Origin of the sequence: Chitinophaga sp. CC14 (assembly GCF_048957795.1) — a bacterium.
Classification (GTDB): Bacteria; Bacteroidota; Bacteroidia; order Chitinophagales; family Chitinophagaceae; genus Chitinophaga; species Chitinophaga ginsengisegetis.
This window is the reverse complement of record NZ_JARBFY010000005.1, coordinates 1,095,756-1,211,098: the sequence shown is the minus strand read 5'-3', so window position 1 is coordinate 1,211,098 and position 115,343 is coordinate 1,095,756. Positions and strand designations below refer to the sequence as shown.

The 115,343-nt window shown below is 46.6% G+C and carries 100 protein-coding genes and 1 tRNA gene (1 of these 101 only partly in view); 56 read left to right on the top strand and 45 right to left on the bottom strand.

Annotation, left to right across the window (positions count from 1 at the left end; translation table 11 throughout):
- The first annotated feature begins 110 nt into the window (after positions 1–110).
- Positions 111–821 carry an RNA ligase family protein gene (locus PV783_RS24450; RefSeq protein ID WP_420989920.1) on the top strand — a complete coding sequence of 237 codons (711 nt, stop codon included), beginning with the start codon at positions 111–113 and terminating at the stop codon, positions 819–821.
- Positions 790–1,914 (top strand): AAA family ATPase, encoded by a 1,125-nt coding sequence (locus PV783_RS24445; RefSeq protein ID WP_420989919.1) that lies wholly within the window; start codon positions 790–792, stop codon positions 1,912–1,914. Before PV783_RS24450 ends, PV783_RS24445 begins: the two co-directional genes overlap by 32 nt.
- Positions 1,915–1,942: 28 nt before the next feature.
- Here the strand turns inward: PV783_RS24445 and dcd are convergent, their stop codons facing one another.
- On the bottom strand, positions 1,943–2,479 hold the full coding sequence (gene dcd, locus PV783_RS24440; protein ID WP_079473307.1) for a dCTP deaminase: 537 nt from the start codon (positions 2,477–2,479) through the stop codon (positions 1,943–1,945).
- A 124-nt stretch (positions 2,480–2,603) separates the two neighbouring features.
- On the opposite strand from dcd, the gene PV783_RS24435 reads away from it, so the two are divergent.
- The 7 genes from PV783_RS24435 to lpdA all read left to right on the top strand — a co-directional run bounded on the left by PV783_RS24435 (position 2,604) and on the right by lpdA (position 10,595).
- Positions 2,604–3,224 (top strand): 4'-phosphopantetheinyl transferase family protein, encoded by a 621-nt coding sequence (locus tag PV783_RS24435; RefSeq protein WP_079473308.1) that lies wholly within the window; start codon positions 2,604–2,606, stop codon positions 3,222–3,224.
- 33 nt (positions 3,225–3,257) lie between these two features.
- Entirely contained in the window at positions 3,258–3,752 is a 495-nt protein-coding gene (locus PV783_RS24430) for a shikimate kinase (protein ID WP_079473309.1), read from the top strand.
- A 1-nt stretch (position 3,753) separates the two neighbouring features.
- Positions 3,754–4,146 carry a DUF423 domain-containing protein gene (locus tag PV783_RS24425; RefSeq protein WP_079473310.1) on the top strand — a complete coding sequence of 131 codons (393 nt, stop codon included), beginning with the start codon at positions 3,754–3,756 and terminating at the stop codon, positions 4,144–4,146.
- A 13-nt stretch (positions 4,147–4,159) separates the two neighbouring features.
- A complete protein-coding gene (locus tag PV783_RS24420; protein WP_420989918.1) occupies positions 4,160–5,584 on the top strand; it encodes an alpha/beta hydrolase family protein in 1,425 nt (474 codons plus the stop codon).
- A 21-nt stretch (positions 5,585–5,605) separates the two neighbouring features.
- On the top strand, positions 5,606–8,239 hold the full coding sequence (locus PV783_RS24415) for a DNA translocase FtsK (protein WP_420989917.1): 2,634 nt from the start codon (positions 5,606–5,608) through the stop codon (positions 8,237–8,239).
- A 132-nt stretch (positions 8,240–8,371) separates the two neighbouring features.
- Positions 8,372–9,031 carry a LolA family protein gene (locus PV783_RS24410; protein ID WP_079473313.1) on the top strand — a complete coding sequence of 220 codons (660 nt, stop codon included), beginning with the start codon at positions 8,372–8,374 and terminating at the stop codon, positions 9,029–9,031.
- Positions 9,032–9,188: 157 nt separating this feature from the next.
- Complete coding sequence (gene lpdA / locus PV783_RS24405) at positions 9,189–10,595, top strand: dihydrolipoyl dehydrogenase (RefSeq protein WP_079473314.1); 1,407 nt, start codon at positions 9,189–9,191, stop codon at positions 10,593–10,595.
- Between the two features lie 71 nt (positions 10,596–10,666).
- Here lpdA and PV783_RS24400 read toward each other — a convergent pair whose 3' ends face one another.
- Positions 10,667–12,877 carry a DUF6055 domain-containing protein gene (locus PV783_RS24400; RefSeq protein ID WP_420989916.1) on the bottom strand — a complete coding sequence of 737 codons (2,211 nt, stop codon included), beginning with the start codon at positions 12,875–12,877 and terminating at the stop codon, positions 10,667–10,669.
- Between the two features lie 513 nt (positions 12,878–13,390).
- Positions 13,391–16,168, bottom strand: a complete 2,778-nt coding sequence (locus tag PV783_RS24395; protein WP_420989915.1) for a S8 family serine peptidase — start codon at positions 16,166–16,168, stop codon at positions 13,391–13,393.
- Positions 16,169–16,785: 617 nt separating this feature from the next.
- Between PV783_RS24395 and PV783_RS24390 the strand changes: the two genes are divergently transcribed.
- From PV783_RS24390 to PV783_RS24380, 3 genes are all read left to right on the top strand, one after another.
- Positions 16,786–17,610 (top strand): M57 family metalloprotease, encoded by an 825-nt coding sequence (locus tag PV783_RS24390; protein ID WP_079473317.1) that lies wholly within the window; start codon positions 16,786–16,788, stop codon positions 17,608–17,610.
- A 214-nt stretch (positions 17,611–17,824) separates the two neighbouring features.
- Positions 17,825–18,541 carry an intradiol ring-cleavage dioxygenase gene (locus PV783_RS24385; protein WP_420989914.1) on the top strand — a complete coding sequence of 239 codons (717 nt, stop codon included), beginning with the start codon at positions 17,825–17,827 and terminating at the stop codon, positions 18,539–18,541.
- 1 nt (position 18,542) lies between these two features.
- Positions 18,543–19,034, top strand: coding sequence for a hypothetical protein (locus tag PV783_RS24380; protein ID WP_420989913.1), 492 nt, complete (start codon positions 18,543–18,545; stop codon positions 19,032–19,034).
- Positions 19,035–19,065: 31 nt separating this feature from the next.
- Here PV783_RS24380 and PV783_RS24375 read toward each other — a convergent pair whose 3' ends face one another.
- Positions 19,066–19,761, bottom strand: coding sequence for a LytR/AlgR family response regulator transcription factor (locus PV783_RS24375; RefSeq protein WP_420989912.1), 696 nt, complete (start codon positions 19,759–19,761; stop codon positions 19,066–19,068).
- Between the two features lie 3 nt (positions 19,762–19,764).
- On the bottom strand, positions 19,765–20,856 hold the full coding sequence (locus PV783_RS24370; protein ID WP_420989911.1) for a sensor histidine kinase: 1,092 nt from the start codon (positions 20,854–20,856) through the stop codon (positions 19,765–19,767).
- Between the two features lie 168 nt (positions 20,857–21,024).
- Here PV783_RS24370 and PV783_RS24365 point away from each other — a divergent pair, with 168 nt between their 5' ends.
- The gene (locus PV783_RS24365) at positions 21,025–23,187 is read left to right on the top strand and encodes a S46 family peptidase (protein ID WP_143313752.1); all 2,163 of its coding nucleotides are present in this window, start codon (positions 21,025–21,027) and stop codon (positions 23,185–23,187) included.
- A 190-nt stretch (positions 23,188–23,377) separates the two neighbouring features.
- Here the strand turns inward: PV783_RS24365 and PV783_RS24360 are convergent, their stop codons facing one another.
- Positions 23,378–24,271 carry a class I SAM-dependent methyltransferase gene (locus tag PV783_RS24360; protein WP_079473323.1) on the bottom strand — a complete coding sequence of 298 codons (894 nt, stop codon included), beginning with the start codon at positions 24,269–24,271 and terminating at the stop codon, positions 23,378–23,380.
- 25 nt (positions 24,272–24,296) lie between these two features.
- Positions 24,297–25,844 (bottom strand): acyl-CoA mutase large subunit family protein, encoded by a 1,548-nt coding sequence (locus PV783_RS24355; protein WP_079473324.1) that lies wholly within the window; start codon positions 25,842–25,844, stop codon positions 24,297–24,299.
- 22 nt (positions 25,845–25,866) lie between these two features.
- Between PV783_RS24355 and PV783_RS24350 the strand changes: the two genes are divergently transcribed.
- Positions 25,867–26,850 (top strand): M23 family metallopeptidase, encoded by a 984-nt coding sequence (locus PV783_RS24350; RefSeq protein ID WP_420989910.1) that lies wholly within the window; start codon positions 25,867–25,869, stop codon positions 26,848–26,850.
- Here PV783_RS24350 and PV783_RS24345 read toward each other — a convergent pair whose 3' ends face one another.
- The 4 genes from PV783_RS24345 to PV783_RS24330 form a co-directional block, all read right to left on the bottom strand.
- A complete protein-coding gene (locus PV783_RS24345; RefSeq protein WP_420989909.1) occupies positions 26,851–27,369 on the bottom strand; it encodes a hypothetical protein in 519 nt (172 codons plus the stop codon).
- Between the two features lie 155 nt (positions 27,370–27,524).
- Positions 27,525–28,718, bottom strand: a complete 1,194-nt coding sequence (locus PV783_RS24340; protein WP_420989908.1) for a pyridoxal phosphate-dependent aminotransferase — start codon at positions 28,716–28,718, stop codon at positions 27,525–27,527.
- Positions 28,719–28,872: 154 nt separating this feature from the next.
- Positions 28,873–29,598: a DUF4397 domain-containing protein gene (locus tag PV783_RS24335; RefSeq protein ID WP_079473328.1), complete on the bottom strand. Its 726-nt coding sequence runs from the start codon at positions 29,596–29,598 to the stop codon at positions 28,873–28,875.
- Positions 29,599–29,622: 24 nt separating this feature from the next.
- A complete protein-coding gene (locus PV783_RS24330; RefSeq protein WP_420989907.1) occupies positions 29,623–30,840 on the bottom strand; it encodes a serine hydrolase in 1,218 nt (405 codons plus the stop codon).
- Positions 30,841–31,053: 213 nt separating this feature from the next.
- On the opposite strand from PV783_RS24330, the gene secDF reads away from it, so the two are divergent.
- Positions 31,054–34,203: a protein translocase subunit SecDF gene (gene secDF, locus PV783_RS24325; RefSeq protein ID WP_420989906.1), complete on the top strand. Its 3,150-nt coding sequence runs from the start codon at positions 31,054–31,056 to the stop codon at positions 34,201–34,203.
- A gap of 91 nt (positions 34,204–34,294) precedes the next feature.
- On the opposite strand, the gene PV783_RS24320 is transcribed toward secDF, so the two are convergent.
- The 5 genes from PV783_RS24320 to nusB form a co-directional block, all read right to left on the bottom strand.
- Positions 34,295–34,597, bottom strand: coding sequence for a HesB/IscA family protein (locus PV783_RS24320; RefSeq protein ID WP_079473331.1), 303 nt, complete (start codon positions 34,595–34,597; stop codon positions 34,295–34,297).
- Positions 34,598–34,760: 163 nt separating this feature from the next.
- On the bottom strand, positions 34,761–35,357 hold the full coding sequence (gene coaE / locus PV783_RS24315) for a dephospho-CoA kinase (protein WP_079473332.1): 597 nt from the start codon (positions 35,355–35,357) through the stop codon (positions 34,761–34,763).
- Between the two features lie 130 nt (positions 35,358–35,487).
- Entirely contained in the window at positions 35,488–35,832 is a 345-nt protein-coding gene (gene yajC / locus PV783_RS24310; RefSeq protein ID WP_079473333.1) for a preprotein translocase subunit YajC, read from the bottom strand.
- A 31-nt stretch (positions 35,833–35,863) separates the two neighbouring features.
- The gene (locus PV783_RS24305; RefSeq protein WP_079473334.1) at positions 35,864–36,304 is read right to left on the bottom strand and encodes a DUF1573 domain-containing protein; all 441 of its coding nucleotides are present in this window, start codon (positions 36,302–36,304) and stop codon (positions 35,864–35,866) included.
- A 37-nt stretch (positions 36,305–36,341) separates the two neighbouring features.
- Positions 36,342–37,271: a transcription antitermination factor NusB gene (gene nusB / locus PV783_RS24300; protein WP_079473335.1), complete on the bottom strand. Its 930-nt coding sequence runs from the start codon at positions 37,269–37,271 to the stop codon at positions 36,342–36,344.
- A 55-nt stretch (positions 37,272–37,326) separates the two neighbouring features.
- Between nusB and PV783_RS24295 the strand changes: the two genes are divergently transcribed.
- From PV783_RS24295 to PV783_RS24265, 7 genes are all read left to right on the top strand, one after another.
- Complete coding sequence (locus PV783_RS24295) at positions 37,327–37,584, top strand: hypothetical protein (protein ID WP_111579027.1); 258 nt, start codon at positions 37,327–37,329, stop codon at positions 37,582–37,584.
- Positions 37,577–37,858, top strand: a complete 282-nt coding sequence (locus tag PV783_RS24290) for a co-chaperone GroES (RefSeq protein WP_079473337.1) — start codon at positions 37,577–37,579, stop codon at positions 37,856–37,858. Before PV783_RS24295 ends, PV783_RS24290 begins: the two co-directional genes overlap by 8 nt.
- 51 nt (positions 37,859–37,909) lie before the next feature.
- Positions 37,910–39,547 (top strand): chaperonin GroEL, encoded by a 1,638-nt coding sequence (gene groL, locus PV783_RS24285; RefSeq protein WP_079473338.1) that lies wholly within the window; start codon positions 37,910–37,912, stop codon positions 39,545–39,547.
- 126 nt (positions 39,548–39,673) lie between these two features.
- On the top strand, positions 39,674–40,153 hold the full coding sequence (locus PV783_RS24280) for an FKBP-type peptidyl-prolyl cis-trans isomerase (protein ID WP_079473339.1): 480 nt from the start codon (positions 39,674–39,676) through the stop codon (positions 40,151–40,153).
- A gap of 64 nt (positions 40,154–40,217) precedes the next feature.
- A complete protein-coding gene (locus PV783_RS24275) occupies positions 40,218–40,694 on the top strand; it encodes an FKBP-type peptidyl-prolyl cis-trans isomerase (RefSeq protein WP_079473340.1) in 477 nt (158 codons plus the stop codon).
- A 104-nt stretch (positions 40,695–40,798) separates the two neighbouring features.
- Entirely contained in the window at positions 40,799–42,226 is a 1,428-nt protein-coding gene (locus PV783_RS24270; protein WP_363438934.1) for an L-serine ammonia-lyase, read from the top strand.
- Positions 42,227–42,356: 130 nt separating this feature from the next.
- Positions 42,357–45,164 (top strand): hypothetical protein, encoded by a 2,808-nt coding sequence (locus tag PV783_RS24265; RefSeq protein ID WP_420989905.1) that lies wholly within the window; start codon positions 42,357–42,359, stop codon positions 45,162–45,164.
- A 9-nt stretch (positions 45,165–45,173) separates the two neighbouring features.
- Here PV783_RS24265 and PV783_RS24260 read toward each other — a convergent pair whose 3' ends face one another.
- The 3 genes from PV783_RS24260 to PV783_RS24250 all read right to left on the bottom strand — a co-directional run bounded on the left by PV783_RS24260 (position 45,174) and on the right by PV783_RS24250 (position 49,454).
- On the bottom strand, positions 45,174–45,641 hold the full coding sequence (locus PV783_RS24260; protein WP_079473343.1) for a hypothetical protein: 468 nt from the start codon (positions 45,639–45,641) through the stop codon (positions 45,174–45,176).
- 61 nt (positions 45,642–45,702) lie between these two features.
- Positions 45,703–48,354 (bottom strand): valine--tRNA ligase, encoded by a 2,652-nt coding sequence (locus tag PV783_RS24255; protein ID WP_420989904.1) that lies wholly within the window; start codon positions 48,352–48,354, stop codon positions 45,703–45,705.
- An 83-nt stretch (positions 48,355–48,437) separates the two neighbouring features.
- A complete protein-coding gene (locus PV783_RS24250) occupies positions 48,438–49,454 on the bottom strand; it encodes a threonine aldolase family protein (RefSeq protein ID WP_079473344.1) in 1,017 nt (338 codons plus the stop codon).
- A gap of 328 nt (positions 49,455–49,782) precedes the next feature.
- Between PV783_RS24250 and PV783_RS24245 the strand changes: the two genes are divergently transcribed.
- The 5 genes from PV783_RS24245 to PV783_RS24225 all read left to right on the top strand — a co-directional run bounded on the left by PV783_RS24245 (position 49,783) and on the right by PV783_RS24225 (position 53,893).
- Positions 49,783–50,640, top strand: coding sequence for a sigma-70 family RNA polymerase sigma factor (locus PV783_RS24245; RefSeq protein WP_012793808.1), 858 nt, complete (start codon positions 49,783–49,785; stop codon positions 50,638–50,640).
- Between the two features lie 138 nt (positions 50,641–50,778).
- A complete protein-coding gene (locus tag PV783_RS24240) occupies positions 50,779–51,648 on the top strand; it encodes a DUF4249 domain-containing protein (protein WP_420989903.1) in 870 nt (289 codons plus the stop codon).
- Between the two features lie 20 nt (positions 51,649–51,668).
- The gene (gene trxB / locus PV783_RS24235) at positions 51,669–52,619 is read left to right on the top strand and encodes a thioredoxin-disulfide reductase (RefSeq protein WP_079473346.1); all 951 of its coding nucleotides are present in this window, start codon (positions 51,669–51,671) and stop codon (positions 52,617–52,619) included.
- 78 nt (positions 52,620–52,697) lie between these two features.
- The gene (gene folB / locus PV783_RS24230; protein ID WP_079473347.1) at positions 52,698–53,048 is read left to right on the top strand and encodes a dihydroneopterin aldolase; all 351 of its coding nucleotides are present in this window, start codon (positions 52,698–52,700) and stop codon (positions 53,046–53,048) included.
- An 89-nt stretch (positions 53,049–53,137) separates the two neighbouring features.
- A complete protein-coding gene (locus PV783_RS24225; protein WP_420989902.1) occupies positions 53,138–53,893 on the top strand; it encodes a hypothetical protein in 756 nt (251 codons plus the stop codon).
- An 8-nt stretch (positions 53,894–53,901) separates the two neighbouring features.
- Here the strand turns inward: PV783_RS24225 and PV783_RS24220 are convergent, their stop codons facing one another.
- Positions 53,902–55,233, bottom strand: coding sequence for an MATE family efflux transporter (locus PV783_RS24220; RefSeq protein ID WP_420989901.1), 1,332 nt, complete (start codon positions 55,231–55,233; stop codon positions 53,902–53,904).
- 140 nt (positions 55,234–55,373) lie between these two features.
- Between PV783_RS24220 and PV783_RS24215 the strand changes: the two genes are divergently transcribed.
- Genes PV783_RS24215 through PV783_RS24200 form a run of 4 tightly spaced genes read left to right on the top strand, consistent with a single transcriptional unit; the run spans position 55,374 to position 57,733 of the window.
- Positions 55,374–56,243: a DUF3822 family protein gene (locus PV783_RS24215; RefSeq protein ID WP_159454491.1), complete on the top strand. Its 870-nt coding sequence runs from the start codon at positions 55,374–55,376 to the stop codon at positions 56,241–56,243.
- A complete protein-coding gene (locus PV783_RS24210) occupies positions 56,234–56,791 on the top strand; it encodes an RsmD family RNA methyltransferase (protein ID WP_079473351.1) in 558 nt (185 codons plus the stop codon). The genes PV783_RS24215 and PV783_RS24210 overlap by 10 nt, the downstream gene beginning before the upstream one ends.
- A gap of 15 nt (positions 56,792–56,806) precedes the next feature.
- Entirely contained in the window at positions 56,807–57,283 is a 477-nt protein-coding gene (gene coaD / locus PV783_RS24205; RefSeq protein ID WP_079473352.1) for a pantetheine-phosphate adenylyltransferase, read from the top strand.
- 18 nt (positions 57,284–57,301) lie between these two features.
- On the top strand, positions 57,302–57,733 hold the full coding sequence (locus PV783_RS24200; RefSeq protein WP_079473353.1) for a hotdog fold thioesterase: 432 nt from the start codon (positions 57,302–57,304) through the stop codon (positions 57,731–57,733).
- 40 nt (positions 57,734–57,773) lie between these two features.
- Here PV783_RS24200 and PV783_RS24195 read toward each other — a convergent pair whose 3' ends face one another.
- Complete coding sequence (locus PV783_RS24195; RefSeq protein ID WP_079473354.1) at positions 57,774–58,394, bottom strand: NUDIX hydrolase; 621 nt, start codon at positions 58,392–58,394, stop codon at positions 57,774–57,776.
- A gap of 135 nt (positions 58,395–58,529) precedes the next feature.
- On the opposite strand from PV783_RS24195, the gene pyrE reads away from it, so the two are divergent.
- The 3 genes from pyrE (at position 58,530) to PV783_RS24180 (ending at position 60,263) form a co-directional block, all read left to right on the top strand.
- Positions 58,530–59,165, top strand: coding sequence for an orotate phosphoribosyltransferase (pyrE, locus tag PV783_RS24190; protein WP_079473355.1), 636 nt, complete (start codon positions 58,530–58,532; stop codon positions 59,163–59,165).
- A gap of 52 nt (positions 59,166–59,217) precedes the next feature.
- A complete protein-coding gene (locus PV783_RS24185; protein WP_111579037.1) occupies positions 59,218–59,595 on the top strand; it encodes a heavy-metal-associated domain-containing protein in 378 nt (125 codons plus the stop codon).
- A 248-nt stretch (positions 59,596–59,843) separates the two neighbouring features.
- On the top strand, positions 59,844–60,263 hold the full coding sequence (locus PV783_RS24180; RefSeq protein WP_420989900.1) for a hypothetical protein: 420 nt from the start codon (positions 59,844–59,846) through the stop codon (positions 60,261–60,263).
- Positions 60,264–60,278: 15 nt separating this feature from the next.
- Here the strand turns inward: PV783_RS24180 and PV783_RS24175 are convergent, their stop codons facing one another.
- The gene (locus PV783_RS24175) at positions 60,279–60,734 is read right to left on the bottom strand and encodes an LEA type 2 family protein (RefSeq protein ID WP_079473358.1); all 456 of its coding nucleotides are present in this window, start codon (positions 60,732–60,734) and stop codon (positions 60,279–60,281) included.
- A 416-nt stretch (positions 60,735–61,150) separates the two neighbouring features.
- Between PV783_RS24175 and PV783_RS24170 the strand changes: the two genes are divergently transcribed.
- Together PV783_RS24170 and PV783_RS24165 are read left to right on the top strand one after the other, a co-directional pair.
- Positions 61,151–61,777, top strand: a complete 627-nt coding sequence (locus tag PV783_RS24170; RefSeq protein ID WP_420989899.1) for a WbqC family protein — start codon at positions 61,151–61,153, stop codon at positions 61,775–61,777.
- A 262-nt stretch (positions 61,778–62,039) separates the two neighbouring features.
- The gene (locus PV783_RS24165) at positions 62,040–63,440 is read left to right on the top strand and encodes an arginine decarboxylase (RefSeq protein WP_370907932.1); all 1,401 of its coding nucleotides are present in this window, start codon (positions 62,040–62,042) and stop codon (positions 63,438–63,440) included.
- A gap of 378 nt (positions 63,441–63,818) precedes the next feature.
- Here the strand turns inward: PV783_RS24165 and PV783_RS24160 are convergent, their stop codons facing one another.
- The gene (locus tag PV783_RS24160) at positions 63,819–64,652 is read right to left on the bottom strand and encodes a hypothetical protein (protein WP_420989898.1); all 834 of its coding nucleotides are present in this window, start codon (positions 64,650–64,652) and stop codon (positions 63,819–63,821) included.
- Positions 64,653–64,812: 160 nt separating this feature from the next.
- Positions 64,813–65,265, bottom strand: coding sequence for an Hsp20/alpha crystallin family protein (locus tag PV783_RS24155; RefSeq protein WP_079473508.1), 453 nt, complete (start codon positions 65,263–65,265; stop codon positions 64,813–64,815).
- A gap of 242 nt (positions 65,266–65,507) precedes the next feature.
- Between PV783_RS24155 and PV783_RS24150 the strand changes: the two genes are divergently transcribed.
- The 15 genes from PV783_RS24150 to PV783_RS24080 all read left to right on the top strand — a co-directional run bounded on the left by PV783_RS24150 (position 65,508) and on the right by PV783_RS24080 (position 79,442).
- Entirely contained in the window at positions 65,508–65,921 is a 414-nt protein-coding gene (locus PV783_RS24150) for a BrxA/BrxB family bacilliredoxin (RefSeq protein ID WP_079473509.1), read from the top strand.
- A 129-nt stretch (positions 65,922–66,050) separates the two neighbouring features.
- Complete coding sequence (locus PV783_RS24145; protein WP_111579359.1) at positions 66,051–67,352, top strand: prolipoprotein diacylglyceryl transferase family protein; 1,302 nt, start codon at positions 66,051–66,053, stop codon at positions 67,350–67,352.
- 9 nt (positions 67,353–67,361) lie between these two features.
- The gene (locus PV783_RS24140) at positions 67,362–67,793 is read left to right on the top strand and encodes a hemerythrin domain-containing protein (RefSeq protein ID WP_079473362.1); all 432 of its coding nucleotides are present in this window, start codon (positions 67,362–67,364) and stop codon (positions 67,791–67,793) included.
- Positions 67,794–67,964: 171 nt separating this feature from the next.
- The gene (locus PV783_RS24135; RefSeq protein WP_420989897.1) at positions 67,965–68,900 is read left to right on the top strand and encodes a DUF2167 domain-containing protein; all 936 of its coding nucleotides are present in this window, start codon (positions 67,965–67,967) and stop codon (positions 68,898–68,900) included.
- A gap of 364 nt (positions 68,901–69,264) precedes the next feature.
- Positions 69,265–71,742: a TonB-dependent receptor domain-containing protein gene (locus tag PV783_RS24130; protein ID WP_420989896.1), complete on the top strand. Its 2,478-nt coding sequence runs from the start codon at positions 69,265–69,267 to the stop codon at positions 71,740–71,742.
- Between the two features lie 327 nt (positions 71,743–72,069).
- A complete protein-coding gene (locus PV783_RS24125; protein ID WP_420989895.1) occupies positions 72,070–72,636 on the top strand; it encodes an RNA polymerase sigma factor in 567 nt (188 codons plus the stop codon).
- A complete protein-coding gene (locus PV783_RS24120) occupies positions 72,636–73,193 on the top strand; it encodes a hypothetical protein (RefSeq protein WP_079473366.1) in 558 nt (185 codons plus the stop codon). The genes PV783_RS24125 and PV783_RS24120 overlap by 1 nt, the downstream gene beginning before the upstream one ends.
- Complete coding sequence (locus tag PV783_RS24115; RefSeq protein ID WP_079473367.1) at positions 73,177–74,259, top strand: hypothetical protein; 1,083 nt, start codon at positions 73,177–73,179, stop codon at positions 74,257–74,259. The genes PV783_RS24120 and PV783_RS24115 overlap by 17 nt, the downstream gene beginning before the upstream one ends.
- 51 nt (positions 74,260–74,310) lie before the next feature.
- Entirely contained in the window at positions 74,311–75,045 is a 735-nt protein-coding gene (locus tag PV783_RS24110; RefSeq protein ID WP_420989894.1) for a head GIN domain-containing protein, read from the top strand.
- 93 nt (positions 75,046–75,138) lie between these two features.
- Positions 75,139–75,630, top strand: coding sequence for a YajQ family cyclic di-GMP-binding protein (locus PV783_RS24105; RefSeq protein WP_079473369.1), 492 nt, complete (start codon positions 75,139–75,141; stop codon positions 75,628–75,630).
- Positions 75,631–75,704: 74 nt separating this feature from the next.
- Positions 75,705–75,956 carry a type B 50S ribosomal protein L31 gene (locus tag PV783_RS24100; RefSeq protein ID WP_079473370.1) on the top strand — a complete coding sequence of 84 codons (252 nt, stop codon included), beginning with the start codon at positions 75,705–75,707 and terminating at the stop codon, positions 75,954–75,956.
- Between the two features lie 69 nt (positions 75,957–76,025).
- Positions 76,026–77,204 (top strand): putative sugar nucleotidyl transferase, encoded by a 1,179-nt coding sequence (locus tag PV783_RS24095; protein ID WP_420989893.1) that lies wholly within the window; start codon positions 76,026–76,028, stop codon positions 77,202–77,204.
- 9 nt (positions 77,205–77,213) lie between these two features.
- The gene (gene tpiA, locus PV783_RS24090) at positions 77,214–77,975 is read left to right on the top strand and encodes a triose-phosphate isomerase (protein ID WP_079473372.1); all 762 of its coding nucleotides are present in this window, start codon (positions 77,214–77,216) and stop codon (positions 77,973–77,975) included.
- A gap of 131 nt (positions 77,976–78,106) precedes the next feature.
- The gene (locus PV783_RS24085; protein ID WP_079473373.1) at positions 78,107–78,706 is read left to right on the top strand and encodes a 2'-5' RNA ligase family protein; all 600 of its coding nucleotides are present in this window, start codon (positions 78,107–78,109) and stop codon (positions 78,704–78,706) included.
- A gap of 448 nt (positions 78,707–79,154) precedes the next feature.
- Complete coding sequence (locus tag PV783_RS24080; RefSeq protein WP_370907917.1) at positions 79,155–79,442, top strand: acylphosphatase; 288 nt, start codon at positions 79,155–79,157, stop codon at positions 79,440–79,442.
- Between the two features lie 161 nt (positions 79,443–79,603).
- Here the strand turns inward: PV783_RS24080 and PV783_RS24075 are convergent, their stop codons facing one another.
- From PV783_RS24075 to PV783_RS24045, 7 genes are all read right to left on the bottom strand, one after another.
- Entirely contained in the window at positions 79,604–80,734 is a 1,131-nt protein-coding gene (locus PV783_RS24075; protein WP_420989892.1) for a C1 family peptidase, read from the bottom strand.
- Between the two features lie 114 nt (positions 80,735–80,848).
- Positions 80,849–83,134, bottom strand: coding sequence for a M56 family metallopeptidase (locus tag PV783_RS24070; protein ID WP_420989891.1), 2,286 nt, complete (start codon positions 83,132–83,134; stop codon positions 80,849–80,851).
- 10 nt (positions 83,135–83,144) lie between these two features.
- Positions 83,145–83,534, bottom strand: a complete 390-nt coding sequence (locus PV783_RS24065) for a BlaI/MecI/CopY family transcriptional regulator (RefSeq protein WP_079473376.1) — start codon at positions 83,532–83,534, stop codon at positions 83,145–83,147.
- Positions 83,535–83,688: 154 nt separating this feature from the next.
- Entirely contained in the window at positions 83,689–84,567 is an 879-nt protein-coding gene (locus PV783_RS24060; RefSeq protein ID WP_420989890.1) for a sterol desaturase family protein, read from the bottom strand.
- Between the two features lie 119 nt (positions 84,568–84,686).
- Positions 84,687–85,550 (bottom strand): DUF4249 domain-containing protein, encoded by an 864-nt coding sequence (locus PV783_RS24055; RefSeq protein ID WP_420989889.1) that lies wholly within the window; start codon positions 85,548–85,550, stop codon positions 84,687–84,689.
- Positions 85,551–85,571: 21 nt separating this feature from the next.
- Positions 85,572–87,953, bottom strand: a complete 2,382-nt coding sequence (locus tag PV783_RS24050; protein WP_079473378.1) for a TonB-dependent receptor — start codon at positions 87,951–87,953, stop codon at positions 85,572–85,574.
- A gap of 183 nt (positions 87,954–88,136) precedes the next feature.
- Positions 88,137–88,349 (bottom strand): hypothetical protein, encoded by a 213-nt coding sequence (locus tag PV783_RS24045; protein WP_079473379.1) that lies wholly within the window; start codon positions 88,347–88,349, stop codon positions 88,137–88,139.
- A 110-nt stretch (positions 88,350–88,459) separates the two neighbouring features.
- Here PV783_RS24045 and PV783_RS24040 point away from each other — a divergent pair, with 110 nt between their 5' ends.
- Positions 88,460–89,458: a helix-turn-helix transcriptional regulator gene (locus tag PV783_RS24040; RefSeq protein ID WP_420989888.1), complete on the top strand. Its 999-nt coding sequence runs from the start codon at positions 88,460–88,462 to the stop codon at positions 89,456–89,458.
- Positions 89,459–89,504: 46 nt separating this feature from the next.
- Here PV783_RS24040 and PV783_RS24035 read toward each other — a convergent pair whose 3' ends face one another.
- The 8 genes from PV783_RS24035 to PV783_RS24000 form a co-directional block, all read right to left on the bottom strand.
- Complete coding sequence (locus tag PV783_RS24035; protein WP_420989887.1) at positions 89,505–90,134, bottom strand: NAD(P)-dependent oxidoreductase; 630 nt, start codon at positions 90,132–90,134, stop codon at positions 89,505–89,507.
- A 459-nt stretch (positions 90,135–90,593) separates the two neighbouring features.
- A complete protein-coding gene (locus PV783_RS24030; protein ID WP_079473382.1) occupies positions 90,594–92,807 on the bottom strand; it encodes a sodium-translocating pyrophosphatase in 2,214 nt (737 codons plus the stop codon).
- 180 nt (positions 92,808–92,987) lie between these two features.
- Entirely contained in the window at positions 92,988–94,505 is a 1,518-nt protein-coding gene (locus PV783_RS24025) for an NAD(P)H-hydrate dehydratase (protein WP_420989886.1), read from the bottom strand.
- A 99-nt stretch (positions 94,506–94,604) separates the two neighbouring features.
- On the bottom strand, positions 94,605–95,132 hold the full coding sequence (locus PV783_RS24020; RefSeq protein WP_079473384.1) for a hypothetical protein: 528 nt from the start codon (positions 95,130–95,132) through the stop codon (positions 94,605–94,607).
- A gap of 85 nt (positions 95,133–95,217) precedes the next feature.
- Complete coding sequence (gene nhaA, locus PV783_RS24015; RefSeq protein WP_420989885.1) at positions 95,218–96,429, bottom strand: Na+/H+ antiporter NhaA; 1,212 nt, start codon at positions 96,427–96,429, stop codon at positions 95,218–95,220.
- Between the two features lie 95 nt (positions 96,430–96,524).
- Positions 96,525–98,408 carry an OstA-like protein gene (locus tag PV783_RS24010; protein ID WP_420989884.1) on the bottom strand — a complete coding sequence of 628 codons (1,884 nt, stop codon included), beginning with the start codon at positions 98,406–98,408 and terminating at the stop codon, positions 96,525–96,527.
- 9 nt (positions 98,409–98,417) lie between these two features.
- A complete protein-coding gene (locus PV783_RS24005) occupies positions 98,418–99,416 on the bottom strand; it encodes an MlaD family protein (protein WP_079473386.1) in 999 nt (332 codons plus the stop codon).
- 125 nt (positions 99,417–99,541) lie between these two features.
- On the bottom strand, positions 99,542–100,774 hold the full coding sequence (locus PV783_RS24000) for an N-acetylmuramoyl-L-alanine amidase family protein (protein WP_159454492.1): 1,233 nt from the start codon (positions 100,772–100,774) through the stop codon (positions 99,542–99,544).
- Between the two features lie 326 nt (positions 100,775–101,100).
- Here PV783_RS24000 and PV783_RS23995 point away from each other — a divergent pair, with 326 nt between their 5' ends.
- Positions 101,101–103,731, top strand: a complete 2,631-nt coding sequence (locus PV783_RS23995; protein ID WP_133256221.1) for a putative LPS assembly protein LptD — start codon at positions 101,101–101,103, stop codon at positions 103,729–103,731.
- Between the two features lie 46 nt (positions 103,732–103,777).
- On the opposite strand, the gene PV783_RS23990 is transcribed toward PV783_RS23995, so the two are convergent.
- Entirely contained in the window at positions 103,778–104,521 is a 744-nt protein-coding gene (locus PV783_RS23990) for a lysophospholipid acyltransferase family protein (RefSeq protein WP_079473389.1), read from the bottom strand.
- A gap of 13 nt (positions 104,522–104,534) precedes the next feature.
- Positions 104,535–105,206: a uracil-DNA glycosylase gene (gene ung, locus PV783_RS23985; RefSeq protein ID WP_079473390.1), complete on the bottom strand. Its 672-nt coding sequence runs from the start codon at positions 105,204–105,206 to the stop codon at positions 104,535–104,537.
- A 135-nt stretch (positions 105,207–105,341) separates the two neighbouring features.
- Between ung and PV783_RS23980 the strand changes: the two genes are divergently transcribed.
- Positions 105,342–105,415 (top strand) — tRNA-Arg (locus tag PV783_RS23980).
- 97 nt (positions 105,416–105,512) lie between these two features.
- Here the strand turns inward: PV783_RS23980 and PV783_RS23975 are convergent.
- Complete coding sequence (locus PV783_RS23975) at positions 105,513–105,944, bottom strand: hypothetical protein (RefSeq protein WP_420989883.1); 432 nt, start codon at positions 105,942–105,944, stop codon at positions 105,513–105,515.
- Positions 105,945–106,101: 157 nt separating this feature from the next.
- On the opposite strand from PV783_RS23975, the gene PV783_RS23970 reads away from it, so the two are divergent.
- Complete coding sequence (locus PV783_RS23970) at positions 106,102–110,733, top strand: DUF3320 domain-containing protein (RefSeq protein ID WP_420989882.1); 4,632 nt, start codon at positions 106,102–106,104, stop codon at positions 110,731–110,733.
- 155 nt (positions 110,734–110,888) lie between these two features.
- Positions 110,889–113,282 carry an ABC transporter permease gene (locus PV783_RS23965; protein WP_420989881.1) on the top strand — a complete coding sequence of 798 codons (2,394 nt, stop codon included), beginning with the start codon at positions 110,889–110,891 and terminating at the stop codon, positions 113,280–113,282.
- Between the two features lie 45 nt (positions 113,283–113,327).
- Here the strand turns inward: PV783_RS23965 and PV783_RS23960 are convergent, their stop codons facing one another.
- The 3 genes from PV783_RS23960 to PV783_RS23950 form a co-directional block, all read right to left on the bottom strand.
- On the bottom strand, positions 113,328–113,789 hold the full coding sequence (locus tag PV783_RS23960) for a YcxB family protein (protein WP_420989880.1): 462 nt from the start codon (positions 113,787–113,789) through the stop codon (positions 113,328–113,330).
- A 70-nt stretch (positions 113,790–113,859) separates the two neighbouring features.
- On the bottom strand, positions 113,860–114,492 hold the full coding sequence (locus tag PV783_RS23955; RefSeq protein ID WP_111579051.1) for a response regulator: 633 nt from the start codon (positions 114,490–114,492) through the stop codon (positions 113,860–113,862).
- Positions 114,479–115,343, bottom strand: the 3' portion of a protein-coding gene (locus tag PV783_RS23950; RefSeq protein WP_420989879.1) for an ATP-binding protein. 1,055 nt of this gene lie beyond the right edge of the window; 865 of the gene's 1,920 nt are visible here — the last part of the coding sequence; the start codon falls outside the window, past its right edge — the gene reads right to left on this strand; it ends in the stop codon at positions 114,479–114,481. Before PV783_RS23950 ends, PV783_RS23955 begins: the two co-directional genes overlap by 14 nt.

Here is a 115,343-nt window from a genome sequence, read left to right as displayed (position 1 = left end):
ACTGCAAACACTTGCGCCATGTAATGTCACAGGCATATTAATTTATTCCTTTCGCCGTTCCATCCCGGAACCGGCCTGTGAAACTATTGTTTAATTTAAACCCTGATGACATGGCAATTTCCCAGAAATATGGCCGTACCTGGCATTACCCGTTTTCACCCGGCACTACGAGCGACGATCGTATTCAATACGAATACTGGCATTCGCTGCAGCAGATCCCGGTGTTGATCCACACGGAAAAGCTGGACGGAGAAAATAACTGCTTATCCCGGTATGGGGTGTTTGCGCGCTCACATGCAGCGCCCACTACCTCGCCGTGGACAGAAAGCATCCGCCGTTACTGGCAAAGCATAAAGAATGACCTGGGCGACCTGGAGATCTTCCTCGAAAATCTCTACGCGGTACACTCTATTGAGTACCGTAACCTGGATCATCACTTTTATATATTCGGTATCCGGGAAGGCCAGCGGTGGCTTAGTTGGGAGGAAACCCAATTCTATGCAGCGATGCTGGACCTGCCGGTGGTACCGGAAGTAAAGCGTATAACGCCGCCGGCTACACGCCTGGAGTTTGAGCGTGATATACTGGGGCTGGTCAGCGGTCCCGGCGCCTTTGATCCGCACGATGTGCATACCGGTCAGCCGGCAACAATGGAAGGCATTGTATCCCGCAACGCCAACGGCTATGCGGTGAGCGATTTTGCAGAAAACGTGTTTAAGTATGTCCGCAAAGGACATGTGAAAACAGACCAGCACTGGACCCGCCATTGGCGCCGTGCAAGGTTAAATAATGAAGGAGGTAACTATGTGGCAGCTCAGTGAAAATAAAGACTGGTCCCACCTGGAACATACATTTGAATGGGTGCGCGTAATGCGGGAAGTTCCGCAGGACGCGCGGCACCATGCAGAAGGTAACGTGGCCGTACATACGCAGATGGTGCTGGCGGCCTTGCAGCAACTACCTGCTTACAGGGAGTTGCCACCGGCCGATCAGGAACTGTTGTGGGCGGCCGCACTGCTGCACGACGTGGAAAAGTACAGCACTACGGTTATTGAACCGGATGGACGTATCACGTCCGCAGGCCATGCCCGCAAAGGGGAAGCGCGTGCCCGGCAAATCCTTTACAGGGAAGTACCTACGCCCTTCATCGTCCGCGAACAGATCGCCAAACTGGTGAGGTACCATGGCCTGCCGCTGTGGATCTTTGAAAAGCCCGATCCGCAGAAAGCACTGATCACCGCCAGCCTGGAAGTAAACACCCGGCTGCTGGCGTTGCTGGCCCGTGCCGATGCGCTCGGCCGTATCTGTACCGATCAGGCAGACCTGCTCTACCGGCTGGATTGCTTTGAAGAACTGTGCAGGGAAAATAATTGCTGGGGACAACCACGCCCGTTTGCCACACCGCAGGCGCGCATGGAATACCTGTTCAAAACCGGCAGCTCGCCGGACTATGTGCCGTTTGAAACGCCGCAAACACCGGTCATACTGATGAGCGGACTACCGGGCGCCGGGAAAGACACGTACATCCAGCGGCACTATAAACAACTACCGGTCATCTCCCTGGATCATATCCGGCAAACCATGAAAATAAGCCCTACTGATAAAAGTGGCAATGGCGTGGTGATCCAGGCCGCGAAGGAACAAGCCAGGATCTATCTCCGGGAAAAAAAATCCTTTGTATGGAATGCCACCAACATCACCCGGCAAATGAGGGAACAGTTGATCAGTCTTTTTACAACGTATGAAGCAGCGGTAACAATTGTGTATGTGGAAGTGCCGGCAGCGAAGCTGTTACAGCAAAACCGGCAGCGGGAAGAAGTGGTGCCGGCGGCAGCAATGGAACGGTTGATCAGGAAACTGGAAGTGCCTACCAGTGCAGAAGCGCATGAGTTGAAAATAGCAGTCAGCAGTTAGCCATTGGCTACTGCTGACTGCTTCTTATTTAGAATTCATTCCGCCACATCATGCTCTCCACCGGTTTAATGGTGCGACCATTATATTTGGCATTTCCTTTTTTGTTATAGAGTGTTTCTACTTCGCCTTCTACCACAAAGTAGATCAGCTGACCAATGGGCATGCCTGCGTATATGCGTACAGGTTGTGCACAGGAAATTTCCAGGGTCCAGGTGTTGCAGAATCCAACATCGCCTTTACCGGCGGTAGCGTGGATGTCGATCCCGAGGCGGCCCGTGCTGGACTTGCCTTCCAGGAATGGCACATGTGCATGCGTTTCGGTATACTCTTCTGTTACGCCGAGGTAAAGGGTGCCGGGTTGTAACACAAACCCTTCCTCCGGAATTTCAAAATGATCAATTTCATTGTGTTTGCGCGCATCCAGTACACGGTCTTTGTAGGTGGCCAGGTATTTACCCAGGTGCACGTCATAAGAATTGGTACCCAGGTATTTCCGGTCATAGGGAGCAATAACGATAGTGCCTTTTTCAATTTCCTCCAATATCCGTTTGTCTGACAGAATCATGCTTAGGTTCGTTTAGTTTTAGTGAGCTGTATTGTTAGCTTTTAGTTTTCAGCTGTTGGCATTTAGTGAAAGACCTGCTGCCAAAAGCTGTTTTTTCTGCTTTTTTGCTTTAATTTGGCAAGATATGCCATTAATACGAACGATACAAATTGATCCGGAAACGAAGCTGGGTGTATGGAAGATAACAGAAACGGAGAACTTTTTCCAGGAGAAGGTAAGCATCAGCCGGGCTATTCACCATCCGCATAAACGCTTACAGCATTTTGCGGGCAGGTACCTGCTGGTAACGCTTTTCCCGGAATTCCCCATTCAGGAAATTACGGTTACCCATACCCGTAAACCGGTGCTGGCATGTGATAGCTATCATTTTTCCATTTCACATTGTGGCGATTATGCAGCCGCTATCGTAAGCACCAAGGCAGCGGTGGGCATAGACATTGAAGAAGTAAAACCTAAAGTAGAACTGGTGTCCCATAAGTTCCTGTCGCCTTCAGAACGGTCGTTTATCGATCCAAAACATGAACTGTCGCATAAAACAATCTGCTGGAGCGCCAAAGAAGCCATGTTTAAATGGTATGGCCGGGGAAGTGTTGATTTTAAGGAGAATATGAAATTGCATCCCTTTGTTTTTCAACAGGCCGGTTTCATTACTGCTGATTTTAACAAACAGGATACAAATACCCGGTTATATTTGCAATATATTATGGAAAATGACCTATGCCTGGCATGGACTCATCCTGCGTGAGGAAAGAATTTATTAAGCACTGTCGCGTTATTTATGAAGATTTATTTACTCGGTTTTATGGGTGCCGGAAAATCCTATTGGGGTAAACAACTGGCGGATCACTGGCAACTGCCTTACTATGATCTGGATGAAGTGATTGTGGAAGCAGAGGAGATGGCCATTGCTGATATCTTTTCCAGCAAGGGCGAAGATTATTTCCGTGAAAAGGAAAGTCAGTTGCTCCGGGAATTATCCCAACAGGAAAACTTCCTTATCTCCTGCGGCGGCGGAACGCCCTGTTTCCAGGAGAACATGGATTTTATGAACGATCATGGCACCACCATCTGGATTAATCCTTCCGTGGAAGCAATGGTGGAACGCCTGCAACGCAAGAAATCCAAACGGCCGCTGATTGCCGGTCTGGAAGATGAAGACCTGATCGGATTTGTGGAGAAGAAAATGGCAGAACGCCTCCCTTTTTACCAGCAATCCAAGCACATAATTACATCTGATAATATTTCATTGGATACCTTTACGCAAAATTTCTAATATGCATAAGAGTTTTTTAGTTTGGGCGGCGGTATTAGGCGCATTGGCAGTAATTTTAGGCGCATTCGGTGCGCATAAACTGAAAGAGCTGGTGCCCCCTGAAACCGTATCTACTTTTCAGACAGGCGTTACTTATCAGTTCTATCACGTATTCGCATTAATCGCTACCGGCATCTTATTTGCTCATGTGCCCGGCAACCAGTTAATCTGGGCAGGCAGGTGCTTCATTATCGGGATCATCCTGTTTTCCGGTTCGCTGTATTTGCTCACGATGCTCAAAACCACCGGCAGCGTAGGTTTGAAAGGCATTGGCATCATTACGCCTATTGGAGGGGTATTTTTTATTGCCGGCTGGATCTGCCTGCTGGCAGGGATTTTAAAATTAAAAGCATAAAGCATTCTCGTATATGTACAGAGGTTTTTGGGTGTTGATAGTGAGTTTACTGACCGGGTCAGTGGGAATGGCGCAGGATAATGTAAATATTGCCGGTAAATGGTACGGCACCTTTAAACTTTATTACGGAGATAAATACCGGATGATCGTAAACCTGGAGAAGGATGGCGCAGGCTATAAAGGAACGCTTGAGCTACCCGAAATGTCGGACAACGACCAGTTTGAGATAGAAACAGTGGTGTATCGAAGGGATACCCTGCTGCTGCGTATCGACGGAATGCGGTTCGCCTTCACCGGCGTATGGGATCCGGCTGCAAAGCAGTTCAGGGGTATTACCGGCCTGGGCGATGATCAAAGTGATACAGACCTCGGGCGGAAAGAAATTACAGTCGGGGAAGTATACAAAAGACCACAGGAACCAAAACCGCCTTTCCCGTATTATACGGAACAGGTGAGGTTTAATAATGTAAAAGATAGTGTTACACTCGCCGGAACGTTCACCCGTCCGGCGGCCCAGGGCAAATACCCCGTTGTGTTGCTGCTTTCCGGCTCAGGTCCGCAGGACAGGAACGAGGAAATTGCAGGGCATAAACTTTTCCTGGTGCTGGCCGATTATTTCGCCCGTAACGGCATTGCTACGCTGCGTTACGACGACCGGGGCTTTGGCGCTTCTACCGGCGATTTTGATACATCCGATATCTACGATTTTTCGCATGATGCGCTCACCGCGCTGAAGTATCTGAAAGCAAGAAAGGATGTGGATATCTCCCGTACCGGCGTACTCGGACACAGCGAAGGCGCTATCGTAGCGCAGATAGTGGCCGCAAACAATCCAGGGGTGGCTTTTGTAATATCAATGGCAGGGGTGGGCATAAGCGGCCGCGAACTGATTGATCAGCAATCGGCGGCCAAAGGGAAAATGGCCGGTAAACCGGATAGCCTGATCCTGGCCGACCAGGTGCGCATGAAGCCTTACTGGGATCTCCTGGCAAGCGACAGCAATATTGCCGCTATCACGCCACGGGCCCAGGAAATTCTCCGGAATATATACCGTAATTCAAGTGAAGACGTTAAGAAAGGACAAACAGAAGATGAATTAATACGGAGGGCCAATATGAGTCGGGAAACAATTTCGTTATTAAGATATAAGCCGCTGACATACCTGAAACAGATCAAATGCCCGGTTATGGCTATCAACGGCACCGCAGACATACAGGTGGACGCCACCACCAATCTGAAAGAAATTGAACGCGCATTGAACGAAAATGGTAATCTGCTCACAACAATCCGTAAGTTTGATGGATTAAACCATTTGTTTCAGCGCTGCAAAACATGTGATGTGAGCGAATACGGTGAGCTGGAGCAAACCATTGATCCCCTGGTTCCCGAGTTTATGGCACACTGGATCTTACAGTTGCCGCCGTCGGAGGGCAGGTAGTCCCAAATCTGAAATTATAATATGTCCAAGAATAAACTGAAAACCGAAAAACCGGAAAGCAAGAAACCACCGAAAAGCCCCGCACCGAACCCGGATGTATTGAAGAAAGACAAGGAGCCTGAGGTGAAGGTAAAAGAGCTGGTAAAAGATGAGCGCACCCACAAAGTACTGGGCGTGTTCTTTCTTTTGCTGTCTGTTTATTGCTTTATTGCTTTCACTTCCTATCTTTTTACCTGGGAAGATGACCAGGATAAAATTTTCCATTATTCTACCAGGGAATTATTTTTTGGAGATGTAAAAGTAGATAACCTGCTCGGCCGCCTGGGTGCTTACGTATCGCATAACTTCTTCTTTTATGGCGTAGGTATCGCAGCCTATTTGTTCTGCTACTTCTTTTTTATCATCGGTGTAAATTTCATCGTTGGCCGCCGGGTATTCCGTATCTGGCGCAGTATAAAATATATCCTGTTTGGTGTGCTCTTTATCAGCATGACAATGGCCTTCGCCATTGGCGGCGGCGATTTCCCCTGGGGCGGCGCCCTGGGCGATGCCCTGAATAAATGGACCACCGGCTTTGTAGGTAAAACTGGAACCGCCCTGCTGCTACTGGTAGTGGGCTTCTCCTGGCTCATCTGGAAATTTAACTTCGACTTCAAATGGCCGGAGAAAAAGATAAAACTGCCAAAACCGGTACCTGCTGCAGCACCAGTAGCTCCCGTGATGCAAACATCAGCGGCAACACCCGCTGCCACAGCAAAAGAAGACGCACGTAAAAATGGTCTACGCGAAGAAGGCGGCGTAATGGTGATTCCGCCACATGCAGAACCGGAAGAAGACGAGGAAGACCTGCCACCGATGCAGCTGGTAGAAAGAGAAGACATCACCGTGATCCCTTCTGCCCACGCAGCTTACTTACCTCCCGAACCGGCTTACGAAAACGAGCCGCCCGCTGAGGAAGAAGAAGAGGTGGAAGAGGAAGACCCGGGACCATTATTGTATATAGAAGAAACGCCCGAACAACCGCTTGCCCCTGTCAGCAAAAAGAAAGGGGAGCCGGTAGAAGTGGCCTTCGAAATAAAACCCACTTACCAGGACGAGGAAGATGAAGTGGAAGAAATAGCGCCCACCCGGCCGGTAGAACCCGTGGATCCCTACGATCCGTCGCTGGATCTGAGAGATTATAAGTTCCCGACCCTGGATTTGCTGGAAAATCACAACGCTGATAAAGTGATTGTGCAGGACACTGCCGAACTGGAAAAGAATAAGAACCAGATCATTGATACACTCAAGAACTATGATATTTCAATCCAGAAGATCAGTGCCACAGTAGGACCAACCGTCACCCTGTACGAAATTGTGCCGGCTGCCGGCGTTCGTATCTCCCGTATTAAAAACCTGGAAGATGACATCGCGTTAAGCCTGTCGGCCCTCGGTATCCGTATCATTGCGCCTATTCCGGGCAAGGGTACCATTGGTATTGAAGTGCCCAACGTAAAGAAAACCATCGTATCTCTCAAAAATATGCTGGCCTCGGAGAAATTCCAGACCAGCACAATGGATCTGCCCATTGCCATTGGTAAAAAGATCGACAACGAAAACTTTATTGCCGATCTGGCCAAGATGCCCCACCTGCTGATGGCAGGTGCTACCGGTCAGGGTAAATCCGTTGGTATCAACACTTTGCTGGTATCATTGCTGTACAAAAAACATCCTTCCCAGCTGAAGTTTGTATTGGTAGATCCCAAAAAAGTGGAGCTGTCGTTGTACAAGCTCATTGAGAAACACTTCCTGGCCAAATTACCCGGTGAAGATGATGCGATTATTACCGATACCAAAAAGGTGATCCACACGCTCAATGCCCTGTGTATTGAGATGGACCTGCGGTACGACCTGCTCAAAGAAGCGGGTACCCGTAACATCCGTGAGTACAATGGTAAATTTACCCAGCGCCGTCTCAATCCGCTGAAAGGCCATCGCTACCTGCCGTTCATCGTGCTGGTGGTAGATGAGTTTGCGGATCTGATCATGACAGCCGGTAAGGAAGTGGAAATGCCGATTGCCCGTTTGGCCCAGCTGGCCCGTGCAGTGGGTATTCACCTGATCATTGCCACGCAGCGCCCTTCTGTAAACATTATTACCGGTACCATTAAGGCAAACTTCCCGGCCCGCGTGGCCTTTAAGGTGTCTTCCAAAATAGATTCCCGCACCATCCTGGATATCGGCGGCGCCGAGCAGCTGATAGGACAGGGGGATATGCTGGTTTCCTTCAACGGGGAACTGGTACGCCTGCAGTGCGCCTTTGTGGATACGCCGGAAGTGGAAAATGTGGCCGAATTCATTGGTAACCAGAAGGGTTACCCCGATGCTTTCCTGCTACCGGAATATGTAGACGATAAGGATCCGGATGGCCGCGAACTCAGCATTGCCGACCGGGACCCGCTGTTTGAAGAGGCTGCACAGGTGATTGTTACCACCCAGCAGGGATCCACCTCCCTCCTGCAACGCAGGATGAAGCTGGGGTACAACCGCGCCGGGCGCCTCATGGATCAGCTGGAGGCTGCCAATATCGTAGGCCCCAATATGGGAAGCAAAGCCAGGGATGTGCTGGTGAAAACAGAAAGCGAGCTGAATGAAATCCTTAATAATTTGTTATAATATGTTAAAGCGGTTGGAATTTATTACCCTTTCTCAGGAAATATAATGAATTTTGCACCCTGTAAAAACCTACACGGCTATACCGGCATGGCATTTGTCTTTGTTGGGTAGCACAAACTAAAAAAAACTACGATGAAGAAATTTGTATTAACCGGAATGTTGTTGAGTGGTATCATTTTCAGCGGCATGGCACAATCTAAGGGCGCGTCAGACCCAAAGGCAAAAACCGTTCTGGATGGTGTTAGTAATAAATTCAAATCATTAAAAACTGTAGTCGCTAATTTTATATTGAAAGTAGAAGGCGCTAATAACAGCGTATCCGATTCCAAAAAAGGTACTGTTTACCTGAAGGGAGCTAAATATAAAGTAACGCTGCCCGGACAGGAAATTATCAGTGATAACAAAACTTCCTGGACATACGCCAAAGATGTGAATGAAGTAACTATCAATAACGTGGATCAGAGCAGCGGCGCCATGACACCGGCCAAACTGTTCACCAACTTCTACGATAAAGATTATTTGTACAAACTGGAAGCAGAAACCCAGGAAAAAGGTAAAGTATACCAGAACGTGGAACTGACACCTACAGATAAATCGAAGACTATTTTTAAGGTGATTGTTTCGGTAGATAAGAAGAACCAGAGTATTGCAAAGATGAAGGTGTTTGAGAAGAATGGTAACCATTATACTTACGAAATCACCAATTTCACACCTAATACCAACCTGAGCGATGCTACCTTTACCTTCGACGCCAAAAAATATCCTGGCGTGGAAGTAGTAGATCTCCGATAGTATAAGATTTTAGTATAAAAGCCACCGGAGCGCAGATTACAGCGGTAAATGTTGCAAAACATCCCGTAATCTCCGCTCCGGTGGCTTTTTGCAAGAGGCTTTGTGCTTTCTGCTTATTTATTTACCTTTGGCAAGTTCAATTTAAAAATTAAACAATATGGCATACGACGTAATCGTAATTGGTAGTGGGCCCGGCGGATATGTGGCTGCTATCCGTGCTTCTCAGCTGGGATTTAAAACTGCAGTAGTGGAAAGAGAGAGTCTGGGTGGTATCTGTTTAAACTGGGGCTGTATTCCAACGAAGGCTTTGTTAAAAACTGCACAGGTTTTTGAATATACACAGCACTCAAAAGACTATGGTATCACGATTGGTGATGCAAAAGTGGACTTTGATGCGGTGATCAAGCGTAGTCGCGGTGTTGCTGATAAAATGAGCAGGGGCGTTCAGTTCCTCATGAAGAAAAATAAGATCGACGTGTTAATGGGCAATGGAAAGGTAAAATCCAAAGGCCAGGTGGAAGTAACCGATAAAGACGGTAAAGCCACTGTACACGACGCAAAACATATCATTCTGGCTACCGGCGCACGTGCACGTGAACTGCCAAACCTGAAGATTGATGGTAAAAATGTAATCGGCTACCGTGAAGCAATGACACTCCCTCAGCAGCCTAAATCCATGATTGTTGTGGGTTCCGGTGCTATCGGCGTTGAATTTGCCTATTTCTACGCAACACTGGGTACTAAAGTAACCATCGTTGAGTTCCTCCCGCGCATCGTACCAGTGGAAGATGAAGACATCTCCAAAGAACTGGAAAAAATATACAAAAAGAAAGGCATCGAAATCATGACCAACGCTTCTGTAGAAGCTGTTGAAGCAAGTGGTAACGGTGTGAAAGCAAAAGTGAAAACCCAAACCGGCGAAATCACCCTGGAAGCAGATGTGGTATTGAGCGCGGTAGGTATCGCTGCTAATATCGAAAACATCGGTCTGGAAGGAATGGGTATCAAAACCGACAAGGGCCGTGTACTGGTAGATAAATATTACCAGACAAATATCCCCGGCGTTTACGCTATCGGTGATATGGTTCCCGGTCAGGCACTCGCACACGTTGCCTCTAAAGAAGGTATCATCTGCGTGGAAGCTATCGCATACAACGAAAAGAAATATGCGCACAAGCCAGAACCAATCGACTACATGAACATCCCGGGCTGTACTTATTGCGCACCTGAAATTGCTTCTGTAGGTTATACTGAAAAGGCAGCTAAGGAAGCCGGTTACGAAGTGAAAGTGGGTAAATTCCCATTCTCTGCTTCCGGTAAAGCTTCCGCAGCCGGTGCAACTGAGGGTTTCGTAAAAGTGATCTTCGATGCCAAATACGGCGAATGGTTAGGCACACATATGATCGGCGCCAATGTTACTGAAATCATCGCAGAAACAGTAGTAGCGCGTAAACTGGAAACTACTTACCAGGAAGTGCTGGATTCCATCCACCCGCATCCAACTATGAGCGAATCTGTGAAAGACGCCATAGAAGTAGCTTACGGCGAAGCAATTCACCTGTAGTCTTATCTTATTGTAAGTATAATAACAGCTGTTCCGGTTTACCGGAGCAGCTGTTTTGTTTTGTAGATACATCATTCTGTGATCACCAGCTTCCGCGTAACGGTTTGATTACTGCCACTCGCTCTCAGGTAGTAAACGCCCGGAGACGTGCTCCAATCCTTCGCTCTCAGCGTGGCAGTCCTGGTTTTTTGCAGATCCCGGAGATGCACCGGGGCTCCCTGGTTATTATAGATCACCACCTGTACATTGGTATTGCTGCGGAATCCCTGTAAGGTAATGGTAAACTGGTTGTTCACCGGGTTGGGGTAAATGCGGATATCTGCATCGCCGGTTGCTTTTAGCACCGTAGTGGCCAATGCAGTGGTATCCACAGCAGCAGGCGTAATAGTGCCGCTGCAGGTAGGCGTGCTGCTCCATGCCATCTGTGCATCGGTGAACTGCGACCAGCTGCTGTTTACATCAATATTGGAAGTATGACCTGCCGGCTGGCCGTCGCAATCAGCACGACCATTATTTGGATGTGGTACCTGCAGATAAGTGCCGTTGGTAGCGCAACTGCCTATCTCTGCGTCTCCACCTACCACCACGCCGTTGCCAAAAGTAACGCCCCATTCCAATGCATCTCCCTTCACATTAGCACTGCCGGATACGGTACAATTGGTTAATACAGCATTCTCTGTAATCACCGCACTGCCGGTATAAGAGCCACCATAAACGCTGGCGTTGCCGCTGATGGTGACGGTGTTCCCAACCGTTGCATTTTCCACCCAGGCATTACCGGTGATCTGCGCCGTGCCGGTGATCACGGAATTGCCCAGTACAATGGCTTTGGGGCCTACATAGGCAGTGGATGCCACCGTAGCGCTGTTGGCTACCCAGCCGCCTCCATTCGTATGGGTGTGCCCGTTAGTTTTATAGGCCGCCCGGTAGGTGCTCTGGTAACCTTCAGGTACGGCGTTGGCTATACGAAGTTCATAAGGGTACCGTTTAATTTTGGGCCAGCCGGGTTCCCATACGTAAGTGGTATGCGTGGTAGGTGCGCCCATTACTACCAGGTAAAGCTGCGTTTCATTGCTGTTCATCGTGAAACTGATTTCGCCTTCATTGGCTGTAGCGGTGGCGCCATAGCGGGAAATGTTGCCGTTGGCCAGCGTGGCTACGAAGCCGTATCTCCAGCCGGCGGTGGTGTTAACTTCTGTATGGCCTTTAAATTTAACCGTTACATTCCGGGCGCTGCACGTGGTATACAACGGGATGATGTTGTAGCCATAATCCTGCGGCGCGCTGGCGTTATCTATTTTATACCGGCCGGTAGTGGCACTGATTTGTTGGAGATTAGTGTACAACCGCCAGATGTAATGCGGCTCCTGCACTTTCAACCGGTCGCGTTCCGCTTTATAGATAGCCCCGAAGTTGTTAACGGTATAATCGCAGGCTACTTCTCTTTTTACATAATCGTACATGAAGTTGTTGAGCTGCGATTGTGTCCAGCTTTTCAGTCGCCGGTAAGTCATGAGCGGATGCTCGCCGGCTGTGCTGCTGGTGCGGATAGATTCTTTCCAAAGCCTGTTCACCATTGTAATCCCATCTGTTTGCTGCATGTACCACAGCATTTTAAAAGCATCGTAGTGATGACGGGTGGAGCTGAAATGAAACATACTGGTGGCCATCCACCGGGGAAGGTCATCGCTGGCGAAACGGGGATACATTTGTGTGCGCATGAAATTGGCATGTGTTTCCCAGAAGAATCCGGCAGGCTCGTAATCATTGAATCCGCAATTGGCGTTTTCCTGGATGGCAATCATGCCCTGCAAACTGTGCGTGAGCTCATGACTGGTTACGCCGCCGTCTCTTGTAGCGTTGGGATGTACCCACATGGCGCCGATGGTGTTGCCATAGGTGCCTCCGAATGCCCATCCGCTGGGGCCTCCCGTGCCCCAGGTGTCGTTCATTACAATAATGAGTTTGTATTTGCCCAGGTTTTTTGTGGCAGCATCCGAGCAGAAGCCAATGTCGGTGATAAACTTTGTGTAGATCTTTTCCAGGGTATCGCATACTGCCTGCGGATTAAAGGCGAGGTTGGGATCGCTGTAGGTAGCAGGATTGGTACCTACTACGGAACCCCAGAATACAACGAAGTTGGCCGATTGGTAACTGCGGCTGTACGACCAGGTAGAGAGATAGGGATCTGTGCTGAATTCAGGTGGTATATACACTGTTTTTTGTGCGGATACCAGCGTGGTGATAAACAGGGATACAAAAACGAATAGAGCTTTCTTCATAAATAATGGATTTGAATTAATGAAAGGGTATGATTCAGAAAATTTTTGGTTGAAGTACGCGCACAGAAATTTACTACAGCAAAGAGAGATGCTGTTTCACAGGGGCCGGTGTTTGTTGACTACAGGGCTGTTGATTCGTTTTTTGCCGGTTGATGGGCTGATGTTTCTTATAAGGTTTTCTACAGTGGAATAACTACATCTGCATATTAATATTTTAATTGTCTTATTGACATTTAAAGTTAAAAAGATATATGGATTATTTCAGCTAAGATCTTAACCGGTTATTGATGAATTTTACCCTATCGGGAGGATATGTATTTATTGTGAGTGCGGTGCAGTTTGGAAATATACTTTATTGGATTATAAGGCAGCTATGTAGTAATCCGGAGCAGTGCAACAACTTACCTCATTGAAACCATAAATGAAGCTACGGTGATAACCCTGTGCAGCGCAACAACTAATCTCATCAAATTGCAAATGGAGCTATGGTTATAATCCCGCATTGCGCAACGACTAATACTGTTTCACAAACTGTGTAGAGTAAATCCGTTTATTATCTGCATAAATACTGCAGTTATAAATACCGTTTGCCAAACGCTGCACCTCCACTGTTTCCTGGATATCTTCGAGGTTCCGCTGCAATACGATCCGCCCGCTCATATCAGTGATTACGAGTTTGCGGCTGCGCGGCGTACCATCTAAAACGATGAACTGGCTGCTTACGGGGTTGGGGAAAAGTAAGATGTGATTGCCGGCAATAATAGTAACTGTAACCGGATCGGCGTAAATATATTGCCCGTTGACGGTGAGTAGCTTTACCCGGTAACGCAGTAATCCTTCCGGCGCGCTGTTGTCGAGGTAATTAAAGTTCATGGCGTCGCCTACGGGCTGCTGCTGCAGCGTTATCCAGCCTTCGCGTGTCAGCCGCTCCCAGTAAACCGTTTGCAGTTGCCAGGTGCTGCCGAGTGTGAGCGACAACGCCACTTTATTATCGGTGGTAGGATCAGCCAGCAGGTTTTGTACATAGCAACCTACACCCTGTTGCGTATAGTTTATCGCATAGCTGCGGATGCCCGTCCACCCGCCGGCGGCAACAGGGCTTACCGCAAAGTACAACGATGCCGCCGTTGCTTTGGGGATAAAAATAAAAGTATCACGTACCTGGCTATACGGAATCAGCGCTGTATTACCCATGGTGTACAACTGGTACGCTGTGACGCCCGGCAGCCTGTTCCAGTACAGCAATGTTGTATCAGTGCAGTTGAATCCTGCCCGCATGGTGAGTACCGGCGAAACATAAAAAGGATCACTGATAAACGAGGTATCCGTTAAAGTTAGTTTGAGCATTACCGGCCGGAAAATGTTTGGTGTAACCCAGTTATACAACGCGTTTTCCACCGGGATGTTCTGCGCAATAGGTTGCCAGGTACGGCCGCTGTCGCTGCTGAAGGAAAGCTCACTGTTACCACTATACGTAGTTTGCCATTGCAGCGGCAACGCCTGGCCTGCGGCTGCAGTAGCGCCGGCTGCGGGATTTTGCCACTGGAAACTTTTTGCGGGCACCAGTTCATAGGCCAGGAAAAAAGGTTGTGTACCTGCGGCTACCTGCGCACCGGTTACCCGGAGCCGCATAGTGCCTGCCACCGGGTGTTCAATACTGATCTGTTCTGTATTGTTGATACTATCCCTGCCGCGTTTTGCGGGTAGCAATAATGAATCAATTAATGGATAGGTACTCAATGTCCAGGGCAGCCATGTTTTACCATCGGCGGTGGTAGCTGTTATATCAAGGTCGTTTATAAGCGCTTTAACGGCATTAACCGTTGCCGGCGGGTCATTCCAGCACAGGGTTACTTTCACCTCCTGTATGCCCTCCGGAATGGCGATATCGAAGGAGGTAACTGTATGGTTGCCTGCGTTTCCCTGCAAGAGGCGGTTGTCCTGTATGGTTTTAATGGCGCCATAAGCATGCAGGTTGCCATATCCGCCGCCAAAAGAAGGGCGTATGCCTGTGGGGCGGAAGGCGCTGTTAATGACAACGGCTTTGATGAGGGCAGCGGAAGCGGACGTGTTATGCAGCATGCGCCAGGTGTCCTGGAGCAATGCCACTACGCCACTGGTAAGCGCTGCGGCGCCGGAGGTGCCATCTTCGCCGTAGGCAGTTACATGTGGCAGGATGCGGCCATCGTAAGCCGGACCTTTGGAGCTGAGCGCCATGACTTGTGTGGCACCATCTGTACCACCGCTGACAATAATATTTTTAGCCTGTTTGAAATTGCCGGATAAATTGGCATATCCCACAATGCCCTGGTAACGCCCGCCGGCGGCCGGCGATGTGCCAACGTTACCGGAAGAATATACATGCACCAGTGTATCTGTTGCATAGATCTGCTGATCATAGGCTACTGCTTCCGCACCATAATAATTTTCGATGCCGGTACCATAGGAATGGTTTTGCACCGTGATGCCGGATTGCTGATAATAAGCATCTTCGTCGGGGAATAAGCTGCTGTTATAATCGGCGGAACTCAGCTTCACTTCGGGCGCCACGCCCTTACCGCCTGCGCCGCTGTTGCCGGCGCCGCCAATCAGCGTAGCCATTATCAAAGCATGGGCAGTATTGAGCGTAGAATTATAGGAAGAAGGGATATACCGCCCCTGTAAGTCGATGTCTGTTGTATCAAATAAATCCTCCTTAACGGAAACGGCTACACGTTTTCCTGTGATAAGTGGAAACTGTTGTTGTGCAAAAGTGATCCGGTTCACCGCCAGGTTGCCGGTATTGATAATAATTTCCGGAGCCGGCCGCCGGATGAGATCCGCAAACTGTATGGAAGGCTGACTGATAAACAGGGGCCAGTCCTGCTTTTTAACCTTTGCGATGGCTACGTGGTATTGCGTGGAGTACGACTGCACCCTGGCATACATCAATGACTTCTTTTCCATGTTGCACGACACCTGCATGGTGATACTATCCTGCGCGGGTATTTTTTCCAGTTGTTGCAGCAGCGGAATACTTGCTTTAAAATTATAGCCGGCACTATAACAATATATGAGCGAAGTATCTTCCGGTGCGTGTTGTAAAATGTAATGGTAGCGGGAGAGAGGCTGTACAAGTCCCCATTGCTGCAGCTTTGACTCATCCGGCAACTTTGCAAACTTCACCAGGAATGGTCCGCTTTTCCGCTGTAATGAAAAAGTATCTGTGGCATACCGTTGCACCAGGCTATCCGGATAGTGTGGCTGCTGAGCAGCAGTATAGTAATATAAAAAGAGCTGCAAAAACAGCAAGGGCCATATTTTAGAGGATATTATCCGCATGGGGGCGTTGGCAACGGGTAAGTGATTTTGGTTTAGTGTTGCCACCTAAAGCTACTGTATTTAGGTTTTCGACACAATTTTTTATCTATCTTAAAACAAAATATTTTTTTTAAATTAAACGAATGTTGTAATATTGAAAGAGGAAATCCGTAATATAAAATTCAACAAAATCTGAGCAACGATCTGGGACTTGTTACACAATTATTAAATTTATAGAGCAAATCTTTGTCGCCGGAAATAGCCGGTACTACTGAATCATCACCAACCCATTAAAATCCGATGCTATGCCATAACAGGGCATATTAGCTATTGTATGTACCCGAAAACGAGAGCACAGTAATAACTGCAGTTTTCAGGAAGATAATCAAAGCTAGGCGATCGCGTTTGCGGCAATAAGAAGAAAAACACCGCTGTACTTTTAGTGCGGTTGTTTTATTTCACGTCTTATTCAGCCACAGATCAGTGCGGGCATTTAGTGTTGTTAACAGTTGCCTGTTTGAAGAAACAGGCGGCAGGGATATCTTTTTTTAAATCTAAACCAAAAATCTGAACACTTTTTTTTCTAAACAAAACCAAAAATCTGAACTATGAGAACACAATCAATTCCTGTGCTCTGCTGCATGGCAGCGGCTTTCCTCTTTGCGTCCTGTCAGAAGAACGGCGCACAAAAAGAAGCGCAGCCCGACCCCGTGTCAGCAGAAGTGTTAGCCCAGATCAAAGCAAATGGCTTTAGCACAGAGAACGTGGTGAAAACCGAAGATGGCTACCTCGTGGAAGGTGACATCCTCCTTACAGCTGCACAGCTGAAAGAAACCGTTACGAGTCCTGTTTTAAGAGTGGCTAAAACAGAACAGTACCGCACTAATTACCTGGTAACGGCATTACCCCGCGTTATCAGAATTAAGGTAACCAGTTTAGGTACTGCCTTCATTGCAGGCACAGATACCGCTATTGCACGCTACAACAGACTTGGCCTGCGCATGACTTTTCAGCGTGTTACCAGCGGCGCGGCTGAAATTACCATCAGAGGATTTAACCAGGGACCAAGCGGTGGTTATATCACGCTCGGTTCTTCCGGATTCCCCACCAGCGGCGGTGATCCGTATGGTACTATCAAAATGAACACCAACCAATACGCTTACGGATCTAATCCGAACGTACTGTATGTGGGTTCTGTAATTCAGCATGAAATTGGTCACTGCATTGGTATGCGCCATACCGATTACATGGATCGTTCCTACAGCTGCGGCGGTACTGCCACCAACGAAGGCGCGAGCAACGTAGGTGCGGTGTATATTCCGGGCACTCCTTCTGCACCGGATGCCAACTCCTGGATGCTGGCCTGCTCCAACGGCGGCAACCGTACATTTAACGCCAATGACGTTATTGCGCTTAACTATCTGTATCACTAATCGCTGCATGAGCTGATCTGTCAAGCATTTCCGGGGCCGGGATTTTTTGATGCAGGAAAAGGATTTCCTCCTTATTCTTTGCTGAATTAAATTTCCTGTAGCAAATTATTCCACTCCGGAAATGCTCTTCTCCGGTACATCCTGCCGGTTCATCTATCCTTTTTGTAAATCTGTTATTTAATCAAAACCTTTATAACAGATCAAAAATGATGAGATGGAACACTCCCGCAAACAATTTCTGAAGCAACTGTTTATCAGCGCAACCGCCGTGCCGGTGCTGATTGAAGCCTGTAAAAAAAGTGACGCTGCTGATCCTGAAACAGATACCAGCAACGGCGCCTGCACCGTTTCCCCGGAAGAAACAGATGGTCCCTATCCGCTGTATAACAGCATGGGTTCTTCTATCCAGCGGGTAGATATCACCGACGGCAAAACAGGTACACCCTTACACATCACCATCAACATTCTCAACACCAACAACAGCTGTAAACCGCTTGCCAGCGCCAGGGTGGATATCTGGCATTGTGATAAGGATGGCTACTATTCTGGCTACAGCAACCGGGGATACCTCGGTACGCAGGATAACACCGCCCTGGTTTTCTGCAGGGGACTGCAGTATTCAGATACAGCCGGACAGGTTAAATTCACGTCCATTTATCCCGGCTGGTATGAAGGCAGGGTAACGCATATTCATGCACAGGTATACGTGAACGATAAACTGAAAACAACCACGCAGATTGCCTTTCCCGACGATATTAATACGGCTGTATATAACACGGCGTTGTATAGCGCCCACGGACAAAATACCAGTGTGGCCAAAAACAGCGCAGATATGGTTTTCAGTGATTCGTTATCGGCCGAACTGGCTACGGTAACCGCCAGCGCAACCAGTGGCTATGATCTTGTTCACAATATTTATATCGCGGGTTGATATGGGCAGAACGATGATAAAACTGGCAATACGGCAGGTGATAGACGCATCTTCCACCGGCACATTTGCCAAAAATGTATTCCGGGATTCTTATGCGGAATTCCTGCTGCAATCACAGGCATATAACCCGGACGAAGCATTTTCCACTTTTGCCGAAATGGTGGAACACCAGCCCAAAGCGAACTCCCTGCATTATAAAACAGGTTTTGCGGTGGGATTGTATATTCAATCCCTCGCTAACCTGATCCCCGGCACCTGGGATACGTTGGGTAATATCCAGCTGTCGTTTGAACGGCACCAGTTCAAAATAATGAGTTCAGGTATCCACGACCGGCAGCTGCATAAAGTAGCCGTGCTGTATTATACCGCACCTTTGCAGCTGCATAAAGTAATAGGGGAGTATCTTTTGCTGGGGTTCAATGATACCACAGATACGTTCACTTTAAAACTGAACGATGATGTATCGATCTGCAATTTCAGTGAGGAATCCTGAATATTTGCATCTCCCGAAAAAAATAAAATGATCAGCTGTAACCTTTCCAGTCGCGGATAAAATCGCTGTAACTATCGCTCACCGGCAATTCCGCCGAGGTGCTGAGCTTCACCTTCCGGTTAATCACCGACCTCACTTTATCTACAGACACAATATAACTGCGGTGGATTCTCCGGAAGCGGGCCGCCGGCAGTTTTTCCTGCATCTTTTTCATTGTCATCAACGTGAGCACCGGCGCCTGTTTGGTAAGATGTATCCGGATGTAATCCTCCAGGCTTTCTATATAAATAATTTCGTGTAAGGGTATTTTCACCATGTGATAGGAAGAATGTACCAACAGGCTTTCGGTAGCTGCCGGCAGCAGTTGCTGCTGCTGGTGCAGTTGTGCTTTCTGCACTGCTTTTTCAAAACGCTGAAACGGAATGGGTTTCAGCAGGTAATCAATGGCTTCCAGTTCAAACCCATCGAATGCATATTGTTTATACGCTGTGGTAAAAATGATCATCGGCCGGTTAGTGAGTCCCCTGGCCAGATCCAGCCCGTTGATGTCCGGCATATGGATATCGAGAAAAATAAGATCTGCCTGGCTATGCCGCAGGTATTCCGCCGCAGAAACGGCATCTGTAAAAGTATGCTGCAACTTCAGCCAGGGAAATTCCTGTGCATAGGTTTTGAGTACCTGTAGGGCGGGCGGTTCGTCATCTATCACAATAAATTTAATGTCCATAACTTATACCTGTAATTGTAAAGAAATAGAATAGGCGCCGTTATCTTCACTGATCTGCAGTTCATATTTATCAGGGTACAGATGTTCCAGCCGTTGCCGTGTGTTGGCAATGCCAATACCGGTGCGGCTTGTATCCTGCGTTACCCTGAATAATTTATTACTGCAGTAAAAATGGATCCTGTTTTCGGACGTTTGCAGCAGGATGGTAATTTCAGACGGTTCATGATTACTGACGCCATACTTAAACGCATTTTCAAGGAACGGCAGCAGCACCAGCGGGGCGATGCACTTAATACCCGGACTGCCGGTAACCGCGAAATTGACTTTTGTTTTAGTGGTGAGCCGGAGTTTCTGCAGATCAATATAGTCCCGCAGGCAGTCGATTTCGCTTTCCAGCAACACATAATCATCTCTCGTATCCTCGGTAACATAACGCAGCATATTCGACAGCTTCATGATGCTCATGGCGGTGTTATCGCTGCGCGTGATAGCGAGGGAGTAAATATTGTTAAGGGTATTAAACAGGAAGTGCGGATTGATCTGGGCTTTCAGGAAAGATAGTTCTGCCTGGGTTTTGCGGGTTTCTGCGTACAGTGCTCTTTTTTCGGTTTGCCGCCAGCGGTGCGTGGTTTCTATGGCGATACTCAGTGCAATGGTGAGCAGGAAAAGGAAGTCGCTCACAATATCGATTTGCCTGGGCGGTTTGCCGGGTGGCCGCATACCTTCCGGCCGCGGGCCCTGTTCCGTTCCCGGCGGCATTGGCTGACGCCACGGCATCTCCCCGGGTGGATGTGGCAGCCTGGAAAACAGGTGATCATAAGGCTGCATATAATTTACCATGATCAGCAACAGTAAAACAGACAGGAAATAAAGAATATACTGCTTCCGGAAGTACAGCCGGGGAAACAGGAAAGTGGTGTGAAAATAGAACAGTGCTACGTACGTTACCAGGAATACCAGGTAATCTGTTGAGAACAGGATGGAGAGCGCTTTGCGGTCGCCCGTTTGCCCGCTGACAAACAGCAGGGGTAAACTCAGGCATATCAGCCACCCCGTAATGTGTGCTATTACTACCGAAGATTTTAACCGGAACATTTGCGACAGATAGATATAAGGCTGAAATTCTGAATTTCCCGCCGGATAATAACCGCCTTCTCTGTAAATCGCTGGTTTATGTCGATGAATGATCGGAAACATGGGGTTATCTTTTCGCTGCTCCCCGAATTATAGTAAATTGCCTCTTTTATAAAAAGAATATCAGATATGTTGCAACGAATCGTGAAACCGGTGCTGTTATTGGTACTCCTGGTACTTACCAAGCACACTTATGCCACAGAGGGAATGTGGCTGCCACAGCTGCTTTCCGGTCTTAATGAGAAAGAGATGAAAGGAATGGGCATGAAAATCACTGCCGCGGATATTTACAATATTAACAAAGGTAGCCTGAAAGATGCCATCGTAAGCTTTGGCGGCTTCTGTACGGCGGAAGTGATTTCTGAGCAGGGATTGCTGCTCACCAATCACCACTGCGGTTATGATGCTATCCAGAAGCATTCTTCCCTGCAGAATAACTTCCTGGAAAATGGATTCTGGGCAAAGTCTGCGGTAGAAGAATTGCCTAACCCCGGTTTATTCGCCACCTTCATTGTACGCATTGATGATGTAACCAAAGCCGCCCTGCAGGATGTGACGCCCGGTATGAGCGAAAGGGAGCGGCAGTCGGCTATCGACAAGCGTTTGAACGAAATCCGCCAGAATGCCCGCAGGGAAAGCTGGCAGGAAACCATGATAAAGCCTTTTTATGAAGGCAACCAGTATTTCCTGTTTGTAACGGAAACCTACCGGGATGTACGCCTGGTAGGCGCGCCGCCTTCTTCCATCGGGAAGTTCGGTTCAGATACGGACAACTGGGTTTGGCCGCGTCATACAGGCGATTTCTCGATGTTTCGCATCTACGCGGGTAAGGATGGCCGCCCGGCGCCTTACTCGAAGGATAATGTGCCTTTAAAGCCTAAATACGCCCTCACTATTTCACTGAAGGGGGTGAAACAAAACGACTTCACAATGGTGATGGGTTTTCCCGGCCGCACCACCGAATACCTGCCCTCCGAAGGGGTAAAGCAAACGGTAGACGTACTGGATGCCGCCAAAGTGGAAATGCGCGATGCCGCCCTCAAAATTATGGATGGCTACATGCGGAAAGATCCGCAGATAAAAATTCAGTATGCAGCTAAATTTGCCGGCACTGCCAATTACTGGAAGAAGTGGATGGGAGAGATGCAGGGCGTAAAACAAACCAACGGCGTAGGCAAAAAACTACAGTATGAAGCTGCTTACCGTCAGCAGATGGAAGCTAACCCCGTATGGAAGCAAAAGTACAACGGCGTACTGGATTCGCTCAACGGTTACTACCAGCAGGTGCAGCCTTATGCACAGGCCCGCGATTATTACAGTGAACTCGTAAAGAATGTGGAGTTGTTTACCGTGGGCGACCGCCTCATTACCTTCCTCAACGATGTGCATGAAAGGGGAGAAGCGCAGTATGAAACCATGCGGCAGCAGTTCCTTGCATCTATGCAGGGATTTTACCAGAACTATAACGCGAAGGTTGATCATGATGTGGCAGTAAGCCTGATTGCACTGTATGCCAAAGGCGTTCCGGCACAATTTGCAGGGGCGGAGTTTACACAGATCTGGCAGGAAAACAACAAAGACAGCCGCGTATTGACCGACAAATTATATGCAGTATCCGGATTAACATCTATGGATAAACTAACCGCTTTTGTACAGCAACCTTATAATACCGTGGTGGCACAAATGTGGAAAGATCCGGCCACCCGGCTGGTAATGGCCATGCGCAAAGGTTACGTGGATAATGTGAGCCGCCCGCTGGCTGATCTGCAATCCAACATCAACAACCTGCAACGCACTTACATGCAGGCACAGATGGATGTAATGGGCAATAAGAAAAGTTTCTACCCGGATGCCAACAGCACGCTGCGTGTTACCTACGGAAAAGTAGATGGCTACAATCCACGGGATGCTATTCACTATGATTTCTACACCTACCTGGATGGCGTCATGGAAAAATATGTTCCGGGCGATTATGAATTTGATGTACCGGCACGACTGATAGAATTATATAAGAAGAAAGACTACGGCCGCTATGGTGTCAATGGTAAGATGCCCGTTTGTTTCATTGCCTCCAACCATACTACCGGCGGTAACTCCGGCAGCCCTGCGCTGGATGCTTACGGCCACCTGATCGGGTTGAACTTTGACCGTACCTGGGAAGGCACCATGAGCGATATTAATTTCGATCCTTCCATTTGCCGTAACATCATGGTGGATATCCGCTATGTGCTGTTTATCGTGGATAAATATGCAGGCTGTACGCGACTGATCGACGAGATGAAATTATTATAGCGGAGGTTGTCTTTTTCAGGATTAAACTGATTTAGGGATTTGATCACTTTTGATTTTAAAGGATTTGGGGAGATATAAGCGAATACCGCTTATATCTCCCCAAATCTTTTTAAAATCATTTATAAAATCCAAAAAGTAAAATCCTGAAATCAGTATAATCAGTTTAATCCTGAAAAAGACAACCTCCGCGCTAAATCTTGCATTCGTATACAATAGAGCTGCACCGGTCCACGTTTTTCAATCCTTTGCGATAGGAGCGGAAGCCATGGAAAAATCCCTGCAGCAGGCGGCTTTTACCGGTTTTATATTTTTCGCTGAGCAGGCTTACATAGAAGCCATCGAACACCATCGGGTGTTTTTTTGCCAGCGTGATATGATGCTGTGTTAATAGTTTTTCCATTGAGCCGGGCGAAAAATGATAAAGATGCCGGGGCACATCATAAGCGGCCCAGTATTCTTTATAGTAGTCGGCGTCGGAAGAGGTGTAGTTGGGAACGGCGATCAGTAAAGAACCGCCGGGTTTCAGCAGGGTGCGGATGTGATCCAGGTAGCGGTGCAGGTCGTGTACATGCTCCAGTACGTGCCACATAGTGATTGCATCAAATTGCTGCGCGGGTAAAGCGTACAGCTGTTCAATGGGCAGTGCATCAACATTATAAATTTCTTTGGCGTTGCGGCGTGCATTTTCATCGGGCTCCAGGCCGGTAACAGTCCAGCCGCCGGTTTGCATATAATGGAGAAATGCGCCGGTGCCACTGCCGATATCCAACAGGGCGCCTGTTTTTTTACCGCAGGCATTGCGTACCCAGTTTTGTTTGGAGCGCAGCGTAATTTTCCTGACACTGTGATACAAGCGGTTAATGAGTCCCTGCTTTGTTTCAGAGTGGGAAATATATTCCTGCGACTGGTAGTAGCGGCCTATGTGTGCACTATCGGGCACATTTTGTGTAAATCGGCCGCCACAGCCTCCGCAATGGAAGATGTTGAATGCTTCTTTGGATACGGTGTAGTCTTTGGCAGTAAGCGCTTCATGTATTTGCGACGAACCACAAAGCGGGCAGTTGTTGTAATAGATTAAACTCATTGGACTATTGAATACGCTTATGTAATTATTTATACTCTCCCCATACTTCCCTCAGTACATCTGCTATTTCGCCCAGGGTACATAAATGCTCCACTGCTGCTACTACAAGGGGCATCAGGTTTTCATCGGTGCCGGCTGCCTGCCGGATTTGTGCCAGCGCGTTTTGTACGGCTGCGTTGTCGCGGCGTTCCCGTAAGGATTTCAGGCGTTCCGACTGTAACGTACGGATGCTGTCGTCGATACGGAATACTTCCGGCGTTACCTGATCTGACGCTGTAAATTTATTGACACCGATGATTATTTTCTCATTATTTTCAATTTCCTGCTGGTATCTGTATGCGCTCTTTGCTATTTCATCCTGGATGAAACCCTGTTCTATGGCGCTTACAGCGCCACCCATCGCATCAATTTTATGAATCAGCTCCCAGGCTTTTTCTTCCACTTCGTTGGTGAGCGCTTCCACGTAAAAAGAGCCGGCCAGCGGATCTACGGTATCTGCCACGCCGCTTTCGTAGCCAACAATCTGTTGGGTGCGGAGGGCGATGCGTGCCGCCGCTTCTGTGGGTAATGATAACGCTTCATCGTAGCCGTTGGTGTGCAGCGATTGCGTACCGCCCATTGTAGCCGCCAGTGTTTGAATGGCTACACGCACAATATTATTTTGTGGTTGCTGTGCGGTGAGAGTGCTGCCGCCTGTTTGCGTATGGAACCGCAGCATTTGTGCTTTGGGATCGGTAGCGCCCAGCGATTGAGTGATATGCGCCCACATGCGGCGTGCGGCGCGGAATTTGGCTACTTCTTCAAAGAGGTGATTGTGTGCATTGAAGAAGAAAGACAACCGCTTGGCAAATACATTGATATCCAGCCCGGTGTCCAGTGCTGCTTTCAGATAGGCTTTCCCGTTAGCCAGCGTGAAAGCCAGCTCCTGCACAGCGTTGGCGCCGGCTTCCCGGATGTGATAACCGGAAATGGAGATGGTATTCCACTTGGGTACTTCTTTGCTGCAATAGGCAAAAATATCCGTGATGAGCCGCATGGAGGGCTTCGGTGGATAAATGAAGGTGCCCCTGGCAGCATATTCTTTCAGGATATCGTTCTGGATGGTGCCTGAAATCTTTTTCAGGTCGGCGCCCTGCCGTTTGGCGAGCGCTATATAAAATGCCAGCAGGATGAAGCCTGTGGCGTTGATCGTCATAGAGGTGGAGATCTGTTCCAGTGAAATATCTTTGAACAGTATTTCCATATCTTCCAGGGAATCGATGGCTACGCCTACTTTTCCCACTTCTCCTTCCGACATAGGGTGGTCTGAATCATAACCAATTTGTGTAGGCAGGTCGAAGGCTACGCTCAGTCCCATAACGCCCTGGCCCAGCAGGTAGTGATACCTTTTATTCGATTCTTCTGCCGTGCTGAAACCCGCGTATTGCCGCATGGTCCACAGTTTATCGCGGTACATGGTGGCGTGTATGCCACGGGTGTAAGGAAAGGCGCCGGGCTGTTCGTCCATAGGCACCGGTTGTGTGTATACCGGTGCTATTACAATGCCTGAATCGGTTTGAATGGTTTTTTCCATAGTATCTAAAACTAGCGTTGCAATGTTACATAATTATTATGGTACTTCGCCGCTGAGAAAAATATTGATATTTTGTGTGAAAGTTTGGCAGGATACTATGATCATCTACTGTTTATTATGCATAACGATCGCACTGGCGTTATATAGTTTATATCTTGTCTGGAAAGCAGGAAGCCGCCCGCTGGCAGCTACTTACAGCTATTTGCTGCTGGGGCTTTCGCTGGGTTGGTTCCTGTATTTGTATGGCACCTGGGTATACCTGTCTATTTATTCCAAGTACGTTTTTGGCGGGCTCTTATTGCTGAACATGGCCGCTTATGCAGCGCGTAAGCACGATCATGCGGCTAAACCCATGCCGCGGTGGAAACTGGTCGGCAATGGCATTTTTACCTTTATTTTCATCGTCATGTCTGTGCTGTATTTTACGGGTACTACCGGGAAACCGCAGCGGGTAGCGCTGGCATTTCCCTTTAAGCCGGGCAAATACTTTGTATTGCAGGGTGGCAAGGGGTTGCCAACCAATGTTTTCCACTTTAGTTTGCGGGGGGCTATTTACGCGATGGATATCGTGAAACTGAACAGCTATGGCGGGCGGGCGGAGAAAATATTTTCCCGTAAGCTGGAAGATTATGTGATTTATGGCGATACGGTATATGCGCCATGCGACGGCCTTGTGACGAGGGCGTACAGCAACAACCCGGATAATATACCGCCTGCCATGAACCGCGGCCCCAAAAATACCAACCAGGTAGTACTGGAAACGCCCGGGTACTATGTGTTTATGGCGCATCTGAAAATGGGAAGCGTAGTGGTAAGGGAAGGGCAGTATGTAAAACAGGGAGATCCGCTCGGCTGTGTGGGTAATTCGGGCTTTAGCACTGAACCTCACCTGCATATCCAGGTACATACCAAAAAGGCCGGCGTTCCCTGGTATCAGGGAAAGCCGTTGTATATCTTATTTAATGGAAAAAGTTACCTGCTGAATGAAGTGATCAATGCGAAGTGATTACCGCATCAGTCTTTTGGCTTCCGCATTAATGATCTGGGAAGTGAGTTCGGCGGGAGATTCGCCGGCCTGTAAAAATACTTCCAGTATCTGTTTGTTCAGTTCCATTGCGGAGGCGTCCGGTGGGAGTTGCACGGCTACCTGGTTAATAACAGAGATCGTTTGTTCTTTCAGTGTTTTCACTGCTTCCCAGGTCATGGCCGATACATAGATCTGTTGGGTAACGTTATGTTCGTATTCTGCTTTGATTTGCTGTACCATCGCAATCTGCATGTCCACCGCAGTTAAGCCCGGCTGATAGATACGTCCAATCAGGCTTTGCGGCGTGATCCGGTCTACATAAAGCGCCATTCTTTCATATGCCTGCAGCTGTAAAGGGAGCACGGCTGCATTTACCGGCTGTTCTTTGCCGTCTGTTGCAGTATCCGCCGTTTTATTTTTCTTGAAAAGATCTTTTATCGTAGGATATACAATAGCAACTGCCCCAATGGCAAGTGCTATGTATAGTAGTGTATTCATGTCAAGGCTGCCCATCTTATTACTTTATGTGCACAAATATATATAAAGATATTTATATATTGTAGGATACCGGTTTAAAATAAAAAGGATTACCGGGAGATGTGAACTTTATAACATCCGCCGGTAATCGTATTAATCACAAAGATGATCGTTTGTTAAGCGAGTTTCCCCAGCCAGGTTTTCATTCTTTCTACCCCTTTCTCCAGTTTGTCCATGCTGGTAGCGTAAGACAGGCGGATACAGTTGGGTTGCTGGAAAGCGCCGCCGGTAACGGTTGACACGTGTGCCTTGTGCAGGAGATACATGCAAAGGTCGTCTGCATTTTTGATGTGTGAGTCTTCAAATGATTTGTTGAAGAATGCGCTGACATCGGGAAACATATAGAATGCGCCTTCCGGGTCATTTACCTTTAAACCGGGAATGGTTTTCAGGGCTTCATGAATGTAGGCGCGGCGTTTTTTGAATTCGGCGACCATTTCCACGGCAGTGGTCAGTTCGCCGGTGAGGGCGGTGATGGCGGCGCGCTGGGTGATAGAGCAGGTAGCAGAAGTGAACTGGCTCTGGATTTTATCACAGGCTTTGGCAATGTCCAGTGGTGCGGCGAGGTAGCCCAAACGCCATCCGGTCATGGCAAAACCTTTACTCAGGCCATTGATGATGATGGTGCGGTTGATCAGATCACCAAACTGCGCGATGCTTTCATGTTTGCCTTCGTAATTGATGTACTCATATATTTCATCGGAGATGATGAAGATCTCCGGGTGTTTGGCAAATACGGCGGCGAGTCCTTCCAGTTCTTTTTTGGAATATACGGAGCCGGTGGGATTGCAGGGGGAGGAGAACATGAACAGCTTTGTTTTTGGTGTGATGGCTGCTTCCAGTTGCTCCGGTGTAATTTTATAATTGTTTTCGATACTGCAGGGAACAAATACCACTTCCCCCTGGCAGAGGCTCACCTGTTCGGAATACGTAACCCAGTAAGGAGTGGGGATGATCACTTCATCGCCGGGGTTTACGATGCTGAGCACTGCATTGGCCAGGCATTGCTTGGCGCCTGTGGACACTACTATCTGCTCCGGCGTATAGTCAAGACCGTTATCTCTCTTTAATTTGTGTACTACTGCCTGTCTTACGTCTGCATAGCCCGCCACGGGTGTATAGTGTGTAAACCCTTCATCGATCGCTTTTTTGGCGGCTTCGCGGATATGTGCCGGGGTGTCAAAGTCCGGTTCTCCGATGCTGAGGTCTACAATATCTATACCCTGGGCTTTCAACTCGCGGCCGAGTTTAGCCATTTTAATTGTTTGCGGCTCGGAAATCCGTGACAGCCTGTCTGCTAGTTGATTCATATCATTACATTGAATTGACCGGAACAAACGTACAGAAAAAAACCAGATAATACATGGAAAGATCGTTCCAGGCTGCTGTACAAACGCAGAACGGGCCGGATAACCGGCCCGTTCTGCGTTTTATGTTGCTTCTTTTTACAGAAGTGTATTATTGTCAGTATAAACTGAAGATAGCGTTGGTAACCAGTTTGTCGGTACCGGTACTTCCTTTAACACCTACGATGTAAATAGTATAGAAGTTACCTGCGTTGAAACTACCAACACGGAGGTCAGTACTGCTTGCAGTGGCAAGTACAGTGTTGGTGCCAGCTTCCTTGATACTGATCGCATTGTTTACGCTGAAGCTGTTGAACAGTTTGAAAGCGCTGGCAGAAGATACATCGCCGTTAAAGTATACGCGGTTGCTGTCGATTTTTTCAGTACCGATGTATACATCTACCGGGCCTGCGTTTGCGCTCAGGTTGAAGAAACGGATACCGATTTTATCGCGGCTGTAGTTGGATTGATCTGTTTTGATAATAGCAGATCTTATAGGAGCTTTATCCCAGATCAGGTAAGTATAGTATTGTGTGGAGTCGAAATTGTAAGTAGTGGTGGTCATCAGGCTGTCGCCTCCTTTCTTCTTCAGATCAAATTTGTGCAGGCCACCGTAAACAGCGTACCGGGCGTAGAAATTGAAGTTGAATTCAGTTTCAGTTACTTTCTGATCGTTATCGTAGAAAATACCTGGAATCATGCTGGTGGAACTGCCCAGTATTGAAATCTGTGCCTGTGGTCTTGGTGGTGTGTAATTATTATCGTTCTTCAGGCAGGAAGATAGTCCGATGATTCCTGTTAACAGGGCCACAACTGCCCATACGCGATTTTTCTTGGTTAGCATTTTGCTCTCAGTTTTTAAATTGTGTTATTGATCGGTTGTTTTTTTATCATTTGGTTCAAAACGGGCCAGGTCAGGTAAAATGCGCTTTTTACGTTGTACCTCCGATTCATAAATTACTTCTCCCAGTGCTTTGAGAAAAGGTTTGCCTGTTTTTTCAAAAGCCGGTTGATCATCTCCCAATACACCAGTAGTATTTACAAAAACACTGGCAGACAGCAGGAACTCTGTTTTACTGGCAAAATCTACAATATATGCTGTATCGGTCAGAAATCCGTATGCCCATCCTGGTTTGTTGAAAATCCTGATGTGTTCCGGTATCCGGCTATTCCGGTCACCTCCAAAAAGCAAAAACCTGGTATATGCCTGATAGTATTGTTCCGGGTCATAAACCGGATCTGTTGATTCTTCCGGGTGCTGGGACATACATCTGTACAAAAAAAGGTAATCGTTCCCTGTTAAACGGAAACGTTGACGATTTGTTACAGCCCCTGGAAAAATTATGCTGCGCATGATATCATGTAAGCTGGAGAGGGGCAGTTTATTGCGGTGGGAGAAGTTCATGGGCTGGTGCTCGAGATGGTCGAGGTGATTATACCAGGCTTTCCCGGCAAAGTCTTCCCGCGGGGAAAACTCCAGGCGGCTGTAGCCAGCAGGTTGCTGGTAGAGGATCCTGTTCCCTTCCCGGAAGCTGACGGCATTGGTGTGCCTGTTGGCTTCTTCATACAGGGGAAGCCCCACCCGGTGGCGGATCTGGGCCTGGGTATATCCCATTTCCCATAACCGGCGGTTAAAAGGCTCCTGCCCTATAAACTCGTAGAGGCGGTTATAGGCATCGTTATCGCTGATAAGGAATATTTTTTTTATATAATGGGCTACAGACGGGAGGCCGGAAGCGGCGGAATGGTCGTGGCGCACGCCGGTATTGACATCCGGGAGCGGCGCCGTAAAGAAAGGTGTGTTGCGGTTGAGACCGGGGATGTGCAGATCGTTCAGCTTTTCCAGTGCCAGTGCCACTGCCGGCAGTTTTACCGTAGAGGCAGGGTAGAAGTAGGTTTCCGGTGATACACCATAGTAATAGTCCGAGAAGTGCGGCTGCTGCTGTTCGTCCCGGTCTATGCGGGTAAAAATCACCTGTAAGCGGTAAGAGGAAGGATCGCTGAATACGGCGCCTAACCGGCTTTTTTGACTTTTCAGCAAAGCTTCCAGAAAATTATCTGTTGCCGGATAATGTTGGGTTTGCATATATTTGTCGTTGTTATGGATTGTAAAGCAAAGGAATATATTTAAAAAGACCAGAATCCGGGAGCTGCAGATTTAAAAAAAGTGTGCCAACCAACCTGTAAAGTCAGGCGCATATTGATTTTGCGTGTCTTTTAACAAGGACTTTAATATATCGATTTAAATTCTATCTTTGCAACTCTTAAAATTTTTTTTTATAAACCCGAAACAAACAGTATGCAACTTAAAGGACTGGTAAGATTTTTTGCCATCGCACTGATCCTTATCTCTTTGTACCAATTGTCCTTCACGTTTTTGGTGCGGAACTATGAGAAGAAGATAGAGCAGCAGGCCGAGAACGATGTGGCCAAGCAATACCCTACACCTGAAAAGAAATATCCAGGCAGTTCGGAACTGCAGGGCTTCTACTCAGATACCCTCAAAGGGTTTATTAAACAGAGGAGACAAGAGATTGTGGACAGTACCAGCAGCACAAAAATTGCAGGCTTTCCATGGAATGTCACCTATACCAAGGCCAAAGAGAAAGAACTGAATCTCGGTCTGGACCTGGTAGGTGGTATGAACGTAGTACTGGAAGTAAGCGTGGAAGATGTAATCCGCGCATTATCCGGTCAATCCAAGGATGCTGCTTTTAACAAAGCGCTGGAAAGGGCAAATGAGCTGAAGAAAACTAACCAGGCCGATTTTGTTACTTTGTTCGGACAAGCATACGCCGAGGTAGCACCACAGGGTAAACTGGCTTCTATTTTTGCAAACGCCTACCAGAAGGATATTACCTTCAATTCTTCCAATCAGCAGGTGCTGGACATGATCCGCAAGGAATCACGTGTTGCCATTAAGAATACCTATATCGTACTGCAAAAACGTATTGATAAATTTGGGGTGGCACAACCTAATATCAGCCTGGATGAAAATAAAGGACTGATCTCCGTGGAACTCGCCGGTGTTGATAACGCCGCCCGTGTACACAAATACCTGCAGGCAACTGCGAACCTCGAATTCAGGGAAGTATACAAAAACTCTCCGGAGTTTATCCAGAATGTATTATCCCCGGTGAACGACGCTATCAGGAACGCTAAGGCCGCTGTTACTGCCGCTCCTGCCGCTACGCCGGATTCAGCTGCTGCTGCTACCGCCGCTACTGCGAAGGATACCAGTAAAGATGCCAGCCTGACAGACTACCTGTCTAAAAAAGATACCAGCAAAAATGCCAGCAAAGAACTGCAGCTGAAAGAACAACAGGCACAGAACCCGCTGTTCATGGTATTATTCCCTAACGTAGACCCACAATCCGGTTCAGTTTATCCGGGTCCGTCTATCGGAAGAATCTTACCAAAAGATACGGCTACCTTTAACCGTTACGTGGAACTGCCTGCTGTAAAATCGATCCTGCCTAAGGACCTGGTATTTGCGTTTGGTGCTGAAAATAAAGAAGATAAACACGGTCCTTTAGCAGTATACGCGCTGAAAGTAAATCCGGCCAGCCCTGAACCCCGTGTTGGTGGCGCAAGCATCGTTGATGCCCGTCAGGATATGGACCAGAACAACCAGCCGGAAATCAGCATGACAATGGATAACGAAGGCGCCCACCAGTGGAAGAAACTGACCGGTGAACTGGCTCCTGCCAATCCAAAAGATCCCGCTACATTTAACTACGTGGCAGTAGTGCTCGATAACATCGTTTACTCTGCTCCTTCCATACAGGGTGAAATTGCCGGTGGCCGTTCCTCTATCAGCGGTAGCTTTACCATTGAAGAAGCGAATGACCTCGCCAACATCCTGAAATCCGGTAAAATGCCGGCTCCTGCACAAATTGTACAGGAACAGATCGTAGGACCTACCCTCGGCGCTGAATCTATTGCTGCCGGTGCTAAATCCTTTATGATCTCCTTCGGAATCATCTTCGTACTCATGCTGGTGTATTACAACTCAGCCGGCTGGGTAGCTAATATTGCACTGGTACTGAACCTGCTGTTTACCTTCGGTATCCTGGCTTCTATGGGTGCTACGTTAACAATGGCCGGTATTGCCGGTATGGTACTCACCATCGGTATGGCGGTGGATACCAACGTAATCATCTTTGAAAGGATCAAGGACGAACTGACGCATGGTAAATCTTACCACGATGCGGTAGCAGACGGTTACAAACGTTCCTATGCACCGGTACTCGATGGTCACGTTACCTCCCTGCTCACCGCCTTCATCCTGTTCTACTTCGGTTTAGGTCCGGTACTGGGCTTCGCTACCACACAGATCATAGGTTTGTTCCTGTCCCTGTTCTGCGGTATCCTGGTTTCCCGTATGGTAACTGATTTCTGGATGAAGAGAAAAAGACATTTTGAATACTTCACACCTATTTCCCGTAAAGTATTTAAACATGCTGCTTTTGATTTTGTAGGCAAACGTAAATATGCTTATATCATCTCTGCTGTTGTAATGGTGGCAGGTGTTTCTTCCTTCTTCCATGGTTTCGACCATGGTATCGATTTCTCCGGTGGCCGTAGCTATACTGTTCGCTTCGAGCATCCGATGAACCGTGAAGAAGTAGCAGATGTACTGAAGAAAGAATTTGACTCAGAAGTATTCGTTAAAACAATTGGCAGCACTAACCAGCTGAGCATCACTACTGCTTACAAAATTGAGCAGCAGAGCCTGGCGGTTGATAAAGAAGTGGCTGATAAATTATACAATGGCCTCAAGAAGTTCTATGATGCTTCTGTAACGCCTGATGTATTTACTTCCCGCTACATTGTAGGTTCCCAGACGGTGTCGCCTACCATTTCCGATGACCTGCGTGCAGGTGCGGTAAAGGCAACGATCCTGTCTATTGTGGTGATCTTCCTGTACATCCTGTTACGTTTCAGCAAGTGGCAGTACTCTATCGGTACTATCTTCTCTTTGCTGCATGACGTACTGGTTACCCTGGCAGTATTCTCCTGGTGCAGATCTTTTGTACCGTTCACACTGGAAATTGACCAGCACTTTATTGCTGCGATCCTGACGGTGATTGGTTTCTCCATGAACGATACCGTGATTGTATTTGACCGTATCCGTGAATACTTCAGGACCGGCGCTCATGGCCGCGACAGGGATACCGTGATCAATAAAGCGATCAACGATACCCTGAGCCGTACCATTATGACGTCGCTCACAGTGTTCCTGACCATCCTGATCCTGTTTGTATTTGGTGGTGAAGTAACCCGCGGTTTCGCCTTTGCGATGCTGATTGGTGTGATCACCGGTACTTACTCTTCTATCTTTGTTGCGGCGCCTGTACTGGTTGACTTCGACAAGAAGAATCAGCTGGCCAATGAAAGTGAGTCAGTAGAAGTAGTTGCCAAGAAAACGGCTTCTGCTACCAAATAAGTAAGATCTTACTGAAATAATGTTTGATAAATAAAAACCTCCTGGCTTGCCAGGAGGTTTTTTTGTGAAGTATATTTCAGGGAGATGTTGATCAGCTGGCCGGCTGCCTGAATACAAACCCGGCGGCATCGCTTCCCTGCTGATAATCTATTTCCATACCCATGAGGTACATGCCATGTGCTTTTTTCATAATCACGGGGATACCTGATATATCAAACAGGTCGTCGTCTTCCATGAGGGCATCAAAGCCTAGCATATAGGCAACACCTGAACAACCTCCACCCTTTACGCCTACCCGGAGGTAGGGGGCTTCTGTATTGCCCTGTAACAATTGTTTCACTACTTCAGCAGCACTGGCCGTAAGTTGAATGGGAGATCTGTTCGCGCTATCCATTATCCGTATTTTTTTCAAAGTTAGGGAAAACCGGGGGCGGTTTTGCTACCCGGTATACCCAAGGTAAGTGAGGAGTGCAATTCATACAAAGATGCGGCATACATGGGGGAAACCGGAGGTATCCATGCCGTATGCACGCCTTTGACGTGGACTTGAAGCGCAATTACTTTGCTGTGGCCAGTTCCAGGAACTTTTTATGAAGGGCGAGCACCTGCGGGATCACCATATGTTGTTCGTCGTTATGGATCACGTAGTCGCTCAGGCGCATTTTAATGGTTTCGTCGATTTGCTTGTACATGCGTGCCAGCACTTCGTTGCGGGTTACGTTGTCGCGTTTCATTACGCGGTGTATGCGCAGTGGCTGGGGGGCAAAAACGGCGATGACCTTATCGAGGTGGTGGAAGGATTCTGTTTCGAAGAGGAGAGCGGCCTCTTTCAGTACGTAGGGCGTGGTTTGTTGTTGCGCCCAGTTGTCTGAATCCCGGATGGTGGCCGGATGTACGAGGGAATTGAGGAGGGCGAGTTTGTCTTTGTCGTTGAAAACGATATTTCCCAGGAGTTTGCGGTTCAGTGTGCCGTCGGCATTATATATTTCTTCGCCGAAGTGGTGTTTTACCTGTGCGGCCAGTTCGGGGTCGCGGACCATAATATCTTTGGCCCGGTCGTCCGCGTAATACACGGGAACGCCCAATAATTCGAATATTCTACTAACGGTGCTTTTGCCGGAGCCAATGCCCCCGGTAATTCCAATCTTTAACATAGCCCCAATTTATAAAAAAATACGAACTACCCATATGAATTACGGAGTTACGGGCAGATGCCGGGGAATAGATCCGCGAATATCATCTGTCTGTAACTCCGTAAACAGTAATTACTTTGATTCGTAATTCTTATTTGGTTTCAGCCGCTTTTTGCTGAGCGGTGGTGTATTCCATGCTGATAGCAGAGCGTTCGATGGTAAAGCTGGTGCCTGGGCTCACTTCCATCAGAACGGTGTTATTGTCGTTCATTTTCTTCACTTTACCGTGAATACCGGCGATAGTGACGATTTTATCACCTTCTTTCAGGTTATCGATAAATTGTTTCTGCAGTTTTGCTTTTTTAGTTTGAGGCCTAATCATGAAAAGCCACATAACGACAATCATACCGCCAAAAAACAGGAAAGAAACCCAGGAGTTACCACCGCCTTGGGCACCGCCCTGAGGCGCCATTAATAAAATGTTCAGGATGTTCATCTCTATAATTGATTTAATAGTTTAGTCCGGACTACTTGGTAATGATATTGCATTGGATCTTAGGTCCTACCACATAACCGTCTTTATTGTTGATTTTAACAGAAATTTCTTTCTCGGTATAGCCTGATTTTCCGTGGCTGTCGAAAATAACCTTCATATAGCCGGACTGACCGGGTTTGATGGGTTCTTTTGGCCATTCCGGTACGGTACAACCGCAGCTGGAGATGGCATCTTCGATAAGCAGCGGGCTGGTGCCTGTATTGGTGAATTTAAAGGAGTACTCTACTTTTTCACCTGCTACAATCTCTCCAAAGTTATGCACCTTTTCTTCAAAGGTGAGCGCGGAGGACTGGCCAGCTTCGTTTTTTTGTCCGTTACCGGCTGCCTCTGCAGCGGTATTATTTTTGGCACTATTGTTACAAGCCGCTACCAGCAGGCTTCCACAGGCGAGTAAACAGAACAGTTTTTTCATGGCATTGCTATTTTACCGTAAAAATAACTTTTCCCACTTACTTTTTCGGACGGTCCTGTTTCAGTACCAGTTGTTCTTTTTCCAGGTCTTTCAGAATGTTATCCAGGATACCGTTGATAAACTGGCCACTCTGAGGTGTGCTGTAGGCTTTCGCCAGGTCTATATATTCGTTGATGGTTACTTTGGTAGGAATGGTAGGGAAGTAGAGGAACTCGCATACACCCATTTCCATCAGTAACATATCTACTGCAGCGATACGTTCAGAATCCCAGTTTTGCAGTTTGGGCTTGATCAGTTCGAGGCAGTATTCTTTTTTGTCGATTACGGTGAGCAGGAGTTCCTTTGCATAATCAAGTTTTTCTTTACTGATCAGCTGCAGGAAATTGAAGAGATGCGGCTTATTGAAATAGTTATTGATCAGAATGCCCATCATTTCTTCGTCGTCGCCCCAGTGGAGGAAGGTATCTTCCATGTGTTGGAGGAACGGCTCGCTTTTCGCCAGTATTTCTTTATAGATGAATTCCAGTATTTCCTTTTCACCTGCTTTGGTACGGCTACCTTCTGCTGCGTAGGCTTTGTAGGTATCTGTAAGCACCAATTGGTTATAAAGCTTTCTGAGCAGATCATCATCTGTTTGCAGCTTCATTTTCCATTGTTCCAGGTTTACCTGGAACCCTTTGTCGCTGGTTATCTGGTAAATAAACTCATTTCCTGCAATTTTGGTGTTCACCTGCAGGTCCTCGGCAGAGGGTAAGTGTTTGGAAGCACGGGCGTGCGCATCAATTTCGGCGTATTGTGCTACCTGTACCACTGAGTTAAGTAAGTAGGTAAAGATCTGACAGGTTTGGTCCAGCTTTTCGTTTAAAAGTCTGGTGGCCGTGCCTGGCTTAATACTGCTTTGCTCCATCGTTTCCAGGGCGTAAAGTGTTTGCATTACTTTTACCCGGATGTTTCTTCTACTGATCATCTTATAAAAAAGAACTGGTATAAGGGCGCAAAACTAGAGAAAAATTTTCATATTCATGGATTTTGATCGCAAAGGTGTTGGCACGGGTACCGTGCAGGGGGAAAACAAACCGGCCCCGGAAGGGGTGTTGGTGTTCCCGGACCTACCTGTTCTGTCATTTTTTCGGGTTGCTTGTCATGATTTGTCAGTATCAAAGCAAGTCGATACCTTCGTGACCTGTAAATTTGACCCGAAAACCGCGTTGGCACAATTCTCGTGGACGGAAGAAACAAAATCACAAACATCTTTTTTAAATAAAAACTACTATGGCTAAACAATTAAGTATTAAACCTTTAGCTGACAGGGTAATCGTGAAACCTGCAGCAGCAGAAGAGAAGACAGCTGGTGGTATCATTATCCCCGATACTGCAAAAGAAAAACCTGTGAGAGGCACCGTGGTGGCTGCCGGACCTGGTAAAAAAGATGAACCGATCACTGTAAAGGTAGGTGATACTGTACTGTATGGTAAATATTCTGGTCAGGAACTCCCTATCGAAGGCGAAGATTACTTAATCATGCGTGAATCTGATATCCTGGCGATCGTTTAAGAGCTGTCTGCGGATATGAATTAATTCCTAAAAGAAAAATCTCAAAGTATTATGGCAAAACAAATTTTCTTCAATATAGACGCCCGCAACAAGATGAAGAAAGGCGTTGACACCCTGGCTGATGCCGTTAAAGTAACCCTGGGCCCTAAAGGCCGTAACGTAGTGATCGAGAAAAAATTCGGCGCTCCGGGTGTAACTAAAGATGGTGTTACCGTTGCAAAAGAAATTGAACTCGAAGACGCAATCGAAAATATGGGTGCGCAGATGGTGAAAGAAGTAGCTTCCAAAACTGCTGACCTGGCAGGTGATGGTACTACTACTGCTACCGTTCTGGCACAGGCTATCATCGGCGATGGTTTGAAAAACGTAGCTGCCGGTGCTAACCCAATGGATCTGAAACGTGGTATCGACAAAGCTGTGAAAGCAGTTGTTGAAAACCTGAAAAAACAATCCGAAAAAGTTGGTAACGACACACAGAAGATCGAGCAGGTTGCTTCTATCTCTGCCAACAACGACAGCGAAATTGGTAAACTGATTGCCCAGGCAATGCAGAAAGTAACCAAAGATGGTGTTATCACCGTGGAAGAAGCAAAAGGTACCGATACTACTGTTGAAGTAGTAGAAGGTATGCAGTTCGACCGTGGTTACCTGTCTCCTTACTTCATTACCAACAGCGAAAAAATGCAGGCTGAACTGGCTAACCCTTATATCCTGATCTACGATAAGAAGATCAGCACCATGAAGGATATCCTGCACATCCTGGAAAAAGTGGCTCAACAGGGCGCTCCGCTGGTAATCATCTCCGAAGATCTGGAAGGTGAAGCACTGGCTACCCTGGTGGTAAACAAACTGCGTGGTACCCTGAAAGTTGCTGCTGTTAAAGCTCCTGGCTTTGGCGACAGAAGAAAGGATATGCTGCAGGATATTGCTACCCTCACCGGTGGTATCGTTATCAGCGAAGAACAAGGTTACAAACTGGAAAATGCTGACCTGACTTACCTCGGTAAAGCTGAATCCATCACTATCGATAAAGACAATACTACTGTTGTAGGTGGTAAAGGTGAAAAAGACGCGATCCAGTCCCGCATCGGACAGATCAAAGCGCAGATCGAAGTAACTACTTCTGACTACGACCGCGAAAAATTACAGGAACGCCTGGCTAAATTAAGCGGTGGTGTGGCTGTACTGTACGTTGGTGCTGCTACTGAAGTAGAAATGAAAGAAAAGAAAGATCGCGTAGACGATGCTTTACACGCTACCCGCGCTGCCGTTGAAGAAGGTATCGTTCCTGGTGGTGGTGTGGCTTACATCCGCGCTATCGAAGCCCTGGAATCACTGAAAGGTGCTAACAACGACGAACAGACCGGTATCTCCATCGTTAAACGCGCTATCGAAGAACCATTACGTCAGATCACTGCCAACGCAGGTATCGAAGGTTCTATCGTAGTACAGAAAGTGAAGGAAGGTAAAGCTGATTTCGGTTTCAACGCACGTACAGAAGTTTTCGAAAACTTACTGGCTGCCGGTGTTATCGATCCAACTAAAGTTACCCGTATTGCACTGGAAAATGCTGCGTCTATCGCTTCTATGCTGCTGACTACCGAATGTGTAATCGCAGACAAACCGGAACCTAAATCTGCTGCTCCGGCTATGGGCGGTGGTGGCCACGGTATGGGCATGGACTACTAATATTCATGATAATCATAAAAACTCCTGCGGACCTGGTTCTGCAGGAGTTTTTTTATGCGGATCACCTTTCCGCTGTAACTTTATCATAAGATTTCCGTTTAACAACGAGATAGTAAACAGCAGCGGATGAACACAGTTGTAAAAATAATTTGCGCAAGCCTGCTTTTAATCCTGGGCGCCTGTTCAAAGAAAAGCAGTTCGGACGAGCTCAGAATGGACGGGGTAACAGAAAACGCCATCCAGCGGTACCTGCATGAGCACAATGAAACCGCCATCAGGGACGTTTCGGGGCTTTATTACCGGGTAGATGTCCCGGGAGACAGTACCCATTTCGTGAAAGCGACTTCCATTCCCACCGTTATTTATACCAATTATTTAGTTACGGGTGAAGTAGTAGGCACCTCATTAGGACCCACTGATTTCGATCACAGGATGCTTAAAAATCATATCCCGGGCTGGCAGATAGGGCTGCAGAAAATTTCCCAGGGGGGTAAGATCCGGTTATATATCCCGTCTGCCCTGGCCTACGGCTCCGTGGGGGTTAACGGTATTATTCCGCCTAACGCCATCCTCATTTCTGACCTGGAACTGGTAAGTATCCGGTAGATGTATTATCTTATGCCAATTGTATTTTCACCTTTTAATTATACTAAAACTGAAACCAAACTGTATGAAGAAAGTTTTTCTGTTGGGAGGATTATTCCTGTTAGTGCTTGCCGCCTGTTCAAAAAAAGATGATGCACCTGCCTACGACGCTATCGCACAGTATGATGCTGACTCCGCAAAAATTGTAGCCTATATCGCTGCCAATAATATCACCAATGTACAACACGATCCGCGTGGTCTTTTTTACCAGATTGTAACCAAAGGAAGCAGTGATTCTGTGAATGCTGCCGCCAATGTATGGGTATCCTACAAAGGCCAGTTGCTGGATAAAACGGTTTTTGACAGCAGCGACAGCGCCAGGTTTGACCTCGATAAAGTGATCACCGGATGGACGATTGGTATTCCTAAAATCCGCAAGGGTGGAGAGATTAACCTGATTATTCCTTCCATTTATGCATACGGCCCTTCCGCTTACCCTAAGATTCCGGCGAATTCCGTGTTGGTATTCAACGTGAAACTGAAAGACTTTGTGAATAAATAATTGAAGAAGATATAACATGAAGCGGTACCGGTTCTGCCGGTACCGCTTTTGCATTTGTATTATTCCCCTGCTTTCCGTTAATTTTACAGATAAATAAAAAATTAGTGGCACACGAATGTATTTCCGTATTTGACATTTTCAAGATAGGCGTTGGTCCTTCCAGTTCACATACCTTAGGTCCGTGGCGCGCAGCACTGCGTTTCCTGGATCAGCTGGAGCAGGATGGCAAACTGGCGGCTGTTAGTAAAGTACAGGTATTATTATATGGCTCCCTTGCCAAAACAGGTCACGGGCATGGCACCGACATTGCCGTTCAGCTGGGCCTTTGCGGCGATGATCCGGTAACTTTTGATGTGAACCAGATCAATCCTAAAATGGATGATATCCGCCGCAGCCGCAGGATGAAAATTGCGGGTAAATATGAAATAGATTTTGACCCCGTTGAAGATATTGATTTCCTTTTTGAAGAATCGCTTCCGTTTCATCCCAATGCGCTTACTTTCCTGGTTACCTTACTGGATGGTGAACAGCTGGCTTCCACCTGGTATTCTATCGGTGGCGGTTTTGTGGTGCAGGAAGGAGATGGCGGCGGCAGCGCCCAGCAGGTAGACCTGCCTTTCCCGATAGATACTGCCCGCCAGCTCCTGCAGTGGTGCATTAAAACCGGGTATAGCATTTCTGAGCTGGTGATGGAAAATGAACACGCCTGGCGCCCGGAAGAAGAAACCCGGCAAGGGCTGTTAAATATCTGGCGCGTAATGCAGGAATGTACCTTCCGCGGATGCCATACCGGCGGGGAGTTGCCTGGCGGACTAAAAGTTGGCCGCCGTGCGGCGGTGCTCAATAAAAAATTACTGAAAGGCCGTACCTATACTGATTATGCATCCTGGATTGACGCCATCAGGGCGGGTGGAGAGCATTTCAGCTATACGCTCGACTGGGTAAGCTGTTTTGCACTGGCCGTAAATGAAGAGAATGCATCGTTCGGAAGAGTGGTAACGGCGCCTACTAATGGTGCTGCAGGCGTAATTCCGGCAGTTTTACAATATTTCATCGCTTTCTGCGATGGTTTCCATGAAGAAAAGATCCAGCAGTTCCTGCTCACGGCTTCTGAAATAGGCAGCATCTTTAAAAAGCGCTCCACCATTTCCGCAGCAATGGGTGGTTGCCAGGCAGAGATAGGCGTATCTTCCGCGATGGCGGCGGCTGCCCTCACCGAATGCATGGGAGGTTCCCAGCGCCAGGTGCTGATGGCGGCGGAAATAGCGATGGAACACCACCTGGGCCTCACCTGCGACCCTATCGGCGGACTGGTGCAGATCCCCTGCATTGAGCGGAATACAATGGGCGCCATCAAGGCGATCACCGCATCACAACTGGCGCTGCAAAGCAATCCTGAGCTGGCAAAGGTTTCCCTTGACGCCGTGGTAAAAACCATGTGGGAAACAGCACAGGATATGAATTCAAAATATAAGGAAACTTCCGATGGAGGGCTGGCAGTGAATATTCCTATCAGCCTGCCGGAATGTTAAAAGATATCAGATAACGAATTACAGATTTAAAAGCAGATTACGGCGAATATCGGTTATAATATAAGGAAAGAACCATATTTTCGTTTATACGTTATCATCATCTGCTTAGATCCGTAATTCGTTATTTTTTATGCGTGTTATCCTGGCCATTACTCTTCTTTCTTTTTCCTTTTCTTTATCGGCGCAGCAATTCGGAGGTAATCCGCCTTCGCTGAAATGGCAACAGATCAACACGGATACGGTGCGGGTGATTTTCCCCCACGGTATGACCGCGCAGGGAGAACGGGTCGCCAACCTGGTTCACTATCTTAACCGTTATACCCGGTCTTCTATTGGCGGGCTTGAAAAAAAAGTAAATATTGTATTGCAGAATCAAACGCTGCAATCCAATGGATATGTTCAACTCGGCCCCTTCCGCTCTGAATTTTACCTGACACCACCCCCTAATTCGCTGGACCTGGGCTCCCTTAACTGGGTAGACCAGCTGGCTGTGCATGAGTACCGGCACGTATTACAGAATATGAACTTCCGCCAGGGAGTATCCAAAGTGTTTTCTATCCTCGGCGGGCAACTCGGACAAGCGGCGGTTACCAATATAGCGGTGCCCAACTGGTTTTGGGAAGGCGATGCCGTGGTGATGGAAACGGCGCTAACGCCGCAGGGGCGCGGCCGGCTCCCGGGCTTCTTTGATGGCTTCCGTGGCCTTTCCCTGGCAGGTAAACATTACGCCTATATGAAAATCCGCAATGGCTCGTATGTTGATTATGTACCCGACCATTATCCGTTGGGATATATGATGACTACTTACGGCCGGGAACACTACGGACAAACATTCTGGAAAGATGTTACCAGTGACGCGGTTCGTTTCCGTGGTGTGTTTTACCCGCTGTCGCACAGCCTGAAGAAGAGAACAGGGATGAATGTAACCGGCTTTTATAATGCGGTGCTGAAGGAGTACCAGCCGCTGTGGAATAACTATGCTTCCCGGCCCGACACTACACCGGCGCAGCCTTTACTGCCGGTAGCCAAACCGGTAACCAACTACAATTACGTATATAGTGCAGGTAATAATGAATGGGTGATATTAAAAAATGCCTGGAATAAAGTGCCCGGTATTTACCGGTTAAATGCTTCCGGTGAAGAGCGTTTGCTGGTACGTCCCGGCATCGTATACGATGATTTTTTCAGTTACCGCAATGGCCGCGTGGTATGGGCTGCCGCCCGTTTTGACGCGCGGTGGGGCTGGAAGAACTTTTCCGTGATCCGGGTGTGGGATAACGCTACCGGGCATACGAAAACTGTCTCCCCGAAGGGGAAATTCTTCTCCCCGGATATCAGCGAAAATGGTGAGCGGGTAATAGCAGTGGCTACCACTACAGAAATGAAATACAGCCTGCAGTTGATCAACACACGCACAGCGGCGGTAGAAAAGCAGTTGCCCAACCCGGAAAACTGGTACTATACTTATCCCCGTTTTGCTGCCGGAGAACAGGCCGTGATCAGTGCAGTAAGAAATAATAAGGGAGAGATGGCGCTGGTGCAGCAGTCGCTCGCTACGGGCGAAAGCACGATGCTCACGCCTTTCAGTTATACCGTGATGGGGATACCGGTAGTGAGCGGAGATACAGTCTATTTCACCAGTGGCCTGAAAGATGTAAACAACGTATATGCGATTACGTTAGCTGATAAAAAAACGTATGAGGTTACCGACAGGGGAAACAGTGCACTGCATATGGCCGTGGATCCGGCGGGCGACAGTCTTGTTTTCAGTGAATTTACCATAAAGGGATACAAGCTGTATCACGCTGCATTGAATAAGGCTGGGTGGGAACCTGCAGATGTGAGTAAAGACGGGCGCAGCGCCTGGCTGCAGCCTCATTTTAAAGAAGGCGGCAATATCCTGGATCTGACGCATGATTCCCTGCCGGTGAAAAAATATCCGCAGTTTACCCGTCCGTTTAACTTCCACAGCTGGGTGCCATCTTTTAATGATCCGGATTACAGTATTTCACTGATCGGGGAAAATATATTGAGTACTACATCTACCAGTATCGGCTATACGTACAACAGGAACGAAGGTAGTTCAGACATCGCGGCAGGCTTTACTTTCGCGGGATGGCTCCCGGTGTTATCTGTTGGGGCCGACTATACCATTAACCGTAACGGGCTGGATCAGAACCGGCAGCGGGTGTACTGGAATGAGGCCACTGCGCATGTGGGTGTCAGTATACCACTGAACCTGTCGGCAGGGCTTTACAGCCGTAGCTTATCTTTCGGTAGTAATTACAATATCCGTCATCGTTACCTGGATAGTAAGTATAAAGGAAATGACCTGCAGTTCCTGACTAACACCATCATCTTTAATAACCAGCGGACCAAAGCGGTACAAAATATTTACACGCATTTCGGGCAGTATGTGGCGGTACAGTACAACAGTTCTGTGTCGGGTTTATATGCAGAGCAGCTGTATGCGCGGCTGGATCAGTATTTACCGGGGTTATGGCAAAATCATAACCTGGTATTGCAGGGAGCTTATCAGCAGCGTGATAATGCGTTCAATTATACTTTCACAGATAATTTCGTATATGCGAGAGGGTATAATACGCCGTTGTATACGAGTATTTATAAGCTGGGAGCCAACTATCATTTGCCTTTGGTGTATCCCGACTGGGGCTTTGCGCAGATCCTGTATTTTAACCGTATCCGCGCTAATTTGTTCTACGATTACAGTATGGCTAACTTCTCCCGTAACAATGTGGATATGAATACGCGCTATACTTCTGCCGGTACCGAATTATTTTTTGATACGCGTATAGGTAATGCACTGCCCTTTACGTTTGGCGTGCGTTTCAGTCATTTGTTTGACCAGGACCCGGTAGACAATGCACAGAACCGGGTTGATTTTATTATACCGATCCAGCAGTTGTTTAATTATTAGGAAGATAGATTACTTAACGTTGATCTGAAGGGCAGGGGCTTTGTAGAATTTCTCTTCTGCATATTTGATGATGATTTCGTCGAAGTACAATACATCGCCGGTTTGCAGGGTTTCCTTCAGGTTTTTGCTCCAGGCAGCGGGGAGGGCAGCTGCTTTGAAATTATCTCCTGTAAAATCTTTGTATATAGCGGGTTGCCCGGTGGTATCGTTGAGATAGGGCTCATGTCTTTCATAAGTAAAAGCAAAAGAGAGCACCGGGTATTTAATATTCTTTTCGTCCCGCACGATCAATGCGGAGTCCAGTAATTTGATGACTTCACTTTTTGGTAGCGTATCGCTCAGGTAGATGCCCCAGCTGCTGCGGAGTTTCATGGGTCTTTTGCTGGTTACGGCAGTAGCCGGCTTTTTTGCGGATTGCGCAATCACCGGTGTAACAGCAGTGGCTAATAAGAAACTAAGTAACAGATGTTTTTGCATGATAGTACCGGGATGTAAAAAAAAATCGCCCGGTATAGTAACGACCGGGCGATCCTAAAAATTATAAGGACTTTAAACTTTCCTCGATGACAGCAATCTTTGCTTCGGCATCTGCTTTTTTCTGACGTTCTGCGTCTACGGCTTCTGCTTTTGCGTTTTGTACGAAGCGCTCATTACTGAGTTTCTTTTCTACAGACACCAGGAATCCTTTCAGGTATTCGAGGTCTTTTGTGAGTGCTGCTTTTTGCGCGGTGGTGTCCAGCGCGGTTTCTGTACCCAGGTAGAATTTATCTTTCTGGATCACGAGGGTAATGCAACCGGGCACGGGTTCCTGTACATAGTGAATTGCTTTTGCATTCACCTGTTTGGCGAGCATGCCTTCAATTTGTTTGAATGCATTATCGTGTTTGGTTTCTATATGCAGTACGATCGGATCTTTTGGTTTTATCTGGTGTTTGTTACGTGCATCGCGGATGCTGCTGATTACTTCTTTTGCCAGCAAACCTTCCAGCAGGGTGGCGTGTACCGGCGCCTGCGGTGTGGTAAACTGTTTCATCATCAGGGAATCGTCTTCTGCGCGTGTGGTGAGTTGCTGGTATATTTCTTCTGTAATAAAAGGCATATACGGATGCAGCAGCTGCATCAGTTGTTCGAAGAAGTAAACGGTTTTGCGGTAGATGGAAGCAGGGATGGGTTGTTCAAAACCTGGTTTTGCCCATTCGAGGTGCCAGCTGCAGAAATCGTCCCATACCAGGCTGTAGATGGCTTTGAGCCCTTCGCTGAGGCGGAAGTCTTTATGCAGGGAAGCCACTTCGAGCTGTACTTCATTCAACCTGCTTTCAAACCATTTCACGGCGAAGTTATCAGCTGCGGCGTTGGTAGCGCTGTCATCTTCCTGGCGTTGTTCCCACATTTTCACCAGTTTGAGGGCATTCCATATTTTGTTACAGAAGTTACGGCCCTGTTCACAGCTGGAGTCATCGTACAGGAGATCGTTACCTGCCGGTGAAGAGATCATGATACCAAAGCGTACCGCATCGGCGCCATAGGCGTGGATAAGTTCCAGCAGATCGGGGGAGTTGCCGAGTTGCTTACTCATTTTACGGCCTTGCTTGTCGCGTACCATTCCGGTGAAATATACGTCGCTGAAGGGTTTCACTTCTTTGAATTCCAGTCCGGCCATGATCATACGGGCCACCCAGAAGAAGATGATATCCTGTCCGGTTACCAGCACCGAAGTAGGGTAATAGTAGTTGATATCTTCATTATTGGGTTGGGAGATGCCGTTGAACACTTCCATTGGCCAGAGCCAGGAGCTGAACCAGGTATCCAGGCAATCCTGGTCCTGTGTGAGTTCGGCTGCGGTGATGGTGATGCTGCGGGCGGCAAACTGCTGTACTGCTTCAGCGGCGGTGGCGGCAACTTCAAAGGAGCCGTCCGGCGCGTACCAGGCAGGAATTTGTTGTCCCCACCAGAGTTGGCGTGAGATGCACCAGTCCTTTACATTTTCCATCCAGTATTTGTAGGTAGCCAGGAAGCGGTCGCCGGGATGGATTTTTACATCACCGTTCACTACTGCGTCCAGGGCGGGTTTGGCCATTTCTGCCATTTTTACAAACCACTGGGTGGAGATGCGTGGTTCCACTACCGTGTCGGGGTTACGCTGACTGTAACCGAGGCGGGTGGTATATTCCTGTTCTTTTACGAGCAGTCCTTCTTCCGCGAGGGCGGCTACTACTTTTTTGCGGGCAACGAAGCGGTCTTCCCCTACGAAAACAACAGCGGCGGCACTGAGTGTGCCATCATCGTTGAGGGTATCCACAATTTCCAGGTTATGTTTCAGGCCCAGGTTATAGTCGTTGATATCGTGTGCAGGCGTTACTTTCAGGGCGCCGGTACCGAATTCTTTATCTACGTAGGTATCAAATATTACCGGAACGCGGCGGTTTACCAGCGGTACGGTAGCAAAGTGACCTTTCAGGTGGGCGTATCTTTCATCTTCCGGGTTTACGCAGATGGCGGTGTCGCCCATGATGGTTTCCGGACGCTGTGTGGCGATGGTGATATATTCGCCGGTTGGAGTGCCGTTGGCATCCGTGATGGCGTATTTCACATGATAGAGCTTACCCTGGAGGTCTTTATATTCTACTTCCTCGTCGCTCAAAGCTGTTTTGGCTTTGGGGTCCCAGTTGATCATGCGGGCGCCGCGATAGATTACACCTTTCTTATAAAGGTCTATGAAAACGGTGATCACTGCTTTATAGTAGTGATCGTCCATTGTAAAAGTAACGCGGTCCCAATCGCAGCTGCAGCCGAGTTTTTTTATCTGGTGATAGATGATATCTCCATATTTATCTTTCCATTCAAAGGCATATTTGAGAAATTCTTCGCGGGTGAGCTGGGATTTTTCGATGCCTTTCTCCTGTTTGAGCATATTTACCACTTTTGCTTCTGTGGCAATGGAGGCGTGGTCGGAGCCTGGAACCCAGCAGGCGTTGAAGCCGCTCATACGAGCCCGGCGTACCAGGATATCCTGTACGGTTTCATTGAGGGTATGGCCAAGGTGGAGGACCCCGGTGACGTTTGGAGGAGGGATGACGACAGTAAAGGGTTGGCGTCCGTCCGGTTTAGAGCGGAAGTAGCCTTTATCCATCCATTGTTGGTACCATTTTTCTTCAACCGTTGCAGGCAGGTAATTTTTCGAAAGTTCCATGCTATTCATAATATAAGGTTGCAAAAATAACGGAGATTAAGGAGAGATGGAAATTTAAAGGGCAGGAATAGTTGCCCTTCAGCTTATGCCATCTCTGCGATGATTTCGCAGGTTTGTGCAATCATTTCCGGTGTAACATCGAGGTGGGTGACTATTCTGACCTGTGTTGGAGAAATGGGCATTACGAGGATTCCCTGTTTTTTGAGGTAATCTGCGAAGAGCTGCGGCGTCCAGTCGCCCGTTACTTCAAAGATGAGGATATTGGTTTCCACGGGGAGCATGTGGCCGGTGAAGGATTTTTCCAGCAGGGCCTGTGCCAGTTGTTTGGCGTGGAGGTGATCTTCTGCCAGCCGGGCGATATTGTTTTCCATCGCATAGATGCCGGTAGCGGCCATGAAGCCGGCTTGCCGGAGGCCACCGCCGAGTTTTTTACGGATACGCCTGGCGGCTTTGATAAATGTTTCGCTGCCGAGCAGTACGGAGCCCATCGGGCATCCCATTCCTTTATTAAGGCAAACGGAGATGCTGTCGAACAGTTGTCCGTATGTTTTGGGGTCCTGGCCGGTGGCTACGAGTGCATTGAACAGGCGGGCGCCATCGAGGTGCAGTGCGAGGCCGTGTTGTTTGCAGACGTCGCCTATTTTCACCATTTCTTCCCAGTCGTAGCAGCATCCGCCGCCGCGGTTGGAGGTATTTTCGAGGCAAACGAGGCTGGTGCGGGCTTTATGCACATCGTCGGGATTGATGGCCGCTTCCACCTGGGTAGCGCGGATCATGCCCCGGTCGCCGATGAGGGCGTGTACCTGGGCGCCGGAGTTGAAGGCGATGCCGCCTCCTTCATAAATATATACGTGAGCCAGATTACTGCAAACCACTTCATCCCCCGGCAACGTATGTACTTTAATGGCGATCTGGTTACTCATTGTGCCGGAAGGGCAGTACAAGGCTGCCGGTTTGCCAAAGTATTCTGCCATCATGGCTTCCAGTTTGTTGATGCTGGGATCTTCACCGAAAACGTCATCACCGGTTTCTGCCTGCAGCATAGCCTGTAACATGCCAGGGCCGGGACGTGTAAAAGTGTCGCTTCTAAAGTCAATCATTTTATTGAAAAATTTGCAACGGCTTAACAATTAAATTAGTTAAGATGTTAATTTAAATATGATTCTTTATCAATTGTTAAAATTTGTATAAACCAACGCTGTACAGGGACTAAAGCACTATAAAATTCCGTTATAAAACTGTACTTTGTTATATGGCTGGCAAATATAAGAAGGATTTGGTAGAGTGGTTGGTTAGCACGATCTTTGCAGACTTATTTTGAAACAAAACAATAAAGCGCGGGAAACTTTGTAAGTTAATAATTTTAAAAGTTCCGAACAAAAAATTTCTTTCGCTGTTATTTATTTATAAACCAATACAATTTTTCATATGAGGCAACTTAAAATTGCCACCCAGATCACCAATCGTGATTCGCAGGCGGTAGAAAAGTACCTGCAGGAAATCTCGAAGATCCCTTTGTTAACACCTGAGGAAGAGACCGTTTTGGCGCAACGCATTAAAATGGGCGATCAAAAGGCTCTTGAAAGATTGACTACAGGAAACTTACGTTTCGTTGTTTCTGTTGCGAAGCAGTATCAGCACCAGGGCCTTAGCCTGAGTGATTTGATTAATGAAGGTAATCTCGGCTTGATCAAGGCGGCACAACGTTTCGACGAAACCAAAGGTTTCAAATTTATCTCTTATGCAGTATGGTGGATTCGCCAATCCATTCTGCAGGCGCTGGCTGAACAGGGTCGTCTTGTTCGTCTTCCGCAAAACAAAATTGGCACCTATAATAAAGCTAACAAAGCTTACATGGCATTTGAACAGGAAAACGAGCGTGAACCTTCTACCGAGGAACTCGCAGAAATCCTGGAGATGTCTGAATCAGAAATTAACAATATCTTCCAGAGCAACACCCGCCACATGTCATTGGATGCACCTGTGCACGAGGCAGAAGACGTAGCAATGGGCGACCTGCTGGAAGGTGGAGATATTACTGATGATGACGTGATGAGAGATTCACTCCGCGAGGAAATACGCCGGGTATTAAAATCCCTGAGCCCACGCGAAGCTGAAATTGTGAATGCTTATTTTGGTCTGGATGGTGAAAATGGCGCAACAATCGAACAAATCGGTCAGAAATACGATCTGACTAAAGAAAGAATCAGGCAGATTAAAGAACGTGCTATCAAAAGGCTGCAGAAAGCCCGCTATAGTGGCGCCCTGAAATCATACCTGGGATAAAATACCTTTATTCATTGAGTTAACATTAACGAAAGGATAAATCTACTAATCCTCTTTATTCTATAAGAACACCGGCCTTGTAAATACATGGCCGGTGTTCTTATTTAGTAAACACCCCTTATTTTTGCACTCATGCGTATGCCGCTTTTCTTAATCCTGGTTACACTGCTCTTTGCCGCCTGCGAGAAAGATGTAAGTGTTAACCTGCCACAACAGGAACCACAACTGGTAGTGGAAGGCAGATTTGAAAATGGGTCCTATCCGCTGGTAATTCTCACACACAGCCTTAACTATTTTTCACAGATAGATCCGGCAGTATTAACGAATGCCTTCGTTCACAACGCCACCGTCACCGTTTCTGATGGCAGCAAAACCATGACACTAAAGGAACGGGTGATAGATACCGGCAACATGAAGTTCTTTGTATATCTGCCAGACCTCACCCAGCCGGCGAACAACTTCACCGGAAAAGTGCCGGGTACCTATACGTTACACATCAACGCTGACAATAAGGCATATGAATCTGTGACAACTATACCGCCGCGCGGAATGCAACTGGACTCCATCTGGTGGACATTAGTAACAGTTGATGACTCCACGAAAGCCCGCTTATGGGTGAAGATCACGGATGCTCCCGCATTTGGCAACTATGGAAGGTATTTTACAAAGCGCAACAGTGAGCCATACTTCCCCGGACTGAATTCTGTGGTAGATGACCAGCTGGTGAACGGCACAACATTTGAAATTCCTGTGGACGCCGGCGTGAATAAAAATCTGAACCCGGATGACAGGCCCGATGAGTTCTTTGAACCAGGGGATACCGTTACCCTGAAGTTTTGTAATATTGACAAAGCAACCTGGGATTTCTGGCGAACACTGGATTTTGCCTACAACAGCAATGGCAATCCATTTTCATCGCCCACAAAAATACTCGGGAATGTACCCGGCGCATTAGGCTACTGGGGCGGCTATACAGTAACCTATAAAACAATTATTATTAGCAGGTAATTATACATACAGCAAACAAAATGGAAAACAAGCAACAAGAGCATGTGCATTTATTGATCATCGGTTCCGGCCCCGCCGGTTATACCGCTGCTATTTATGCTGCAAGAGCCAATCTTAAACCAGTATTATACCAGGGCATTCAGCCCGGCGGACAATTAACCATCACCACTGAAGTTGAAAACTATCCCGGTTACCCGGAAGGCATTCAGGGTCCGGAAATGATGGTGGATTTTGAAAAACAGGCTGCCCGCATGGGTGCCGACATCCGTTATGGTATGGCTACTTCCGTGGATTTCAGTAAACAACCTTATAAAGTAACTATCGACGAAGAGAAGGAAATTACTGCCGATGCGATCATTATCGCTACCGGCGCCTCTGCCAAATGGCTGGGACTTCCTTCCGAGCAACGTTTGAACGGTAGCGGCGTAAGTGCCTGCGCTGTTTGCGACGGATTCTTCTTCCGTGGTAAAGAAGTGGCTATCGTAGGCGCCGGTGATACCGCTGCTGAAGAAGCGCTTTATCTCTCTAAAATGTGCAGCACCGTGCATATGCTGGTGCGCCGCCATGAAATGCGTGCTTCTAAAGTAATGCAGGACCGTGTGCTGAAAACTTCCAATATCATTGTATACTGGAATTCTGAAACAGATGAAGTACTGGGAGATAAAAAAGTAGAAGCACTGCGTATCCTCAATAACAAAACAGGCGAAAAGAAAGAAATACCGGTAAGCGCGTTCTTCGTAGCTATTGGTCACCAGCCGAACTCCGGTATCTTTAAAGACTACCTGACACTGGACGACCAGGAATATATTGTTACAGAACCAGGCACCAGCCGTACCAGCGTGGAAGGAGTGTTTGCCTGTGGCGACGTACAGGATAAAATTTACCGTCAGGCGGTAACTGCCGCCGGCAGCGGATGTATGGCCGCACTGGATGCAGAAAGATACTTATCAGCAAAAGAACACCACCAATAATAAACAAGGTAATGAGTAATGGATTTACAGGGAAATCATTCCTGTAAATCCGTTATTTGTTATCCGTAATTTCCTTTTATGCTTACTATCGCCCTCGAACAGGCTACCTTCTACGCTTACCACGGCTTATACCCGGAAGAAACCATCATCGGTAATCACTTTGTACTGGATGTGGCAGTTCGTATACCCGGTACCGTGCCCGTAGATGATTTGTCTGAAACGGTTAACTACCAGGGCATCTATGAAATAGCAAAGGCTGTGATGGCCGTTCCGCGCCCTTTACTGGAAGAAGTGGTGTATGAATTAACCGATGCACTCAAGCAACGGTATCCCGGTATCCAGCACAGTACTGTGACCCTCCGCAAAATGAATCCGCCTATGGGCGCTACTGTCCGCAACTCACTTGTTTCTTTGGAGAAGGACTACTAAGGCACTATTTTTTGGGATATGTATGATGTTTCCGTAAATTTATAGCTATAAGTTAATCAACAAATTCTTACGCTGTAAAAACCTGTCCTATGTTGAAACGGATCATGGCAGTTTGCTTTTTATTATCAGCGGTACTGTATGTACAGGCCCAGAGTGCCAGTGAAATGGTAGCAGAAGCCAGGCAGCTGGAGAAACAGATGAAAGAAAGCGAAGCATTTGAAAAAGATAAGGAAATCCTCAAAATACAACCTTCCGAACTGGACGCATTGAACCAGGCCAGTCAATTATGTTCCCGCATCGGCAACCGGCAGAAAAGCAAAGACGATAAGATCAGTTATTTCAATCTCGCTAAAAGCTATGCGGAGCAAGCGCTTAAAGTAAATCCGAACAGCCCGGAATCCAATTTGTCGATGGCTATTGCAATGGGCCGCATGGCGCTGATTTCCGGTGCAAAAGATAAAGTAGCCGCTTCCAAAGAAGTGAAGAAATATGCAGAACTGTCTATCAAGTTCAACCCCTCCCTGGCGCAGGGCTATCATGTTTTAGGTAAATGGAACTACGAAGTGGCCAACCTGAATGCCTTTGAAAGAGGCGCGGCAAAAATGCTCTTTGGCGGTTTACCGGATGGTTCGCTGGCCAATGCTATCAGCAACTATGAAAAATGCCGGCAGCTGGATCCCGCTTTTATCCTCAACTACTACGAACTGGCCCGTGCATACAAAGCAGACGATCAGCAGGAAAAGGCTATAGAAGTATTAAAGAAAGCGCTGACGCTTCGCAACATCACCCAGGATGACGCCAGCATCAAAGCGGATTGTAAGAAAATGCTGGATGATCTGCAATAAAGGAGAAGCTATATTTCTTTCCCTTTCCACCTGCCGCTGCGCAGGTACCAGTAACTTATTCCGAAAATAATGATCCAGTAGATAAAATCTGCTCCCCACGCCCAGTGCAGCTCACTGCGCATTCTTTCAATCACAATATCGCAATACACCAGGTAGCCAATAACGGCGATAATTTCCGTTACCAGGTTAATTCTCGTATTGCCGGTACCAACCACGCCACTCATTACCACCGCCGCTATCGCCATCAGGATGGTGCTCAGCGTTATGACCCGGATAGAGGGGATGGCCATCGTAATCAGATCGGCACTGTTGGTGTAGATGTGCAATAACGTATACGGGAAGAGGTTAACCACCACACACATGGCAATGGCGCATCCTGCGCTGAGCCCCACAATTTTCCGGATGATGGGAAAAACCTGTTCGGGCCGTCCCTGCCCGATGATATTGCTCACCATTGTATTACAGGCGGCAGCCAGCGCCCAGGTGAAAATACCAAAGAAGCCAAAGATGCTGCGGAGCATATTGGATACGGCGAGCGGCCGTTCGCCCAGGTGCTCAATGAAAATAAAGAATACAAACCACCCGCCGATGCTGAACAGGAACTGTACAATCAGTGGTGCAGATACATTGAGGATGTTGCGGACAATGTTCCAGTTGAGCCGCAGATAACTGAACAGGCTGTATTGCAGGTGATAACGCTTCAGGAACAGGATGCTGAAAGCAACCCCGCAACCGGTGACCTCGGCAATCACGGAGGCCGTGGCGGCGCCGTTGAGTCCCATAGCCGGGAAACCCAGTTTACCAAAGATGAGTGTGTAGTCAAAGAAGATGTTCATCATTTCCTGGAAGAGCGAGGTAACTGCCAGCACTTTGGAATGTCCGCTGCCGATATAAAAGGCATTGGCCATATTCAGCATCATGAGAAAAGGAAGTCCCCATATACGGATACGGATAAACGAAACGGCTGCAGCAATGATGTGGTTATCGTGCAGGCTTTTGGAAAAGAACCAGGGCGCTGCCAGCAGGGTAAGTAAAATGGCGAGCCCGGAGAAAAAAAGCCCTACCTGTATGCCATTGGAAAACAGCTGCCCGATGCCGGAGAACTGCTGCTGGCCGGCCCTGCGGGCGATGAGTACCTGCATGCCGTTGTTCAGGCCGTAGGCTATCATGTACATCACCAGGTAGTAGATCCCGGCGATCCCGTTGGCAGCCAGTTCAAATTCACCCAGTCGCCCTACGAAGGCAGTGTTGGTAATGTGATTGATCTGCGGAATGATGAGCGCCAGGCATATAGGTCCTGCTATTTTGATAATTTGCCGGGTGGTGACTTCCAGTTGCATGAATCTTTAGCTGATTGTGGGTATAGGGACAAAGATATAGCTATCTGCTGATCATCTACCTTATATAAAACAACAAAACGCCCTCACCAATTAACTAAAAAGAGTATTATTGTAATTCATTTGAAAGGTTAAATATGCCCGTGGCTTATAACATCCATCCTGCATTTACAGTAGACGATGAAACCCTGCTGGAAACTGATCTCACTGCCTGTAATTTACTGGTACTGGTAGGAAGCGGAACATTCAGCTATGTAGTGTTTGATCCGGTTGCGAAGAAATTCCTGGCGTTGAAGTCCTATCATTTTACCCCCCGGAAGCTGGCCCTGGCCGATCTGGAGATGATAGAACAGGTATTTGATACCGACAAACTGTTGTTTACTGCCTTTAAATCTATATTGCTGGCTTTTAACACCGGCGGAGGTGTGCTGGTACCGCATACGTACTATACACCCGCTCTGAAGAAAGATTTTCTGCACCTGGGGGCGCCGGAAAAAATACAGGAAGCTATCCTGTCGGATTTATTGCCGTCCCTGCCGATGGTGAATGTTTACAGCGTGGATAAAGACCTGCTTGGTTTTTTACGCAAGGAATTTTCCACGGACCTGGTGATACATGCCAATTCGGCCCTGCTGCAATCCTACCCGATGGACCTGGATTTCCAGGCAAAGGATGGAGTGGCTTTTGTAGAAGTGGACCAGCACAGGTTTACAATGACCATTTATGCCGGTGGCAAGCTCCTGATTCAACAGGAAGGCGATTACCAGACCGGGCTGGATGTGGTGTATACCCTGGTAAACCTGCTTCGTCAGCTGGAGCTGAATGAGCAGCTGGTGAAGGTAAAGCTGGGAGGAGTAGTGGCTACAGACGCTGGTGTATACCAGGAGATGTACAAATTTATACCACACCTGGAATGGATACAACGAATCCCGGGTTTCAGCTACATTACAAAAATGCAGGAAATACCGGGCTATTATTTTCATAACTTATATGCGTTAGCGCTATGCGTATAATCGGAGGAACGAGTGGGGGACGAAAGATACAACCGCCTGCAAAAATGCCGCATACCCGGCCTACTACAGATATTGCAAAAGGAGGGTTGTTTAATATCATTGAAAACAACCTGGATATTCCGTCTTTAAAAACACTTGATATTTTTGGCGGCACTGGCAGTATCAGCTTCGAGCTGGCTTCCAGGGGCGCAACCGACATGACTGTTGTGGAGAAAGACCCGGCAATGGCTGCTTTTATCAGTAAAACTGCTTTGTCGCTGGGCATTGAAAACCTGAAAACGGTAAAAATGGATGTTTTCAAATACCTCCAGCAATGCACGGAGAAATTTGACTTCATTTTTGCCGATCCTCCATATATGATGGAAACACTGGATCAGCTACCGGTACTGGTATTTGAAAAAGAGTTGCTGAACCCGGAAGGCTGGCTGGTGGTGGAACATACGCAACATAAGAAGTTCCAGGATTATTCTTACTACCGCTCTGAAAGGAACTATGGCGCAACCGTGTTCTCCATATTTATTAACCGGGAGGAATTAAAACGTTTATAAATCAATCGCACCCTTATGAGGACTTGTTTATTCCCGGGTACATTTGACCCAATTACGCTGGGACATACGGATGTAATTAACCGTGGGCTTGATCTGTTTGACCGCCTTGTGATTGGCATTGGGGTTAACAGCAGTAAAACCCCTATGTTTGCACTGGAAGAGCGGATGAGCTGGATCAGGGAGATCTATAAAGATGATCCGCGGGTAGAAGTGGCTTCTTACTCAGGACTGACCATTGATTTCTGCAAGCAGTTAGACGCCCGTTTTATTTTGCGGGGGATCCGTTACGTGAGCGATTTTGAATATGAAAAGGCCATTGCGGATGTGAACCGTACGGTGGCGCCGGGCATTGAAACCATCTTTTTAACCACTGTTCCACAGTATTCCAGCATTGCATCAACCCTGGTAAGGGATATTTATAAATATGGGGGAGATGTATCGCCTTTCCTGCCAGCAGCAGTGCTGGAAGGCATCAAACGCACGAAGAAATAATTTTATAAAGCAGATAATATGAAAACGATCTGGCACAATACTAAGATTTCACTGGACGATTTGAATGAAATGGGAGGTTCTACTATGGCTACCTGTTTGGGCATGGAGTTTACGGAAATTGGTCCGGACTATCTTAAAATGATGATGCCGGTAGATCACAGGACTATACAACCCTATGGGTTACTGCATGGCGGCGCATCTGCGGCGCTGGCGGAAACGGTGGGCAGTATGGCATCCGGACTGATCATAGATCCGGAGAAGCAGATCTGTGTAGGGATGGAAATCAATGCTAACCATATAAGAGGTGTGAAAGAAGGCTATGTGCATGCGTGTGCGCGGCCATTGCATATCGGAAGTACCAGTCATGTGTGGGACATCCGCATTACCGACGATCACCATAAGCTGGTATGTGTAAGCCGGCTTACCGTAGCCATACTGGCTAAACGATAAAGGAATGCTTAGTTCCGCTGTGAAGCGGAACTAAGTAATGTTACATGTCTGCAGCCCTGAAAACTTCCCTGATATTTTCGTAGGAATATTTCAGGTATTTATCCACGTTTTCCGGTTTAATCCATTGCAGGTCCTGGATATCTTCTTCTATTTGTGGTACTGTTAGTTCTGTTCCGGTGAACAACATCCGGTACCAGTAGGTATGTTTTAATACTTTCTTATTTTTCATGGGGTAGTAGTGAAACGTTTCTGTGATTTTGTGTTCCAGCGAAACGTTGTGCAGGCCCGTTTCTTCCGCTACTTCCCGTAAGGCGCAGGTTTCGAGGTCTTCTCCCGGATCCCGTTTCCCTTTTGGCAGGTCCCATTTGCCGCGGCGGAACATCATGAGCACTTCACCGGCGGGATTGGTAATCAGTCCACCGGCAGCTACAAGGGTAGTAAAATGCAGCGATACTTTCTTAAAAAGTTGTTTTACATCCGGTGCAATAAACACTGCCGCGTTTTTTTTCCCATCTTCCAGTTTCTGCAATACATTTTCCATCTTTTTGGTATCCGGGTTATCGTATACTTTGGCGCCGTTAAAGTGGGCCGGGATGGTAGTGGTATCGGCACTCAGCAGGAGTGGGCGCTCGTTGAGATAGATCGTAATATTTGCTTGCATGCCGCAAATGTAATTATGAATTATGAATTACGAATTGAGAATTTAGGGAGATGGAAACGTATTGCCGGCGCTCTCTGTAAATTCGTTTATTGTAATTCGTAAATTGAATAAAATGATAGTACTTTTGGCGGTTGTATGAATAAAGTAAGCGAAAAACAAGTTGCAGAAAAGTTACTGCAGGTGCAGGCCGTGAAGTTAAGCCCTGCACAGCCTTTTACATGGGCTTCCGGCTGGAAATCACCGATCTATTGCGATAACAGGAAGATCTTATCTTTCCCTTATGTGCGCGACTATATTAAATCAGAGTTGTGCAACCTGGTGTTTGAAACCTTCCCTGATGCAGCCGTGATTGCAGGGGTGGCTACCGCAGGTATTCCACACGGGGCGCTGATAGCGGATCAGCTGAAGCTGCCGTTTATTTATGTAAGGTCTAAGCCGAAAGAGCATGGTATGGGTAACCAGATTGAAGGGGTATTGCAACCCGGTCAGCCTGTGGTGGTAATTGAAGACCTGATTTCTACAGGTAAAAGCAGCCTGGAAGCGGTGCAGGCCATTCGTGCAGCTGGCGGGGAAGTGATCGGCATGGTGTCAATATTCAACTATGGTTTTGATGTGGCAGTAAAAGCTTTTGAAGCAGCCGGGGTACCATTTTATTCGCTGAGTAACTATTCCGCGATGATTGCGCTTGCAGAGGAAAAAGGTATTGTATCTGCCGATGAAATAGCTACGCTGCAGGCATGGAGAACCGCGCCGGATCAGTGGGGCAGATAGCTGAAAATTGTATATCACTTTTTTTGTATATTCGGGTATTAATATTACAACTATGCGTATCCTAAAATTAGTAGTGTTGTTCCTGTTTGCCGGCGTAGGCGTGGCAATGGCGCAGCAAAAGCAGAAGGCTGTGGAAACAGCGAAGATCAGCACGCCTACTGTGCAGTGTGAGTCGTGCAAAAACCGTATTGAGCGTTATATGTCGCACGAAGAGGGCGTACAGTCCGTAAAAGTGGATTTCAAGAAGCATATTACCACGGTGAAGTACTATACCGACCGTACCAACATTGAGAATATCAAAACGGGTATTGCCAATGCAGGGTATGATGCGGATAATGTAACTGCCAACCCGGAGTCTTACGCCAAATTACCTACCTGCTGCAAGAAGCCGGAAGATGGTGGCGGTATGGATCCGAAGAAAAAGCATTAATCAGCCTGTTTCAGCCTTTGGTGTCCGGCGGTTTGCCGGGTTACTAAAGGCTGAACTGTTTTCTGACGTAGCCGGAAGCAGGTGCCGGCTGTACCCGCCTTACCTGAAAAGCTCACTCCCTAAAGCATTCCGTTATTCCGATACTGTTTAATCCGCTGAAGCATCATCTTTCCGCACTTCAGCAAACGCTTTCCCAATCAGATCCTGCCGGAATAAATACGCGCCTGCTTTCGCTGGGAGGCTCGCAGATGGATATGTATGCGGGTCCGCTGGCGATGGAGGCTATTTTTGATGAAATAAGGACGCAGTTAAAGCGGGCCGGGGTAGATACGAGAGAAGCATATGAGGCATTCCTGGCGAAAAGTGATGGTTACGCCACCGTGGTTTTATCCGATACTTCTGTGTGGATATTGCGGTTGGCGGGAGATAAGGCCAATTATATCCATGTGCATCCGGGGCGTTACAGTCCGCATACTTTCCGGGTAAAGGCGTCGGCGCTTAAAACGGCGTTGGCTTATTGGATAGCTTCGCAACATCATCTGTTAACGGGAAACCTGTTGGAGGATCTGAATGGATTGAGAAAAGGCTTACGGCTGTCCCCGCTCAGGAGTACGGACGAAAGTGGGCATATTCTGGAAATTATTGCCTTATTGAAACGCGGTTCATAAACCGGGCCAACCAGATTAAAAGAAATTCAGGGCTTGTTTGGTTTCGCATTTTATCGGGAAAGGAAGAAAAATACCAGCCTTACCTACTTTACAATTTCCCGTGGCTTTGATGGTTACTTCTTTATTGGCGAAAGCGCTTAATGCATTTTTGAATACGTTGGCCATGTTTACTTCCAGTTTCACGGGGAAGTAAAAAGTATCCCTTGCCGGGATGGAAATGGTGGTATCCTGGAGGGAGTGACCTACCTGGGTGTCATCAAAAAACAGGTCGAAATTGGCATCTTTTAACTGGAGGCGATAGTTGTTCGGATTATAATATGCCAGGGTCATCCGTACAATACTTTTGGACATGCCCAGCTCATCCATACTGATACCGGCTACTCTCACAAACTGAATATCCTTGTTTTTTTCGCAGGAGCTTGCTACTCCCCAGATAAGAAAAACAGCGGCTAATAATCGGAACACTTTCATCAGTTGACCAGGTATTTTAATTTCTGTAAACCTACTGCAAAGCTTTTAGTTATCAAAAAATCGGGGGGGAATTGGGAAACTTTTAACGGACCCATTTTTAAAAACGGGGGAGACCGCTTAAATAATTAATGCATAAAACACATATAAATAAAGCTTTGTTTTAAAGAAATATGCTATCTTCGTGATCCTTCCTGAGTTCGCTAAAATTGAACAAAAAAGCCACTAATTTCTTTAGTATTTTTGCATTTCGGTGATTGTTTGCTGAAAGTGGAGTATGCTAATTTATTTAGCATATGATTAATAATTCTATGAATTGTTTATCATCTACTTAAAGTTAATTGTTAAGTATTTATGTATAAGTGATTGTCAGGTGAAACTAACGGAATTCCAACACCTGCGCCTAAAATTTTGACATTATGACAGAGAATGCAAAAGGGAAGGTATTATTGATTGAATCTCAATATTTTCCACCAATTGATTCATATAAGACTTTAGTAAAGCACGATATATTAAAGATTGAGAAATATGAGCACTACCAAAAGCTCAGTTACAGGAACCGTTGTTACGTTGCCGGACCAAACGGCCGGATGATTTTAAGTGTGCCTTTGGCAAGAGGAAAGAATCAGCGGACGGTGATGAAGGATGTAAGGATCAGTAATGAGGAGAAATGGCAGGGCTTGCATTGGAAAACGCTGGTGTCTGCTTACAGGCGGTCTCCGTGGTTTGAATATTACGAGGCAGATCTGCAGGCTTTGTTTGAAACCCCCTTTCAATTTTTAATGGATTGGAACCTGGCATGTTTCGAATGGATGAACAGCAAGCTCGGCATTGAGGTGCCAATTATCTATACCGAAAGTTATGAAAAGGATGTGTCCGGTGTAACGGATGCCCGGGAAAGCATACTGCCGGGACCGGTTACGGCAGGCGAGCCCGGCTATACACAGGTGTTCCAGGAGCGTACCGGTTTCATACCAGGACTCAGTATCCTCGATCTGCTTTTCTGCGAGGGAAAACAGTCCCTGGAAGTGCTGAAAAAGGGCTAAATAAAATAGCGGATAATATTATTTAACTTGTTGGCCTGTAATTGTTTGTATATTTGCCCGGGTAATTGTGCTTTTTCCATGAATACCTCCCGAAAAAAATTAAGGTGGCAATCAACAAAATCTTTAGATTTGCAACCTATTTTGCTGGGGTTCGAACTGACGTAGGTGTGTAAACCAGGAGTTTCCCAGTGAGGGGAAAAAAGGATTGTTATCCTGTTATTTTTTTCTATTACTAATTCCTAAAATTCATTTGCAGTACTAAATGAACAACACCTACACAGACCTGGTAAAACAGACCTTTGAATTTCCCCAGGAGGGCTTTGAAGTAAAAGATAACTACCTGGAATTTAATGGTTTGGATATAAAGGCATTGATAGACAAATATGGAACACCCTTTAAACTGACCTTCCTGCCTAAAATCGGGATGCAGATTAACAAGGCGAAGAAAATGTTCCATGACGCCATTAAGAAGAACAGGTACGAAGGTGAGTATTTTTACTGCTACTGTACCAAAAGTTCGCATTTCTCCTTTATTATGGAGGAAACCCTGAAGCATGGGGTACATATTGAAACTTCTTTTGCTTATGATATTGATATCGTCAATAAATTATATGAGCGTAAGAAGATAAATAAGGAAACCTATGTTATTTGTAATGGTTTTAAAACCAAAGCTTATACCAGGGCAATAGCGCGACTGATCAACAGCGGATTTAAAAATGTGCTGCCGATCCTGGATAACAAGGAAGAGCTGGAAGATTATAAGCGGAATATCAGGAGTAAGGATAAGGTGAAACTGGGATTGAGGGTAGCTGCAGAAGAGGAGCCAAGTTTCGACTTTTATACCTCCAGGCTGGGTATTCCTCCGCGCGATATCCTTGAATATTATGTAGATAAAATAAAGGGTAATGAGAAGTTTGAGCTGAAAATGCTGCACTTCTTCATGAATAAAGGGATTAAGGATGATATTTATTACTGGAGCCAGTTTAACCGCGTAATAAATCTCTATTGCCAGCTGAAAAAGATCTGCCCCGAACTGGACAGCATCAATATCGGAGGCGGATTCCCGATCAAGCACTCTTTGGGTTTCGATTATGATTACAACTATATCGTAAACGAAATTGTGGCCAACATTAAGAGTATGTGTAAAAAGAATAAGGTACCTGTACCGAATATTTACACAGAATTTGGTTCCTTTACCGTAGGTGAAAGCGGCGCGGTGATCTATAGTGTGATAGGTGAGAAAATGCAGAATGACAGGGAGTCCTGGTACATGATCGATAGTTCTTTCATTACTACCTTACCTGATACGTGGGGTATTGGAGAGAAGTTCCTGATGTTGCCTATTAATAAATGGGACCAGGAATACCAGGAGGTACATCTCGGTGGACTTACCTGTGACGGCTACGATTTTTATACATCTGAAGAACATATTAACGCTGTATTCCTGCCAAAGCAACAGGCATCCGGAGAGCCGCTGTACATCGGATTTTTCCATACAGGGGCCTACCAGGACCAGCTGAGCGGTTACGGGGGCATCAAACACTGTCTTATTCCTTCACCCAAACATGTGATTGTGGGATACGACAAGAACGGGCAGTTGAAAGATTGGTTATATGCCAAAGAGCAAACCGCCCAGAGCATGCTGAAGATTTTGGGTTATTAAAAAAATGGGTTAGTAATCCTACTGAAAGCCCCCCGATTATTCGGGGGGCTTATTTTTTTCATTTTTTCTCTCAGTTTGATAAAAAAAGGCTTTCATTTTACTGAAAGCCCTATCATGGCATAGGTTAGATGATATTCATCCGGCATAAGGAAAATAGGAGATGAATATTTGATCTTACAAAGATAGCGTTATAGGCAGGTATCAGTAAGCCCTAAAAGTTGTAATTTTTTCTAATCTGTTTTTAACCCGATTTGATGAAGAATGATGAATTTATTATCATAATGTCTGGAAACCCGGCAAATGGTAATATTTACATATTAGTATAGCAGGAATAGTATCAATATGCCGGCATTCTTTTATAACACAGATGTGTAGGTACTATTTCGCCTGAGAATCATTGAGGTAGTCAATAGCGGAGCCGCAATGTTTTTCAATTTCGATGAAACAGCTTTCCAGCAACTCGGTTTCTCCTTTCAAAATAGCTGTCTTCCCGGAGGCCGAAAATCCTTTTACCAGTAAAAACTGCTTGGTCAGGTGTTGATTGATCAATGATAGATGTTGTTTTTGTTTTTCGGCAGTTCTCATTTGTTCCATAGAAATAAGGTTACGGTAGTATTGACCCAGCGCCCTGATAAAGAACAGCAGGTACATGCCTACTGTAAACGGATTAGCCAGGTATTGGAAAGCAGATGAATAACCTGGCGTAACGAATATGACCACATTATTGATCTTGATCCAGGCAACGGCTATGAGATAGGCGCAGAGGATCAGGCTCCAGAGGAGGGCGGTGGACAGGTTCACGGTAATATAGCAGACCAGGATGCTCATTACCCATATTAGTACGTATTTGGGGCCGAGGTCCTGGTTGTTCAGTAAGGAGGAAAGGATTGGAAGGATCAGGGTGGAAAAGGAAGCAAACAAGCCAACCGTTCTGGCATTTATGCCTTTCTTCAGCAGTAAAAGGCAAACGACCAGATCGAGGATGATCATGGGAATGATGATCATATTCACCGTGTTCTGGCTGAGCATATTTACAAAGAGGAAGCTCAGGAGCAGCATAATATAGAAGAAGGCATAATCAAAGATCAGTTTGATTTTCGCCTGTTCGTATGTATTTTCTGTATGAAGAAGCAGGCTGCCTATCACTGCTTTTTCAGTGTTCAGGTAAATGCTTTTTATGAGTAACCAGCTTTTCGGGAAGAGCTTTGCCATGAGTGCGTACTTAGAGAGGCAAATTATCGCATAATAAACAACGGCAGATTCAACGTTCGTGTGAATTATACACAAAAAAAGGGACGCCTTTACAGGCATCCCTTTTTTAAACCCTCCTGTTACACAGCGGGCCTCCTTTTTACAGGAAGCCCTGCTTCCCTTATTCCACTACTATTTCTTTAGGGGCATCCTGTTTGTTTTCCTTTTTACCCAGGGTTACTTTCAGGACTCCATTGTCGTATTTCGCGTTGATCTTGCCTGCATCTACCAGTTCACTGATAGTGAAGGAGCGTTTGAAAGATTTGAAGCTGAACTCACGGCGTACCTGTTTGTCACCTTCATTCTTTGTTTCTGCTTTCTTTTCTGCGCTGATGGTAATTGCTTTATCATCTGCACTGATCTTGAAATCTTCTTTAGAAAAACCTGGAGCTACTACGTCGAGTAAGAAAGCTTCGGGTGTTTCCACGATATTTACCGGAGGATGGGTGGTAAAGTAATCGTTGGTCAGAAAATCATCTTTTACATACTTATTCAATCCTCCATTGAGAATATCTTCTACTAATCCACCAAATGATTTGGGAAGCGGGCTGTGGTTAAATTTAATGTGTGTCATAGTTGCTATAAATTTTTTTAGTGTGAAATCAATTTTTATTGTTTGATAGCTGGTACAGATCAAATGGGATACCATGCCATAAAAACTGCTATTTTGTTAGTAAAAAGGTTACAGATTATGACATAGTGTCATTTTAATTGTATGTTTTGTGTCAAAAAGTCTATATCTATATCCATTTTTTTACTTTCTGGGTACATATAACTAACTTTGTAAAAAATATAAACAGAAAAAACTCTTATTATATGTATCCAGCGGAACTAGTAATGCCTATGAAGGCGGAATTAACAGATAACGGATTTGAAGAATTGCTGACACCTGAAAGCGTTGATAACACATTGCAGAAAGAAGGAACTACCCTGGTAGTAATCAACTCTGTATGTGGTTGCTCTGCAGGTACTGCCCGTCCGGGTGTATTGCTGGCGGTAGCACACAGCGAAAAGAAACCAGACAGGCTGACTACCAGCTTTGCAGGTTTTGATGGTGAAGCAGTAAGACAGATCCGTTCGCATCTGATGCCTTATCCTCCTTCTTCTCCGGCGATAGCACTGTTTAAAAATGGTGAATTGGTGCATTTTATTGAGCGCCACATGATCGAAGGCCGTTCTGCGCAAATGATTGCTGCGAACCTGGCTGACGCTTTTGAGCAGCATTGCTAAATATTTCAAATTTTCTAAATTCCAATTTAGAAATTCGAAATTGCATCGTACTTTGGTGGTTTGATTTTCCTTTTGATTAAATTCGGCTTTGTTCATAGGAAGATTCAGATCACCAATTTTTTTTCGGCTATGTATCCTAATTTATATTACGCGTTCAGAGATCTGCTTGGCTTAGAGATTCCGTTTTTAAAGATTTTCCAGACGTTTGGCTTTTTTGTGGCAATAGCCTTTCTGGCCGGCGCCTATATTTTAACGCGTGAATTGAAACGCTATGAAGCACTTGGGTTGCTGAAAGGTGTGCCTGAAAAAGTAGTAACAGGGCTGCCGGCTTCCCAGGGAGAATTGATAGGAAACGCCGTGGTAGGGTTTATTATAGGATACAAAATCCTCGGGATCTTTTTTCAGTGGGACACCGCTTCACAGGATTTACAGTCGTTTGTGTTTTCAGGACAGGGCAGTTTTTTTGCCGGTATCCTGGTAGCCGCAGCGATGGCCGGATATAAATATTACACCAAAAAGAAACAGGCACTCCCTAAACCTAAAGAAGAAACGGTGCTGGTAATGCCACACCACCGCGTGCCGGATATCATTGTGATGGCGGCTATTGCCGGATTGCTCGGCGCTAAAATATTTCACAATCTTGAAAACTGGAACGACTTTGTACAGGACCCCATCGGGGCTTTATTGTCTTTCAGCGGACTTACCTTTTACGGCGGGCTGATTGTAGCGGCTATCGTGATCATCAGTTATGCGCGTAAAAAACAGTTCAATATCCGTGCGTTGATCGACAGCGCCGCGCCTGCGCTGATGCTGGCTTACGCTATCGGAAGAATGGGTTGTCATTTTTCCGGGGATGGCGACTGGGGCATTTACAACAGCGCTTACGCGGTGGATACCAATACCGGCCACACCGTGAAAATGGCGCCTGCTGCATTCCAGGACATGGTTCAGAAAAACGCAGGGTTCTTTCAGCAACAATACGCTACCGTAGAGAAGATCCCGCATGCAGCGTTTGAAAAACCGGCTGCATTGGGCTTTTTACCAGATTGGCTGTTTGCCTACGGCTATCCGCACAATGTTATTAAAGAAGGTATACAGATTGCCGGTTGTGATGGTCCCTATTGTAAAGTATTACCTATTGCCGTATATCCTACACCGTTATATGAGATTATTGTTTGCCTGGCTTTGTTCGGTGTTCTCTGGGCTATCCGCAAAAGAATAAAGATTCCGGGCGTAATTTTTGGTATCTACCTGATATTAAATGGTGTGGAAAGATTTTTTATAGAGAAGATCAGGGTAGATACGAGGTATGATATTTTTGGCTTTCATCCCACCCAGGCAGAAATCATTTCCACGCTCCTGGTAATTGGTGGTATTATACTGATTGGCATCTATCGTAAAAATAATACTGCTGCAAATAAGCTTTCCTGATTATAGTATATGCAACGTCACTCTTCATTAGTGCCCTTGTCGCACGAGCACAAGCGCCTTTTATTTGTATGCCGCTACCTGAAAAAAGATGCTGCACCATACGAGGGCTTCCCACTGGAAACACAGGCAAGATTTGAGTATATCATAAAAGTATTTCAGGAGCTGATGGTTCCGCATATTCAAAAGGAAGAATATCTTTTTGAGAAGTGTGCAGGTAAAAACAAAGCGATTGATGCCATGATCCGGGAGCTGCAGGAAGAACACCTGATTATTTCCCGTATGTATAGCACCCTCACAGACAGCAACGATATGGATGCGGCGATGGATGTGCTGGCATGCAGCCTGGAAGCGCATATCCGCAAGGAAGAGCGGGAATTTTTTGAACTGCTGCAACTGGAACTTCCGGATATCCTCGATCACCTCAAACTTGAAAACCCATAAATGTATTTAACGTGTTATTGCCAGTTTTTAATTTAAGCACTAATTTTTCACTGGAGTTATAGCAGCATTATGTATCTGTAATATTGTCTCAATAATTATCTGTATATCTTATAGCGATTTATCCTTGTTTGTTAGGCTGGTAAATTTACCTGGGGCTATTCAATTTGAGTTATGCGTACGTTTTTTTACGGCTTAGTTGTGTTTAGTTGCTTAACTGTCAGCCTCAAAACCCTGGGCCTATCCAGGGAGGACAGTCTTAGCCGGTACGATAAGCTGGATTCGTCGGAAATAGTGGCTGCTTCTTTTTATTATAAAGCAGGTGAACAAGAGTTAGGTCAGGGTACTATATTAAATGTACCGGAAGGGTACCGCCTGCTCGATGCTGCGCAGAGCCGTGTGCTGGTGGAGCATTTGTGGGGCAACCCGGAAAATCCGAATACGCTCGGTGTATTGTTGCCCGCCCGGGTAGGACCGATGGATAAAGATTTCCACGGTTTCGTGATTTCTTTTGAGCCTTCGGGCTATATGGAAGAATCAGAGATCCGCAAAATTGATTACACAAAGTTGCTGGCGGAGATGAAAGAAGAACTGAAAAACGATAACCTGTTACGCAGCGGTAAAGGAACCGGCCAGATTTCCGGTATGGACTGGGCCTTTGCTCCTTATTATAATAAAGACAATCACTCCTTACACTGGGCCCGCATTTTACATTTTGGTAAGAACGAGCCATCCATGCTGAATTATGAATTAAGATTATTAGGAAGAAAGGGAGCACTCTGTTTTACGGCTATCGGCAAGGTAACGGAGCTGGAGCAGATGAAGCAACAATTAGCCATTGTAGCTGTTGCGGCGCGTTTCATGCCGGGAAACGGTTATGCCGACTATAATCCCCGTACTGATCAGTCTTCCCGTTGGATACCTGCCACCGAATCCGTAGCCAGCAGAATGCTATCGATTGATAACCTGTTACTTGGTGTAAGAAGCACCCTTTCCATGCTGCTGGTAACGTTGTGTATGGCATTGTTTGTTTATGTTATGAACCATTATCACCACCGCCGGAGGTCCGGTTACCGGAAAATCATCAAAGTGGATGAGCGCCTGAATTAATAAGGGCCGGCGCCGTTTTCCATCTCCCTGAAAAAATATCACTAACACTGAAAAGACCTGTTTGTAAATACCCGCCTCCGTCCTTATATAATACCGGTCATCCTCCATTAACACCGCTATTTTAAATAGCATCTATCCCTGTGCAACATTCCTTTCCCCCAGTCGTCTTTTTAATCGTTCCATAGCTTTTTACCATTCATCACTGTCTATAAACCGTTTGTGTAATGCTATGTACTGTGTAATACATAATACCTACTTTTGCATCGTAGTAGTTAATCTAATGTAGTGGTTTAACTACTGTAGTATACAAGCTAAGGAACTAAAAATCTAATCGACAACAATTTAAACTCTAAATCACCCTTATATGAAAGCAAGTTTTAAAGCTATAACATTAACAATGAGCATGTTAGTTACTGCTTTGACCTCATTTGCGCAGAATGCCCCAAAAGTAGCCGGACAAATAACACAGTCTGGCAATAAACCTGTAGAGTTTGCTACTGTAACCTTATTAAAAGCAAAAGACTCCTCTTTAGTAAAGGGAGCCATCGCAGATATAGACGGTAAATATGAATTTGAGCAGGTAAAGCAGGGTAAATACCTGGTTGCTGCGGTTTCAGTTGGTATGACCAAACGTTACAGCCCCGCTTTTGAAGTAGCCGCCAGCTCCATAAAAGTGCCGGCTGTAACACTGGAAGCCGCTTCCAAAACCTTAAAAGGAGTAGACGTAACCGCCCGCAAACCCTTTGTAGAGCAGAAAGCTGATAAAATGGTGGTGAATGTGGAAAGCAGCATCACCGCATCCGGCGGCTCCGCTATGGAAGTACTGGAGAAATCGCCTACCGTAACAGTGGATAAAGACGGTAACATTTCCATGAAAGGCAAGAGCGGTGTACAGATCATGATAGATGGCAAACCAACCAATATGAGTTCCCAGGATGTTGCCGAGCTGCTGAAAAGCATGCCAGCCACCAATGTTGATCAGATTGAGCTGATAGCTAATCCTTCCGCCAAGTATGATGCAGCCGGCAACGCGGGAATCATTAACCTTAAACTGAAGAAGAACACCAGCTACGGTACCAACGGTAATGTAACTGTAGGCGCCGGCTATGGTTTCTGGCCCCGCTGGAACGGTGCGCTGAACCTGAATCACCGCAACGAAAAGTTCAATATATATGGTTCCGGTAATTACAGCCACCGCGAACAACAGCAGGACCTGGGCATTTACCGCTCTATCTCAGAAAAGAACCAGCTTAGCGTATACGACCAGGTAAACAATATGCATACAAAATCCAATTACAAAGCCGGTAAAATAGGAGCGGACTATTTTATCAGTAAAGGACATACGATTGGTGTAATGGCGGATTTATCCGGTGGCGACCGTAACGTCCCCAGCTTTGCTACTACCCGAATAGGTAATGGCAACCGCGTGGATTCTATCCTGAAAACCAACACCAACGATGCTAAAAACTGGAACAGGAATGCCTTCAATTTAAACTACCGCGGTATCCTGGACACTACTGGGAAGGAACTGAATATTGACCTGGATTACGCAAAAAATAAAGATGCGCAACATGCCACTATATATGCTACGTCCCGCGATGGTGCTGAAAAAGGTTTCCTGGGCAGCGATACTTCCCGTAACAATCAGCCTTCCAGCATCGACATTAAAACTGCAAAAATTGATTACATACACCCGCTGAAAAACCAGGCAAAATTTGAAGCCGGCGTTAAGGTGAGCTTTGTGAAAACAGACAATGATGCGCGCTTTGATTCCCTGAGAATGGGCAACTGGGTGCTGGATGAAAACCGTTCCAACCACTTTATTTATAAGGAAAATGTGAATGCGGCTTATATCAACTTCAACAAGCAATTCAAAAAAGTAAATGTACAGCTGGGATTACGTGGAGAACAAACGCACATCACCGGTACATCGGTATCCACGAAGAATAAGCAGGAGATGGAAGTGAAGAACGATTCTACTTACTTCAACCTGTTTCCCAGCATGGCGCTGACATATAAACTGAATAAAGACAACACGCTGGGACTGACTTACAGCCGCCGCATCCAGCGTCCGAGCTATGAAGATCTGAATCCGTTTGAATTTTACCTGGACAGGTATACAAAGGAATCTGGTAATCCAAACCTGAAGCCACAGTATTCCAACAACTTTGAAATCACGCATACTTTTAAGGATTTCCTGATCACTTCAGTAGGGTATTCCCATACAAAAGATATGATGACCCAGATACTGGAATCTGATGTGGATAAGTCTACTGGTGATACATCCATTCTGCGGTACAAATATCTGAACGTGGCTAAGGCCGACAACTTTAACCTGAACGTAACCGTACCGATGCCCATTACCAAATGGTGGATGAGCCTTACAACGATGTCGGTGTCTTACGCGATGTTTGAAACCGTGGTAAACGATAACCAGGTGAAACTGTCATCCGCCGGGTTCTTCGGACGCACCCAGCAAACATTCACCCTGAGCAAGGACTTGTCTGCAGAGGTAGTATTCTTCTATGTATCTCCGCAGGTAACAGAGAATGGCCTGTTCAAAATGAAATCTATGTCCTCCCTGGATCTGGGTGTTTCGAAGAAAGTATTGAAAGGAAAGGGATCTGTGAAACTTAATGTAACGGATGTGTTTAAAACCAATTATTTCCGTGGCGACTTTGATAATGCCGGCAGATATACTTCTGTTGCCAGCAGATGGGATGCACAGCAGTTCCGGTTGACCTTCAACTACCGTTTCGGAAACACCAATGTAAAAGCAGCACGTAGCCGTCAAACCGGACTGGAAGCGGAACAAAATCGTGTAAAACAGGGCGGTAACTAAGCCGGGCCTGTTTGGGAAGATGGTTTTTTAGGTATATAAGGATGGAAAAACGTGGCCCTTTACCGGGCTGCGTTTTCCTTACCACTTTAACAAGTGGTTTCATCACAGGAAACGGCGGTTTGGTATAATTTGATATTGGAGAGAGGTGGTTTAGAAATAATTTTGAAGAAATTTTTTGCCGGGCATTACTTTCATCCATTCTATATAAATAATTAATAATTAATAAGATAACAAATTTTTGCTGTTAATTAAACGGATAAAGTCTCACTAAACCGGAAATTTCCCCGTCAGCATCATGCAACCTTTTCTACAATTACTGTCTTTATAATGAAAGCATCAGCCACTAACTTGAATCAGACGCCACTCGCAGCACATATAGTAGAACGCTGCAAAAAAGGAGATGTCCGTGCATTTCGTGAATTGTACGAAGCCTATTCGGCTGCGATGTATAACATCTGCCTGCGTATGACCAATAATGTGAATGATGCGGAAGACACTTTGCAGGAGGCTTTTATCCAGGTGCACAAAAGCATTCATAAGCTGGAACGTGAGGCCAGTATCAGCGCCTGGATCAAGCGGATTGTGGTAAACCACTGTTTGAATACACTGCGTAAGAAGAAGGTGTATTTTGAAGAAGTGGATGAAGTGGAAGTATCGGCAGAAGAGGGCATTGATGAGGCCCAGTTTACCTGGACCGTTGCCGCCGTGAAATCTGCCATACATGGTTTACCACAGGGATACCGGACGGTATTGAATCTCTATCTTTTTGAAGAGTATTCACACCGGGAAATAGCAGAAATGCTGGGTATTACCGAATCTACTGTAAAAACGCAGTACATGCGTGCAAAGGAGAAAGTAAGACAAATTGTAAAACAGCAAAATGTAACTCGTTAATGCCAGACAATTTTGAAGGTTTTATCCGCCAGCACCGGAACGAATTTGAGGAAGAGGGCCCTTCACCGAGGGTTTGGAGCGCACTGGAGCAGGAGCTGACGGGCAGGCGCAAAGGAAAGGTGATTTCCCTTTTACAGAAAAACTGGTTTAAAGCAGCAGTGATCGCAGTATTGCTGGCCAATGCAGGCGCTCTTTTTTACTTCACCAAACACCGTCAGCCGCAGCAGCAGGAACTTGCTGTGTTGGCGCCTGATATACAGGAAGCGGGCGTTTACTATACGTCGCGCATAAACGAAAAACTGCAGCTGATTGATGCTTATCCCGATTCAGCACTGGGGCTGGATAGCGCTGCCCGTAAGGAACTGGAACTTCGCAACGATACTTATAAAGCACTGGAGAAAGAATTAAAAAATAATCCGGGCAATGAAAGAATCCGCGCTGCTATGGTGCGCTACTACCAGCTGAAGCTGGATCTGTTGGATAAAATTTTGGAAGAGTTACACGATAAACATGTAGCTCCCGGTCAAACAAAAAAACATTATGAAGCTGAAATTTAAGTGCTTGTTATTCCTGCTGCTGCCTTTACTGGCGCAGGCCCACAACGGATCTACTACTTATAAAAGAACCATTGTAAAGGAGTTCACCGTAAATGATAACGCCACGTTAAACCTTTCCAATAAGTACGGCAAAATCATTTTTCATGCGTGGAACAAAAACGAAATCAAAGCAACCATCACCGTTACCGGTTTCGGTAAAAATGACGAGCAGGCGAAAGCCATTGCAGAACTGGTGGAAGTGAACACCAACCAGGGTAACAACGGTGTGTCGCTGACTACTTATTACAACCCGTCGAAGAACAATTCCGGTTGGTTTTCATGGGGTGGTAAAATGGATTCCAAAGATTACGTGAACATTGACTACGATATTTATATCCCTCAAAGCCTGCAGAACTTAATGGTGAAGAACCAGTTTGGCGATGTGATAGCGGATAAGTTCAGTTTCCCTGTCACCCTGGAAATGAACTATTGCACATTTGATATCCGCGAGGCGCAGGATCTTGTCTTCAAAATAAATTATTGTGATAAGGGCAAGGTTGGTAAAGCGGCCAATGTAAGGGTGAGGGGGAATTATTCTGCTATCCGTGGCGGGCAGCTGGAATCGCTGGATGCCAATTCCAACTATAGTGAGTATGCGTTTAACCGCGTGGGCAGCCTGAGAATTTCTTCCAATTACGATGATTATAAAATGGATGTAACAGGTGCCGTGTCTGGCCGGGGTACTTATTCTGATGTGCGGTTAAGAGAACTGCAGCAGTCTGTTGATTTGAATATGACCTATGGAGATGTGAAGATAGAGAAAGTGGGCAACGGATTTAAGCAGGCCGATTTTCAACTCACGTATTCAGATCTGAATATCAGTTTTGGTTCCAGGCAGCCATTGTCGATAGAAGCGAACCTGGTAAACGGGGATCTGGATACCGGTGGGCTGGAGCTGAAAAATGTGATCTCCAACAAGATGAATTCGAACCTGCGTTTTAAGGCGCTGGCGGGGGGAGGAAGTGAATCATCTCCTTATATAAAAATACGCGGTACAAACACCGATGTAAAACTGGGTACCTATTAATTAAACAGATCAGAACGCCATTCTAAAATCTTTTTAAAATAAAGTTACACTATGAAACGAATTGCTGCTTACTTCCTGGTTGCTTTGCCATTGCTGCTTACGGCCAGTGTACTTGTTTCCTTTACGCGTCAGAGCGATGAAAGAATAAAGGGAAACGGAAATGTGAAACAGGAATCCCGGAATGCGTCTGCCTTTACAGATATCAGCACTTCCGGTGTTTATAAGGTGGTAATTGAACAAGGGAATACCCATTCTATCCGGGTAGATGCGGAAGATAACCTGCTGCCATATATCCTGACAGATATTGCCGGTGGCGAATTAAGAATCCATTCAAAGAAAGGGTACAATATTCAGCCTACCAAAGAAATCAAAGTATACATCACTCTGCAGAAGGTAGATAAATTATCGGCCAGTGGCGCCGGTGGTTTTACCAGCAAGGGAAAGCTTACCAGCGACCGTATAGAGCTGCGGTTCAGTGGTGCGGCTGATGCCGACCTCGACATCCGTACCCGTGAACTGAAAGTGGGCGTTGCCGGAGCCAGTAACATTACCCTGAAAGGCAATACGGATAAGGCCGATTATAGTATTTCCGGTTCTGCTGATATTTCAGCACTGGATCTGTCCACTGAAAATGCGAAGATTGGTATTTCCGGTACCGGTAAGGCAGATGTATTTGTGCAGAAGAAACTGGACGTAGGCATTTCCGGTATGGGAAAGGTAAAATATAAAGGAGAACCGAGTATTACCCAGTCTGTGTCCGGCATGGGTAAGATCAGCAAGATATAATAACAAGTTAGATTTAGAGTATATAACGTGCAGGTAGTTCTCTACCTGCTTTTTCTTTTTTATATTTGTTGTTCGAATATAAAATTTTTAATTATGCCGTCCTTTGATATTGTTAGCAAAGTAGATTTACAGACACTGGATAATGCTATTAACACGGTGAAGAAAGAGATCACCAACAGGTTTGATTTCAAGGGTTCACATGTGGAGATTGAGCTGAATAAGAAAGAACTGGTGCTGAATATAGAGGTAGAAAGTGATATGAAACTGGGCCAGGTGCTGGATGTGCTGGTAAGCCGGACGATGCGCCAGGGGCTGGACGCCAGTATTTACGATCTGAGTAAGGAGCCTTACCAGAGCGGGAAGGTATTTAAGAAAGAAATACCGGTGCGTAATGGTATTAAACAGGAAGATGCCAAGAAGATAGTAAAGATGATCAAGGATGCGGGTTTAAAGGTACAGGCGGCCATTATGGACGATATTGTACGGGTAACCGGGAAGAAGATCGATGACTTACAGGAGGTTATACAAAAGGCGAAGGAATCCAATCTGGGTATACCTTTGCAGTATATTAACATGAAATCCTGATTTTTTTACGAATAATCTTTGGGTGTTAAAGAAAATTAGTTAACTTTGCACCCTGTATTTACAATAATTTTGATATGAAACAGGGAATCCATCCAGAAAGTTACAGATTTGTGATATTTAAAGATATGTCAAACGGCGAGAGCTTTTTAAGCCGCTCTACCGCTCCTTCCAAAGAAACTGCAAAGTGGGAAGATGGTAATGAGTATCCGTTGATTAAGTTGGAAATTTCCAATACTTCTCACCCTTTTTATACTGGTAAGAATGTGTTGGTGGATACTGCAGGACGTATTGACAAATTCAACAAGCGCTACGCTAAGAAAGCATAGTTTCTAAGTAAAATATTTTTTAGAAAAATCCCATCGGCTTATCGATGGGATTTTTTATTTTAGCCCCTTATGGAGCGTAACTATATTCTTTTTGACACGCCCGTACGTGAACTGTTATACCCCTTTACGCATACAAGACCCATTGCTGCCTGCAGAGTAGGAATACTCACCATACAGGAGAAGTGGGAGCACTGGCTGGGTACAGGTATTAGTCATTTCACCGTACCGCATCTGCAGGACAAATTTCCCCTGCTATACAAAGGCAACCAAACCGTTAACATCTTACTGAGTGGACATATACTGCCGGACGCCGGACTGGTAGCCGCTATCCGTGAGTTACAACCGGAAGAGGAGTTGTATAAAGACAACGAGTTGCTGGCGAAAGCGGTGCAGGGGGAGGGGGCGCCATTGCTGGCTCCGGGCGCCCGGAAAAATTATCCGGGGGAAGTACTGGGAATTTATAAGCCTTGGGATATCTTTGCGCTCAACGATAAAGCAATCAGGGCAGATTATCAGCTGCTTACAAAGGGCAGGGAATCTGCTATTTTATCACACACCAATCAACAGATCAATCATACGGACATTTTCGTGGAGCCAGGCGCGAAGGTAGAGTACAGTGTGCTGAACGCCGCTACAGGGCCGGTTTATATCGGGAAGGATGCGGAAGTGATGGAAGGCTGTATGATCAGGGGACCTTTTGCGATGGGCGAAGGGGCCGTATTGAAAATGGGGACTAAAATATATGGCGCTACTACATTGGGGCCGTATTGTACCGGTGGAGGCGAGATCAAGAACAGCGTAATGTTTGGGTATTCCAATAAGGGGCATGATGGTTACCTGGGAGATGCAGTGATAGGGGAATGGTGTAACCTCGGGGCCAATACATCGGGTTCCAACCTGAAGAATAATGTATCTGACGTGAAGGTATGGATGGAGGCGCAGGGAGAGGCCGTATCCGCGGGTAAAAAATGCGGTGTGCTGATGGGTGATTACAGCAGGTGCGGCATTAATACCATGCTGAATACGGGTACTGTGATCGGGGTATCGTGCAATGTGTTTGGCGGGCATTTTCCGCCGAAATTTGTGGGTTCATTCAGCTGGGGGGATCAGGCCACTTACCGTTTGGCAGAAGCCCTGAAGGATGCCGGTAGCTGGATGGCGTTGAAGGGGAAAGAGCTTACAGAAAAGGATAAGCAGGTATTGGAAGCATTATATGCACAAATAAATCAGAAAGACCTTAAACCTTAATATCACAGTATGAGAAAGAAAATTGTTGCAGGTAACTGGAAAATGAACCTTACGCTGGCACAGGGCGAGCAGTTGATCAACGATATCCTGCAGGCAGGACTGAAACTGAAAGAAGGACAGGAAGTAATAGTCGCTACTCCGTTTCCTTATCTGCAGAAAGCAAAATCGTTGCTGAAAAACTATCCTGGTTTTTATGTGGCAGCACAGAACTGCTACAGTGAAAAATCCGGCGCCTATACCGGTGAGGTATCTGCTGAAATGCTGCAATCAATAGGTGTTGATTATGTTATTCTGGGTCATTCTGAAAGAAGGGAATATTTCCAGGAAAGCAATGCTATGCTGGCTAAGAAGATAGACCAGGCGCTGGCTAACGGTTTGAAACCTATTTTCTGCTGTGGTGAGCCGCTGGAAATAAGACAGGCGGAAACGCAGAATGCGTATGTGGCAAAACAACTGGAAGAAAGTTTGTTTCACCTTACAGAAGAGCAGTTGAAGAATGTGGTGATTGCTTACGAGCCGATCTGGGCTATTGGTACCGGTTTAACAGCCAGTTCCGCACAGGCGCAGGACATGCATGCGTTTATCCGTTCGCAGATTGCTAATAAATTTGGCCGTGAGGCAGCCTTGCATACTTCCATTTTATATGGTGGCAGCGCGAAACCCGGTAATGCGGCGGAACTCTTTGCCAGCCCGGATGTAGATGGTGGTTTGATTGGTGGCGCTTCCCTGGTGGCAGCCGACTTTGTGGCGATTATTGAGAAGTTGTCTTAAGTAATTGAGAAATACGCAGTTATAACAACTGCGTATTTTTTTAGTAAATAATGCTAAAAATATTAGTATTTCTGAAAAAAGGTTGTATATTCGTATTGTCATTCTAACAGGAAGAATTAAAATATCAGGTTATGAATACGAATTATGAAATTTCGGAAGAGGTATTTGATTATTTAGTGGTAGTGAATCCGGATGCATTGGTTGCGAAAGATGTGACCCGTATCCGTCAGTTTGTAGCAACTGAGTTAAGCGATACGATGATGTCTGCCGCACCGGTTCATGTGGCCTTGTTCAGGTCTGCTTTCCCTGAGCGTTTCCAGGACGATTTTGTTGATATGCTGGAAGAGGTAGCGCGTAAACAGGCCGGCTTTGCCATCTATACGGCAAAGATTGATGCCCTGAGGCATGCGGACGGGCACAACAGTGTTTTCATCAATGTAGCCAACCCCAAGCCACTGATCGATTTACACCGCAGCATTATGCAGACTTTTGAGTTGAAGCCACAAACATTCAAGCCGCATATTATGCTGGCGAGAGGTTTGCAGGATGCGGAGGTAAATATGATCATGCCATTGCTGGCGCAGCAAATTTTTGTGCGCAGCTTTAACTGCCATTGTTTTAGCCTGCTGAAAAGACCGGCGTCCGGTGGTAAGTACGAGCGGGTGAAAGACTTTGTTTTTGGAGATATTGAGCACATGGTAGGTTCATTATTTAATTACGCTGCTGCATAAGCAGTGAACTATAGTCTGATTCAGGAATTACCGGATGGTAGATTCGCAGGATTGGTGAAATGTTACGGATAAAATAATTTGTTATCCCCTATATCAATTTTCATCAATGTTTGTTTCCCTCAAGTTAACCATCCTTTCATACTGTTGCTATTGCAGTTTTTCGGCCGCTGTTGCAGGCTGGCTATAGAGCTGTAGTGGTTATTAGATCCGTAGGCAAGCATTTTCATAGGTTGCTGCGTATCCATAAATCCGGTAAATCCTGGTTCAGATAGTTGTTTGTTTAACCAATTCTTCTTTTTCTGGTATGCCCTGAAGGTTCCTGTCTGTAATTAGTTTTCCGGTTGTTTGTATCTTTGACGAATATTTAGTATGTTTTGAGTGGGAGCTGTATTCATGTGATATAACCCCATCCGAAGAAGACCATTACAGGGAAAATCGTTATAAATTTATGGCAACCAGGACAGTTGTACACAAAGAAATTATTGTGAAGGGCCGTGTGCAGGGAGTAGGATTCAGAGCTAATGCAAAGCGTGTAGCCGATTCAATGCATATACACGGACAAGTTAAAAATCTGCTGGACGGAAGTGTATGGATACTGGCAGAGGGAACAGCGGAAGAAATGGAAGATTTTATTGCATGGTGCAGGTCGGGGCCTGCTATGGCTGCAGTGAAGGAACTGGAAATCACCGACGGTGATGTACAACATATCAAAGGGTTTACTATCCTTTATTCATAAATCCCTGGTCCGGTAACAGCAGGTGTTTCGTTACCTATGCCAATCAATCGCAGATAAAGCTATCCGTGACCGGCAGACAACAGGCGCAAAGAAATTTTACGGAGCAACGCAACTGAATACAACCGTGAAAATTTCTTTGCGCTTTTGTCATGCATGTTTATTTAGTTAGTACTGGTGTATTTCTTTTGGAAAGACTTATCCAGTGCGGCTTTGGGAACAACGATCGTGATGGTGTTTACTGCGAAGTAAGCTTCGGATACATTTACGTAGCCTCCAAACGGACTGGAATTTTTACCCCATGAATTTTTTACCAGGAAGAATGTTTTACCCTTTGGTGATTTTTCGATCCCGGTAATGTGCATCAGGTGATCATCCTGTGTAATCAACTCTTCGTATAGCTTTTGACGTGAATCCTGTGTATATACGGGTTCAGTCATATCAGGATCGATACTATCTTTTTTCAGCGTGATTTCCGGTGAAGTGAGTAATGCAAATCCTTTGCTGCTGGCGAACCCGCGGTTGCTTACGTCTGCATCCCATAATACCGTATAGCCTTTTTGCAGGGCGGATTCCGTAATACCAGTCAGTTCCTTTACGGGCACATTGAAATAAGCGCCGTTGGAGAAATTATCCGGTACTTCAATGATAAAGGACTTGTAGAAAGGATGGTGTGTAAAAGAAGTCAGGAAAACATAATCGTCTTCATTGAACTTCACCACTTCCTTTGCAAAGCTTTGCGGAGTATATGTTTTGCCGTTATATTCAAAAGTGGCAGGAGGCGCTCCCATGTATTGATCGAGGATCCCTGTAAACTGTGATATCCAGTTATCCGGTACAGGCGATACCTTGATGATACTGTCGAGGTATTTTTTCATGGTCACCACCATTTCTGAGTGGTTGTGGACGGTGGCATTGCCTTTTAGACCGCTGTAAACGCTTTCCGGTTCTATGCCATAGGCAGCTATGGAATGGATTACATCGTGTGCCAGTCCGCCTTCATCGAAACGGGCGAAGCCCTGGCGACGAACATAATTTTTGGCTTTTTCTATATAGATGTTGCGGGCGGTAAACATTTCAGACAGATCCAGTTCCGGCAGTCCTTTTCGTAAACACTCCGATTCTACCATAGAAGTAGAGGAGAATGACCAGCAGGTGCCGGTCATGCCCTGGTTTTTAACCGGGGTGGCTGCATTGATTTTACCGTTTTCCAGATTGCTGATTACAACGCCCTTTTCCTGTGCACCCGCTGCTAAGGCGATGAACATGGCAAGGGTTAAACAAAATGTTTTCATATGCGATCTCATTAAATTATTAACCTAAAGATAAGTGAACCCGTATAATAAAAAATACCATTACCGTATGAACGGTAATGGTACGGATGCAATCTGCAATAGAATGGCAGTAAATCAGTTTTGTATGTCGGAATGATATGAGTTTGCAGAACCTTTTATGATCACCTGTTTTGTTTGCAGGTATTTCTGGTATTTGTTTACCACGTTGTCCGGTTGTTTAACATCATTGATGAACAGTCCGTTTTCATTTTTTTCTACCTTATAACCTTTTTGGGCGTCCAGGAGCTTATCTGCCTCCATTTGGGAGATCATTTCTTTATAAAAGGCGGCTCTTTTTTCACCTTCTTTCGCTCTTTCAGCCCCTTCTTTCGCTCTCCTTTCACCTTCTTTCGCTCTTTCAGCTCCTTCTTTCGCTCTTCTTTCTCCTTCTTTTGCTCTTTCATCGCCTTCCCTCGCTCTTAGTTCTCCATCCCTGTTTTTCTGGGTAACTTCTCTTTCCCTGGCGATATTTTCCCGTACCCTTGCGGCATTGGCGAGTGCTTCCGCCCTGTTTTTGCGGGCTTCTTCCAGGGAGGAGGCAGCATGTTGAGTGGCCTGGCTGGCTGCTTTAAGACCCGCCTTAGTTTCTTTGCTTACCTTATCGTAGAATTCCTTGGTGTTGACGCCAGCGTATGCGGCCTGGAGATTTTTGTTGAGTGCAGCAAAATCAATGTTCTTCAGTGCTTCAGCGGCTTCTTTCTGTGCGGCGCTGATTTTGCTCCAGTCAATATTTTTCAGGGCTTTCACGCTTTCTTCCTGTGCCTTACGGGCTTCGGCAGATACTTCATCCCATTTAATATTTTTGGTGGCTTCGGCTATATCCGCCTGTACTTTTTTCATATTTACCTGGTTCAGCTGCTGCATGGCCTGCTGGATGCTTTTTTGTGCTTCCCGGATCTGCTGGCGTACTTCATCTTTGTTGACCTGGTAGTCGAATTTATAGTTGTAATTAAATGCCTGCGCTTTGTTGGTTGTTGCAGTGCGTTTATTATTCTTATTTACGTTTACCTGTGTATTTACATTGGTGGAAACGTTGCTCTGGGCTGTTACCTGGATATCTGAAAGGTCTACTGACAGATCCTCTTTTAATGGCGCCAGAGGTGCCACTGGTGGTAATGGTGCTGGCACAGGCTCAGGAACAGGAGCAGTTACCGGTTCAGGAGCAGGTGTTGGTGGTGGCGCAGGAAGAACGGTATCTGTGGTAGCAATTTCCAGTTGTTCCCGGAATTTGCGGGTAGTTTCATCCGGTTCAACGGCGGCCAGCTTTTTCTGCGGAGCGTTGTCTTTTACAATTTTTGCTTTTACCGGTTGCTGCTGGTCGTTATGATCTTTTCCTTTAGCAGGGTTTAGCCATGCAATAGATATAAGGCCAGTGGCGATGATAAGTACGGCTAAAAATTTCTGGCTATAATTAAGGTGTTTAGTTTTCATTTCCATGATGCGTTTAATGCGGTGAAACAGATGTTGTTTACTGTCTGCAGCAGCCATAGTAAGCCGGTTGGCGGTAAGGCGGTATTCCTCCAACGCTACCAGTGCATGCGCATATTGCAGTGGTTGTACGGTACTGGCTATAACCAGGTCGTCGCAACAATGTTCCCTTTCCATACGGATGATTTTGGAAATCAGCCATACAAAAGGATTGAAGAAAAGAATTGTTTCAACAATTGATTGGAAGATATTTAACAGATAATCATTGCGTTTGATATGCGCCAGTTCATGCAGCAGTACTGCTTCCAGCTGTGCTTCCGTAAGGTTATTCACCATTGCTACCGGTAAGAGGATGAGGGGTTTTAAAAATCCCAGCATCACGGGGACCTGTACATGCCTGGAGATGAGGAGTTTCACCTTGCGGGGAATCTGTAATCTGGCGGCCAGTTTATCCAGGTGTTTATCCCATGCTTCTCCCATAGGCTCTATCCGGGTAGTACGGATCTTACGGAGTTGAAACAGATCGGATAATAGTTTGACGATCATGCCGGCCATACCGGTAATGTATAGTGCTACCAGGAAAGGAAAACAAAGTTCAAGGTTGGGAAACAGCCATATCAGCGGGTCCTGGCTGGGATACACGGCGGTGAGATGAACCGTTTCCTGCGGAGTAAGGGTGCCACTGAAGTGTAGTACTGCTTCTCTTGCTTCCTGCAGTCGTTGCACATGCATATACAACGTAGCAAGGAACCAGGTAAAAATGCCCGAGAGCGAGAGCAGCGACAGATTGTATTTTATCCGTGCGCCCGCCTGTGGCCAGAGTTTTAATACTATCCGTAAGCAGGCATAGATGAAGAACGCCTGCCACATGGAATGAAGGATCGTCCAACCCAGGGCGCGCACGAAGTCGCCCGTAATAGGTAATACATTCATAGTACTAGATTTACCTGTTTTCCTTTTGTTCTTTTTCTATTGCAGTAAGATATTGCCGGATCTTTTCCAGTTCTTCTCCCGACGACTGATGATGGCCGAGGGCCTGCATAACCAGTTGTGAAGCCGAACCGCCAAAAACGGTATCTATCATTTTATCCAGTAATTGTTGCTGTGTTTTCTGCTGTGAAATGGCGGCAGTGTATACATGAGTTTTGCTGCTGGTATCGCGCTGCAACAGCTCTTTTTCATGCATGATCTGCATCAGTTTGAGGGTAGTGGTGTAGCCGGCATCTTTCGTTTGAGATAAAATATCATGTATCTCACGAACGGTGCTGGGGCCCTTTTCCCAGAGAACGCCCAAAATTTCCAATTCACTTTCTGTAGGCCGGATCTGTTTCAAAGCAATGATTTATGGATGATGATTATTGTTGTACGAATATCTTCGTAAACAAATGTACGATAGTTTTCGTAATTGCAAAATATCAGGGGAGATTTTTTTAAAATTGCATTTTCTTTAACAAAAAGAGAGGGGAGGAAATGAGGCTTGCCAATGTTCAATCCCTGGCAGGCAGGGCCTGTTCCCTTCGTAGCTGCCGCGTGGTTTTCCGGCTGCCATCTGCGCTCCAGCCGGGGGCATCAAAAATATAGTGCACGGCCTCACGTAAAGAACGGGCGTGCCGCACATCCCGCCAGATATCCAGCCATTCATGGGTGGCAATACGGAAGGGATTATAGGTGTGTATATTTTTAGTGAGGCCATATACCGGTCGTTGCTTCTCCGGGGTGAAGGTACCAAACATGCGATCCCAGATAATGAGGATCCCCGCATGGTTCCGGTCCAGGTAATCGATATCAGAGCCATGATGCACGCGGTGATGGGAGGGCGTGTTGAACACGTACTCTATGGGCGCCGGTAATTTATGGATCACTTCTGTATGAATCCAGAACTGGTAAATCAGGCTGATGGCCTGCATGCTCATTACCATCACCGGATGGAACCCGGCAAGCGGCATCCAGAGCCAGAAAGTAAAGGTGCCGGTTAAATTGCCGGTCCAGGTTTGACGCAGGGCGGTGGCGAGGTTGTATTTTTCAGACGAATGATGGATGACATGTGAGGCCCAGAAGAAACGGATACTATGACTGCTGCGATGAAACCAGTAGTAACTGAAATCATCTGCAAAAAAACATAATACCCATGCCCACCAGGTAAAGCCCAACGTAAGCAGCCGGAACTGGTAAAGAAAAAGATAGATACCAAAAATAACAGCTTTGGTGAAGATCCCGATAAACACATTGCCCAGGCCCATTGCAATGCTGCTGAGGGCATCTTTGGGCTCATACATATTTTTTTTATCGATGGCCGTAAAAACGATTTCCAGCAGTATCAACAGCACAAATCCGGGAATGGCATATGTTATCAGGTCGGGAGGCATATGTGGAAACTTTCTGTTACGGAAGTTAACGATTTTTTGCCGGGCTTCCCGCGGTGATGAAAGCAAAAATGCAGCGGAGAAAAAGTTTCCCCGCTGCATTGTAGTATTAAAAACAGGCACTATTTAAATGTTCTCTCTGCGCGGCTCACGGCAGACGTACCAAACCAGCCCAGGATCCTCGTTTTACCGGAAGGAGTGGTATTATGTACATTGCTTTTTACGTTTTCCAACACTTTGGCAAATAATCCGCCGGAATTTACCTGGTTATTTACCTGGGTAAGGAAATCGTAGCTTGGGTGGGTGAGGGAAAGCATTCTTACGATGGCCTTTTCATTTACCTGGTAAGGTTTATCATAGTCAGTGATGCCTTCTCTTATCGGTAAAATGAATGTGTTGCCATCGGAAACGCCTTCATCGTAGGAACCGTCAATGGAGAAGTTATCTTCCAGGCGCCTGAGCGTATCATTACGGTAGGAGCGGATCCAGTAATAATCTGTTGCACCGGCCAGGTCCCTGGCGTGGAACTTGGCGTAGTAGCCTTCTTTGTTGCTGATAGATTCCTCTTTTGTTTTGAATTCATAAGAGATAGAATCTATGGTTGTTACTCTTTTGATACTGTCGAACGCTTCAAATATTTCACCTTTGAATTCCACATGCAGCTTGTATCCGTGCCCTATAATACCGATAGCTTTGTTGGAAGCGTTGTAGGTGTATTTGTTGTCTTTGAACAGGAACGGATAAGACTCGCCGGTAGTCAGGTCAAACAGGGTGATCTTCGCATCATCGATGATGGGAGCTGGGCTGTTATCCGTATAAGGAACCGACATGGTAAACTTGATGGTTTGTATACCGGCTTCATTGGTAATCCATGCATCCAGTACCGGGTAAGATATTCCTTTCGCAATGTCCAGGTCAATCTTGTCTTCGCAGGCGGTGAAACCTGCAGCAACAGCAAACAATATGAGGAATAATGACTTTTTCATCTGATCTTGAATTTTGGACAATTAGAACTTGAAGTTATATGTGATACCAGGGATAATAGAGCCTATGATAGACAGGCGTACTGCTTCCCGTTTGGTAGGATCATCGTCGTTTTGTTTAAAGTAGATGGTGTAGGCATTTCTGCGGCCATATACGTTATACAGTGAGAATACCCATTCTCCTTTCCAGCGTTTCAGCTGTTTGCCTTTCAGTGTCATAGACAGATCCAGCCTGTGATATGCCGGCAGGCGGTAGTTGTTGCGTTTCTCGGTACTGTTGTAAGGAATGTCCCAGTCCTGGAATTCCAGCCTGTTATCCGCGAAAGTTCCCGGTGTGCCGGAGGCGAATACCCAGTTGGCCGACAGGGAGGTACGTTTCGTGAAAGTATGTGTTAACACCAGGTTCAGGTTGTGGGTGCGGTCGTAACGGTTCAGGAACCATTCATCCATACTGATACCGATGGTTTTTCTTTCTGTGCGTGACAGTGTATAGCTTACCCAACCGGTAGTTTTGCCGATATCTTTTTTCGCATAGAGTTCCAGTCCGTACGCGCGTCCCTGGGAAGGCAGCAGATCTGCTTCGATAAGGGGATTCAGCTGCAGGTTGGCGTTGTCGATGTAATCCAGCTGGTTGTCGGTGGTTTTATAAAACACTTCGGCCGACAGTTCGTAGGCGTCATTAGGCGCATTGTAAAAGTAGCCTGCGGTATACTGGTCAGACACCATTGGTTTGATATTGTTGGTGCTGGGTGTCCAGATATCCAGGGGAGTAGGGGATGCGGTGTTGGACAGCTGGTGCATGAACTGTGTAGTTCTGCTATAGGCCAGCTTCACGGCGTGTTCATCTGTAAACGCATACCGGGCACTGATCCTGGGTTCGAAGTAATAGTAGCCTTTGATCAGGTCATTACCATTGTAGTCTTTGCTGCCGATTAACCGCTTACGGATGCCTGGTGTGGTATCATTAAAATAGTAGGCAGTTCCTTTACCGATGAATTGATAGGCAGATAAACGGCCTCCGTACTGGATCCCGAATTTCTTTGTTGGTTTAAATTCATGATCCAGGTATACAGCTGATTCCAGTGCGTGCTGATCATTAATTTGTTTAACGTGTTTAAGTGATCCTTCCGTGCTGGTACCTGTACCTGGTTTAAAGGTGTAATAGATGCCTTGTACCCCGAAATGCAGGCTGTTGGCGGCATTGATGTAATAGGTGAAGGAAGGTTTTACACCGTAGTTGATAATGTTAGATGTCCAGTCGTATCCCTGTGAATCTTCATTGGTTGCTTTCTTGGAATCGTTGCTGAACTTCAGGCTGTAATCATACTTACTATAATAAGTAGTAAAGTTCATGAACAGGCGGTTGGTGAATACGTGGTTCCATCTTACGGTGGCGGTAGTGTTGCCCCAGTTCATGTTTATATCTTTTCCAAAACCAAAAACGTCTCTGCCAAAATAACCGCTTACAAACAAGGAGTTATTTTTATTGAATTTGTAGTTGGCTTTGGCGGTAAGATCGTAGAAATTGAGCTTGGTATCTTTCATATCCCCCTTTACAAAAGGTTTCATCAGGATATCTATATAGGATCTTCTGGCGGCCACTATAAAGGAGGATTTATCCTTTACCAGCGGGCCTTCCACCGACAGGCGGCTGAAGATGTTACCGATACCGCCGTTTACGTTGAAGTCCTGGTTGTTACCGTCTTTCATACGGATATCCAGTACAGAAGAGGTTCTGCCACCGTATTCAGCGGGAAATCCACCTTTGATGAGGTTGAGGCTTTTAACGGCATCCGGGTTGAATACAGAGAAGAAGCCAAGCATGTGGGTGGAGTTGTATACCGGCGCTTCATCCAGGAGGATGAGGTTTTCATCGCTGTTACCACCGCGTACGTTAAAGCCGGAAGCGCCTTCACCAACGGTGTTAACGCCGGGGAGGGTCTGGATGGCCCGCAATACATCTACCTCACCCATGAAGGTGGGCATCTTTTTCATTTGCTGTATATCCAGTTTGTTGATGCTGGTATTCAGGGTATTAACTGTCCGTTCCTGTTTCTGGCCGTTAACGGTTACTACGTTCAGCTGGCTGCTGGTGGCTTCCATGCTTACATCGAGTGTAACATTCTTTCTCAGGTTAACGGTTGTTTTATAAGTACCGTAGCCCATATAAGAGAACTGCAGTTCGTGTTCTCCGGCCGGAAGCGTAAGGGAGTAAAATCCGTATTGGTTACTCACGGTACCCAGACTGGTGCCGCTTTTGCCAATGGAAATGCCTACCAGGCTTTCCCCGTTTTTCTTGTCTTTTACATAGCCGCTTACGGTATATCGTTGCTGCTGTGCGGTTGCTGATTGTCCTGCGAGGATCAAAATGAGCAGAGACAGCAACATGGTTGCCTTAGTTTTCATAAAAGTCAGATGCAGTTTTATATTATGTCTGTTGCATTTTTGTTGCATGCATATAAGACGTTGCAAAAATATGTTACCCCTACGGCGATAAATTATTTTTTTAAATCATAATTGTGTTATAACATGATTTAACGAAAAAAGGAAGGCTCATGCCTTCCTTTTTCAATAAAATGTAAGCCCCTGTTAATCCAGGATGGCACAGTTAAACCCGAGCCGGGTTACAAAATCTATAATAGTTTGTTCTGCCAATGATTGAGGGCTTACAATGCGTAGTACTTTGTCACAGTCTTCCAGGTCTACGCTACAGGCATTTACGGTAAATTGTGCTGAAATGGCGTCAATCACATTGTTTCTATCCTGAACAGTTGTAATATTGGTACGGAATATTCCCAACATAGATGATAATTTTTTTGAGTATTCGGAATATTTTTATGCAAATTTGCTACTGTTATCCCATATAACTGTTACACGAGACGGATTATCAATTATACGAAACGGATTTTTTTATGGGCGTAGTTATTACAGATGATGCCAACCAGGTATTGCTAACGGAAGAAATTCCTTTCGATTACCATAAGATCCGTTCCAGGGGAATGATTGAAGAAACCCAGGAACTGCAAAAGGATTTTGGCTCTGCAACTGTGCACGAATATAACTTCGAAGGCACCAGTATTGCCTGTTGCGAGGCACAGGTTTACGAGAATATCCATATTTCTTCGGATTTTATGGAACCCCTGGTGATGCTCCTGTTCATGGAACAGGGAGATATTACTACCACACTGGGTGGCATTTCAGACAATTTCAGGTTTTCTACACAGGAGCATAATCTTATGTTTAGTCCGGCGCAAACGGAGACGATAGCGGTAAAGAAGCAGCGGGACATTCACTTTTTGGGCCTGAGCTTTACACCGGCGCGTTTCCTGGAGCTGGCAGAGAATAATGGGCGGGTGCTGGATGGATTGGCCAATAACGTGGCCGGGAATAAATCCGTTACGCTGGCGGATAAGTATAATCCCCGGATCACTCCCCGTATGAAGATGGTGATGGAGGAGGTGCGTCAATGTAAATTCCAGGGAGGTTTGAAAAAGCTGTTCTTACAGTCGAAAGCTATGGAGTTACTGGCTTTGCAATGTGAGCAGATGGAAGCGACCCAATCGTCCGGTACGCCTTTACGCAATAAAATCACTCCGCAGGATGTGGAGAAGCTGTATTACGCGAGGGACCTGGTGATACAGCATGTGCAACAGCCACTGAGCCTGGAGGAGTTATCGCGCAAAGCGGGATTGAATGAATTTAAATTGAAATCAGGCTTTAAGGCCATTTTTGATAATACGGTGTTTGGTTATTTGAACGACCACCGCCTGGAACTGGCCAGGGAACTGATACAGGGAGGCGATCTGCCCATGTCGCTCATTGCGGAACAGGCAGGGTATTCATCTCCCCAGCACTTCAGTACTGCTTTCCGTAAGAAATTCGGGATAAGTCCCGGGAAAGTCAGGGGTTAAAAATAAAAGGGACAGGAGAAACGATTCGTTTCTCCTGTCCCTTTTATTAATACGCCAGTGTAAAGCGTTGTTTGATATGTTGCGGCTGTTCCAGTTCGTCCAGCAAGGCTACGGCGTAGTCGGCTGAAGAAATTTTACTCTCACCTTTATCATTGAATACTACCTGGTTGGTACCCAAACGGAATTTTCCGGTGCGTTCACCTGGTTCTATCATCATAGCCGGGCTAATCACGGTCCAGTCGAGATCTGTAGATTGTTTAATCACATTGAATGCGTCGCGGGTGGCAGTGGCGCCGCCTTTCCATTCTGCAGGGAATTCGGGTGTATCCAGCAATTGTACGCCCGGGGCGATTTCCAGGCTGCCTGCACCACTAACAGCGATCAGCCTTTTGATACCGGACTTTTTGGTAGCATTAATAATGGCGTTGATAGCTTTTACGTAGGTGGCGGAGTCGTGGGCGCTGTAGGAGCTGATCACGGCTTCATTGCCAGCCAGCAGCGGGATTAATTCCGCTTCGTTGGTGGCGTCTCCTTTTTTTACGGTAAGATGCGCGTTGGTAACGGTTATCTTTTCCGGGTGACGAACGATAGCGGTAACTTCATGTCCTCTGCTCAGCGCTTCATTTAAAATGGCTGATCCTATAAATCCGGATGCTCCGATGATGGCAACTTTCATGATTTTTATTTTTTTGTAGTGACTAAATAATACAGCCTGCCCGTGCTGATTGTTCTAATTGTTAGAAAAAATATTACAGTTTAAGGGATAAAAAAACAGATCCCTTGATCTGTAATAAAAATAATTACAGTACAAAGATAGGGAAGATATTTTAATTACCAATTGTTTTTTGCGGATGTTGTCTTTCTCAGGATTAACCGTGATTAAGCTGATTTAGGGATTTGATCACTTTTGATGTAGAAAGATTTGGGGAGATGTAAGCGGATGTTGTCTTTCTCAGGATTAACCGTGATTAAGCTGATTTAGGGATTTGATCACTTTTGATTTAAAAAGATTTGGGGAGATATAAGTGGTTATACCCGCTTACATCTCCCCAAATCATATACAAAATCCAAAAAGTTAAATCAAGTAAATCACCTTAATCACGGTTAATCCTGAGAAAGACAATATCCGCGAAAGTTATTTCTTTTCTACAAGATAAGCAGTCACCTTGCTGCTTACCGTTTTGGTGGCCGGTTTTACCGTTTCTGTTTTAACAGTAGGAGGAACCGGTGGTTGTTTGGTATGAAACATCTCCGCCAGGGTAGGCGCAATCACCAATGACACGATAGACATCAGTTTGATGAGGATGTTCATACTCGGGCCGGAAGTATCTTTAAACGGATCACCTACGGTATCGCCGGTTACAGATGCTTTATGCGGCTCAGATTTTTTGTAGTAAGTTTCGCCGTTGATTTCCACACCTTTCTCGAAAGATTTCTTTGCGTTATCCCAGGCGCCACCGGCGTTGTTCTGGAAAATTCCCATCAGCACACCACTAACGGTAGCACCGGCGAGGAACCCGCCCAATACTTCCGGACCGGCTATAAAGCCCACCAGCAAAGGAGAGATCAGGGCAATAGCGCCTGGCAGCATCATTTCACGGATAGATGCCTGCGTGGAAATAGCCACACATTTATCGTACTCCGGTTTGCCGGTACCTTCCATGATGCCGGGTATTTCGCGGAACTGGCGGCGTACTTCTTCCACCATCGCCATCGCTGCACGGCCTACCGCCGCAATAGCAAGGGAGGAGAAGATGAACGGGATCATACCGCCCACAAACAAACCTGCCAGTACGTTGGCTTTATAAATGTCGATACCCTGGATACCAGCCACACCCACAAAGGCGGCAAACAGCGCCAGTGCGGTTAAAGCAGCGGACGCAATGGCAAAACCCTTACCGGTAGCGGCAGTAGTGTTACCTACTGCATCGAGGATATCTGTTTTTTCTCTTACTTCTTTAGGGAGTTCACTCATTTCCGCAATACCACCGGCGTTATCGGCAATAGGGCCAAAGGCATCGATGGCCAGCTGCATGGCTGTAGTGGCCATCATACCGGCTGCGGCAATGGCAACACCATACAAGCCAGCCAGGTGGAAGGAACCGGCAATACCGGCGGCCAGCACCAGGATGGGCAGGGTAGTGGATTCCATACCAACAGACAAACCACCAATAATATTGGTAGCCGCCCCGGTAGCAGATTGACGGATAATTGATTTTACCGGGCGTTTACCCATGGCAGTATAGTATTCTGTGATGATACTGATCAGCGTACCCACTGCCAGTCCTACCATGATGGCGCCGAATACCTGTCCGCGGGTAAATTCATGACCACGTAAGGTCATGGCGCTTTCCGGGAGGATCCAGTTTACCAGGAAATAGGAAACAACGGCTGTTAATATAATAGAACCCCAGTTTCCCATGTTCAGCGCTTTTTGCACTACGCCGGTATTCAGCCCGGAGCCTTCGCCGATGCGAACAAAGAGGGTTCCGATCATGGAAAAGATGATACCTGCGCCGGCGATGATCATTGGCAGCAGGATAGGGGCGATGCCGCCGAATGCGTCATGCGAAACGGTTTCAGAACCCAGCACCATAGTGGCCAATACGGTGGCTACGTATGAACCGAACAGATCGGCGCCCATACCGGCTACGTCACCTACGTTATCACCCACGTTATCCGCAATGGTAGCGGGATTCCGGGGATCATCTTCCGGGATGCCGGCTTCAACTTTACCTACCAGGTCGGCGCCCACATCAGCCGCTTTGGTGTAAATACCGCCACCCACACGGGCAAACAGCGCAATACTTTCTGCACCCAAAGAAAAGCCGGTAAGCACTTCAATGGTTTTAATCATTTCAGCGGTATTGGCTTCCGCCCCGAAATATGATTTCAGTATAATAAATAAGGAGCCTAATCCGAGAACTGCCAGGCCGGCAACACCCATTCCCATTACAGAACCGCCGGTAAAAGATACCTGCAGCGCTTTAGCAAGACTGGTACGCGCTGCATGCGCGGTACGCACATTGGCTTTGGTGGCTATTTTCATGCCGATGAAACCCGCAGTGGCGGAAAATACCGCACCAATCACAAAAGCCAGTGCGATAGACCAGTGGGAGTTTTCATGTGTAGCTCCCATGTATCCCAACAGCAGGGCGGCAATAATCACAAAGTAAATAAGGACTTTATACTCAGCTTTCAGAAATGCCATAGCGCCTTCAGCGATATGCTGGGCTATCTCTTTCATCTTGTCGTTACCTGCATCCTGGCGTGTAACCCAGGAGCTTTTAACAGCCGTATACAACAAAGCCAATAATCCAAAACATGGAACGAGGTAAACTATATTCATGTAAGCGAAATTTATAAATACGTGGTTGACAAAAAAGTTTATTAATTAAAAAAAATAGGATTCCAAAAAAAAATATTCAAATGAATATAAAACATAAATTATTAATTGTGTACGCGGTAAATAAAATTATTGTACACATGGGCCATGAGTAAGTATTTCAGGCGAAAAAAAATAAAGCGCTCAGATGCCTTCCCGGAAGGCGTTGCCCAGTGAGGAGATAATGTCAGATGCGGTCATGGCTTCCTGTGAGAGCTGCGCCGCTGCCAGGTCGCCGGCATAGCCGTGCAGCCACACGCCCAGCAGCATGGCGGCCTTTGGGGTATACTCCTGCGCCAGCAAACCGGTCAGGATCCCGGTGAGTACATCCCCGCTGCCACCGGTAGCCATACCGGGGTTGCCGGTGTGATTGAAATATACGGCGCCATCCGGGCAGGCAATGGCCGTGTACCGTCCTTTCAGTAAAATATACAGCTGCAGTTCCACTGCTTTTTTTGATAATAACTCCAGTCGTGCTATATCGTTGGCAGTTTTACCGAATAACCGCTCAAACTCTTTCGGATGCGGGGTCAGCAGGGATCCTTTCGGCACTTTATATAACAGGTAGGGATATACGGAAAGCAGGTTGAGGGCGTCGGCATCTATCACCATCGGGTGTTGCCAGGCGTCCATCAGCACTTCGAGCGATTTGGCTGTTCCGGGTTGTGTGCCGATACCGGGACCAATGCCGATGGCCTTGTAACCGGCAGAACTGATTCCTTTATGAAAATGGGTGCTGTAGTGGGCGTCTTCGTCGGTGATGCACATGGCGGCTGGTTCGCTGATCTGCATGATCTGGGTACCGCATTGGGGAACATGACAGGTAAGCAGGCCCACTCCGGCGCGGAGGCAGGCGCGCGCACTTAGCACTGCTGCGCCCATTTTTCCATAGCTGCCGGCAATGAGCAGTGCGTGGCCGTAGGTGCCTTTATGGGCAAAGGGATCACGGGGGCGGTAAATGGTGCGCATCATTTCACGGTCGGACAGGTGATATCGTGCAGGCGTTTGCGTTATATAGTCCGGGTGTAGCCCTATCGGCAAAATGTGTACATCTCCTGCGTACGGTGCATTTTCCGGGAGCAGGAAAGCCAGTTTATAAAATTCAAAGCTCAGGGTGGTGTGCGCCTTAACCACGGGGTTATGCACACTGCTTTCATCGGCCATCAGGCCGGAGGGCATGTCGATGGCTATAATGGGATGTTTGTGGCGCTGGTCGTTGATGAGGTGTATAATCCCTGCTACCCAGCCGTCTACCGGGCGGCTCATACCGGTACCAAAAATAGCGTCTATGATAATGGCATTGGGAGGGAGTTCCGGAAAGTCGGATACATCGCCGATGGTATAAATCCCTGCGGGATGCAGCTGTTGCAGGGTGCGGAGCTGGTGTTCGTGGTCGGGGCTTGCTTGGCTGCTATGCTGCAATATACAGGTATGTACATCGTAACCATGACCGAGCATTAAGCGGGCTATAACCAGTCCATCTCCCCCGTTATTTCCTTTTCCGCAAAAAATATAAACCGGGTGTGCGGGGGAATAATGATCTTCCAGCCAGGCGGCACATTGTCCGGCGGCTCTTTCCATCAGGTGTATACTGCTGATGGGTTCATGAGCGATGGTGAAGGCATCTGCCTCCCGGATCTGTGCAGCGGAGAAGATTTTCATGTCCGGATGTTGAACATTAAAATTACTCCAAAATAAGGAACATAAAAAAACGGACCATGCTTGCCTCATGATCCGTTTGTAATGAAGTGGTCGCCTGGATTAAAAAGTATATCTGGCAGACACACCGCCGATCTCCTCACCAAGATAGTTGGTGGGTCCAACAAACTGTACGTAAGGTTTCAGATCAGCACTGATGTTTAAAGGAATTTTCTTGAAAGTATATTCGACACCGATGATGCCATCCAGACCCGGAGACACATAAGTACCTTTGCCTTTATCTATATAACGGTCCCAGTCGTAATCACGACGGTCGTAGAAGCCTACGTGCGCACCACCACCGGCATACATGTTCAATCCAGGTACGCCTATATTCCAGTTGTATTCATACAACCCGGTAAAAGTAACATTTGTTTTGTGCGAGTGGTTGGTGGTTACCAGTCCTTCTATTGCGTGAGGACCCTTAATGAAATGCTTGATGGTAAAGCCTACTACCCACGGATTCAGGCGAATACCCAGTGCGGTTTCGTAGTTGGATGGATCGCTGCTCTGATAACTTTTTTTCTTCTGCGCGTTTGCCTGGATCGCAAGTACAGCAATAAGGCTGAAAAGTAACACGACTTTTTTCATAGATGTGTTGTTTGAATGAAACTTAAAAATATACGTTGAGAAACGTTGGCATGTTCTCTAAAGTATATACACGACGAAATTAATTTCAGGGTTGCTTTGCAAGAACAGTGCCAACCGGTTTGATCAGTCGCAGAAAAATAAATCCGGCGAGGCCTGCTGCTAGGGAAGCAACAATTACTGACATGATAGCTATAATCTGCATTTCCCTTTCCTGGTAGGCCAGTGAAGAAATAAAAATAGACATGGTAAAACCAATACCGGCAATAAGTCCAACGCCGGCAAGCTGTAACCAGCCTGATTTTGAAGGCAGGGTAGCCAGCTTGAGTTTTACGGCAGCAAAGGAAAGCGTAAAAATACCCAGTGGTTTTCCCAATACCAATCCGGCAATGATGCCGTAACTGATTTTATTGTGCAGCGCGCCGCTGATATCTGTGGGTAAAAGGATGGCAGTATTGGCGAGGGCAAACACAGGCATGATAATAAAATTCACCGGGTCATGTAAACTATGCACCAGTCCGGCTATACGGTCCTGCGGAATACAGAATGCCAGTAATACCCCTGCAATAGTGGCATGCACGCCGGAATTGAAGACGCAATACCAGAGTACAATACCGGGGATATAATAAAAGATCAGGCGTTGTACTTTCAGGAAGTTCAATAACAGCGGGATGAGCAATACACCGCCGCCGATCAGTAAATATTTTACATCCAGGTGTGGGGTATAAAAGATGGCAATGGTTAATATGGCGCCCAGGTCGTCGATAATGGCCAGCGCCATCAGGAAAATTTTGAGCGTTACAGGCACTCTTCTGCCCAGCAGTGACAAAATGCCCAGCGAGAAAGCAATATCGGTAGCCATAGGAATACCCCAGCCATGTGCATACGGCGTATTTTTATTGAAGAGGGCGAAGATCAGCGCGGGGAACAGCATTCCGCCGATGGCAGCCAGTACCGGCAAAATGGATTTGCGCACAGAAGATAATTCTCCCACGGTAAGTTCTCTTTTTATTTCCATTCCTACGAGGAAAAAGAACAGTACCATCATACCGTCGTTTATCCATAACAGGTAGGAATTGGGCAGGTGTAAAGACCTGTATTGATAATGGTGACCGCCTGCGGGATCAAATAAAGTATTCCAGAACCCTATATAATCTTCCTGCACACCGGAGTTAGCCAGTATCATTGATATGATGGTGCATACAATGAGTACTATTCCTACCGCGCGACTATCTTTCAGAAAGGTGTGGATAGGGGATATCAGTGTTTTCCGGATGATGTTAATAGAGGTCTTGATCACAGCATTTCTTTTGGGTAAAAAAATATTTCCGGGAGAGATAATATTGGAAATGGCTGCGGTGAAGCAGCCATTTCCAGGTATCGTTCCAACGAAAATTATTGCATTAGCTCGTATTTCGTTTTCGGCTGCCGTTTAATGTCCCACTTAAAGTTTTCCAGCAGGAGCTGTTCTTTAGGTCGTTGTGTAAACGGATACACGGTTCCTTCCGGATCTTTGATCAGTACTACCTTATCTACTTCTCCTTTCTTAAAAAAGATGTTGATAATGGCGCACTGGGCTTTGTTGACGCTCATATAGGCGCCGGCCTTATCCTTAATATAGTTGATCGTTTCCGCGTTCCCTTCCACATGCATCCAGTCGAGGGTTTCACCCAGCACATAGCCGGTAATCACGTTGCCTTTGATCTGGTTAAACATGCCTGGTCCGGCTTCATTAATAATAAAGCCGTTGTTTTTGAGCAGCATTTTATCTGCTGTCTGGTTTTTGGTGAACATGAGGATGGTATCGCCGCTTAGCTGGGTGGTGTTATTAGACCACAGCACGGGGGTGCCATAGAAGCGGAAGATAGAATCCTTTGACGAATAGTATACGCTGTCTGCCACGCCCTGGAGGGAATCGGAGAATATTTTTACATGATGGTAAGCGAGGATATAGCGTTGCTCGCTGGTGTCTTTGGGCGCCGTGAGGGCCATACTATCTGCGTGGTGTTTGATACCGGGCAGGGAATCGTGCATCACTACATCCGGTATGGGCGCCACTTTTATGTTTGTTACCGCGGAATCCAGTTTCTGCCTGGTTTTGGCGAGGGTGCTGTCGGCGATGAACATCATAACGTTGGCGGCTACACTATCCTGTTGTCTCCGGGCGATGGAGTCGCCGCGTGTGATGGGGGATATGGTAGCGGTAAATTTCTCCGGCGGTCGTATGTTTTTGATTGTTTTCAGATTCTTTGTAGGAGAATCCGGAATGCGTTTCAGGCCGGCTACAGAGGGAATAGATAAGCTGTCGTCTGGTCTGATCACGCCTGAAAACAGGGTGTCGGCGGCCATATACAGGGTATCTTTATTTTTTTCCATGATGAGCAGCGGCTTCTGGGTGGCGAGCACCGTTTTTTCGCGTTGGTTTACGATGCCCCTGTTTGCCAGCAGCGACATTTTGCGGGCGGTATCTTTATACACCATGTTACCGGTGGCATAGGCCATGCCGGTGAGTTTATCCATTTCTATATTATCGGCGGTAATGGTGCCGGTGCTGTCTTCGATGGTAGGCCGGTTACCAAAGTTACCGTATCCTTTTTCTGTATCATAATAACCGCTGGTGGCGTACATCACGCTTTTGTCGTTATTGTTGATGGTGGTAGGTGCTACGATGGTGGCTATTTTGGTATCGGTATTATAGAGCAGTTCATCGGTGCTGAGGGTGTATTCCGGATCTACCAGCAATACATTCCGCATGAAATGCATTTCTTTGGTATCGGTATAATAGTATCCTTCATCGCTGGTGAGTACACTTTTACCATTTACGAGTTTACCGGTTTTAACATAGGAGCCTATCTTGGCGTTCATGTCGTATTGCAGTTCCGGTCCGGTGATGGTAACTTTCCCGTCGGTGAGTTTTGCATTTTCCCTGAGGAGTGCAATGCGGGTATTGGCATCGTAGTTCAGGTAATTACCGTAGATATGCACGCTGTCGGCCTGGTTAATATGTATATGGCCGTATGCGTCGATGATATTGGTTTTATTATTTTTCACGGCGCTGTCGCAGTTAAACAGGGTAGTACCCTGTTTAAATACGGCGTTGCCGATGAAGCGGGTTACGCTGATAGAATCTTTTTCATTCATGATCAGTGTATCCGCGTGAATAATTTCAATTACCGACCCGGTTTTCGGCGTTGGTTGGGCCGGAAACTGGGCGCTGGCCGTAGCTGCCAGCAGGCAGATGACGGCCAGAAAAATCCCTGATTTTATGTATCGATGCATTGATTCTTTTTATTGTACCGCTATTGTGTCAGAAGGTAACGGTTTCGTTTTATCTTTTTTGCCAAACAGGGAGAAGTGTACATAACGTTTTGGATTAACCCGCAGGTCTTCCAGCAGTTTATTCAGGTTACCCAGTGAGTACTGAAGGTTGTTGTACGCTTTTTTATCGTTCAGCAGCATGCCCGCAGTGCCATCGGTCGTATTCAGTTTGTTGAGGGTCTGGTTAAGGCCGGTGACAGTTTGCTGCAGCTGTAGCAGTGTTTTGTCGATGTTACCTTTAGCCAGCGCATCGGTGGCTTTCTGGGCATTATCCAGTATACCGGTAATTTTACCGTTATTATCTTTCAGGTTACCGGTAACGGCGGCCAGGTTGTCGAATGTTTTCTGGATGTTACCGTTGTTGGGATCCAGCATACCGTTGAGGGATGCGGAAGTATGCGTAAAGTTACGCATGGTGGTATTCAGGTTGCGGATGGCGTCCTGGAGGTTGCCTTTTGCGGTGGTATCGAGAATGGCGTTTACCGACATCAGTACGGAGTCGATATTAGACAGGGTGCCTTCCAGTTTTTTTACCAGCGGGTTAAGCTGTTCTTTCAGGGCATCGGTCATAGAGCCATCCACGGCTGCGTAGATGGTATCGCCACTTTGCAGGTATTCGCCGGCGTTACCCAGGTCGAGCTGTACTGTTTTGGTACCCAGCAGGTCGCTGCTGATACGTGCCACAGAGTTACGGGGGATGTCAATTTTTTTGGTAATGGTGATGGCCACCAGGATGCGGGAAGCATCTTTGCCCATTACTTCCAGGTTAGCTACATTACCAACCACCAGGCCATTTACCTGTACTGCATTGGCTGGTTGTAAACCGTTTACCTGGTGGTATACCGCGTAAATGGTTTTATTATGAGAAAACAGGCTTTTTCCTTTCAGCAGATTAAAGCCCAGCACAAGTAAGGTTATACCCAGCACAGTTAATACACCTACTTTGGTTTCGTTAGATAATTTGAGCATGAGATTCGTATACGTTCACGCAAAAATAATCAAAAAGCATGCACGGAAGTGGTCGTACGAAAATGTTAGTAATAAAAAAGAGGAAAGCGGGGTAATAAGAAGAGGGGATCGGGGAGGTGGTATGATTAGCAGGAAGTTACGAAAGCGTCTTTAAAACCCAGCTTGCGGGCTTTGCGCATGGCGCCGGAGGCTTGTTCATCGGTCCTGAACCGGCCCAGGATATATTTGTTCAGTTTTTTTTTATTCATCACGATGGGTTGGCGGTTCACATCACCGTGGAGCTTCCTGAAAATGGAAGCTCCCGGTTTATAAAATTTGTCAGTGATCATGAGTTGTACGCAATAGCTGTCGCCGGGTACAGGTGCGGACTTATTATTGCTGCTCCTGTTGCTGGTGTTTAAGTAAGCGGTGGTGTTATTGCTTTTGGAAGATGCTTTGGTGGTAGATGTCTGGGTATTGCGGTTATTGGTAAACCTGTCGAGTTCCTCACGGTAACGCTTAATGGCTTTATAAATGCAATTGGCCAGTTCCTGTTGTCCGTTGTTGGAGTTGAGGTAGTCTTCTTCTTCGGGGTTGCTGATAAAGCCCAGTTCCACTAACACGCTTGGCATGGCGGTGGCAGACAGTACCCAGATCCCTTTTTCATTTCTTTGCCTGGCGCCGCGGCTGATGCGTCCTACCCGGGTAAATTCATCTTCAATAAGGGTAGAGAGGCGGAGGCTCTGGTCGAAGTAGGCGTTTCTCAGGGTATTGAGCAGGATGAAGGTTTCCGGATCGTCGCTCATCAGCTGCTGGGTTTCTTCTGAGTTGGCATCAAGTACGATAACGGAGTTTTGTTTCAGTGACTCCATCTTTGCGTTGTTTTTGCTGGTAGCCCATATATACGTTTCCGTGCCTTTGGCGTTGCTGGGGTAGTAAGCGTATATGGGTTGTTTAACCGCTATTTTCTTTTTCCCTTTTTTACGGTAAACGGTTTTATAGTCTACTACTTTGCGGATTTTCCCGGTAGAATTACAGTGGATAGACACAAAAAGTTCCCCTTTGTTGTCGTTGGCAATCTGTGCTTTTTTGCGGGGATCATCAAAGCGGTCAGTTTTTCGTGTATACACTACCTTTACATCGGGCATATTTTCTTCCAGGATCTTTCCCAGTTTCAGTGCCACTTCCAGTGTTACCTGTTTTTCGGTAGAATAGCTGCCTTTTGCGCCGGGATCTTCACCGCCGTGGCCGGCATCAATAACAATAGTTCGTATAGGCTTGTCCTGTTTATCGGAAACGGGATTTGTTTTGGCCTGAATAAATAAGGTACAGGTGAGTAGTGTTCCCAGTCCTAAAATCCAAAATCGGTTCCAGCGCATGATTCTCATTTTAATGGGTGCTGTTTTTCACAAAAAATAAAAAAATAAGTTTATCTGTTAAATTAATAATCCGCTTGTTCCACGTGAGTTTCCGCTACCTTTCGTTATATTACCTTACAAACATTACAAGTTACCATTTGTAATAAATTGTATAAAATCTTGTAGGTTTGCCGCCATAACACATGAACGCTAGCTACAAAAATAATTATAAAAAGTTTTTTCGGCATACATACCTGGTTTTTGCCGGTATGTTCATCGCCATTCCCTTTATTATAGATGCAGTTGCGGGTGAAAGGCCACAAGTTGTTACATTTTTTAACAAAAGTTTGGCAGATACGACCCCGCTGATACGGAAAGATACCGGTAAAATACCTAAACCGGCAGCTGTTCCCCCTGTCACAGCCGATTCCACCCAATTAACCAAAGGCGTGGACACCAGCGGTGAAACGACAGTTGATACCTTGTTCGTACCAAAGATATCGAAAGACACGCTGGATGCGCCGGTAAATTATAAGGCAAAGGATTCCATCATCCTGATGGTACCCGATAAACGCTTCTATTTATATGGCACGGCCAACACAAAATACAAAACGATTGACCTTTCTGCCGAAAAAATGAATTTCGACCAGGAAACCGGCATTTTGGAGGCTACCAACGCTAAAGACACCGCCGGCAAGCTGTTTGGCGGCCCGGTGATGAACGACGGCGGACAAAGCTTTGAATCGGATACCCTCAAGTACAACTTTACCTCCCAGAAAGCAAAAATCTATAATACCCGCTCCCAGTACGGGGAAGGCTATATTCACAGCCAGCAAACCAAAAAAGCGGCGGATAATACCATTTTCGGCTTTAAAAACGGGTATACCACCTGTAACCTGGATACCCCGCACTTTAGCTTCAGAGCCCGTAAAATAAAGGTAATCCCTGATAAACTGGTGATCTCCGGACCGGCTAACCTGGAAATTGAAGGCATTCCCACACCTTTGTATATACCTTTTGCCATTTTCCCTATCACCCAGGGACAACGCTCCGGGATCCTGCCGCCGCAGTACGTGGTGAACCAGCAGAAAGGGATCGGACTGGAAAACGGCGGGTACTATATCGGGCTGGGCGATCATTTTGACCTCACCATGCGGGGGGATGTGTATTCCTACGGCAGCTGGAGCCTCACGGCCAGTCCTACCTACCGGAAACGCTATAAGTACAACGGAGGGCTTAACCTGAGCTTTGCCAATACCCGCTTCGGGGATCCGGCCGTAAAATCAGAGTTCAGCACGTCCAAAGACTTCCGCGTAACCTGGAACCACAGCATGGACAGCAAGGCACGCCCCGGCGTGAACTTTGGCGCCGCGGTGAACTTCGGAACCTCGTCTTATAACAGATACAACGTGTATGATTACAATACCCGTGTAAATAATAACATCGGATCGTCTATCACGTTCTCTAAAACCTGGCAGGGGAAACCCTATAACCTTACGATGGGGTTGAACCACTCCCAGAACTTAAGCACCCGCGATGTGTCCATCTCTTTCCCGGATGCAACCTTCACGGTGAACACGATCTACCCTTTCCAGCCAAAGGAAATGGTGGGTACGCCCAAGTGGTACGAAAAAATCGGGGTTTCCTACAACACCATCCTGCGTAACCAGGCTAATTTCAAGGATTCCCTGTTTGGAAAGCAAGCGATGTTTGACGCCATGCAAACAGGTATGCAGCACAATATCCCGATCTCATTCTCTATCCCGGTGTTTAAAACCTTTACCTTATCACCAGGGATCAACTATACAGAATACTGGTATACCAAGAAATTTGCCCGTAAATGGGATCCCAAAAAGTGGAATCCCGGACTCGATACTTTCGGTGCTATTGATACTACTTATATTCCCGGTTTCTACAGTGCGCGCGACATCAGCGCCAGCATGTCGTTGTCTACCGCCATATACGGTATGTACACGTTTAACAAGAATTCAAAGGTGAAAGCCATCCGCCATGTGATGAGGCCCACGCTGAGCGCCAGTTACCGTCCGGACCTTTCCAGTAAGTACTATCATGAACTGCAGTACAACAAGGAAGGCGATAAACAAATTGTATCCGACTTCGACGGGGCTATCATCGGGGTGCCATCTCCCGGCGCATTCGGTGGTTTGAACTTCGGGCTGGATAATAACCTGGAGATGAAGGTATTCTCGAAAAAAGATACCACGGGGAACCATGAAAAGAAAATAAAACTATTGGATGGTTTTGGGATCAACGGCAGCTACAACCTGGTGGCCGATTCATTTAAGTTGTCTACTTTCAGCCTGTACGCCCGTACCAACCTGTTCGATAAACTGAATATTTCCGCCAGCGGTAACATCGACCCATACCAGGTAGATGCCCGTGGCCGCCGCCTCGATAAATACGTATGGCAGCAGGGTAAAATCAGCCTGGGTCGTTTAACCAACGCCAGCGTTTCCCTGAGCACTTCGTTCCAGTCGAAGGATGCAAAGAGCAAGGAAAAGGAACAGAAGATCGACTCTTTGGAGAATGTGCAGGGCGCAGACGCCGCTTTTGCTGCGCAACAGCGACAGCTGCAGATGGTGCGTAACAATCCGGGCGAATACGTGGATTTCGATATCCCCTGGCGTGTGGATCTTTCTTATAGCTTATCTTATACCAACACCATTATCCCAGATTCCGGCGGTGTGGTAAAGCGTATTACCCAATATGTAAGTTTTAACGGCGACTTTAGTCTCACGCCCAAATGGAAGATTGGTTTGAACAGTGGTTTCGACTTTACCAATATGCAGATCGCCTATACGAATATGTATATCTCGCGCGACCTGCACTGCTGGCAGATGTCTATCAACCTCATTCCGTTTGGTACTTTCCGGCAGTTTAGTATCACCATTAATCCGAAAGCCGGTATTTTGCGTGATCTGCGGATAAACCGATCGAGACAGTTCCAGGATCTCTAACAAACGAAAGCGGGGATTGCCTTAGGCAATCCCCGCTTTCGTTATATTATTTTGTATTGTTGGCCAGGTAATAATCCCACATCAGGCGGAACACTTTTTCTTTAAAAGCCGGAAGGTCATCTCTTGTCATTCCCGTGGTAGGCAGGGGTGGCAGGAAATGATAATCTATACGATGCGGCCATGCGAAAAATTTCTTTCCTACCGGTAATATTTTTTTAGTGTGAAAAAGCAACGACGGCATCAATGGCACCTGTGTATCTATCGCTAATGCAAAGGCGCCGTCATAGAAATCTTTTAAAGGCTGATCCGTGCGGTTGCGTGTGCCTTCCGGGTAAAGCAGGATGTGTATGCCTAAACTGAGGGCATGCTTCATTTCAACAATGCTTTGTTTGCGGCTGGCTTCACTGCTGCGGTCTACCAGGATACCACCTATGCGGTACAGCACACCAAACAGCGGTACTTTGCCGAGAGATGCTTTTGCGAGTGTTTTATTGATACCGGGAATTTCTGCAGATGTAACCGGCACATCGATCAGTGAATTGTGATTACATACTACTACATAGGTTTGTCCGGGTGCAAAATATTCCAATCCTTTTTTGCGTACAGGGCAGCCGATCAGTGGCTGATATACCTTCATCCATATTCTTCCAAAGAAAAGAAATCCTTTTGTTCTACGTGGTTCCGGCATGTAAGAAATGATCCATATGGGAATGAATACTACCAGCATTGTTAGTGCGAACATCACCAACATCCATGCTGCGAATATTCTGCCGAAGATATTTTTAAACATAGGGGTTGTTTTTTTACAGTCTCCAGTCTACCGGTGCTATGCCTGCCTTTCCGAGTATTTCATTTGTTCTTGAAAAATGTCTGCATCCAAAAAATCCTTTATCGGCACTGAAAGGAGAGGGGTGTGCTGCCTGCAATATATGATGTTTTGTAGCGTCTATCAGGTATTGTTTATCCTGTGCAAAGCGGCCCCAGAGCAGGAATACCACATCGCTCCGCTGATCTGAAATTTTGCGGATCACAGCATCTGTAAAATCGCCCCAACCTATTTTGCTGTGGGAGGCTGGTTCACCGGCCCTTACGGTAAGAAAGGCATTTAACAACAGTACGCCATGTTCTGCCCATTTGGTAAGATTGCCGCTGGTGGGTATTTCCAGCCCGAGATCTGTTTTCATTTCTTTGTAAATATTCACAAGCGAGGGAGGAGGTTTTACGCCATCCGGTACGGAAAAGCTGAGTCCATGCGCCTGTCCTGCACCGTGATAGGGGTCCTGCCCAAGAATCACTACTTTTACTTTATCTATAGGCGTTTTGTCAAAGGCATTAAAGATCAGGTTTCCGGCAGGATAAATCACTTTACCCAATGCCTTTTCATGTTTAAGAAACATCACGATCTGATCGAAATAAGACTTATGAAATTCATCTTTCAGCGCTTCCTTCCAGCTTGATTCTATTTGTACATCCATAGTGTTCACATCAATATTTAGAGAAAAATAAATTAAATTTGATTTATTGGGAGAAATTTACATAAATTTGCACTCCCAAAATGCGAGTTAAATATAGTAATTTATTTCACATTTTAAGGGAAAACAAACACATAAGTCTTGGTAGCTCAGCTGGATAGAGCAACTGCCTTCTAAGCAGTAGGCCATTGGTTCGAATCCAATCCAGGACACAGAAAAAAAGAATTGATGGTTGCATTTAACGATGCAACCATTTTCTTTTTTAGCCTGTTTGTAACCATACATTTTCGTATATCCGTTAGAGATATATTACCTGGCGGTATCCTTCAGCCAGGGCCGGCGACCAGCTTCCAATATAGGCAGGTTCGCTTCCGTAGGTACATAAATCACCGCCTGCGGGTTTTTCTCAATGTTATCGATCCACAGCCAGTGGAGGTAGGCTTCATTGTTACGCAGCGACTCCCCGATGATCTGGTTGGAGCGGGCTACGCCATGCGCCCGGATGGTGTCTGCAGCGGCCAGCATTGCGGCGCTTTCCATTTTGGCGCGGGCTTCCGCCACAGCTACTTCTTTGGAAGCCTGCGCATGCGCCAGCAGCGCTTCCCCTTCCATGCGCTGGGAGTATACTTTGTATTGCGGACAACCCCACAATCCAAGTATAATCAGGCCGGTAAATACTAAAAGAGCAAAAGTGGTGAGTGAAATAATGGATTTTGTATTCATAGAGGTAATGTCCTGCACCGCAGGACGGGGTTTGGTTTCAGGTTCAAATATAGTTATATATCGTATATGGCACGGTGACGCCTATCCGGTAACACAGGATTTTCTTCTTTTGTATACTTCTTCTCCTTCTTCACCGTTTATTAAAATTATATTTGTAGCGTTTTATTTTGCCATTATGATCGCATCCATATTAACCAGGCTTGAATCTTCCCGGAAGGAGTTGCTGGATTTAGGCCTCAGAAATCCATTGTTGAATTACAAGTTGCCGGCCGGCAAAGGTTTACATATTGTAGAAGAACAATCTGCTGCCATTTATGATATACTGGTGCGGGAAGGTAAAACCATGTCGTTCCTCGGCCGCCCCGAAAAAAAGCAGGAAGAAGAAGTAGTGCAGTATAATGAACCGGTATCGAAAGATGCGTTAACCGATACCCGTTTACAAACCAATGAAAACCAGGTAACCCTGCATTCCCGGTTGCTCAACACCTACTACGCCGCACGGATGAGCATGGAGGAACAGGGGGTGAACATTCTCTATATTTCCCTGGGAATGTTGCAGTGGTACGAAGCCGCAGGCAGCGAAGAAGCACGGTTTGCCCCGCTGATCATGGTGCCGGTGCTGCTGGACCGCTCCAGTGCGAGAGAACGTTTCCGGTTGAAATACTCCCTCGAGGAAGTAGGCGCCAACATTTCGCTGCAGGCAAAAATGAAAGCCGACTTTAATATTAATATCCCCGACCTGCCGGATGTGGAAGACTTTGATGTAAATGCTTACCTGGCAGAAGTGGCGGCAGCAGTGGAACCCATGCCGGGATGGAAAGTAGCCGCTGATACCGTGGAACTGGGCTTTTTCTCTTTCGGCAAATTCATGATCTATAACGACCTGGATGCTACCAAATGGCAGCAGGAAGATGATATCCTTACGCACCCGGTAATTCAAAGCCTTTTTGGCGGCGGGTTTTCAGACACTACCCCGCAGCTGCCCGACGATGTGTTTATCGACAACGATACCAATGCGCACGAACTGTTCCAGGTAGTGGATGCCGACAGCTCCCAGATCATGGCGATGCTGAGTGTGCAGGAAGGCCGTAACCTTGTGATACAGGGCCCGCCGGGAACGGGTAAATCGCAAACGATTACCAACATCATTGCAGATGCGATTGGCCGCGGAAAAAAAGTATTGTTTGTAGCGGAGAAAATGGCAGCATTGGAAGTGGTGAAACGCCGGCTGGATAATATCCAGCTGGGAGAAGCCTGTCTTGAATTACACAGCCACAAAGCCAATAAAAAAGAACTGCACCAGGAACTGAGAAAGGTGCTGGAACTGGGTCGCCCATCTATCCAGAAGTTACAGGAAGAAGTATTACTCCTGGATGGTTATAAGAAAGAATTAAATGATTATTGTCTTTCGGTAAATGGCGCTATCGAAAAAAGCGGTTTAACCGCCCACCAGGTAATAGGCTACCTGTTGCGGCTAAACGAAGAAACTGCGGGTATCACCTTGCCGCATATACAATTGCCGGATATTACGCGGTGGGATGCTGCTGCGATGAACAAAGCCACTGCAATGGCATTGCGGATACAGGCCTGTTTGCAGGAAACAGGCGTACCGGCCAATCTCGCTTTCCGCGGCAGCCGGCTCACGGTGTTGTTGCCGCATGAACAAACTGCTTTTGCCCAGCTGCTGAAAGAAGCACTGGCTGCACAGGCGGCATTGATGCAAACTACTTCCGCGATCGCGGGAAAAATGAGTATCCCATCTCCCAAAGATATTACCGCTATACACACGCTTATTGATATTTGTGCGTTGCTGGCCCGTCAACCGGACCTGCAGGAAATAGATGTTGCCAATAAGGCCTGGTTGCTGCAAAAACAGGATATCGCGGAATGGCTGGCTGCAGGCGTTGCGGCTACCACTGTGCAGCAGCAATACCAGGAGATCTTTATTCCCGAAGCATGGGAACAGAATGTAATGGAGATCCGGGAAAACCTGCTGGCACATGGCCACAAATGGTATAAGTTCCTGATTGGCGCATACAAAAAAAGCAACCGTCAGCTGGCAGCTTTATGCAAACATGCATTGCCGGACGACAAGGAAGAAAAGCTGCAATACGTGGATGCGATCATGGAGTTCAGGCGGCAGGATACATTGCTGAAAGAACATGCAGCTTTAGCCAGCACCCTGTTCGGCAGCCGCTGGCAGAAATCACATACCGACTGGCCTGCGCTGGAAGAGGCAACGGCCTATCTAACGGAACTGCATACACGAATTTCAGCAGGTAGCTGTCCTGCGCAGGTGGCGACATGGTTGCACAGTCATCGCAGCGCCGCCGATGCCCTGGCCGATCAGCAGCGGATTGCGCAACTGCTGCAGGAGCAACAGCAATGCAACACCGCGGTGCTGGAAAAGCTGGAAATGCCGCCGGCACAATTCCCTGTGCTGCTGGATGCACAGCAATGGCAGTTACAAACATGGACAGATAAACTATCGGAAATACATCATCTCATTGCGTGGAACAATATAACGGAAACGGCTATACAGGAACAACTGGGATGCCTGCTTACGCCGGTGCAGGATTGGGAAGGCGGTGCAAGACTGCTGAGAACAGCGCTGGAGAAAACATGGTATGAATACCTGGTGGAAACAGCCGTGAAGTCACAGCCTGCGCTGCGTAAATTTGAACGCGCCGGTCATGAAGAAATGGTACAGCAGTTCCGTAAACTGGATGTACTGAACCTTCAGTATAACCGCGCCCGTGCAGCGTTACAGCACTGGGAGCAAATGCCCCGTGCAGATGCCGGCGGACAGGTAAACATCCTGCGCACGGAGTTTAACAAAAAGGCGCGTCATATGCCTATCCGTAAACTGATGCAGGAAGCGGGACTGGCAATACAGGCGATCAAGCCGGTATTTATGATGAGCCCATTATCTATTGCCAATTTTTTACCGCCTGCCACACTGGAGTTTGACCTCGTTATTTTCGATGAAGCCAGCCAGGTGAAGCCGGTAGAGGCGCTGGGCGCTATTTTGCGCGGTAAGCAATTGGTAGTAGTGGGAGATAATAAACAATTGCCGCCCACCAGTTTCTTCGATTCCCTTACCCGGGAAACAGATGATGAAGAAAATGTTACGGCAGATATGCAGAGCATTCTTGGTTTGTGCGATGCACAGGGTGCGCCACAACGTATGCTGCGCTGGCATTACAGGAGCCGGCACGAATCGCTGATCACCTTGTCGAATCATGAATTTTATGAAAATAAACTGGTGATATTCCCCAGTCCGGGTGATAAAGAAAGAAAAGGACTGGTATTCCACCACCTGAAAGATACAGCGTACGACCGTGGTAAAACCCGCACCAATCCAAAGGAAGCAGAGATTGTGGCCGATGCGGTGATGGAGCATGCGCGTAAAAATCCGGGAATGAGTTTAGGCGTGGTGGCGTTTAGTACCTCGCAGCGGCAGGCGATCAGTGATGCGCTGGAATTGCGCCGGCGTAAGTCGCCCGAGCTGGAGTCGTACTTCATGGCGCACCAGGACGAACCGTTCTTTGTGAAGAACCTGGAAAACGTGCAGGGCGATGAAAGGGACGTGATCTTTATTTCTATCGGTTACGGACGTACGGAGGAAGGGTATGTGGCCATGTCTTTTGGCCCGCTGAATAATGAAGGCGGGGAAAGAAGACTGAATGTACTGATCACACGCGCGAAAACGCGTTGCGAAGTATTTACCAACATCACCGCTGACGATATTGATGTGAACAGAACAAAGAGTTATGGCATACAATCGCTGAAAAACTTCCTGTATTTCGCGCAGCATGGTAAGCTGTATATGACTGCGGAAACAGGGCTTCCGGCAGATAGCCCGTTTGAGGAAAATGTAGCGTCGAAACTGGAAGCGCTGGGATATATTGTGCGTAAGCAGGTGGGTTCAAAAGGATTTTATATTGACCTGGCTATTGTAGATGCGGAAAATCCAGGTCGTTATATATTGGGGATCGAGTGCGACGGGGCAGCTTATCATTCTGCCCGTTCCGCCCGCGACCGCGATCGTTTGCGGCAGCAGGTACTGGAAGCAGTTGGCTGGAAAATCCACCGCGTGTGGAGCACCGATTGGTTCCGTAACCCGGAGCGGGAACTAAACCGCCTGGTGGCGGCTATTGAAAAAGCAAAAGCCGCTGTTGCTATCGACGACCAGGTGGCCGAAGATGCGAAAAAAGAAACCCTGCAGGTATTGACCCGCGAAGCAGTAGAAGAAAAGGAAGAAGAAGTGCCGGTATATGAAACCGCAGTGCTGCCCGATGAGATCCGGGCGCAGGAATTTCATCTTTCTCCCATTGGTAAACTATGTAACTGGATAGAACAGGTAGTAGTAGTGGAAAGCCCGGTTCATTTCGACGAGCTGGCGCGGCGGATGGTAGAAGCAGCAGGCATTACCAGGGTGGGACCCCGTATCCGGGAAATACTGCGTCATGCTGTTCGTCATTCCGATGCCAGCAAACGGATCAAAATCAAAGGACAATTCCTCTGGGATACTTCGCTGCCAACACCGGTAGTGCGCAACCGCAGCCAGTTGCCGGCTACTGCCAGGAAAATCAACTATATCGCCACTGAAGAAATAGGCGTAGCCCTGGAAAAAGTAGTGAAAGATGCGGTAGCTATTCAACGCGAGGATGCAGTGCCTTTCATCGCCAGGATGTTCGGCTACAGCCGCGTAACCGAAGAAATGAAAGAAGAGATCCTGAAAGCCATCGATATCAGTATTCAGAATAACCTGGTGCAACGGGAAGGAGAATTGCTGAAGGCATAATATCGTACAGGCGTTGTGCTGAAACCGGACAAATTTAAATTAATAATATCTGTTTGATGTTGGTATTTAGGATACATCGGGGATGGCATGTTTTTGCTTTTCAGGTGTGGAGAAGAGAATAGTGTGAGATAGTTATCAATTTTAAATTTCTCCCGATGTTTCGAAATCATCTCCTGATAGCATGGCGTAACCTGGTCCGGTTTAAATATTATTCCCTGATCAATATTGCCGGATTGTCTATTGGCCTCGCTGCCTGCTGGCTATTGTTGCTTTATGTGCACAGGGAAACCAGTTATGATAATTTTTATCCGCAGGCGGATCGTATATACCGGGCCGTTAATCATGCTACATGGACAGGTGGTAATTTGCACCTGGCCTCCACTTCCGCACCATTTGCCGCCGTGTTAAAAAAGGATTACCCGGAAATAGAACAGATTACAAGAGTAGAAGCTGATGGTGGCGCCGCATTGAAATATGGTGAAAAGAAACTGGAAGTAGGGGATATGTTTTTTGTGGACAGCACCTTTTTTGATGTGTTCAATTTCCCGATGGCCGCAGGCGATGCTATTTCCGCCCTGGCTCAGCCTAATTCGCTGGTGCTGACCCGGAGTCTTGCCCAGAAGCTGATTGGCAGCCCCGAAGAGGCGATCGGAAAAACAATCCTCACCGACGACAGCACTGCTTATACGGTGAGCGCTGTAATGGAAGATGTACCCTCCAATTCTCATTTCTCTTTCAGCGCATTGCGCTTATTACCGCCGGACTACAACGCCAACGGCTGGCAGAATTTCGACGTATATACTTACCTGTTATTGCAGAAAGATGCAGACGCTAAAGCGCTGGAAAGCAAGTTGCCGGCATTTTTTGAGCGGTATTTAAAACCGCGGATGGGTGAGGTGACGTACAAAATGGAACTGCAGCCCGTGCGTGATATCCACCTGCATTCCCACCTCGACTATGAAATATCGCCCAACGGTAACATCCTGTATATCTACATTTTTCTTTGTATTGGTTTGCTCACGCTGCTGATTGCCTGTATCAACTATATGAACCTGGCTACCGCCCGCGCCAGTGCGCGCATAAAAGAAGTGGGCGTAAGGAAAAGTATGGGATCGGGCAGGGAAGAAATTGCGCGCCTGTTCCTCACAGAATCCATGCTGCTTACCTTCCTGGCCGCCCTCGTTGCAATGGGACTGGTGGCCATATTGCTGCCCTGGTTCAATACGTTTACCGGTTCGCAGGTACAGTTGTGGCAGTTTGGACTGGTAAAAACCATCATCGTTATTGCGATGCTGGCTTTACTCACGGGGCTGTTTGCAGGGATTTACCCGGCAGTGTTTATGTCTGGTTTTAAAGTGATCAATTCATTGAAAGGAAAGCTGGGAAACAGCGGCCACGCCGGTTTCCGGAAGGGGCTTGTTACCTTCCAGTTTATTGTTGCGATCATTTTAACAGGAAGCACGATGGTGGCGTATGATCAGCTGCAGTACATGATGCATAAGAACCTGGGTTTCGACAAAGACCAGGTATTGTCTTTCCATATACCAGACCAGCAGATGCGGAGTAAAATGCCGGTACTGAAAGATCAGTTGTTGCGTAACCCGCTGGTGCAGCATGTGGCTGCGGCCAGCAACCCTATAGGCCGGAACAATATTGGCGGGCACGGCTTTTTCTTTGAGCAGAACGGCAGTATTTCCGAAGCGTCGGTAGTTGCGCAGAATTATATGGTGGATGCCGATTACCTGAAAACAATGGGCATCACGCTGCAAAGCGGCCGCAATTTTTCAGATACCGGAGAATCGGATATGCATCATTCGGTGCTGATCAATGAAACGCTTGTGAAAATGCTGAACTGGGATCAGCCGCTGGGAAAGCGGGTACAGTTTAAGATTGACCAGGAGGGGCATCGTGCGGAGCGTGTAGTGATTGGCGTTATGAAAGATTTTCACATTTATTCCCTGCAACATAAAATAGCGCCGCTGGTGCTGGAAATGCCGCCATTCCCGGGTGTACAGGATAATGTATACGTAAAAGTGAGCAAATCAAACGTGCCGGCTGCAGTTGCCTATATTGAAAAGGTGTTTCATTCCTTTGATCCGGCCCATCAGTTTGATTATAGTTTTATTGATCAGAATTTTGCCAGGCAGTATGCCGGTGAGCAGAAGCAGGAAACGATTTTTATGTTGTTTGCGGTGCTGGCGTTGTTTATTGCCTGCCTCGGACTCTTTGGGCTGGCGGCTTTCACGGCAGTGCAGCGAACCAAGGAAATAGGTGTGCGTAAAACACTGGGCGCTTCTACCGGGAATATTGTAAAACTATTATCGAAAGATTTTCTGCAGTTACTGCTTATTGCTGCTGCGGTGGCATTCCCTGTTACCTGGTGGATTATGGACCGCTGGCTGAACAATTTCGCTTATCATGCAGGCATCAGTATCTGGGTGTTTGTGCTTACAGGTAGTGCAGTGGTGGTAATTGCTTTGGCTACCGTAAGTTTTCATGCAGTAAAAGCTGCACTGGCCAATCCTGTTAAGAGTTTGCGGGCTGATTAAAGAAGTGGGGCAGCTGAACGGGAAATATTTTACTACAAACAGTAGTTAAATATTTCCTTTTTTCTTCTCAAAAAATTGTAGCTCACTTTCAGACAAGCTGTTTTTACTAAGTGAGATCAAAAAGCGATTGGGGTTATAAACAACAAGAAAAACGTTCCTGTCAGTAATATCCAGTTTCTTGACCCAGTCCCATTCCTTTGTTTCTACCACTGCCTTGTTTCGATGCCTGATGATAATGTGCTGTTCGTTAAATTCTATATCCGCATCGAAACTATTTTTATCTGCGATAGCTTTTGCGCTGAAATGATATATTGGAATCAGAATAATTATCAGGCAAAAAAAGTAAATTAATGATGAAAGAAAAATGCCCAATGAAGCGATAGGAATAGCATAACCAATAAGGAACATGCTTATTAAGTACATCCAGAGGCTTTTTTTCAGGAAGAAATGGATTTTAGCCCGGAGAATGCTGTTGTAATTTGATTGTATTCTTTTTATAACTGCCATTTCATTTGGGTTAATATGTTTACACTTTCAAAAAAAGGATACAGCTGGCAAAATTAATAAGGAGTAGACTTTATAACAAGCCTTTTTCTGTTGCCTTGCGGATCAGCGCCGCAGAATTGTTTACTTCAAATTTTTGCATCAGGTTCCTCCGGTGGGTTTCCACTGTTTGGGTACTTATAAAAAGCTGCCTGGAAATGACAGCTGTGGTGGCGCCTTCGCTCACAAGCAGCAGGATTTCCTTTTCCCTTGTGGTAAGCCGCGGTACGCTCTCCTTTATAGCTGCTGGTGCAAAAAGCACTTTTTGCAGCTCTGCCTGCATGATGAACGTATTGTTCATCACCTGGAAAATCGCATTGACAAGGTCCTGCTTTGAGGTATTCTTTAACAGGTAGCCATCGGCGCCATTTTCCAGCATTTCCTGTATTACGCTTTTTTCTGTGTGATTGGTAAGTGCGATCACCTTTGTTGACCGGTACTGGTTTTTTATGATGCGGCAAACTTCCGTACCCGGCATTTCCGGAAGCCCGATATCAAGCAATACTACATCAGTTGTATTGGACGCCAGGAATTGTAAGGCATCTTCAGCGTTTGAAAAACTTCCTTTCAGGTTCATCCTTTCCTCGTTTCGCAGGATGCTGCTCAACCCCTCAACAACGATGGAGTGATCTTCTACGATAATAATGGAAAGCTTATGCTCTTTCATCTGTTGGCAATTCTATATTTACAATTGTGCCTTTCCCGGCTTTTGTATAAATGTCCAGTTTCCCTTTTAAAAATTCCACCCGGCTCCGGATATTTCCCAGTCCCAACCCTTTGGAGGATTTTCCGCTTGCCTGATCAAAACCTTTACCATTGTCTTCTGTTGTTATGTAGAAAGTATTCCCGTCCTGACTGCATTGCACAAAAGCTTCTGTAGCTTCCGCGTGCCTCACTACATTGGCAAGCAGCTCCTGCACAATACGGTAAATAATAATCTCAATTTGCTTTGGCATTCCGGCTTTTATGTTGAGGAAACTGGAATAAACATGAAGCCGATCGGTATGGCAGGATTGGCATAACTCAGCCAGTGCTGATTCCAACCCGGAGCGCAATAATGCTTCCGGCATCATGTTCCGTGCAATGCGCCGCAGTTCAGTCACCGAGTTATCCAGTTGTGCGATTACCCTGTTCATTTCAGCAGAAGGAGTATCCTGAAGCGCGCTCGTCAGATTGATTTTTACGCCGGCCAGCATGCCTCCCAGGCCGTCGTGCAGGTCCCTTGCCAAACGGGTCCGTTCTTTTTCTTCTCCTTCAAGCAATGCCTGGGCCACCGCTATCTGTTGTTGCTGTTTCACGTACACCAGCTCCTGTTCAGCCTTATCTTTCCGGAGCCGGAATAAGTAATAGAACAAACCGCCGGTAAGCAACATACCACCAATACTTCCCCACATGATCATCCGTTGCTTTCTCTCTTTGTTGTTGGCTTTCAACAATTCTTTTTCTTTTTGCACGTAATTATACCTGCCTTCCAGATCTGCGATCTGAAGACTGGACTGTTTTTTATAAAAGCTGTCT

Excerpts from the sequence above, each read along its gene's own strand:
- PV783_RS24450 (WP_420989920.1), top strand. The coding sequence starts at position 111 with ATGGCAATTTCCCAGAAATATGGCCGTACCTGGCATTACCCGTTTTCA.
- PV783_RS24445 (WP_420989919.1), top strand. The coding sequence starts at position 790 with ATGAAGGAGGTAACTATGTGGCAGCTCAGTGAAAATAAAGACTGGTCC.
- dcd (WP_079473307.1), bottom strand. The coding sequence starts at position 2,479 with ATGATTCTGTCAGACAAACGGATATTGGAGGAAATTGAAAAAGGCACT.
- PV783_RS24435 (WP_079473308.1), top strand. The coding sequence starts at position 2,604 with ATGCCATTAATACGAACGATACAAATTGATCCGGAAACGAAGCTGGGT.
- PV783_RS24430 (WP_079473309.1), top strand. The coding sequence starts at position 3,258 with ATGAAGATTTATTTACTCGGTTTTATGGGTGCCGGAAAATCCTATTGG.
- PV783_RS24425 (WP_079473310.1), top strand. The coding sequence starts at position 3,754 with ATGCATAAGAGTTTTTTAGTTTGGGCGGCGGTATTAGGCGCATTGGCA.
- PV783_RS24420 (WP_420989918.1), top strand. The coding sequence starts at position 4,160 with ATGTACAGAGGTTTTTGGGTGTTGATAGTGAGTTTACTGACCGGGTCA.
- PV783_RS24415 (WP_420989917.1), top strand. The coding sequence starts at position 5,606 with ATGTCCAAGAATAAACTGAAAACCGAAAAACCGGAAAGCAAGAAACCA.
- PV783_RS24410 (WP_079473313.1), top strand. The coding sequence starts at position 8,372 with ATGAAGAAATTTGTATTAACCGGAATGTTGTTGAGTGGTATCATTTTC.
- lpdA (WP_079473314.1), top strand. The coding sequence starts at position 9,189 with ATGGCATACGACGTAATCGTAATTGGTAGTGGGCCCGGCGGATATGTG.
- PV783_RS24400 (WP_420989916.1), bottom strand. The coding sequence starts at position 12,877 with ATGAAGAAAGCTCTATTCGTTTTTGTATCCCTGTTTATCACCACGCTG.
- PV783_RS24390 (WP_079473317.1), top strand. The coding sequence starts at position 16,786 with ATGAGAACACAATCAATTCCTGTGCTCTGCTGCATGGCAGCGGCTTTC.
- PV783_RS24385 (WP_420989914.1), top strand. The coding sequence starts at position 17,825 with ATGGAACACTCCCGCAAACAATTTCTGAAGCAACTGTTTATCAGCGCA.
- PV783_RS24380 (WP_420989913.1), top strand. The coding sequence starts at position 18,543 with ATGGGCAGAACGATGATAAAACTGGCAATACGGCAGGTGATAGACGCA.
- PV783_RS24375 (WP_420989912.1), bottom strand. The coding sequence starts at position 19,761 with ATGGACATTAAATTTATTGTGATAGATGACGAACCGCCCGCCCTACAG.
- PV783_RS24370 (WP_420989911.1), bottom strand. The coding sequence starts at position 20,856 with ATGTTCCGGTTAAAATCTTCGGTAGTAATAGCACACATTACGGGGTGG.
- PV783_RS24365 (WP_143313752.1), top strand. The coding sequence starts at position 21,025 with ATGTTGCAACGAATCGTGAAACCGGTGCTGTTATTGGTACTCCTGGTA.
- PV783_RS24360 (WP_079473323.1), bottom strand. The coding sequence starts at position 24,271 with ATGAGTTTAATCTATTACAACAACTGCCCGCTTTGTGGTTCGTCGCAA.
- PV783_RS24355 (WP_079473324.1), bottom strand. The coding sequence starts at position 25,844 with ATGGAAAAAACCATTCAAACCGATTCAGGCATTGTAATAGCACCGGTA.
- PV783_RS24350 (WP_420989910.1), top strand. The coding sequence starts at position 25,867 with ATGTTACATAATTATTATGGTACTTCGCCGCTGAGAAAAATATTGATA.
- PV783_RS24345 (WP_420989909.1), bottom strand. The coding sequence starts at position 27,369 with ATGAATACACTACTATACATAGCACTTGCCATTGGGGCAGTTGCTATT.
- PV783_RS24340 (WP_420989908.1), bottom strand. The coding sequence starts at position 28,718 with ATGAATCAACTAGCAGACAGGCTGTCACGGATTTCCGAGCCGCAAACA.
- PV783_RS24335 (WP_079473328.1), bottom strand. The coding sequence starts at position 29,598 with ATGCTAACCAAGAAAAATCGCGTATGGGCAGTTGTGGCCCTGTTAACA.
- PV783_RS24330 (WP_420989907.1), bottom strand. The coding sequence starts at position 30,840 with ATGCAAACCCAACATTATCCGGCAACAGATAATTTTCTGGAAGCTTTG.
- secDF (WP_420989906.1), top strand. The coding sequence starts at position 31,054 with ATGCAACTTAAAGGACTGGTAAGATTTTTTGCCATCGCACTGATCCTT.
- PV783_RS24320 (WP_079473331.1), bottom strand. The coding sequence starts at position 34,597 with ATGGATAGCGCGAACAGATCTCCCATTCAACTTACGGCCAGTGCTGCT.
- coaE (WP_079473332.1), bottom strand. The coding sequence starts at position 35,357 with ATGTTAAAGATTGGAATTACCGGGGGCATTGGCTCCGGCAAAAGCACC.
- yajC (WP_079473333.1), bottom strand. The coding sequence starts at position 35,832 with ATGAACATCCTGAACATTTTATTAATGGCGCCTCAGGGCGGTGCCCAA.
- PV783_RS24305 (WP_079473334.1), bottom strand. The coding sequence starts at position 36,304 with ATGAAAAAACTGTTCTGTTTACTCGCCTGTGGAAGCCTGCTGGTAGCG.
- nusB (WP_079473335.1), bottom strand. The coding sequence starts at position 37,271 with ATGATCAGTAGAAGAAACATCCGGGTAAAAGTAATGCAAACACTTTAC.
- PV783_RS24295 (WP_111579027.1), top strand. The coding sequence starts at position 37,327 with ATGGATTTTGATCGCAAAGGTGTTGGCACGGGTACCGTGCAGGGGGAA.
- PV783_RS24290 (WP_079473337.1), top strand. The coding sequence starts at position 37,577 with ATGGCTAAACAATTAAGTATTAAACCTTTAGCTGACAGGGTAATCGTG.
- groL (WP_079473338.1), top strand. The coding sequence starts at position 37,910 with ATGGCAAAACAAATTTTCTTCAATATAGACGCCCGCAACAAGATGAAG.
- PV783_RS24280 (WP_079473339.1), top strand. The coding sequence starts at position 39,674 with ATGAACACAGTTGTAAAAATAATTTGCGCAAGCCTGCTTTTAATCCTG.
- PV783_RS24275 (WP_079473340.1), top strand. The coding sequence starts at position 40,218 with ATGAAGAAAGTTTTTCTGTTGGGAGGATTATTCCTGTTAGTGCTTGCC.
- PV783_RS24265 (WP_420989905.1), top strand. The coding sequence starts at position 42,357 with ATGCGTGTTATCCTGGCCATTACTCTTCTTTCTTTTTCCTTTTCTTTA.
- PV783_RS24260 (WP_079473343.1), bottom strand. The coding sequence starts at position 45,641 with ATGCAAAAACATCTGTTACTTAGTTTCTTATTAGCCACTGCTGTTACA.
- PV783_RS24255 (WP_420989904.1), bottom strand. The coding sequence starts at position 48,354 with ATGGAACTTTCGAAAAATTACCTGCCTGCAACGGTTGAAGAAAAATGG.
- PV783_RS24250 (WP_079473344.1), bottom strand. The coding sequence starts at position 49,454 with ATGATTGACTTTAGAAGCGACACTTTTACACGTCCCGGCCCTGGCATG.
- PV783_RS24245 (WP_012793808.1), top strand. The coding sequence starts at position 49,783 with ATGAGGCAACTTAAAATTGCCACCCAGATCACCAATCGTGATTCGCAG.
- PV783_RS24240 (WP_420989903.1), top strand. The coding sequence starts at position 50,779 with ATGCCGCTTTTCTTAATCCTGGTTACACTGCTCTTTGCCGCCTGCGAG.
- trxB (WP_079473346.1), top strand. The coding sequence starts at position 51,669 with ATGGAAAACAAGCAACAAGAGCATGTGCATTTATTGATCATCGGTTCC.
- folB (WP_079473347.1), top strand. The coding sequence starts at position 52,698 with ATGCTTACTATCGCCCTCGAACAGGCTACCTTCTACGCTTACCACGGC.
- PV783_RS24225 (WP_420989902.1), top strand. The coding sequence starts at position 53,138 with ATGTTGAAACGGATCATGGCAGTTTGCTTTTTATTATCAGCGGTACTG.
- PV783_RS24220 (WP_420989901.1), bottom strand. The coding sequence starts at position 55,233 with ATGCAACTGGAAGTCACCACCCGGCAAATTATCAAAATAGCAGGACCT.
- PV783_RS24210 (WP_079473351.1), top strand. The coding sequence starts at position 56,234 with ATGCGTATAATCGGAGGAACGAGTGGGGGACGAAAGATACAACCGCCT.
- coaD (WP_079473352.1), top strand. The coding sequence starts at position 56,807 with ATGAGGACTTGTTTATTCCCGGGTACATTTGACCCAATTACGCTGGGA.
- PV783_RS24200 (WP_079473353.1), top strand. The coding sequence starts at position 57,302 with ATGAAAACGATCTGGCACAATACTAAGATTTCACTGGACGATTTGAAT.
- PV783_RS24195 (WP_079473354.1), bottom strand. The coding sequence starts at position 58,394 with ATGCAAGCAAATATTACGATCTATCTCAACGAGCGCCCACTCCTGCTG.
- pyrE (WP_079473355.1), top strand. The coding sequence starts at position 58,530 with ATGAATAAAGTAAGCGAAAAACAAGTTGCAGAAAAGTTACTGCAGGTG.
- PV783_RS24185 (WP_111579037.1), top strand. The coding sequence starts at position 59,218 with ATGCGTATCCTAAAATTAGTAGTGTTGTTCCTGTTTGCCGGCGTAGGC.
- PV783_RS24180 (WP_420989900.1), top strand. The coding sequence starts at position 59,844 with ATGGATATGTATGCGGGTCCGCTGGCGATGGAGGCTATTTTTGATGAA.
- PV783_RS24175 (WP_079473358.1), bottom strand. The coding sequence starts at position 60,734 with ATGAAAGTGTTCCGATTATTAGCCGCTGTTTTTCTTATCTGGGGAGTA.
- PV783_RS24170 (WP_420989899.1), top strand. The coding sequence starts at position 61,151 with ATGACAGAGAATGCAAAAGGGAAGGTATTATTGATTGAATCTCAATAT.
- PV783_RS24165 (WP_370907932.1), top strand. The coding sequence starts at position 62,040 with ATGAACAACACCTACACAGACCTGGTAAAACAGACCTTTGAATTTCCC.
- PV783_RS24160 (WP_420989898.1), bottom strand. The coding sequence starts at position 64,652 with ATGGCAAAGCTCTTCCCGAAAAGCTGGTTACTCATAAAAAGCATTTAC.
- PV783_RS24155 (WP_079473508.1), bottom strand. The coding sequence starts at position 65,265 with ATGACACACATTAAATTTAACCACAGCCCGCTTCCCAAATCATTTGGT.
- PV783_RS24150 (WP_079473509.1), top strand. The coding sequence starts at position 65,508 with ATGTATCCAGCGGAACTAGTAATGCCTATGAAGGCGGAATTAACAGAT.
- PV783_RS24145 (WP_111579359.1), top strand. The coding sequence starts at position 66,051 with ATGTATCCTAATTTATATTACGCGTTCAGAGATCTGCTTGGCTTAGAG.
- PV783_RS24140 (WP_079473362.1), top strand. The coding sequence starts at position 67,362 with ATGCAACGTCACTCTTCATTAGTGCCCTTGTCGCACGAGCACAAGCGC.
- PV783_RS24135 (WP_420989897.1), top strand. The coding sequence starts at position 67,965 with ATGCGTACGTTTTTTTACGGCTTAGTTGTGTTTAGTTGCTTAACTGTC.
- PV783_RS24130 (WP_420989896.1), top strand. The coding sequence starts at position 69,265 with ATGAAAGCAAGTTTTAAAGCTATAACATTAACAATGAGCATGTTAGTT.
- PV783_RS24125 (WP_420989895.1), top strand. The coding sequence starts at position 72,070 with ATGAAAGCATCAGCCACTAACTTGAATCAGACGCCACTCGCAGCACAT.
- PV783_RS24120 (WP_079473366.1), top strand. The coding sequence starts at position 72,636 with ATGCCAGACAATTTTGAAGGTTTTATCCGCCAGCACCGGAACGAATTT.
- PV783_RS24115 (WP_079473367.1), top strand. The coding sequence starts at position 73,177 with ATGAAGCTGAAATTTAAGTGCTTGTTATTCCTGCTGCTGCCTTTACTG.
- PV783_RS24110 (WP_420989894.1), top strand. The coding sequence starts at position 74,311 with ATGAAACGAATTGCTGCTTACTTCCTGGTTGCTTTGCCATTGCTGCTT.
- PV783_RS24105 (WP_079473369.1), top strand. The coding sequence starts at position 75,139 with ATGCCGTCCTTTGATATTGTTAGCAAAGTAGATTTACAGACACTGGAT.
- PV783_RS24100 (WP_079473370.1), top strand. The coding sequence starts at position 75,705 with ATGAAACAGGGAATCCATCCAGAAAGTTACAGATTTGTGATATTTAAA.
- PV783_RS24095 (WP_420989893.1), top strand. The coding sequence starts at position 76,026 with ATGGAGCGTAACTATATTCTTTTTGACACGCCCGTACGTGAACTGTTA.
- tpiA (WP_079473372.1), top strand. The coding sequence starts at position 77,214 with ATGAGAAAGAAAATTGTTGCAGGTAACTGGAAAATGAACCTTACGCTG.
- PV783_RS24085 (WP_079473373.1), top strand. The coding sequence starts at position 78,107 with ATGAATACGAATTATGAAATTTCGGAAGAGGTATTTGATTATTTAGTG.
- PV783_RS24080 (WP_370907917.1), top strand. The coding sequence starts at position 79,155 with ATGGCAACCAGGACAGTTGTACACAAAGAAATTATTGTGAAGGGCCGT.
- PV783_RS24075 (WP_420989892.1), bottom strand. The coding sequence starts at position 80,734 with ATGAAAACATTTTGTTTAACCCTTGCCATGTTCATCGCCTTAGCAGCG.
- PV783_RS24070 (WP_420989891.1), bottom strand. The coding sequence starts at position 83,134 with ATGAATGTATTACCTATTACGGGCGACTTCGTGCGCGCCCTGGGTTGG.
- PV783_RS24060 (WP_420989890.1), bottom strand. The coding sequence starts at position 84,567 with ATGCCTCCCGACCTGATAACATATGCCATTCCCGGATTTGTGCTGTTG.
- PV783_RS24055 (WP_420989889.1), bottom strand. The coding sequence starts at position 85,550 with ATGAAAAAGTCATTATTCCTCATATTGTTTGCTGTTGCTGCAGGTTTC.
- PV783_RS24050 (WP_079473378.1), bottom strand. The coding sequence starts at position 87,953 with ATGAAAACTAAGGCAACCATGTTGCTGTCTCTGCTCATTTTGATCCTC.
- PV783_RS24045 (WP_079473379.1), bottom strand. The coding sequence starts at position 88,349 with ATGTTGGGAATATTCCGTACCAATATTACAACTGTTCAGGATAGAAAC.
- PV783_RS24040 (WP_420989888.1), top strand. The coding sequence starts at position 88,460 with ATGGGCGTAGTTATTACAGATGATGCCAACCAGGTATTGCTAACGGAA.
- PV783_RS24035 (WP_420989887.1), bottom strand. The coding sequence starts at position 90,134 with ATGAAAGTTGCCATCATCGGAGCATCCGGATTTATAGGATCAGCCATT.
- PV783_RS24030 (WP_079473382.1), bottom strand. The coding sequence starts at position 92,807 with ATGAATATAGTTTACCTCGTTCCATGTTTTGGATTATTGGCTTTGTTG.
- PV783_RS24025 (WP_420989886.1), bottom strand. The coding sequence starts at position 94,505 with ATGAAAATCTTCTCCGCTGCACAGATCCGGGAGGCAGATGCCTTCACC.
- PV783_RS24020 (WP_079473384.1), bottom strand. The coding sequence starts at position 95,132 with ATGAAAAAAGTCGTGTTACTTTTCAGCCTTATTGCTGTACTTGCGATC.
- PV783_RS24010 (WP_420989884.1), bottom strand. The coding sequence starts at position 98,408 with ATGCATCGATACATAAAATCAGGGATTTTTCTGGCCGTCATCTGCCTG.
- PV783_RS24005 (WP_079473386.1), bottom strand. The coding sequence starts at position 99,416 with ATGCTCAAATTATCTAACGAAACCAAAGTAGGTGTATTAACTGTGCTG.
- PV783_RS24000 (WP_159454492.1), bottom strand. The coding sequence starts at position 100,774 with ATGCGCTGGAACCGATTTTGGATTTTAGGACTGGGAACACTACTCACC.
- PV783_RS23990 (WP_079473389.1), bottom strand. The coding sequence starts at position 104,521 with ATGTTTAAAAATATCTTCGGCAGAATATTCGCAGCATGGATGTTGGTG.
- ung (WP_079473390.1), bottom strand. The coding sequence starts at position 105,206 with ATGGATGTACAAATAGAATCAAGCTGGAAGGAAGCGCTGAAAGATGAA.
- PV783_RS23970 (WP_420989882.1), top strand. The coding sequence starts at position 106,102 with ATGATCGCATCCATATTAACCAGGCTTGAATCTTCCCGGAAGGAGTTG.
- PV783_RS23965 (WP_420989881.1), top strand. The coding sequence starts at position 110,889 with ATGTTTCGAAATCATCTCCTGATAGCATGGCGTAACCTGGTCCGGTTT.
- PV783_RS23960 (WP_420989880.1), bottom strand. The coding sequence starts at position 113,789 with ATGGCAGTTATAAAAAGAATACAATCAAATTACAACAGCATTCTCCGG.
- PV783_RS23955 (WP_111579051.1), bottom strand. The coding sequence starts at position 114,492 with ATGAAAGAGCATAAGCTTTCCATTATTATCGTAGAAGATCACTCCATC.